Consider the following 96,773-nt stretch of genomic DNA (forward strand, 5'->3'; position numbering starts at 1 on the left):
CGCGACCAGACGGTGCGTTCGCTGACCTCGACGTTTTTCCAGTCGACCACGCTCTTGGTCAGGCCGAATTGCGGCTTGCCGTAGCGGCGCGTCGTGCGCTCGAACAGTTCGGCCGTTGCCGCAACCGAGCGGCCCCAGGACGTGTGTGAGACCGGATTGAGCGGATTGGAGTAGAACAGGCGCACCGCATCGGCATAGAGGCGCGCCGGCTGCAAGGCGGCGTGGTTCAGTTCGTAGAGCTGGTAGAACATCGAGAACCCCGCTGCCGACTGCGATCGAAGGGCCGACGAGCAGCGCCGAGCCTTGAATGCTTTGCGGGGAAGTTAGCAACAATCTGCTGCGATGCAATACGTCAACTTGCGTGATTTATGCTCGTTCTTTCGTCCAAGGCATTGAGAATCCGCCTTCAACGGCAACAGCCGGCTCAATGTGCACCTGCGAAGGCCAGGCAAGGGCACGGCTATTGGGAAGATCGTTGGAGGCGGTGTCCGGCCGTGGCGGCCGGACCGTTAGACCCGTGCCATGCAGACAGCCGTATGGCCCGAACTGATGAAGCCGAGCTGGCTGGCTGCGCCCTTCGACAGATCGAGCATCCGGCCCCTGATAAAGGGGCCGCGGTCGTTGATGCGCACGACGACGCTGCGGCCATTGTTGCGATTGGTCACCTTCAGCTTGGTGCCGAACGGCAGGCTGCGATGCGCGGCGGTCAGCGCCGACGGGTTCATGCGCTCGCCGGAAGCGGTTCTGGAATGCAGTGAGTACCAGGAGGCACGACCGCACTGAGCAGCGGCGTTGGTGGCGGATGCGCCGACCGTCAGGCCGGCCGCAATCGTGGCCGCGACGAGCGCGGCCTGATAGCTTTTCTTCATGCTTGGGGTTAGCTCCGTTGACAGACCCAAGCCGTTAGGTGCCGAACAAGGCAGCAAATGCGGCAATGATCTGTCGGTTCCATGGCAATGTTACACGTTTGGAGTCGGCGCGAAACAATTTGTCAGAGACTTTCTGCAGCGAGGCGCAGCTTCTTTGATGATGTCTGCGCCGATCTCCGGGCGTCTTGCACAAGATCAGAGATTAGCATCCAAGTAGAAGTTGGTGTAATCGAGCAGCGTCTTCTCGCTGTTTCATTCCGGCCGGAACGCGGTTTATGATCGACTTGGAACGGAGTTCTAGCGATGAGATTGATCAAAAATCTGCTGGCCTTGATTGTGCTCACCATCGGCGTGCTGTGGACGTTGCAAGGCATCGGCGTTATCGGCGGCAGCTTCATGACCGGCCAGTCGCAATGGCTCTATGTCGGCATCGTCACCGCGCTGGTCGGCTTGGCCGGCCTGGCCTGGGCGAACCGTTCGCGCGTTTGAGCAGGCGTCGATCCTCAGGCTCCCGCCAGAGCGCCACAGCGTACCCGTGGCGGCCGGGTCACCGCGACCAGTATTGCCAGCCCCAGTAGAAACTTTCGTCGCGCGGCGGCAGGCGGTTGCGCTCCGCGTCCAGTTGCACCGGCGTTTTGCGTTCGCCGTCAGGCGGCTGTTTGTCCCCGGCCTTGATCAGGCGGAGCCAATGGCCGAAATGCGCGAACAATACAGCGATGGAATGGGGCATTGTCGGTCACTCCCGCCCTGCCCACGGGACGAGCACCCGCTCGATCCTGCGGATGATGAATTCGAGCACGAAGGCAATGGCCGCGATCACCAGTATGCCCATCACCACCACGTCGGTGACGAGGAACTGGGCAGCGGACTGGATCATGAAACCGAGCCCGCGCGTCGCGGCCACCAGCTCGGCGGCGACCAGCGTCGACCAACCGGCGCCAAGCGCGATGCGCAGACCGGTCAGGATCGAGGGCAGCGCGCTGGGCAGGGTGACGTGCCTGATCACTTGGCGCTGCGTGGCGCCAAGCGCGCGCGCTGCATTGATGCGTTCCTGCGAGACGCCGCGAACACCCGATGCCGTCGACAGCGCAACCGGTGCCAGCATGGCAACGGCAATCACCAGGATCTTGGACGGCTCGCCAATGCCGAACCAGATAATGATCAGCGGCAGATAGGCGAGCGGCGGGATCGGCCGCAGGAATTCGAGCAGCGGATCGAAGAGGCCACGCCCGATCGTGCTGACGCCGATCGCCAGCCCGATGGGAACGCCGACGACGATGGCGACGATCAGCGCTGCAAACACGCGCCACAGGCTGGCGGCGATATGCTGGAGCAGCGTCGCGTCGACAAAGCCGTCACGGGCGACGACGACAAATTTGTTCCAGACTGCCACAGGCGACGGCAGGAAAACCGGCGGCACCAATTGCAGGCGGGCCGATACCGTCCACACTGCCAGCACCATCAGAATGGTGATCGCGCTAACCACGCGGGCCGAAACGCGGCTGCGTCTCGGCCGCGGCCGCGACCATGGCACCGACAGCGCGTCGGCTCCGTCGTCGACCTTGGAGCGCCGCGGCCGCTCGGTATAGGAGGTAACGGTCATGCTGCCTCCCCTTCGAAGATCGCGTCGGTCAGCTCGCCGCGCGCCGCGGCGAAGGCGGGATCGGCCTTGATGCTGCGAATGGCCTCGCCGGCTGCATAGCGCCGGCTGAAACCGGCCTCGAAACTCCGCACCACCCGGCCAGGGCCGGGAGCGAGCACAATGATGCGGGTGGCGAGCACCAGCGCTTCGTCGATGCCGTGCGTGACCATCAGCACGCCGACCTGGCTTGCCGTCCACAGATCGAGCAGCGTTGTCTGCATGCGTTCGCGTGTCAGCGCATCGAGTGCGCCCAGCGGTTCGTCGAGCAGCAGGAATTGCGGCTCGGCTGCCAGCGCCCGGGCCAGGCCGACGCGCTGGCGCATGCCGCCGGAAAGCTCCCAGATGCGCTTGTCGCCGGCGCCGTCGAGCTTCACCAGCGCCAGAAGGTCGTCGGCAGTCCGCCCCCGTTCGGCAGCCCCGACACCACGCAGCCTGAGAGCAAAGGCGACATTTTCGCGCGCGGTCAGCCACGGAAACAGTGCGTCGTTCTGGAACACGACGGCGCGGTCCGAGCCTAGCGCCGTGATCGGCCTGCCGCCTATCGTGGCGCTGCCGCGCACAGGCTGGACCAGGCCCGCAGCGACGTTGAGCAGCGAGGTCTTGCCGCAGCCGGAGCGGCCGACCAGGACAACGAAGTCATCCTTGGCGATGTCAAGCGACATGCGTTCGACGGCCGGCGCCGGCTGGCCGTCATAATGAACCGAGACTTGGTCGAGCACGAGATGCGTCATGTGGGGTCGCCGATATTGTAAACCTGCCAGCCCCGAAGCCGTTCCTCGTCAGCGGCTCCGGGGCAGGCAACGCGCGTGTCAGGGAAGAGAGGACGCGCGTATTGAGCCGCCGCTAATTCGAGGCCAGCGCCTCGCCGACATATTTCGACGACACGTATTTCGAATAATCCGGCAAGACGGCATCAATCTTGCCCTGCTCCTTGAGGAAGGCCGATGTCGCCTCGACCGCCTTGACCGTGCCGCCACCGAGGAACTTGTCCGAGGCCTGCTCCTCGAGCGTCGGGAAGACATAGCCTCTCAGCAGTTGCGGCACGTCTTCGAGCTTGGCCCCGGTGATCCTGGCGATCTTGGCCGCTTGCGGCGAGGACACCGACCATTGATCCGGCTTGGCCAGGAAGTCGGCATAGGCAGCGCCCGTCACTTTGACGAAGTCGCGCACCGCTTCCGGGTTCCTTTCGGCGAAGTCGGTGCGCACGATCCAGGCGTCGAAGGTCGGCGCGCCCCAGGCTGCGACCTGCGAGGAATCCAGCACGACCTTGCCCGTCGTCTTGATCTGGCCGAGTGCCGGATCCCAGACATAGGCGGCGTCGATGTCGCCGCGCGCCCATGCCGCCGCGATCTCCGGTGGCCGCAGGTTGAGAATATCGACCGACTTCGGGTCGACACCCTCATGCTTCAGCGCGGCAAGCAGGCTGTAATGCGTCGTCGAAACGAAGGGCACCGCCACCTTCTTGCCGGCAAGGTCGGCGGCCTTCTCGATGCCGGCGCCATTGCGGGCGACAAGGGCCTCGGATTCGCCGATCAGCCCGACAATGAAGATTGTCTGGATGGGAAGCTCGCGGCTCGCCGCCGCCGCCAGCGGGCTCGAACCGACATAACCGATGTCTACCGAACCGGAAGCGATGGCGGCGATCACGTCGGCGCCGGAATCGAATTTCCGCCAGTCGATTGCCGCCTTGGTCGCGCTCTCATAGGCGCCGTCGGCCTGCGGCACCTTCGAGGGTTCGACGACTGTCTGGTAGCCGATAGTGATCTTGAGGTCCTGCGCATCGGCTGGGCCGAGAAAGACGGCACCTGCCAGAGCCGCCGAGGACAAGAGAACGATACGTCGCGAAATGGTGGACATGAAAGGCTCCTTGGAAACGAGAAAAACCCGGATTGCGTTTCAATAGTCACCTAACTCTATCGTTCTTGTAGAGTTAAATCCTTCCAATCGGCTCGGACTTGTTAGAAAAAGTCGTCTGGCTAGGGCAGTTGCCCATTCGCACGCTTCTGGGTGATGGCCCGGGTGAGAACCAGCGTCCTGCCCGGGAACCCCTTCCACGCCGTCCATGCCCACAACAAGGATTTTCCCGTTTTCGCCCTGCATCGGCAAACCCATGCCGCGAGTAGCCAAGAAATTGGCAACAAGTTCCCTGTGTTCGCGGTTAAGTCTAGTATCCTTATCGACATTGAAGGATTGGAGAGGACGATGAGCGACGCCACCCTCCTTGTTGCCGTGCGCGGCATGCTTTGGCCTTCAAATTCAGGGGCAGAAGCTGCCGTCGGTATCCTAGCCGATCGGGACATTCCTGCCGCCGGCCAGTTTGCCGGTGTGCCATTCGCGGCGGCTCCTGTGCTCGCAAGGGCACAAGCCCCAACCAAAATGGCCATTGCGGCTTGAAAACGAAGCAAAATCAGCGTTTCTGAGCTTGTATATCATGTCACTAGAATTTATCTGTAGTGACAGCTTGGACGCGGCGGGGAGGCACGCCAGGCGTTTCGCAACCGGTGGCCTTGCGCCATCGCATGACAGAGAAACGTTCGGGTTATGCTCACGAAAAAAGGTAAATACGGCCTCAAGGCGCTCGTCCATCTGGCGCGCCTGCCGGTTGGACAGCTCGCCTTCGTCAACGACATCGCCACAGGAAACAATATTCCGAAGAAGTTCCTTGATGCCATTCTTGGCGAATTGCGCAATGCCGGGTTCGTCCAGAGCCGCAAGGGCAAGGACGGCGGCTATCGGCTGGCGCGCCCGGCGGACGAGATCAAGGTCGGGCACGTCGTGCGCGTGCTCGACGGACCGCTTGCCCCCATTCCCTGCGCCAGCCGCACCCAGTATCAGCGCTGCGAAGATTGCAACGAGGCGACATGCCAAGTCCGACACCTGATGCTGGAGGTCCGGCAGGCCATCGCCGAGGTGCTGGATCGGCGCAGTCTCGCCGAAATGCGCGACATCGTCGGCGACGAAGACTTTTCGGCGGCGTTGAAAATCCAGGCCTGAACCAATCTCTCCTGAGCCGGCGACGATCGCCAGCACAGCTGGTGTGCGTATGACCGGGCGCGCTACGCCAAATTCGATCATCATTGTCGGTGGCGGCGCCAGCGGCGTCGTGCTTGCGGCGCATCTGCTGAAGTCGCCCAATCCCGATCTCCGCGTCAGCCTGATCGAAAAACGCCCGCATTTTGGGCAAGGCATGGCCTATTCAACGCTGCTGTCGGCGCATGTGCTGAATGTCAGCGCGTCGGGCATGAGCGCCTATGCCGACGATCCCGGCAATTTCTCGCGCTGGCTGCTCGGACGCGGCCTGGCTACGCCAGAGCAGGCGCCGGTCTACGCGCCGCGCAGCGTCTATGCCCGCTATCTCAAGGAGCTGCTCGACGAGCTCGAGGCGCGTGAGCAGCACACGGGCCGGCTGCGCCTGATCCGCGAGGAGAGCCTGTCGATCTCGCCGACCGCGTCCGGCGTCGAAGTGGCGCTGGCCAACGGCACCAGCGTGGTTGCGCATCTTGCCGTGCTCGCCACCGGCCACGACGAAGAGCCGGGGGCCCAAGGCCATGCGATCAGGATGGGCTCGGAGGCCGACACTGCGCTTGACCCCGAAGCCCGAGTCCTGGTGCTGGGCACCGGCTTGAGCATGGTCGATGCCTTCCTGTCGCTCGAGCAGCGCGGCCACAGCGGCGAGATCGTCGCGGTGTCGCGGCGCGGCCTGCTGCCTTCGCCGCATCGCAAGGGCAATCCGATCAAGCTCGACGTTGCCGATATTCCGCTCGGCACCCAGCTTTCCTATTTCGTCGGCTGGTTCCGCGACCTGATTCGGGAAAACCAGAGGGCCGGCATCGACTGGCGCGACGTCGTCGACGGTCTGAGACCCTTCAACCAGAAGATCTGGCAGAACTGGCCGTCCTCGGCCAAGCGCCGCTTTGTCGAGCACACCAAGGCCTGGTGGGACATCCACCGCCATCGCATGGCGCCGGAAGTCTACGCTCGCGTTGCCGAGGCGGTGCAAGCGGGCCGCATCCGCCTTGTCGCCGGGCGCGTCGTCGAGATCGCCGGCGGCGACGGCTTCAGGGTACAGGTCCAGTCGCGCCACACGCAGCAGCTCGAAAGGTTCGACGTTGCTCGCATCTATGATTGCACAGGCATCGCCAGGGACATCTCGACCACCTCGAACAGCGTGGTACGGTCGCTGGTCGACCGTGGGCTGGCACGGCCGGATCCGCTGCGCCTCGGCCTCGACGTGACCGCGAACTGCGAGGTCATCGCCGGCGACGGCACGGTATCCGCCAAGATCCTCGCCGTCGGGCCACTGACGCGCGGCACCTTCTTCGAGATCGACGCCATTCCCGATATTCGTGTGCAGTGCGCGCGGCTGAGCAAGCGCTTGCTCGGATGAGGCTCCCTTTGTCTTGACGCAATTCGGATGCAAGACCGCCGCCGTCGGGTGAAAAGATCTCGACGGCATAACCGCGTTCGCTGAAGGCGAACCAAGGGTGCGGGAGCTCGCTCCACCAGAGCCAAGCCCGTGGTGGTCGAGACAGCTAAGCGATTACGCCACGTTTCGGCCGTCTTGCATTGACCGGATTGGTGTCGCGCACGCTCGTCTTAGGTCTCCTCCATGGATTTTGTAGTCGGCGAGGCCATAAGCCCCGACCCTGGCCAGATGGCCGGGCAAATTCTGCTTTCGTCGTCACTGTGCCTTGCCTACCATGGCGCATGACCCAACACGGAAGACTCTACGGCTGTCCGGTCGAGTTCGCGCTCGACGCGCTCGGCGGCAAATGGAAGACGGTGATCCTGGCGCGCATCAAGGAACAGCCGATGCGCTATTCCGAACTGCGCCGGCTGATCCCTTCGCTTTCCGACAAGATGCTGAAGACCTCGTCAGCCTCTCGGTCTATATCGCCGGCGACCTGGACATAGGGCCGGCCTTCGGCGCCTGGATGGCCTTCTGGGCAAACCGTGGCGCGCCGCCGATCATCAAGGTGCTGCGCGTCGCCGGCCTCGGCAATCCGGATTTTCTGATCGAGATCGAAGCCCAGGCCGCGATCGCCTGAACCCTAAGCAGGTTCTGCAAATCTTTTGCCTTGCCTGGAGCCGGCGAAGCTTTCGCGAAATTCCATTCCCCTGCTGGCGGCCGGATTGGCACGATCTATCTTCTTTCCAACTGCAAACGGCTGGAAAAGACGGTAGGTTGCCGTCTTCCAGGGCGGTTGCTCATTCTGGCAACGGAGCATCTGATATGAGCAAGCACAAGATCGTGGCACAGGACGATGCGTCGTCCCGCCTGCGCCCGCCCTATGCCTCGGTTCTCGACCTGATCGGGCAGACGCCGATCGTCGAGCTGACCAAATTCGACATCGGCAAGTGCCGGCTGTTCATCAAGCTCGAAAGCCAGAATCCCGGCGGCTCGATCAAGGACCGCATCGCGCTGTCGATGATTGCCGCCGCCGAAAAACAGGGCAAACTGAAACGCGGCGGGACGATCGTCGAGGCGACCGCCGGCAACACCGGTCTTGGTCTCGCCCAGGTCGGCATCCCCAAGGGCTACCACATCATCCTTGTCGTGCCTGACAAGATGTCGCGCGAAAAGATCCAGCATCTGCGGGCGCTCGGCGCTGAAGTGCGCATGACGCGTTCCGATGTCGGCAAGGGCCATGCCGAATATTATCAGGACATGGCCGAAAAGATCGCCGCCGAGCTGCCCGGCGCCTTCTATGCCAACCAGTTTGCCAACCCGGCCAATCCGCATGCCCACGAGACCACGACCGGGCCGGAGATATTTCAGCAGCTCGAAGGCGATGTCGATGCGGTGGTCGTCGGCGTCGGCTCCGGCGGCACGCTGACCGGGCTCGGCCGCTATTTTGCGAAAGTCTCGCCGAAGACCGAAATGGTGCTCGCCGATCCGGTCGGCTCGGTGCTGGCGCCGCTGATCAAGACCGGCAAGATGGTAGAGGCCGGAAGCTGGACCGTCGAAGGCATCGGCGAGGATTTCGTGCCGCCCAATGCCGATCTGTCGCTGGTCAGGAAGGCCTATTCCATCCCCGACAAGCAGAGCATGCTTGCGGTGCGCGACCTGCTTTCGAAGGAAGGCATTCTCGCCGGCTCGTCGTCGGGCACGCTGCTTTCGGCAGCACTCCGCTATTGCCGCGAGCAGACCGTGCCGAAGCGCGTCGTCACCTTCGTCTGCGACAGCGGCAACAAGTACCTGTCGAAAGTCTTCGACGATTTCTGGCTGGCTGAGCAGGGCCTTGCCGAGCAGGAGCAGCATGGCGACCTGCGCGACCTGGTGATGCGCACGCTCCGCACCGGCGATGTCGTGTCCGTCGGCCCCGACGAAAGCCTGCTCAACGCCTATGGCCGCATGCGCCGCTCGGATGTCTCGCAACTGCCGGTGCTGGACGAGGGCAAGCTCGTCGGCATCATCGACGAAAGCGATATCCTGGCCAAGGTCGAAGGCCCCTATGACAGCCGCTGGGACCGCTTCAAGGCTCCGGTTAGGACGGCGATGACCACCAATCTGCACACGCTGCAGGCCAGCCAGACGCTGGACGCGCTGCTGCCGGTGTTCGACCGCAACGAGGTCGCCATCGTCTTCGACGGCGACGAGTTCATTGGCCTGATAACCCGCATCGACCTGATCAACCATCTGAGGCGCGCCCGATGACCATAAAAGCCACTGTATCGGGCAAGAACCGCCTCGCCTTCTCGACCCGCACCATCCATGGCGGCCAGAGCCACGACCCGACGACGGGCGCGGTGATGGTACCGATCTACGCCACCTCGACCTATGGCCAGCAGAGCCCGGGCGTGCACAAGGGCTTTGAGTATGCCCGCAGCCAGAACCCGACCCGCTTTGCTTTCGAGCGCGCTGTGGCCGACCTCGAAAGCGGCACAGCCGCCTTCGCCTTCGCTTCGGGGCTGGCGGCGATCGCCACGGTGTTTGAACTGCTCGATTCAGGCGCGCATATCGTCGCCACCGACGACATTTATGGCGGCACGTTCCGATTGCTCGAGCGGGTGCGCAAGCGCTCGGCCAATTTGCAGGTCGACTTCGTCGACTTCACCGATCTTGCCGCGGTCGAAGCCGCGATTCGCCCCGAGACCAAAATGCTCTGGGTCGAGACGCCGACCAATCCGCTGCTGCGTGTCGTCGATCTGGAAGCGGTCGCAGCACTGGCCAGGCGCAAAGGCGTGCTTTCGGTCGCCGACAACACCTTCTGCAGCCCCTATCTGCAGCGGCCGCTGGAGCTCGGCATCGACATATCAGTGCATTCGACTACCAAATACCTCAATGGCCATTCCGACATGGTCGGCGGGGTCGCCGTGGTCGGCGACAACAAGGATCTCGCCGACCGGCTGAAATTCCTGCAGAACGCCATCGGTGCCATTTCCGGGCCGTTCGACAGTTTCCTGGCGCTGCGCGGCTTGAAGACGCTGGCGCTCAGGATGGAGCGCCATTCGTCCAACGGCCAGAAGATCGCGCACTGGCTGGAAAGCCGCCCCGACATCCGTCGTGTCATCTATCCCGGCCTGCCCAGCCATCCGCAGCACGCCATCGCCAGGCGGCAGATGCACGCCTTCGGCGGCATGATCACGGTCGAGCTCGACCGCGACCTCGCCGGCACCAAGCGCTTCCTCGAACACACGCAACTGTTCACGCTGGCCGAAAGCCTCGGCGGCGTCGAAAGCCTGATCGAGCACCCGGCGCTGATGACGCACGGCTCGATCCCGGCGAAAAAACGCGCCGCGATCGGGATATCCGATTCGCTGGTGCGCTTATCGGCCGGGATCGAGGATGGTGATGATCTGATTGCGGATCTGGATCAGGCGCTGGCGAGTTGAGCCCGGCAACAAGAACCTTGCGAGACGTCGGCGGGACAATGCCCCCTCTGCCCTACCGGGCATCTCAGCCACGAGGGGGGAGATTGGCCGTCATCTTGCGCTTTCGCCAACCTCCAACGCTGAAACACGGACGTGACGGCGAAGCTGCCGATCTCCCCACTTGTGGGGGAGATGTCCGGCAGGACAGAGGGGGCGTGAAGGATCGCCAACGAGCGGCGCTTGTTCTGCATCCATCCATGTGTCTTACACTCTATTCCGTTGACCTTGGCGCCATCTGGCAGAATTGTAGCTTCCTGATCCACCTTGCTGCCTGGCTCCGGAAGCTATGAACAACCGACAACGCAACCAACGGACGGCAAGCGATACCCCGCTCACATTCGCTATCCTGGTCTTCCCCGGCTTTCCGATGATGGCGTTCAGTTCGGTCATCGAGCCGTTGCGCGCCGCCAACGTGCTGGCCAAGCGGGACTGCTATCGCTGGATCATCGTCGGCGCCGCCGAAGGCCCGGTGGAGGCCTCGAACGGCGTCGTCATCCAGCCCGGTTTTTCCGCCCATGACGCGCCGAAGGTCGATCGCATCGTCGTCTGCTCGGGCGGCGATGCCGATCATCTCGTCGCATACGATGCCGTGAGCTGGATCCGCAAGAGCCTGCGCGGTGGCGCCCATATCGGTGCTGTGGCGGATGCGGCGTTCTTCCTTGCCCGCGCGGGCCTGCTCGACGGCCATGCCTGCACCTTGCACTGGACCAGCCAGGCGGCCTTCACCGAGGCCTTTCCCGACATCGAGCTCAGGCGCGATCTCTACGTCATCGACCGCAAGCGCTTCACCTCGGCCGGCGGTGTCGGCAGCCTCGACATGATGCTGGAGATCATCACCCGCGATTATGGCGCCGAGCTGTCGGCCGGCGTCGCCGAATGGTTCGTGCACAGCCCGCTGCGCTCCAGCGTCGACCGCAAGCTGATGCCGCTGCGCTTACGCACCGGCGTGCAGAACGAACTGGTGCTGTCGGCCATCGCCATCATGGAGGATGCGGTGGAGGAACGGCTCGGCATGGCGGAGCTGGCGAATAGGCTTGGCGTCTCCTCCGACAAGCTCGAACGCAATTTTCGCTCCGAGCTCAGCATTTCGCCCAACGGCTACTACCGCCGGCTGCGGCTGAAGCGTGCCGCCGATCTTTTGGCGCATTCGACGCTGATGGTGCGCGACGTGGCGCTCGCCTGCGGCTTTGCCTCAATGTCGAGCTTTGCCCGCGCCTTCAGGGAAGAGCATGGGCATGCGCCGAAGGTGATGCGCAGGCATTAGGGGCTTCTGCAAGCCGCAAACGTCGGAGATTGGCCGAACACCCCTCCGTTCGTCATCCCAAGGCGGAGCAAGGAGCGAAGCGACGCGGCGCAGACCCTGGGATCCATGCCGTTACCTCGCGGCAGTGCTCCTGCGGACCAGAACCGAATGCTACCACCCCGTCCCGCGAAAAAGCTCGAACCATTCCGGATTGGTCTTCTCGATCAGCTCGATCTTCCATCGGCGTGGCCAGCGCTTCAGCGACTTCTCGCGCTGGATGGCGTCGACAATGTCGAAATGTTCCTCATACCAGACCAGACGCTGCACACCGTAGCGGCTGGTGAACCGCGAGCCCTCGCCGGATTTGTGCTCCGGCATGCGGCGGCCGAGATCATTCGTAACTCCGATATAGATCGTGCCGCGCTTCTGGCTTGCGGTCATGTAAACGTAGCCCGTCATGGTTTCAGGGTAGCGAGCATCGATGCGCGCACAAGCGCCATTCCGCCGCATTCTACGACCAATGTCACGGCATGGATCCTAGGGTCTGCGCTGCGTCGCTTCGCTCCTTGCTCCGCCCTAGGATGACGAAAACGTTCGGGCTCACAGTCAATCGCCGAGGTAATTGAAGGGGGCTGCCGCCTAGCGGCATCCGGCACAACACCTGCGGGATTCCGCACAGCCTCTGCGCAACGCATGGCTCATCGTCGCCGCTTCCAGGAGGCACCCATGAGCATTGTCGTTTTTGACCCCGACAGCACCGAGGACGTCGACTTCAAGGACCGCATGCGCCATCCGGCGGCGGCCGATCCGGCCGGCGGCATGTGGCTGTCCGATACCGAGCCGTCCTTCATCGACGCCGACGCGCTGCGCAAGGGGCGCCTTGCCAGGCTGCGTGCCTGGATGCGCGAGGCCGGCTATGGCGGCGTCGTCCTGTTCGACCCCTACAACCAGCGTTACGCCACCGGTTCGCGCAACATGTTCGGCTATTTCCTGCGCAACTCGACGCGCTACTTCTTCATCCCCACCGAAGGGCCGATCGTGCTGTTCGAATATCCGCAGAGCTACCATGTCTCGATGGTGCTCGACACGATCGACGAGGCGCGTCCGTCCAAGCTGGTATGGTCTTCAGTGTCGGGCCGCGACGACGAAACCGCGGGTCCCTTCGCCGACGAGATCGCCGATTTGCTCAAGGCGCATGGCGGCGGCTCGATGAAGCTCGGCCTCGACCGCTGCAGCCATCTGCAGGCGCTGGCGCTCGAAAAGCGCGGCTGCGACGTCCGCGATTGCCAGGGCGAGATTTTGGCGGTGCGTGCGGTCAAGACACCCGAGGAAGTAAAATGCCTGCAGGTGTCGATGGCCGGCGCCGAGGCCGCCGTCTATGCCGTGCGCGAGGCGATCAAGCCCGGCGTTTCCGAAAACGAGCTGTTCGCCATCATGTATGGCGAGGTGATCCGCCAAGGCGGCGAGTTCATCGAAACCCGTTTGCTGACCTCGGGCCAGCGCACCAATCCTTGGTTCAACGAAGCGAGCGGCCGCAAGATCAGGCCGGGCGAGCTCTTGGCGCTCGATACCGACACGATCGGCTGCTACGGCTATTATTCGGACTTCTCGCGCACCTTCCGCTGCGGCCCGGGCAGGCCGACGGATTACCAGAAGTCGCTCTACAAGATGGCGCACGACCAGGTTCAGCACAATATCGGGGTCGTCAAGCCGGGCATGGCGTTTCGCGAGATTGCCGAAAAGGCCTGGAAAATTCCTGACCGCTTCGTCGACCAGCGCTACACCTCGGTCATGCACGGCGTCGGCATGCATGGCGAGACGCCGTTCATCGCGCATGCCATGGACTACGAGACCTATGGCCGCGACGGGGTCATCGTGCCCGGCATGGTGGTCAGCGTCGAGAGCTATATCGGCGAGAAGGGCGGTCGCGAGGGCGTCAAGCTGGAGGACGAGATCCTGATCACCGAGACCGGCACCGAGCTTCTGTCGCGGTTCCCTTATGAGGACGAGTTCCTTGACAGGCAAGTTTGAGTGCTGACAGGCAGTTTTGCATGAAAAGCCCGATCTCGATCAAGTCCGGCAAGGCGGCGGCGGTGTTCATCGATCTCCAGGAGGAGCATCGGCGGGACAAGCGCTATCTGGTCGAAGGCTATGGCGATATCCTCGCCAACGTACAGCGCCTGCAGGCAGCGGCACGGGCCAATCATGTGCCGTTGTATCACTGGGCCTATGTCGTCGATGTCGCCACAGCACGGCCGTTCCACCCGGTCGAGACCAACGGCAAGTCGGCCTTTTCCGACAAGGACGATCCGCTGACGGCGATCTGTCCGGAAGTGGCGCCTGCAGCCGGCGAGACGATGATGGTCAAGACGCAGGCCAGCGCCTTTGGTGGAGGGCCTGCCGCCGGGCGGCTCAAGGCCGACGGCATCGAATGGCTGGTCGTTGCCGGCGTCTGGACCGAGGCCTGCATCGATGCCACCGTCAAAGATGCGGTGGCGCTCGGGTTTCGCGTGCTGCTGGTCAAGGATGCTTGCGGCAGCGGCAGCACGGCGATGCACCAGACGGCCATCCTCAACCTCGCCAACCGGCTCTATGGCGGTGCCGTCACCACCACCGCGGCCGCCTGCCGGCTGCTGGCCGGCGAGACGGTCGATGCCTGGCAGGTCGAGGGCTCGGTGCCGCTGCGTTTCAGCTACGAAAACGCCGCCCGGCTCTACGCCGAGCTCTGAGCGGGATCGCGCCGCGATGGTCACCGAAGCCGAGCGACCCGAAACGACAGACCGCGGAAAATACCTGACGCTGCTCGATCCGGAGCTGTGGGCCTATATCGATCGGGTCAACGAGTGGTATCCGCCCGAAATCGTCTACATGCCGATCGACAGGCAGCGGGCGGTCTATGATGCCATGTGCCGGGCGTTTCGCGAGCCCTATCCACCCGGCGTCAAGGCCAGCGACAGCAGCGTCGGCGACCGTGCGATCCCGGTCCGGCGTTACCATATGGCGGGAACGGCGCCGCAGGCGATGGTCGTCTATTATCACGGCGGCGGTTTCGTGCTTGGCGGGCTCGACAGCCATGACGACATCTGCGCCGAGATCTGCGCCGGCACCGGCTTTGCGGTTCTGTCCGCCGACTACCGGCTGGCGCCTGAACATCTGCATCCGGCGGCCTTCGAGGATGCGCTGGCGGTGTTCGAATGGGCTGCGGCGACGACCGGCCTGCCGATCGTGCTCTGCGGCGAGAGCGCCGGCGGCAACCTGGCCGCAGCAGTGGCGCAGGCGACGCGCCGCCATCCTCGCCGCGCGATCGGCCAGGTGCTGATCTATCCCGAATTGGGCGGTGACGAGCTAGACGGCCCAGAGCTGGACGGCAAAGCGCGCACCGGCTCCTATATCGAGCACGCCGAGGCACCGCTGCTGACGTTGCGGGACGTCGAATTCTACCGCCATATCCGGGCAGCGAAGGGGCAGTCGCCGGACGACCCGACATTTTCGCCACTTAACGATAGCGACTTCTCCGGCCTGCCGCCGACGGTCATCGTCACCGCGCAATGCGATCCGCTGTCATCGGACGGCCAGACCTATCGCGACCGCATCCTTGCCGCCGGCGGTAAGGCATGGTGGCGCGAGGAGCCGCGCCTCGTGCACAGTTTCCTGCGCGCCCGCAAGACCGTGCCGCGCGCCAGCGAGGCCTTTGATCGCATCGTCGCGGCTATAGCCGCGCTGGGCGGGGGTAAGTGGCCGGAGTGACGGCGGAGTGCGGCTCTCATGCCGGCCAGGCAAGCGCAGAAATCCTCTCTCCTCAAGCTCCCCACTGCGGAACAGCGCACAACAACTGCGGAAACCCGAACACTTGCCCGCTCAGGCCAGCATTATCATCACCTCACGTAAGGCGCCCCTGCGAAACGCATCCACCCCCGCGGCGCGGTCGGTCGGAGGCGCCCAACAAAGAGGGAACGACGATGAAATTCATGCTGACCGATCGGAAATTGCATCCGCAGGCCGCGCCCGTCGCCGACGGCTTCAAGAAGGGCCAGATGAACCGGCGCGAATATCTCGCCACCATGGCCGCGTTTGGTGTCAGCGCTGCCGGCGCGCTGGCGCTTGGCGGGCTTGCTCCGTCACCGGCCAGGGCCGAGGAGGCGAAGCGCGGCGGCGTCTTGCGCGTTGCCATGAACGTCAAGGGCTGGAAGGATCCGCGCACCTTCGACGGCGTCGAGATGTCCAACGTCGCCCGCCAGTGTAACGAATATCTGGTGCGCTGGAACCGCGACTTCACCTTCGAGCCATGGCTGCTCGAGAGCTGGGAGACCAGCGACGATGCCCGCGTGCTGACGCTGCATGTCCGCAAAGGCGTCAACTGGTCGAATGGCGACACCTTCAACGCCGACGATGTCATTCACAATCTGACGCGCTGGTGCGATGCGTCCGTCGCCGGCAATTCTGTCGCCGCGCGGATGGGCGCGCTGGTCAACGCGGACACCAAGAAAGCCGTCGACGGCGGCATCGAACGCGTCGACGACTTCACCGTGCGGCTCAATTTGCCCAAGCCCGACATCTCGCTGATTGCCGGCATGGCCGACTATCCGGCGTTGATCATGCACCGCAGCTATGAAGGCGACGGCGACCCGCTGAAGGCATTGGCGATCACCACCGGGCCGTGCGAACTCGTGGCATGGGACGCCGAGGTCGGCGCCGAAGTCCGCCGCAAGGACAAGCCATGGTGGAAGGGCGAATTCTACCTCGACGGCATCAAATGGGTCGACTACGGCTCCGACCCCAACGCCATGCTGTCGGCCTTCGAATCGGGCGAGATCGACACCGACCACGAAACCGCCTCCGACACGGTTGCGCAGACCGACTCGATGGGCCTGAGCAATTCCGAGATCGCCACCGGCTCGACGATCGTCGCGCGTTTCAATGTCGCCAATCCGCCCTATGACGACATCAAGGTGCGCCGCGCCGCCCAGCTCGCCGTCGACAACGCCGCTGTGCTGAAGATCGGCATGGACAACCGCGGCAAGCCGGCCGAGAACCATCATGTCGGGCCGATGCATCCCGAATATGCCGATATCGGCCCAGCCGTGCGCAACATCGATCAAGCCAAGGCCCTGCTCGCCGAGGCCGGCAAGGCCGATCACGAATACGAGCTCATTTCGGTCGACGTCGACTGGCAAAAGACCACCGGCGACGCCATCGCAGCGCAGATGCGCGAGGCTGGGCTGAAGATCAAGCGCACGGTGCTGCCGGCCGCCACCTTCTGGAACGACTGGAGCAAATATCCGTTCTCCTGCACCGAATGGCTCGGCCGGCCGCTGGGCGTGCAGGTGCTGGCGCTGGCCTACAAATCGGGCGCCGCCTGGAACGAGAGCGCCTACGCCAATCCGGAATTCGACAGCCTGCTCGACAAGGCGCTGGCGATGCCCGATGCAGGCGCCCGCAAGGAGATCATGGCAAAGATCGAGCAGAATCTCCGCGATTCCGGCATCATCATCCAGCCCTACTGGCGCTCGGTCTACCGCACCTACCGCAAGGGCGTCCATGGCTGCGAGCAGCACCAGTCGCTCGAGCAGCATTTCGAGAAGGTCTGGCTCGAGGCGTGACTCGTGCCGCCCGACGGAAGGCCGGCGCGCAAGGCAGCGGAAGCCAGCGTCACCCGGCGGTGCCCGCCCTTGAAATCTCCCGCCCGAGGCGCACCGTTTCCCGCACCAGCAGGTCCAGATCGTCGCGCCGGGTACGGTGGTTGTTGATGGCGACCCTGAGGCAATGTTGGCCATGCACCGTCGTGTCGGAAATGGCGGCGATGCCTTCTTCCTGCAGCCTCAGCATGATCTCGGTATTGAGCGCTTTCAGGCGCTCAGCGTCCAACCCATCGGCGCGATAACGAAAGCAGACGATGTTAATGTTCACCGGCGCCACCAGCTCGAGCGCCGGTTCGGCCTCGATCAGCTGACCGAGATAATGCCCTTGCGCGATGTTCTGGTCGATCAGCCGGCCGAACTTTTCGATGCCATGTTCTCTCAGCGCCATCCACACCTTCAGCGCCCGGAAGCGCGCAGCCGACCTCGAAGGGCGCGTGCAGCCATTTATGCGGATCGAGCGCGATTGAGTGGGCGTGCTCGATGCCGGCAACGCGATGCGAATTGTCCGGCGCAATCGCAAGCAAGGCGCCGATGCAGCCATCGACGTGAAACCACAGATCCTCTTTTGCCGCCAGGTCGGCCAGCGCTTGCAGATCGTCGATTGCGCCGGTGTTCACCGTGCCGGCCGTACCGATTACGCAGGCCGGCTTGAAACCGGCGTCACGGTCCTCGGCGATCGCCGCCCGCAACGCAGCGATGTCGATCCGCAGCCCGGCATCGCTCGGGATGCGGCGCAGCGCCCGGTTGCCGAGGCCGAGCGCCTCCATCGCCTTGCGATGGCAGGAGTGAAGCTGGTCGGAGCCGTAGAAACGCAGTGGCTTGTCGATGCCGGCAACGCCGTGCTCGCGTATGTCGATGCCGGCCTTGGCGTTGCGCGCCACGGTCAGACCGATGATGTTGGCCATCGAGCCGCCGCAGACCAGTGTGCCGCTGGCCGATTGCGGAAAGCCCATCATTTCCTTGCACCAGTCGACGACCTGGTTGTCCATCAGCGCGGCGGCATGATTGCCGCCGCCGAGGTTGGAGCCCTGGATCGCCGCCAGGAAATCGCCGAGCGCGCCGGTGAAATTGCTCGAACCCATATACCAGGACCAGAAGCGCGGATGGATATTGCCCATCGGATAGGGCATCAGGCTCCTGGTGACGTCGCCATAGATTTCTGCCAGCGGCGCCGGCGAACGCGGCAGCGGCGATGTGAAGAAGGTCCTCACATCGACCGGCATCTCCTGCCACACCGGACGCTCTCTGACATCGCGCAGGTAAGCGACGGCATCGTCGACGATCCGATGCGACAGGACCTGCACATCGTCCCAGTTCGAGGGGTCAAGCGTTTCCTCGCTGGCCGTGACGGCCAATCCAGGTTTCGTGTCCATGCAGGCCGCTCCCGATGTGCCGCCGTCACGCCGGAAACTGGCAGCCGGGTGTCGACTGCGAAAGCGCGGTCTCCTCGGCGTCCATCTCCGCTTCGATGCCGTCGAACAGCGGCGTGGTCATGTAACGTTCGCCGGTGTCGGGAAGCATGCACAGGATCACCGAGCCGGGCACCGCCTTTTCCGCGATCTGCCGCGCCACCGCGAAGGTCGCGCCGCCAGAGATGCCGGTGAAAATCCCTTCCTTCTGTGCCAGCGCCTTGGCCCATTTCATGCCCTCGGGCCCGGCAATCGGCACCACCTCGTCGTAGAGGCTTGTGTCGATCGCCTCCTGCAGCACGTCCGGAATGAAGTCGGGCGTCCAGCCCTGGATCGGATGCGGCTCGAACGCTGGATGGCTGGCGGCAGGCGCGCCGCCGGCGCCGCGCTGCTGCGGCTTGCCGCTGCCGATAAGCTGCGCATTGGCCGGTTCGGCGAGCACGATCCGGGTCTCCGGCCGCTCGCGGCGCAGCACGCGTCCGACGCCGGCGACGGTGCCGCCCGTGCCATAGCCGGTGACGAAACAGTCGAGCCGCGAGCCGGCGAAATCGTTGATGATCTCGCGCGCCGTGGTCGCTTCGTGAATGGCGGCATTGGCCTTGGTCTCGAACTGGCGGGCAAGGAACCAGCCATTGGCCTCGGCCAGCTCCACCGCCTTCGTGTACATGCCGAAACCCTTCTGGGCGCGCGGCGTCAGCACCACCTTGGCGCCCAGCATGCGCATCAGCTTGCGGCGTTCAATGGAAAAACTGTCGGCCATCGTCACCACCAGCGGATAGCCCTTCTGGGCGCAAACCATGGCAAGGCCGATGCCGGTGTTGCCGCTGGTCGCCTCGACCACGGTCTGGCCCGGCTTCAAGGCGCCGCTGCGCTCGCCCTCCTCGATGATGTTGAGTGCCAGCCTGTCCTTTACCGAGGCGGCGGGATTGAAGAACTCGGCCTTCACATAGATCGTGGCATGGTCCGGTCCGAGATTATTGATGCGGATCACCGGCGTATCGCCGACCGTGTCGAGAATGCTGTCGAACAGACGGCCGCGCCCGGTGGTGGTTCTGATTTTCTGTTGATGCAACATGTCGATCTCCTCGCGTTGTCGTTGTCTCTTGTCGTCACGGGCCGGTTACAGACCGGTGGCTTGGGCGGCGAGGTTTCGAGACCTTGCCGCGCTACATCTGCCTCCCGGCAATGCCAGCATCCGGCGCGGGAATTCGCTGCCGGATGCACCGTGTCACGTTTGGTGATAAAACAAAGGCCGACTGGCCAGCGTGGGAGCAGGCGTGGAAACTTACGTGGAATCCGCCCGATCGAGCCTCGGCGGCGAGATGGCCGGTCTTTCCGTGCGTCTGCTCGGACCGCTGACGATCGCACGCAACGGCATCATCATCCAGCTCCCAAAATCGCGCAAGCTGCGTGCGCTGCTCGCCTATCTGGCGCTGGCGCCGCATCCGGTCGGCCGCAGCCGCCTCTGCGAGCTTTTGTGGGATGTGCCGAACGACCCGCGCGGCGAGCTTCGCTGGTGCCTGAGCAAGCTTAGAGGCATCCTCGATGAACCGCACCATCGCAGGGTCGAGACACCAGGCGACACGATCGCGCTTGATCTGAAAGGTGCTTCCGTCGACGCTGTCGAGATAGCCTCGACCGCCGCCAAGGGCGTTGAGACGCTCGGTCTGGAGCGGCTGCAGGCTCTTTCCGGAATGTTCGCCGGCGATTTTCTCGATGGGTTGGAGATCGACCGCAGCCCGCATTTCAACGGTTGGCTGATCGCTCAGCGCCGCCGCTTCAGCTCCTGGCACGCCGCAATCCTGGAACACCTCGTCAACAAGCTTCCGGCGGATGCCGACGAAATGTCCTCGCATCTGGACAAATGGCTGGAACTCGCTCCGTTCGACGGGCGCGCGCATGTGGCTCTTCTGAAAAGGCTGGCGCAGCGCGGCCAGTTTGGCGCGGGCGAGGAACATCTCGCTTCCGCGGCGCGGCTGTTTGCTTCAGAGGATCTGGATTTCGGAGCCGTTCGTGAGGCATGGCGGACGATCCGCGGCGAACGACCTGCAGCAGCGCCCTGGGCGCGACCTTCACTCGTACCCGCGGCCCCCCACGCGTCAATTGTGCCTCCCCGTTCCGATACTGCTGCATCGCAGAAGGCTTCGCTCGCCGTGATGCCGTTTGCCGAAGAGGCGGCTGTCGGCGGCCCGCGCGGTGGATTGGCCGACGGCCTCACCCACGACATCATCACCCGCCTGGCCAAGCTCAGGGACTTTTTCGTCATCGCGCGCGGCTCGGTGTTTGCGCTTGCCGAAAAAAACATTGCGCCGGAGGACGCCGGTCGCCGGCTCAACGTCGACTATGTCGCCACCGGCACGGTACGCAGCCAGGCAGCCCGCGTCGTGGTCAGCGTGGAACTTGTCGAGGTGCGCACGGCCAGGATCGTCTGGGCCGAGACGTTCGAGCGCAGACCGGACGACATCTTTACCGTGCTCGACGACATCGGCAACAGCATCGTCTCGTCGATCTCGGCCGAGATCGAAACCGTCGAGCGCAACCGCGCCATGCTGAAGGCGCCCAATTCGCTGAACGCCTGGGAAGCCTACCATCGCGGCCTCTGGCACATGTATCGCTTCACCCGCACGGAAAACGAGCAGGCCCGGCATTTCTTCGACACGGCCTTGAAGCTCGATCCGACCTTCGCCCGCGCCTATGCCGGCCTCTCCTTCACCCATTGGCAAAATGCCTTCCAGCGTTGGGGCGACCGCGACCAGGAAAGCGCCCTGGCCTTCGAGGCAGCCGGCCAGAGCCTGCTCGTCGACGATCACAATCCGGCCGCTCACTGGGCCATGGGGCGGGCGCTGTGGCTGCGCGGCGAACAGGACGGCTCCCTCATCGAGCTCGAACGCGCCGTAGACCTCAGCCCGAATTTCGCGCTCGGCCACTATGCGCTGTCGTTCGTCCATTCGCAGTCCGGCGACCCGCAGGCCGCGATCGGCTCGTCCGACCATTCCAGGCATCTGAGTCCCTTCGATCCGCTGCTGTTCGGCATGTTGGGCGCCAGGGCGATGTCGCATGTCCGGCTTGGCCAGTTCGATGAAGCCGCCGAATGGGCGCTGAAAGCAGCCGCCCGTCCCAACGCCCATGCCATCATCCTGGCGATTGCCGCGCATTGCCTTGCGCTGGCGGGGCGGCTGAGCGAGGCACGAAGTTTCGCCGCTGCGCTGCGCAAGATGCTGCCGAACTACTGCGCCGACGATTTCATCGGCACCTTTCGCTTCGAGCCGGACGCCGAGGCGCTGTTCCGGCAAGGCGCCAAGCGGATCGGGCTGGGGTGAGACAAGGCGTGGTTCGTCCGGCTCTCTAAACCGCTCATCGCGGCTGGCGCCACGAAACATCGTCATGTCCGCAGCCAAGGCGCATCGTCAGGCTGACCTTGAGAATGTTTGCCGTCGCTTGGCCCGACGGCCAGTACGAAAAGTCGGCAAAGGGGCGGCGTTTCTTTTGGCCCTCGCAACGGGTTGGGCTGGGTTCGAAAAAAAATACCATGATAGATCGCGATTAGGGCGATCTTATAAGAAACGGTCTCGTCGCGTTTTTTTCGTAGAGCAGGCGAAAAGTCACAACGCTATGGAGTATACTTGTATCAATGAGAAACAAAGCTAATGGAATGTTCCGTAATCTTGCGGCAGATGCATGTTTCAGCGTCTGCTAAGATAACCGGTGCTGATTCCGAAATATTAAGCATCTGCCAAATTCAATCCTGCGATATTGGGATTTGTCCTTGTCACAGGCGGACTCGGATGCAATTTCTTGGAAGCACAACCGCGTCAGCGGATTGTTGAAACATGCTTGGGCGGACGGGGCACTAAGCATGGAGAGGAATATTGACATTCGCTAATGCGGCGGCCCCCGCCGGGAGCGTTCCCTCCGACGTTAGAGATTGCGGCAACCATCGGCTAAGTCGTCGAATGCGTCGCCGACAGCCTGGCTCTCGTTCGATGGCCGGCGAAGCTTTGCCCTCCTCCGATTGGCGCCAGACTCCGCGGCAAAGGCGGGGATCGCCGCCTGCAACGGTCTTCCGACATCGACGATGTCCGCCAGCCAGTCGGAGGAATGAACCATGAAATTCGTAATCTGTGCGGCCTTGGCCACTGCTGTGATGGCGATCGCCGGTTGTACCACCGACGATTACGATGATTGTCGCGGAAAGGGCTGCCTGGTTGATCCGTCCCACAAAGGCGGCCGAAAGATTGATGACCGGCCGCAGTTCGACAGGAACGGCAATCCCAACTTCGATACCAGGGGCCGTTACATCGGCTGCCATGGGCTCGGATGTAAAGTCGACGATCCTGATGACGGGGATCAAAGCATCGACGACAGACCGCAGTACGACAAGGAGGGCAATCCGAACTTCGATACGCAAGGCAACTACCAAGGCTGCCGCGGCATCGGCTGCGAGGTCGATACACCGGACGATGACAATTCGTCGGGCGATGACGATTCCGAATAAGGGACTCCGGGGCGAAAAAGAGGAAGCCAATTATGTCTGAATTCAGCGGCCTAGTCCGGCGACATGCCAAAATCGTTATGGTTGGCCTCACGGGGCTGGGAATGACGCTGACATCCGCTTTCGCTGCGGGTAGCGCCTGCGACGGCATAAAGGTCGAAGCGACGACGGCGCGCAAGCAGGAATATGCATCTCTCGTCGCCTCGGCGTTGAACAACAAGGTCAAGCCCGCTCGGGTGAAGTTCATCACGATCATGGAGAACGGCAACTGGAGCGCCGCTTACGTCTCCACGCCGGTGAGCGACGACGGTGTGATGTTCTTCCAGACGGTCGATGGAAAAAAGCAGTTCCGCGACGTCTGGGGCGGCTATGCCGAGCCGTCGGAAAAACCTGAACTGGTATCCTGGGCGAAGAAGCTCGGAGCGCCGCAAGATCTGGCAAAGTGTTTTGCCGAGCAAGTTACGGAATGATGGTGATCGGTGGAGATTTGCCGCCGACGCCGTTGGCGCATGAGGAGAACAACTATTCCGGCGTGACGGAAGTCGCGTCACGGTCTCCGAAGGAGACAAAGCTGATCCAACGAAAACCAGATAATCAGGCCATGGGCACGGCTGACCGTGGCAATGACGGACAGCTGAAGAGAACATGGGGCGGGGCTGAGCAACTTAAGAGCTTGACTGCAACCGGAAAGGGAAATCGATGAAAACCGCAATACTGATTGCTGCCGTGGTTCCGGCCATGCCGACTTTCGCCTTCGCCAAGGACAAGTGCGCCGATGCCAAGGATCAGGCCACCATGAACCAGTGCTTCGGTGCCGAGTTTCAGAAATCCGACAAGAAGCTCAATGAGCTTTACAAGCAGATCGAAGCTCGCCTGAAGGACGATGCGGATACCAAGAAGCTGCTTGTTCAGGCACAGCGCGATTGGGGCAAGTTTCGCGACGCGGAGTGCAGTTTCCAGACCGCGGGAGCGGCCGGAGGAAGCATGATGCCAATGCTCATCGCGCAGTGCATGGACGGCCTTACGCAATCCCGTGCCAAAGATTTCGAAGGCTATCTGAAATGCCAGGAGGGCGACATGAGTTGCCCTGTTCCGGCCGCGAACTGACACACGCCACAGCTGATCTGATCACGATGACGCCGGCGACGAGCGTGGCGTCGCCGCCGGGTATGAAAGGATGCGAGGCGCGCAAGGGCAGTGCGGACAATTTGCTCAACGGCGATTTCATCGACGGTCCACTGTGCGATGTCCAAAGGGAGCCTGTGGCGGCATCGACAATGTGCCGGCCTTTGACAAGCGGCAATTCGTCGAGACCAATGTGCCCGGTTCGGGCCATGGCTACGGATGTGCGTGCATGACCGTCGAGACCAACGCCAAACGGCAAAAGACCACCAGAGCAATCTCGGGCGAAATCCTTCCGCTGATGCGCTGTCGCAACGACAGATCGCTGCCTAGCCCGGGCCGACAATTATTGGATACAAAAAAGCCCGGCAAAACCGGGCTTTTCTTGGGGTTTCTGAACCCTATCAAAAGTTCGAAACAGGAATTTGGTGCCCAGAAGAGGACTCGAACCTCCACTCCTTGCGGAACACGGACCTGAACCGTGCGCGTCTACCAATTCCGCCATCTGGGCTGGTGCGCGCTCATTAAGCGGGCGAGGGATGAGTGTCAACGCGCTTTTTTGAAAGCCGCGTTCCTTCTTCGCCTCAGCCTTCCAGCACTTCCTTCGATGCCACCGTCGAATCGGCGTTGAGCGTGTATATGACCGGCACGCCGGTGCCGAGCTCGAGCTTGACGATCTCCTCGCCCGATTTGCCGTCCAGCGCCATGATCAGGGCGCGCAGCGAATTGCCGTGCGCCGCCACCAGCACCGTGCCGCCGCGCAGCACATGCGGCTGCAGATCGTGCAGGTAATAGGGCCAGACGCGCGCGCCGGTGTCTTTCAGGCTTTCACCGCCGGGCGGCGCCACGTCGTAGGAGCGGCGCCATATATGCACCTGCTCCTCGCCCCATTTCTTGCGCGCATCATCCTTGTTGAGGCCAGAGAGATCGCCATAGTCGCGCTCGTTCAGCGCCTGGTCGCGGATGGTCTCGAGCTCGCTCTGGCCAACGGCGTCGAGAATATGCTGGCAGGTCTTCTGCGCCCGGATCAGCGACGACGTGAAGGCGATGTCGAATTTCATGCCGCGCGCCCTGAGCTTGGCGCCGGCCGCCTTGGCCTCGGCATGGCCCAGTTCGGTCAGGTCGACGTCGCGCCAGCCGGTAAACAGGTTCTTCAGGTTCCATTCGCTCTGGCCGTGGCGCACGAGCACGAGAGTTCTCGACATATTTGCTCCTTCAAATTTTGTGAATCGGCTAATCTTGTGGATCAGCCAAGTCTGTGGATCAGCTTGTCAGGCCGAGCACGTCCCGCATCGAATAGAGGCCCGGCTTGCGGCCGCGCGCCCACAGGGCTGCCTTGACCGCGCCGCGGGCAAAGATTGCCCGGTCTTCGGCGTGGTGGGCGAGCGTGATGCGCTCGCCGGTACCGGCCAGCACCACACTGTGATCGCCGACCACCGAGCCGCCACGCAAGCTGGCGAAACCAATCGAGCCGCTCTTGCGCACGCCGGTATGGCCGTCGCGCACGCGAACATCGTTGCCGGCAAGTGCTACCCCGCGCCCGGCAGCGGCGGCTTCGCCGAGCAGCAGCGCCGTGCCCGACGGCGCATCGACCTTGTGCCGGTGGTGCATTTCCAGGATCTCGATGTCGAAATCGTCGGCGTCGAGCGCGCGCGCCGCCTGCTCAACCAGCACTGCCAGCAGATTGACGCCGAGGCTCATATTGCCTGACTTGACGATCGTCGCGTGCCGTGCCGCCGCCGCGATCCTGGCATTGTCTTCGGCCGAGCAGCCGGTTGTGCCGATGATATGGGCGATGCGCGCCTGCGCGGCGTAGCCGGCGAATTCGACGGTCGCCGCCGGCGTGGTGAAATCGAGCACGCCGTCGGCCTTGGCGAAGGCCGGCAGCGGATCGTCGCCGATTGCCACCTCGAGCCTGCCGACGCCGGCCAGCTCGCCGGCATCCTTGCCGATATGGGGCGAGCCGGCCCGCTCGATGGCGCCGGCGACGCGGGCACCCGGTATCGTGTGGATGGCGCGGATCAGCGCCTGGCCCATGCGGCCGGCCGCGCCCACCACCACCAGGCCCATTTCCCCCGTTTCATTGATGTTGACGGTCGGTGTGTCGCTCATGCATGTCTCCCGGCCGCCTGTTTCGCGTGACCATTTTGCGCCGCAGTCTGGATTGGCTTGGCGTCATCGACAAGCCCCAGCCCTTTCCTGCCCTGCACCCGGTGGAACCGCGCATAGACGCTGTGCGGGTCGGCCATCAACGAGGCATGCGTGCCCTGTTCGACCAGCCGGCCCTGCTCCAGCACGATGATATGGTCGGCATTGACCACCGTCGACAGCCGGTGCGCGATGACGATGGTGGTGCGCCCTTCCATGACATGGGTCAGCGCCTCCTGGACGCGGGCCTCGGCCTCGTTGTCGAGCGCCGAGGTGGCTTCATCGAGCAGCAGAATCGGCGCCTGCCGAACGATGGCGCGTGCAATCGATACACGCTGGCGCTGGCCGCCCGACAGCGTCACGCCGTTCTCGCCGACCGGTGTGTCGTAGCCTTGCGGCTGCTGGCGGATGAAATCGTCGGCCGCGGCCTGTTGCGCGGCGCGTTCAATCTCGGCGTCGGTGGCGCTCAGACGTCCGTAGCGGATGTTGTCGCGGATGGTGCCTTCGAACAGATAGGGCTGCTGCGAAACATAAGCGATCGAGCCGCGCAGCGAATGCTTGGTGACCTTTGAAATGTCCTGACCGTCGATTTCGATGCTGCCCGACTCGACGTCGTAGAAGCGCTGCAGCAGCGCAACCAGCGTCGTCTTGCCGGCGCCCGAGGCGCCGACGATGGCGGTCACCTTGCCGGCGGCGGCGACAAAGCTCAAATCCTGCAGGACCGGCGCTTCTTCGACATAGCGAAAGGACACGTTGTTGAAGCGCACTTCGCCAGAGGTGAATTTCGCCTCGGCGGCTCCCGGCACGTCACCCTGCTGCGGCTCGAGGTCGAGAAGCTCATAGATCATGCGCGCATTGACCAGCGACTTTTCCATGCCGACCTGCATGCGCGCCAGCCGCCTGGCGGGGTCATAGGCAAGCAGCAGGGCGGTGATGAAGGCAAACACCGCGCCCGGCGGCTGGCCGCCGACGGTCGCCCGGTAGCCGGAATAGGCGATGACGCCGGCGACGGCGAAGCCGGCCAGCATTTCGGAGATCGGCGTCAGCCGTTCCGAGACGCGGGCGATCTTGTTTGCCCGCTGCTCGGCGCCCGCGACGAGGCCGCCGATGCGGCGCGACAGCTCGTCTTCCAGGGTGAAGGCCTTGACGATGGCGATGCCTTGCGTTGCTTCCTGCATGGCGCCGATCAGCCGCGAGTTGATCTGCACCGATTCACGGGTGATGCGACGCACCCGGCGCATCAGATAGGTGACACTGTAGATCAAAGGCGGGCCGATCAGCAGCGACATCGCGGAGAGCATCGGGTCCTGCCAGATCATGACGCCGACCAGCGCGACAAGCGATACCGCATCGCGCGCCAGCGATGTCAGCGTCATCGACAGGAGATCGCGGATGCCGTTGACGTTCTCGTTGATCTGCGCGGCGAGCCGGCCCGAGCGGGTGTCGTTGAAGAAGCCGACGCCGAGCTTCATCAGGTGGTCGAAGATGCGGCGTTGATAGCGCGCCACCAGATTGTTGCCGATTTTGGCCAGCATCACCGCCTGGCCGTAGCTGGCCAGCCCGCGCAGCATGAAGGCGGCCAGGATCGAGACGCTGATCAGCGCGATAAGATCGCCGCGCCGTTGGTAGAAGATCTGATCGATGACATCCTTCATGATCCAGGCTGTGAAGGCGGTCGTCGCCGCGATCGTCACCAGGCACAGCACGGCAAGAGCATAGTACCAGCGATAATCGCGGCTGTTCTCGGCGATGATGCGGCGGATAACAGCCACGATCTCGCTGGGACGGACTTTCCCTTTGGTTGGTGCTGGAAGTGTCACGTTTGAGCGCTTTGTGGTTTCGGTTCGGCCGGGCTGCAATTCGGCAACCTCTTAACGCCCCAATGGCGGCTTGCCTATGGCCGGGGACGGCGAAACTTCGTCGCGGCGCAGCTTGTGTCCTAAACCCGCCAGCGTCGCCCCGCCGTCTGCACGCCGAACAGCGACGGATTTCTGGCATAGGCGGCCAGCCCTAAAAGCGCTGCCAGCGGATGGGTGATGACGTAGACCGGCATGCTGCGCATCAAGGCGCTGTGCGGCGCCTTGTCCTCGAAGGCAGCGCGGAAACTGCCGGTCCGCAGCGCCGGCAGGATTTTTTGCGCGATGCCGCCAGTGAGGAAAACACCGCTGCGGCTCATGAACACCAGAGCGAGGTCGCCGGCGGTGCGCCCCAGACAGGTGACGAAGATCGACAGCGCCTCTTCGGCCACCGGATCGTTCTTTGCCAGCGCCGCGGCGGTGATCTCGGCGGGCGTGGTGAAGGGCGACGGCTTGCCGTCCGCTTTGGCCACCGCCCGGTAGGCGTTTACCAGGCCGCGTCCTGACAGGATCTGTTCGCCGGAGATGCGACCCTCGAGCTTCTCGATATGCGGAAACACCTCGAAATCACGCGGCGAGCGCGGCCCGATATCCATATGGCCGCCCTCGCCGGGCACCGGTATCCAGTGATGCAGCGCATAAACCAGCCCGGCGACGCCGAGCCCGGTTCCCGGGCCGAGCACCACCCGCCCGGAATTCGGTTCCGGCTCGTCGCCGCCGATCTTTTCCATGTGCTCTTCGCCGAGCGCGACGACAGCCAGCGCCTGCGCCTCGAAGTCGTTGAGCACCACGACGTCGCCGAGACCGAGACTGGCGAACATCTGTCTCGGCTTGACGATCCATGGGCAATTGGTGAGGGGGATCTCGTCACTCTCGACAGGGCCGGCCACCGCCAGCACAGCTGAATTCGGCCGGACCGACGAACGGTCGAGCACGGCCGACTGGATCGCCTCGTCGATCGTATTGAAGTTGGCGGTTTGAACGATGGTCGGCTCGCCGGCCTCGGAATTCGCGTCAAGTACGATCGAGAAGCGCGCATTGGTGCCGCCTATGTCGCCGATCAGGATCGGAAATCGCAACAGAGTGTCGTCGTCGCTTACGCCTGGCATGCTCTCGTCCGTTCCCGACGCGTATCGCCGTTCTCTCGTTGACTAGCGCATGACCGCAAAAAGGGAAATCGGTTTTCGAAGTGGAGATGCACGGATGCAGACAGCGAACACGCTGCCCGCATCAGTGCCCCGGTCGTGGCCGCGGCAGCGGAATGCCGAACTCGGGCGTCGCCATAAAGGCGTTCGCCGAGGCCGGAAGCGCTGCCGCGCCGGCTGCGAGCGTCGGCGGCGGCGAAGGCTCTGCCGCGGGAGCGGGTGCGGCCGCAACCGGCACGCCGTCGCCATAGTAGGTGACTGCTTCCGCCGAGGGCGGAGCCGGCGCGTCGAGCACGAACTGGCATTGCCTGGGCAGGTTCGCCATCGTCATCACGTCGCGTGCCTTCGGCTTGTCCGGGTTCTTGTTGGGACGCCACGGCTCCTCGGTGAACCACCAGGCCAGCGCCTGGTCGCAGCCATCGCCCGGCGCCGTCGCTTCCTGCGCCTTGCAGTCGGGTGACCCAGGCTGGCAGCTGATGCGAATGTGGAAGTGGTAGTCGTGGCCCCAGAACGGCCTGACCTTGCGCAACCAGCTACGGTCGCCTTTGACCGTGTCGCAGAGCTTCTTCTTGATCCCGGGATTGACCAGGATGCGCTCGACTTCGGGATAGCTCGCGGCGCGCCTCAACAGCCGCGTATGCATCGGCGTCCACAGCCCGTCCTTCACGAGATGGGTCTTTTCGTCGACCATCAAGGTAGCGCTGATGTTTTCGCGCTCTTCGGCCGAGAGCTTGCGGTCGGGCATCGGCGTCAGCCAGATGTCGGCGTCGAGGCCGATCTGGTGCGAGGCATGGCCGGTCAGCATCGGACCGCCGCGCGGTTGCGAGATGTCGCCGATCAACAGGCCCGGCCAGCCATCGGCGGCGGCATCGCGCGACAGCTTCTCGATCAGCGCGATCATTGCCGGATGGCCCCAGCGGCGATTGCGCGACGGTCGCATCACCTCCCAGTGCCGGCCGTCCAGGGGCAGGGCGACGCCGCCGGAAAAACAGCCTTTGGAATAGAAGCCGATCGATTGCGCTGCTGCGAGTGCCGGCAGCTTTTTGGCGCCGAACAGGTCCTTTGCCCGTTGCTCGGCACTCCCTGGCTGCGTTGCAAGCGCCGCCAAGCTGGCGACGGCCAGTGCTGCCGTCAGCGGCAGCGTTTTGCCGGGCAAGGCTCGCTTCAACATTTTCCCCAAGCTGGACCCCTCCGCGATTTGAACCGCATCATACCATAGCCCGCGCAACGTATCGATCAGGACCGTTTCATCGGGCTGCGCGCCTCACCGTCGCGCCAGTCGCCGCTCGCCCACATGGCATCGAGCGCCGAGCGGTAGTCGGGAAAGCGAAAGCCATAACCGGCCGCCTTGATTGCCGCGTTGGCGACACGCTTGTTCTCGCCATAAAAAGACCGCGCCATGGGCGAAAGTTGGGCGGTCTCGAACGGAATTTCGGGCGGCGGCTCGATGCCCATCAATTGGGCGGCATAGGCGACGACGTCCTGCGGCGGCGCCGGCAGGTCGTCGGTGATGTTGAAGATGCCGCCGCGATTGCCTTCGGCCAGATGCCAGAGCGCGCCGGCAATGTCGTCGCAATGGATGCGGTTGAACACCTGGCCCGGCTTGACCAACCGCCGGGCGGTGCCGTTTTCCAGATTGACCATTGCGTTGCGGCCTGGCCCATAAATGCCGGAAAGTCGCAGGATCGCCACCGGCCGGCCGATGTCGTGGCCCAGTTTCAGCCAACCCTGCTCGGCGGCAACCCTCATTGCTGATCGCTTCGATACTGGCCGGCATTCGGCGGCCTCGTCCACCCAATTGCCGCCATGGTCGCCATAGACGCCGACGGTGGAGAGATAGGCGATCCATCCGAGCTCCGGCATGTTGGCCGCGATCTCCTCACGGGCCGCGCCCAGCACCGGGTCGCCGGCCTCGTCCGGCGCGACCGAGACGACGAGATGGGTTGTCTTCCCCAGGGCATCGCCGATTTCGGAGGTCAGCGTGCCATCGAAACGCAGCGGCACGATACCGGCTTGCCGCAGCGCCGCGAATTTTTCCAGCGACCGTGTTGTACCGAAGATCGTTGTGTCGGCATCCCTGTTGGCGCGGGCGAAGGCCTTGCCCGAATAACCGGCGCCGAAGATGAAAATCTGCTTTTTTGTCATGTATGCGCCTCGATCGGCTTTGGCAGGGGCAGAAGCCATTCGCCTCTCACCGCCTCGTCATCTTCTGCCTGCAAAGCGGCTGCGGCACGTTCGGCAAACTCCCGACCCGGCACCAGCCGCGACAGCGCCCATACCGCGGCTCCGCGAACCAGGGGCGAGGCGTCGTCGAGCAGCGCGCGAACGGCGCCGGCCAGCGACAAGTCCTGGGAATTGCCGGCCGCTATCAGCACGTTGCGGATAAAACGGTCGCGGCCGATGCGCTTGATCGGCGAGCCCGAAAAGAGCGTTCGGAAGGCAGTGTCGTCGAGACGCAGCAGCTCGGCGATCGGCGGTTCGCGCAAGTCCGCGCGGGCGGCAAGCTTTGCCTCCGAAGCGGCTTGGGCGAACTTGTTCCACGGGCAGGCGGCCAGGCAGTCGTCGCAGCCATAGATGCGATTGCCGATCTTTTCCCGGAACTCATGCGGGATCGGTCCTTTGTTCTCGATGGTGAGGTATGAAATGCAGCGCCGCGCATCGAGCCGGTAAGGCGCCGGAAAGGCATCGGTCGGGCAGGCGTCGAGGCAGGCCCGGCAGGAGCCGCAATGATCGTTCTCAGGCGCGTCCGGCACCAGCTCGGCCGTCGTGAAGATGGTGCCGAGGAACAGCCACGAGCCATGCGCGCGGCTAACCAGGTTGGTGTGCTTGCCTTGCCAGCCGAGGCCGGCCGCCTCGGCCAGCGGCTTTTCCATCACCGGTGCGGTGTCGACAAACACTTTCACGTTACCGCCGGCGCGCGCCACTATCTTGCCGGCGATCTCCTTCAGCCGGCCTTTCATCACGTCATGATAGTCGCGGTTCTGCGCATAGGCCGAGATCGCGCCGCGGTCGCGCTTCGCCAGCACCTCGCGTGGGTCGTGGTCGGGGCCGTAATTCATCGCCAGCACGATGATCGAGCGGACCTCTGGCCAAAGCGTCCTCGGTTTGCCTCGCCGCTCGAGCGTTTCGGCAATCCAGCCCATCGAGCCGTGAAAGCCGTCGGTAACGAATTCGGCCAGCCGCTCTGGTGCCTGCGGGATCGCATCGGGCGTGGTGACGGCAACGGCGTCGAAGCCGGCGTTCCGCGCCTCGCGGTCGATGAGCGCGCGCAGCTTTGCCGTATCAGAAATCGAGATCCGCATAATGTGACACCGGCGACAGGCCGCGCACCCGGTCGGACAGAAGCGGCCGGAACGAAGGCCGTGATTTCACCCTTGTATACCATTCGCGCGCGGCGCTGTGTTCGCGCCAGTCGATCTCGCCGAGATAGTCGAGCACCGACAGTGCCGCCGCCGCCGCGAGATCGGCATAGGTGACCTTGTTGCCGGCCAGCCAATGACGGGTGCCGGCCAGCCAGTTGGTGTATTTCATGTGCTGGCGGATATTGGCGCGGGCGGCGCGGATCGCCGCCGAATCGGGCGACCCGCCGCCTGCCGTTTCCGGCATGACCGGCTTCAGGACGCGCTCGCGCACCAGATGCCGGGTAACCTCGCTTTCCGCCTTGTTGAGGTACCAGTCGGTCAGCCGGCGGATTTCGGCGCGCTCCATCGGATCCTCGGCGAACAGCCGCTTGTCGCGCTTGAGTACGCCGCGCGTCTCGTCGAGATATTCGGCGATGACCATCGCGCCGACGATCGGCACGTCGCCCTCGGCAAGCAGGATCGGCAGCGTGCCGGCCGGGTTCAGTGCCAGGAACTCCTTGCGCCGCGTCCACGGCTTCTCTTCGATCAGCGCCAGTTCCTCGCCATACTCGCCAAAGGCGAGGCGGACGAAGCGGCAGCTGGCGAACATCGGATGGTGGAAAAGCGTCAGCATGGTCCCGCGATAATAGAGCGCACTGGCAAATCGCCGGCTGCGCCGGTAAGTCTTGGCCGCCCGATTCAGGGGCTGTCAGGGTGCTGCGACCTATAGGGGGAGTTCCGCGCCGTGACAAGCAAACCGTTTTCTCAAGCCCGCCCTCCAACGCCGAGGTTGCCATGGAAAGCCAAACCGTAGTCGAAGCGCTGCTGCTCGGCATGCTCGAGGGCCTGACCGAGTTTATTCCGGTGTCTTCGACCGGTCATATCCTGCTCGCCGGCCATTTCCTCGGCTTTCATTCGACCGGCAAGGCCTTCGAGATCCTGATCCAGCTCGGCGCCATATTGGCGATCCTCAGCGTCTATTTCCGCCGTCTCTGGAAGATGCTGCTCGAGCTGCCCTACGATCGGCTGACGCGGCATTTCGTCCTTGGCATTCTCATCGCATTCCTGCCGGCGGCCATTATCGGCGCACTGGCGCATGACTTCATCAAGACGGTGCTGTTCGAATCGCCGCGGCTGATCTGCATCATGCTGATCATCGGCGGTGTCATCCTACTGCTGGTCGATCGCATGACGCCGAAGCCGTATTACCACGATGTCGAGCGGTTTCCGACCAGGCTTTATCTGCAGATCGGGCTGTTCCAGTGCTTGTCGCTAATCCCCGGCACGTCGCGTTCGGGCTCGACCATCGTCGGCGCGCTACTGCTCGGCGTCGACAAGCGGGCGGCGGCGGAATTCTCTTTCTTCCTTGCCATCCCGACGATGGTCGGCGCCTTCGCCTTCGACCTGTTCAAGAACCGCAATGTGCTGAGCAGCGCCGACTTGCCCATCATCACGGTCGGCTTCGTTGCCGCCTTCGTCACCGCGCTAGTCGTCGTGCGCTTCCTGCTCGACTACGTCTCGCGCCATGGCTACGCGCTGTTCGGCTGGTGGCGGCTGGTCGTCGGCATCGTCGGGCTGACGGGGCTGGCAATCTGGGGGTGAGCCGGCGCGGATAGCGCAATCCCAGCCGGAATTCTATTCTTGCCCGAAGCCGAGCCATACGATCTTGTGGACGTATGGTTGGCAGGGGGAATGCGTGAGCGAAGTTCTTGACGCCCTCGTTATTGGCGCCGGTCCGGCGGGTCTCGGCGTCAGCTACTTCTTGAAACGGCAGGGCCGCAACCACCGTGTACTCGATCGAGGCCGGATTGGCGAAACGTGGCGAACGCAGCGATGGAACTCGTTTCGACTGAACTCGCCGACCGTCCGCTCCATCTTACCCGGTGATTCCTACGACGGCCCCGAGCCCTGGGGCGCGATAACCCACCACGAGTTCGTCGCATACCTCGAAGGCTATGCCGAGCGGCACCGCTTGCCGGTAAGCACTCAAACTCCGGTGCAAGAGCTGACCAGAGACAATGGGATCTTTCGCATCACCACGGCGGACGGGGCATTTCTGGCGCGCAATGTGGTGATCGCCACCGGCTACCAGAATCGGCAGGTCCGGCCAGCAGGGTCGGCGGATTTGCCGACCGCAATTCGCCAAGTCGATTCCTCGGCCTATCGCAACCCGGCCGAGTTCGAGAGTGGCGCGGTGCTGGTGGTCGGCAGCGGCCAGTCGGGCGGCCAGATCGCCGAGGATCTGGCGTTGGCAGGACGTGTGGTCTTTTTGGCGACCAGCCGCAACGGCCGTTGGGTGCGGCGCTACCGCGGGGGCAACATACTCAAATGGCTGACGCTGTCCGGTTTTCTCGACGTTCCGCGCAAGGAACTCGTCCTCCCCTCCGGCAAGCTGCAGGCCCGCGCGCTGGTCGGCGCGACCCACACGATCAGCCTGCAATCGCTGAGCGCGCAGGGCGTGGTGCTGCTCGGCCGCTTCAGGGGTGTGGAGAACGGCAACCTCGTCTTCGGCGACGAGCTCGACGACCATATGCGATTTGCCGACGAAGTCTCCGCGAATGCCAAGCGCCTGGTTGACGAGTACATCGAGCGCGCCGGCCTCGATGCGCCACCGGCCGAGGACGATCCGGATGAGACGATTGAACCGCGCTTGCCCGATCCTCCGATCCGCTCCCTCGACTGGACGGCGAGCGGCATCAGATCGGTGATCTGGTGCACGGGCTTCACCGGCGATTTCTCATGGGTTCGGCTTCCCGGCGCGCTCGATGCAGCCGGCCAGCCCGTCCACGAGGATGGCGTCGGCGCTGTTCCAGGTCTGTTTTTCGCCGGCCTCGATTTCGGATCGACGCGGAAGTCGGGCACCATACCGGCCATTCCAGAGGAGGCGGCCGCCGTCGTGGAGCGACTTGTCCGAGCGCGAGGCGACTTGCCACGGAACGGCGTCTAAACGAGCCGTCGAACGCGGTTCTTGAACGTGCAAGAACCTGACAGCACTGGCGCGATCAAGACGACGTACGCTGCCTTTTGTCGAAGCGGACTGAGCCGGCACAGCCGTTCGGAATGGTCGACCTGAAGACGCCAAAGGAGGCGCGTCAAGGCGCACGATCGGTCAGCGCGCTCGCGCCTTCCTCCGCGGCGCAATGTGCGCAGCAGTAGATGATGTCATCCTGTTCGACGCCATGTCCGATGATCCGGCATCCGCAATGCGGACACGTCGGAGCAAGTTTCTGGACCGCGCATTCGAAGCTGTCGAATGTGTAGGTCTCGTCGGCCATCGTCACGTTGAAAGCCTTATCGTAGTCATTCCCGCATTGATCGCATCTGGCCATGGTTCTTTTCCTTCTTTCACTGGCTCCAAGCTCGACCAACCTGTCGCGCGGCGATAGGTTCCCGCCAGGATCAGGGGGCCGTCCTAAGGCGGCGACGAGCGCGAGCCTACGCCACGGCGCTGTTCGATCGCACGGATCACCTCGTCGATATCCCGCGGCTCGATGTCGAGTTCCTTAAGGCCAGGCGCGTCGATTGCTGCCACATTGTCCTGACGCATAAGATCGACCTGGTTGCGCGTTATGGGGGCAGCCGGGAGGAGTTCCGCGACGCCAGCCAAGGCGTTCCATACCGCAAACGGCACCGGCATCAGCTGGACGTGCGTACCGAGCTGTCGGGCGATCTCCCGAAGCAGTTCCTTATAGGTATAGATGCGCGGGCCACCGAATTCGAATATGGATGAACCCTTGTGGGTTCGCCCGTCGAGCAGCCGGCTCACTGCTTCTGCGACGTCTGCCACATGGACCGGCTGAAGCCGTGTGCCACCATCGCCGAACAGCGGATAGACCGGCAGGAGGCGTATCAGCCTCACAATGGTCGTCAGGAAAGTGTCGTCAGGTCCTGTCATGACGGCGGGACGCACAATGAAAGCGCCGGGAAATGCGCTTTCCACGGCACCTTCTCCGCGCCCACGCGCCCTTATGTAATTCGAATCCGATTGAGGATCGGAGCCGATCCCTGAAATCTGGACGAACTGGTCGATCGCGCGGTCGCGCGACGCGGCAGCGAGATCGGCCGCGGCTTTCACATGCACGCGTTCAAAGGTCTGGACGCCCTGCTCGACGTAAAGACTGACAGCATTCACGACCGCCTGCGATCCGGCAATGGCCGACCCGATCGAGGACGCATCCGTTATATCCGCGTCGACTGCTTCGGGCATCCTCGTAATCGAGGAAAAGACCAGGGCCACGCGAGCCGGATGGCGAGATGCGACGCGCACCGTGAAACCTCTTTCCAGGAGTCGCTTCACGATCCTGCGCCCGAGAAAGCCAGTTCCGCCGAACACGGTGACGATCCGTTCCGGGTTGAGATCGTCGGGATCCATTTGCCTCGCCATCCCTTTGTCCTCGCATAGCTGCCACGAGGACTGCCCTGGCCGGCACTTGAACCAGCCCGTCGAACATCAGGACGATTGAGGAACAACGCAGGAACGCTTTTGTTCCAGTCAGCGCTGGGCGGATGCTTGACAGATCGGCAAACCATGATCTGAACCGCAGGCGCAGCAAAACGGCCCCACTTCGAGAATGGCCTAGTTTCGCCCGTAAAACACATTCTCGACATGCACCGGCCAACGCCACGGCAGCACCGCCACCATGTCGAAGCGCACCGATAATTTTCCGTAGTCGGATTGGCGCGACAGCCAGAAATCGGCGGCGCCTTCGATGCGGTGCTCCGATTCGCGACCGACGGCTTCCATTGCCTCCATCAGCGTGCGGCGCGCCTTGACCTCGACGATCAGCACCAGATCGCCACGCCGCGCGATCAGGTCGATCTCGCCGAACCTGGTGCGGTGGCGGCGGGCAAGAATTCGGTAGCCTTTCAGCATCAGCGCCGCCGCCGCCAGCCATTCGCCGTGATGGCCGCGCCGGTAGGCCTTTTGCCGGCTGGCGCTTGGCCGTTCAGCCATCGCCGTCTCCGCCGGCCCCGTCTCTTCCAGCATTCTTGAGGTCGAGCAGCCGACGATAGAGCGTCTGCTTCTGGCCACCCGTCATCTTGGCGGCTTCCGCCGCTGCCTTGGAGGCCGGCATTTCGGCGGCGAGCGAAAGCAGCAGCCGGTCGATGTCTTCTGGCTCATCAGCGACCGCATCGGCCGGGCCGACGCAGATGACGATTTCACCCTTGGGCGTATCGGCTCCCGCATAATGGCCGGCGAGCGATTGCAGGGTGCCGGTCCGCATCTCCTCGAAAGTCTTGGTCAGCTCGCGGCCGATCGCCGCCTTGCGGGCACCGCCCAGCACCTCGACCATGGCACTGAGCGTCTCGGCCAGCCGGCGCGGCGATTCGAAGAAGATTAACGTTGCCGGCACCGCCTTCAGCGCTTCCAGCCGCGTCAGCCGCTGCCCGGTCTTCACCGGCAGGAAGCCGGCAAACAGAAACGCGTCCGAGGGCAGGCCGGATGCCGTCAAAGCGGCAAGTGCTGCTGATGGGCCGGGGATCGGCACGACACGAATGCCGCGCTCCAGCGCCTCACCGACGAGCCGGTAGCCGGGGTCGGAGATGAGCGGCGTGCCGGCATCCGAGATCAGCGCTGCGCTTTGGCCGGCCAGCCGCGCCGCGAGCAGCTTCGGTCCGGCCTCGCCGGCATTGTGCTCGTGGTAGGCTGTGGGGCGGCGGCGGATGCCGTAGCGGTCGAGCAGCACGCGGCTGACACGTGTATCCTCGCAAGCGACGATATCGGCGGCGGCGAGCGTTTCCAGCGCGCGCAGCGTGATATCGGCGAGATTGCCGATAGGCGTCGCCACCAGGTAGAGCGCCGGCTCGAGCGGCCGGGCGGCGATTTCGGTCTGCCCGACCACATAACTGCGTTTGGCCGATTCGCCGGTCACCTGCACAACTCCGTTCGACCCTGTTTGGCACGGCTCACGCTTGCTTGCAAAAGCCTGGGTTGCAAAGGCCCGGATTCCAAAAGGGATGCCGACGTGAACCAGCCGCCATGCCTTCGCCATAGTAGGGAACGAAACCGTTGCCGGCGAATTTTACACCTGATCTCGGGAGGAGCAGGATGAACAGCCTGACCATACAGGACGTTTTCGAACCCTACTATGCCGGCCGCAAACGCTTCGCCCCGCCATGCGACAAGAGCCTGCCTGCCGAAGCCGCAGATGGCAGGGCCAAGAAGCCGCTTGCACGTCAGAGATCGGCAGAGAGCAAGCAAGCAAACGAAACCGACAGCACGACGGAGCACTGACCGGACGATGCCCAATCGCTTCGACATTTTCATCACCCGCCTCGAAACAAAAAGCGCCCGCGATGGCGCAGCGTCACATTCCACAGACGACCGGCACCATGCCTCACGCGACAAAAGCGAGATCAAGCCGGCCCGTTCCGGAGAGACCAGCGAAAAAGATCGCGCCAAACACCGCCACAAGCACGAGGCTTGACCCCGCAAACCTTAGCGATCGGTCGAGACAGTTCTCGAAGCGCGGTTGCGAATGCTCCGCAATCTATCATTCAACCCAGATACTTCGAGACACGGGGCTCCAGCAGGCCCACCATAGCCGGTCCATGAATGCATAGTCGTCGGAATATCGAGGCAGATTACTCGAGCCTTTTTCAGGCTTGTCTTGAATTTCCGCTGCAGTTTGGCGCGGTGCGGTTTTTCCAACACGAAGATGATGTCGGCCCAGGCGACGAGTTCATGCGTCAACGGAATGTCGGCATCGTGATTAGTGCCGGCCGAAGCGACCTCGATGTCCCGCCGCTTGGAAAACACCTGCTCCGCCGTCGGGCTGCGCAAGCGATTCTGGCTGCAGATGAAGAGAACGCTCTTCAACGTGCTACCTTGCCAAATCCGCCACGACCGCATCGAGCACGATCATGCCGGCCGGCGTGGCGCGCAGGCGGGCATTGCCGATCGGCGCCACCAGGCCTTCGTCCTGCAGCACCGACAGCCGTGCCGTCGACAGGCCGCGCCCTGAAAATGCCTCGTAGCGGGAAAGGTCGATGCCTTCCGCCAGCCTCAGCCCCATCAGCAGGAACTCGTCGGCCTCTTCCGACCGCGTCAGGATTTCGCCGCCGGTAACGCCATGGCCCTTGGCCTCGACCAGATTGGCCCAGGTCTCCGGCATTTTCTCGGCGATCGTCACCACGCGGCGGCCATTTTCGACGAACCGGCCATGCGCGCCGGGACCGACGCCGACATATTCGCCATAACGCCAGTAGGTGAGATTGTGCCGGCTTTCGGCGCCGGGCCTGGCGTGGTTGGAAATTTCGTAGGCCGGCAGTCCGCGCGCGGCGGTGATCTCCTGGGTTAACGCGTAGAGATCGGCGGCAAGCTCATTGTCTGGAAGGATGAATTTCCTTGCCGCATGCAGTGCATGGAACGGCGTGCCTTCCTCGATGGTCAGCTGATAGAGCGACAGATGGTCTGCGGCGTGGCCGATCGCCTGCTCGAGCTCCGCCTGCCACGCTTCCGGCGTCTGACCGGGCCGCGCGTAGATCAGGTCGAACGACAGCCGTGGGAATATCTCGCGCGCCAGGCTGATCGCATGCAGGGCCTCAGCGACATTGTGCAAACGGCCGAGGAAGCGCAGATCCTTGTCGTTCAGCGCCTGCACGCCAAGCGACACCCGGTTGACGCCGGCCGCGCGATAGCCGCGAAAGCGCTCGGCCTCGACCGAGGAGGGATTGGCCTCCAGCGTCACCTCGATGCCATCAGGCATCGTCCAGTTCTTCGCCACTGCATCCAGCACCGCCGCCACGGTCTGCGGTTTCATCAGCGATGGCGTGCCGCCGCCAAGAAAGATACTGGTCACCTCGCGCGGTCCGGTGCGGCCGCGCATCGTCGCCAGCTCGGTCTCGAAGGCGCGGGCAAAACGCTCCTGGTCGACCGGCTGGTGGCGGACATGGCTGTTGAAGTCGCAATAGGGGCATTTGGCCGCGCAGAACGGCCAGTGGACGTAGACGCCGAAACCGGGGCTGCGGTCGAGCAGCATGGTCATGCGCCGGCCAATCGGGCTTGCGCGAATTTCTGGAAGGCACGGGCACGGTGCGACAATGCGGTTGGCTGGCCGGGCTTCCAGCCATGCTTTTCCTCCGCGCTCATCTCGCCGAAGGTCTTTTCGAACCCATCGGGCAAGAACACCGGATCGTAGCCGAAGCCGAGCTCGCCGCGCGGCGGCCATACCAGCGTGCCCTCGACCTCACCGCGAAAATATTCCGCCTGGCCATCAGGGAAGGCAAGGCAGATGACCGCGACAAAGCGGCCCTTGCGCTGGGCAGGCGTGATCGCGCCAACTTCTTGCAAGGCCACTTCCGTGCGCTGCATGGCCATGCCGAAGTCGCGGGAGCCGTCCGGCGTCTCGGCCCAGTTGGCGGTGTAGACGCCGGGTGCGCCGTCGAGCGCATCCACACACAGGCCGGAATCGTCCGACAGCGCCGGCAATCCAGTTGCCTTGGCGGCGGCCAAGGCCTTTATGAGGGCGTTCTGCTCGAAAGTGGTGCCAGTCTCGTCCGGCTCCGGCAAGCCGTATTCCTTTGCGGACTTCGCTTCTATGCCGAATGGCGCCATCAGATCGGTGAATTCGCGCAATTTGCCGGCATTGTGGCTTGCGACGACGATCTTATGCCCATCAAGCGAATGAATAGTTGGTGAATGAACAGGCGGCGAATGCATCAGATGCCCCAGATTCTTGGCTCGGCGAATTCGATCGAATTGCCTGAGGGGTCGCGAATATAGATCGAGCGGCCGCCTTGCGGCCACTCGAACTCGCTTTCGATGGCGATTTTCTTCGCCTCAAGATGCGCTTTCCAGCGTGAGATTTCATCCGCGCTTGCGGCGAAGCAAAGATGGCCCTCGCCGACCGTGCCATGCGGCGGGACGGGCAGCTTGGCGTCGGCCCGCGGCGGCACCTTGGTCGCCTCGGCATTGAAGATAAGCAGCACGCCGTCGCCGCAGCGGAAGAAGAGATGCCTGCCATCGACCTTACCGAGCAGATCGAGCCCGAGGACGCCCGAATAGAACCGTTCCGCGGCAGCAAGGTCCGTCACGTAGAGTGCTGATTCCAGGATTGCTGAAGGGGTCACAGGATCGCCAATCTCTCCAATATTGACCGCAGCTAAGCCACGGCCATCTGCTGCAAGCTGACCAGGCGCTGAATGCCTTTTTTGGCGAGCCCCATCAGCGCCGCGAACTGCTCTTCCGAGAACGGCTCGCCCTCGGCTGTGCCCTGGATCTCGACGATACCGCCCTTGCCGGTCATGACGAAATTGGCGTCGGTGCCGGCCGAGGAATCCTCGATATAGTCGAGATCGATGACCGGCTGGCCATCATGGATGCCGCAGGAGATCGCCGCGACGTGATCCTTAAGCACCTTGCCCAGGCTCGCCATCTGGCGGGCTTCCATCCAGCGCAGGCAGTCGTAGAGCGCCACCCAGCCGCCGGTGATCGAAGCGGTGCGCGTGCCGCCGTCGGCTTGGATCACGTCGCAGTCGACGGTGATCTGCTGCTCACCGAGCGCCTGCAGATCGACCACGGCGCGCAGGGAGCGGCCGATCAGCCGCTGGATCTCCAGCGTGCGGCCGCCTTGTTTGCCGGCCGAAGCCTCGCGGCGCATGCGCTCGCCGGTCGAACGCGGCAGCATGCCGTATTCCGCCGTCACCCAGCCCTTGCCGGAGTTGCGCATCCAGCCCGGCACCTTTTCCTCCAGGCTGGCCGTACACAGCACATGCGTGTCGCCGAACTTCACCAGGCACGAGCCTTCCGCATGCTTGGAGACGCTGCGCTCGAAGGAGATGGGGCGCATTTCGTCGAATTGGCGTTTGGAAGGGCGCATTCAGGCTTCTTTCTTTCTTCGGAATCTTGGCCGGGGAATCTTGGCCGGCTTGTAGCCGCACGGGGCGTGAGGCGCAAAGGAAAATGGACCGGTTGCGCCGACGCCGCGGAAGTCTATATCTTCGGACCGGAGGTTTTTGGCTCGAATGACCAAGGTAGTCGATCCCGGTTCGCAGTCGCCAGTGCTCTCGTCGCCGGCACTTCAACCGCCCGCGCTTCAATCGCTCGATATGCGTTCGCGCGACATCTTCCGGCGCATCGTCGATTCCTATTTGCGGGATGGCGAGCCGGTCGGTTCGCGCAGTCTGTCGCGCATCCTGCCGTCATCGCTGTCGCCGGCCACCATCCGCAACGTGATGAGCGACCTCGAGCATCTCGGCCTGATCTACGCGCCGCACATCTCGGCTGGCCGGCTGCCGACCCAGGCCGGCTTGCGCTTCTTCGTCGATGCATTCATGGAACTCGGCGACCTCTCCGACGAGGAGCGCCGCACCATCGAGGCGCAGGTGCGCGCCTCCGGCTCGGGCGCGACGCTGGAGCATATGCTGACCGAGGCCAGCCAGATGCTGTCCGGCATGTCGCGCGGCGCCGGCCTCGTGCTCGCCGCCAAAAATGAGGCGGCGCTGAAGCACATCGAATTCATCCAGCTCGAGCCGACCAAGGCGCTGGCCGTGCTGGTCTCGCAGAACGGCGACGTCGAAAATCGCGTCATCGATCTGCCCGCCGGCATCACCGTCTCGCAATTGCACGAAGCCTCCAACTTCCTCAACGCCCATATCCGCGGCCGCACCCTGGCCGAGGCCCGGGTCGAGATCGCCCGCATCAAGGAGGAGACCAGGGCAGCCCTCGACACGCTGTCGCAGGATCTGGTCGAGAAGGGCCTGGCGGTCTGGGCAGGCGCCGAAAGCGGGGTGCCTGGGCGGCTTATCGTGCGCGGCCGCGCCAATCTCCTGGAAAACGTCACCGCCCAGGCCGACATAGAATTGCTGCGGCATCTGTTCGAGGATCTGGAGACGCAGGATGGGCTGATCCAGCTCCTCGACCTCGCCGAGGAAGGCCCGGGGGTGCGCATATTCATCGGTTCGGAAAACAAGCTGTTTTCGCTGTCGGGCTCCTCGCTGGTGGTGGCACCCTATCGCGACAAGGACGCGCGCGTCGTCGGTGCGCTCGGCGTCATCGGGCCGACGCGGCTGAATTATGCGCGCATAGTACCGATGGTCGACTATACCGCGCAGCTGATTTCGCGCATGCTGCGCTAGGAGCCGCCGCGGCTTGCCGCAAGGAGAAAAAGAATGGCGCTGGAATCGTTCAAGGCCCAGATCAGCCTGCTGCTCGAGGAAATGGTCAATCAGCCTGAGGATCAGCACGAGGTGCAAGAGCAGTTGCGTGAGAAGCTGCAAGAGATGCGGGCCATGGGCCTGCCGCTGCCGGCCGATCTGGTCGCGCTGGAAAAGCGCCTCGACGACGATTTCTACGCCTCTGGCAACTGAACGGGGTTCGGCTTCAAATCCTCGTGTGCTGGACCACCGCTTGGAACGACCAATGCCGGATCCCGTTTGCCCTCTTCGAGGCAAACCTCGGAGGACGTTAATGATCCGATCTGGCGGCTTTGCGGCCGTTGCCGCTGCCCTCCTTGTCGCGACACCGGCAGCCGCCCAGCAGGCGGATCAAAAGGTGCTCAAAGGCGAAGCCGCTTTTGGCGATTGGCACGCCGACAGGCCTGGCGTCCGCCGCCTGATCGGGCCGCAAGACATGCCGGCAGCCGACCCCGCTCAATCCGCTTCGAACGGCGGCGGCGTGGCGGAACGGCCCGAAAGCGCCGAGCCAGAATTGCCGCCGGGCTTTTCGGCCGAAATGATCGCCTCCGGACTCTATAATCCGCGCGTCGTTCGCGTCGCTCCGAACGGCGACCTGTTCATCGCAAACGGCCATGCCGACCAAATACGCGTCTACCGTCTGGCCGAGGGCCGCGCCAAACCCATCGAGAAAGCGATTTTCGCCCAAGGCCTCAACTATCCATACGGCATCGCCTTCTATCCGCCAGGCGGCAAGCCGCAATGGGTCTATGTCGCAAACAGCGACAGCATCGTCCGCTTCCCCTATCGCGACGGTGACCTGAAGGCGTCCGGTAAACCAGAAACCATTGTCGCCAAAATCCCGTCGGGCGGTCACTCGACCCGCGACATCGCCTTCTCGCTTGACGGCAAAACGCTTTTTTTATCGGTTGGCTCGGACTCGAATGTCGCCGAGGACATGGACAAGCAGCCGGATGGCGGCCTTGACGCCTGGGCGAAATCAAAGCCGCTCGGGGCGGCCTGGGGCCCCGAGGAAGGCCGTGCCGATGTGCTCGCCTTTGACCCGGACGGGAAAAATCCCCGAACTGTCGCCACCGGCCTGCGCAACTGTACGGGCATGACGGTGCAGCCCGCCAGCGGCGCGTTGTGGTGCGTCGTCAACGAGCGCGACGAGCTCGGCGACAATGTGCCGTTCGAGTTTGCAACTGAAGTCAAGGACGGTGCGTTCTATGGTTGGCCTTGGTACTACATCGGCAACCACGAGGATCCGCGCCATCAGGGCGAGCGGCCAGACCTCGCCGGCAAGGCCACTGTCCCCGACGTGTTGATGCAGGCGCATTCGGCGCCAATGAACATAGCCTTCTACGACGGCAAGAACTTTCCGGCGGATTACCGGGGTGATGCTTTCGTCACCATGCATGGTTCGTGGAACCGTGGCGCCAGGACCGGCTACAAGGTGGTGAGGCTCAAATTCAGGGATGGCAAGCCGACCGGCGAGTATGAGGACTTCATGACCGGCTTCGTCATCTCGAACGACGCCGTCTGGGGCCGCCCGGTCGGTGTCGCCATGGCCAAGGACGGCTCCCTGATCGTCACCGAGGACGGTAACGGCACCATCTGGCGCGTTACCTACGAAGACGGCCGCTCCTGAGCGGCGGCGTCGCCTGCTGCGCTGGCGCAATAGAATTCGGCCGGAGGGAATTCACCCAACTTCAACATTGTGCGACAAGCGCGAACCATGACGCTCACCGGGTTCCTCGCCTATAGCGCCGCCCTCGGCATCGCCGCAGCCATCCCCGGCCCAGGCGTCACCGCGCTTGTTGCGCGTGCGCTGGGTTCCGGCTTCCGCTCGTCGCTGGCCATGTCGTTCGGGCTGATGCTCGGCGACCTGACCTATTTAACTGCCGTGGTGCTCGGCCTGGCTTTCGTCGCACAGACGTTCGGCGTGATCTTCCTGGCCATCAAATGGCTGGGCGTCGCCTACCTCGCTTTTCTTGGCTGGCGTTTCTGGACGAGCGGCATCACGCCCGAAACGGTAGAGGCGAAGAAAGGCAAAGGCGGCTTGGCATCCAGCTTTGTAGCCGGTCTCGCCGTCACACTCGGCAATCCGAAGACGATGATCTTCTATCTCGCCATCACCCCGACCATCGTCGATCTGAAGACGATCACACTGGCCGATTACGGCATCCTGGTCGCGCTCACTATCATCGTTCTGCTCGTGGTGCTGGTGCCCTATCTGGCGCTGGCGGCCAAGGCGCGCTGGTTCCTGAAGTCGCCGCGGGCGCTGAGGGCACTCAACCGCACCGCCGCCGGCTTCATGGTCGGTGCGGCGGCGGCAATTGCCGCCCGCCAGTAGATCTCTTCGCCAATCCGCCCAACGCCCTGCAAGGCGCCGGTATTCAGCACGAACGTCACTCGGATATTTTTCGAACGTGCCTATCTTGCGCGGTGGATGGCTCTATCCTATGCCCGCCCGGCTCTTGCCGCTTGACCTCTGGGAGGAAAACCAATGAACAAGCCCGCCACCCACACACACGTGCCCGGCCGCGGCCGCATCTACAATTCGATCACCGAGACGATCGGCGACACGCCGCTGGTGCGGCTGGATAAATTCGCCAGGGAGAAGGGCGTCGTCGCCAATCTGCTGGCCAAGCTCGAATTCTTCAACCCGATCGCCTCGGTCAAGGACCGCATCGGCGTCTCGATGATCGAGGCATTGGAGGCTTCGGGCAGGATTACACCCGGCAAGACCACGCTGATCGAGCCGACCTCGGGCAATACCGGCATCGCGCTCGCCTTTGCCGCCGCCGCCAAGGGCTACAAGCTGATCCTGACCATGCCGGAAACCATGTCCGTCGAACGCCGCAAGATGCTGGCACTGCTCGGTGCCGAGCTGGTGCTGACCGAAGGGCCGAAAGGCATGAAGGGCGCCATCGCCAAGGCCGACGAACTGGCGGCAACACTGCCCGACGCCGTCATTCCGCAGCAATTCGAAAACCCGGCCAATCCGGAAATCCATCGCCGCACCACGGCCGAGGAAATCTGGAACGACACCAATGGCGAAGTCGATATCTTCGTTGCCGGCATCGGGACCGGCGGCACCATCACCGGCGTCGGACAGGTGCTGAAGAAGCGCAAGCCCTCGGTGCATGTCGTCGCCGTCGAACCGGAAGCCTCGCCGGTGCTGTCGGGCGGCCAGCCAGGCCCGCACAAGATCCAGGGCATTGGCGCCGGCTTCGCGCCAAAAATCCTCGATACGACGATCTACGACGAGATCGTCAAGGTTTCGAACGAGGATTCGGTTGCCAATGCACGGCTCGTCGCTCGGCTCGAAGGTGTGCCGGTCGGCATTTCGTCGGGTGCCGCCCTGCAAGCGGCGATCGTCGTCGGCTCGCGGCCCGAAAACAAGGGCAAGACCCTCGTCGTCGTCATCCCCTCCTTCGCCGAGCGCTATCTCTCGACTATCCTGTTCGAGGGATTGGGGACTTAGAGTCTGGACACGAGAGTTTTTGACCGGTTCGTAGCGATCCTTCGCGCTGCCCCTCCGGCATCAAACGTTCTGTATCGACGCTTCGGCGTGGACCGCTGAAAAACCACCTGTGGCGGGCGTCGTTCGCTTGAGCGGCGGGTCACTTCCGTATCAAATCGTCGCTGCCCGGCAGGTGGAGGACTTTATGTACAAGCTCTATACGCGTGCCAATACCGGCGGCTTTGTCGTTGAGGCGGCGCTTGCATTGGCGGGCGTACCTTTCGCCCAGGTCGACGTTCCGAAGGGCCGCCTCGATCAGGCCTTTCTTGATATCAGCCCCTTGAACCAGGTGCCGGTGCTGATCTTGCCGGACGGACGCTCGATGACCGAATCCGCGGCGATCTGCATCCTGCTGGCCGAGCGCCACCCGGAAGCAGGACTGGCGCCCGCGGCAAGTTCGCCTGACCGTGCGGATTTCCTGCGCTGGATGTTTTTCATGTCCTCCGTCATTTATCCAGCCAACCTGCGGTTCTTCTACGCGCATCGCTACACGGCCGACGCCGGCGGCGTGGACGCCCTCAAACAGGCGGCGGTCTCGGAAATGGATCGCAGCTTCGCCATTCTCGATGCCGCCCTCGACGGCCGCGACTGGCTGGCCGGCGACCAACTCTCGCTGGCCGACATCTATCTCGTCATGTTGGTGGCCTGGCATCCGGTGGTCGCGAAGGTTCCAACCGCTTGGCCGAACATCGAACGCTTGTGGGCCAATTTGCGGGAACATCGGGTGATAAAGAGGCTGAATGCTTCTCACGACATGTGGCCGGCCTGAGCACTCCGCCTTGTCTCAGTGTCTTTCCGCGGGGCCGAGCGCGGCCCGTCGTTCCTGCAGGAACCGGCGCACGGCCGGATCGCGTTCGAGGCCGATGGCCCGGTCATAGGCCTCGCTCGCTTGCGGAACTTTGCCGAGTCTGGCCAGCAGGCCCGCGCGGGCGGCCCAGTAAGGTTGATAGTCATGCAGCCGCTTATCGCCGCTGAGTTGATCAAGGGCGCCCAATCCTGCCGAACCACCTTCGGCCTCGGCAATGGCCACCGCACGGTTGATCGAAACCACCGGTGAGCCGGCAATCACTGACAGCGCGTCATAGAGCTCCTTGATCGCGACCCAGTCGGTGCCGCCGGTCAGCCGCCTTGTCGCATGGGCGGACTGCACGGCGGCCTCGAGCTGGTAGCGGCCGACAACGCCCTTGGCCGCAGCGCGCCCGAGCAGCGTCTCCGCTTCATCGATCAGTGTATCGTCCCACAGTGCAAGATCTTGCTCGGCCAGCGGCACATAATCGCCCGCCGCATTGCGCCGCGCCGCGCGCCGCGCTTCGGCGAACAGCATCAGCGCCAAAAGGCCGAGCGCCTCCGGCTCGTCCGGCATCAGCGTGGCCATCAGACGGCCGAGCCAGATGGCTTCTGTCGCGAGGTTGCGGCGCCGCGTTTCGGTGCCGGCCGGGTCGGACCAGCCTTCGGCAAACGCCGCGTAGATTGCTTCCAGAACGGTGCCCAGCCGCTCGCCGAGTTCGGCCCGCTCCGGCACGCGGAACGGAATGCCTGTCTCGCGAATTCGCGTCTTGGCGCGCACCAGGCGCTGGCTCATCGTGGCTGGCGAGACAAGGAAAGCCGAGGCGATCGTCGCTGCGTCGAAGCCCAGGACCGTCTGCAGGATCAGCGGCGCACGGACGCCGCCCTCGATCGCCGGATGGGCGCAGGCAAACATCAGCCGGAGCCGCTCGTCCGGCAGGTCTTCGTCGACCATGCGTGCCTCCATCTCCTCGGCGATCAGCCTAAGGTGGTCGCGGGCCGCCTCGCTTGTCAGTCGCCGTCTGACCGCGTCGACGCGGCGCTTGCGTGCCACCACCAGCAGCCAGGCGTCCGGCTTGTCGGGCACGCCCGCCTGTGGCCAACGCTCGAGCGCCGCTGCAAAGGCATCTGCCAAGGCGTCCTCGGCAGCGGCCACGTCGCGTGTGCGCGCGGCGAGATACGCGACCAGCTTGCCGTAGCTTTGCCGGGCGGCCGCTTCCGCCGCCGCCCGCGCGATCTCCGGACGACTGTCCATCACACGGTCACTTCTGGGATGGGTACTCGGTCATTTCCCAGATCGGCCGCACCTCGATCGTGCCGGTGCTGGCACCCGGGCAGCGAGCCGCCCAGGCAATTGCTGCGTCGGCGTCCTCAGCCTCGATCATGTAGAAGCCGGCGAGCTGCTCCTTGGTGTCGGCATAGGGACCGTCGAGCACATTGGTCTTGCCGTTGGCCATCCGCACCGTGGTGGCGGTCTGGGTCGGCTTCAACCGGTCGCCGGCCAGCCACGCTCCGGATTTCTTCAACGCCTCGGTATAGGCTCCATAGGCTGCACTGATTTCGTAGGTCTTCTCCGTCGGCGCGGCCGCCATCGCGGCTTCGTTCGCATAGATCAAAAGCATGTATCGCATGGTCTTCTCCCGTTTTTCTCGAAGGCCGCTCCGTTGCGGGCCGAACGTATGTCGCGCGGCCTCGCCCGATTTCGACAGGCGCTGCAAAAATCTTTCGGCTCCCATGGCATTTCACGCAAGCTCAACCGTTGGTCTAATGGCGACAATTGCGGGTTGGCATTTCCCGTCCGCTCTCTAAACTCGTCCCGGATCGCGCTGACGAGGAGAGTGCGGCAGATACTTCAGGGAGGAAACCGAATGCTCAATTTCAGGACGAAGTTCGTTGCCGCCGGCGCCATAGCGCTGTCGCTTGGCCTTGGCGCGGTATCGGTCAAGGCACAGGAATTCATCAACGTGCTGACCGGCGGCACGTCGGGCGTCTACTATCCGCTCGGCGTGGCGCTGTCGGAAATCTACGGCAAGGGCATCGAAGGCGCGCGCACCCAGGTGCAGGCGACGAAAGCGTCGGTCGAAAACCTCAACCTGCTGCAGCAGGGCAAGGGCGAGATCGCCTTTGCGCTCGGCGATTCCGTCAAGCTGGCCGCCGAAGGCAACACCGAAGCAGGCTTCCCAGGCAAGCTCGACAAGCTGCGCGGCATTGCGGCCATCTATCCCAATTATATCCAGATCGTCGCCAGCAAGGAATCCGGCATCAAGACGCTCGCCGATCTCAAGGGCAAGAGCCTTTCGGTCGGCGCGCCGGCCTCAGGCACCGAGCTCAACGCCCGCACCATTTTCGCCGCTGCCGGGCTGAAATACGAAGACCTCGGGCGGATCGAATATCTGCCCTTTGCCGAATCCGTAGAGTTGATCAAGAACCGCCAGCTCGACGCCACGCTGCAGTCGGCGGGCCTTGGGGTCGCATCGATCCGTGACCTCGCCACCTCGGTGCCAGTAAACATCGTTGCCGTGCCGGCGGAGGACGTCGTCAAGATCGGCTCGCCCTATCTTTCCGTGGTCATCCCCAAGGGCACCTATGAGGGGCAGACCGAGGATGTCGCGACCGCCGCCGTCGGCAATTTTCTGATCACCAGCGCCGATGTCCCTGACGAGACCGCCTACCAGATGACCAAATTGCTGTTCGAGCATCTCGACCAGCTCATCGCTGCCCACGCCGCCGCCAAGGCGATCGACCCCGCCAAGGCGCTCGACGGCATGCCGGTGCCGCTGCATCCAGGCGCCGAGAGGTATTACAAGGAAAAGGGATTGGTGAAGTAAGGAGCCTCGCCTCGCTCGGCACCCTCCCTCGGGGAGGGGCGCCCCGCCAGGAACCCCGCCAATGACCGCAACCCCGACCGTTCTTTCCCCCACAGCGGAAGCTCCTGTCGAAGGATTGCCGCCGGGCTTCGGCGAAGGCATCGCCGGCAAGGCGGCTTTTTTTATCGCCATCGCCTTCTCCATCTTCCAGATCTACATCGCCGCCTATGGCAGCCTGCCGAGCCAGGTCGTACGCGCCATGCATGTCGGCTTCCTGCTGCTGCTCGGCTTTGCCCTAATCGCCAATCTGCGCGCCAAAGGCGTCCCGGCGAAAGCAGTGTTCTGGACGCTCGGCGTGCTCGGCTTCGCCACCGGTCTGTACAATTGGGTGTTCTATGCCGACCTCATCCGCCGCTCCGGCTTTCTCACCACGCCTGACCTGATCGTCGGCGCGGTGCTGGTCGTGCTGGTCTTCGAGGCGGCGCGGCGATTGATGGGGCTGCCGCTCGCCGTCATTGCCCTCATCTTTCTCGCCTACGCATTTGTCGGCAATCATCTGCCGCCGCCTTTCATCCATCGCGGCTATGATTTCGCCCAGCTCGTCGACACCTTCGCCTATGGCACCGAAGGCATCTACGGCACGCCGATCTATGTTTCGGCCGCCTACATCTTCATCTTCGTCGTCTTCGCCGCCTTTCTTGAGCGCGCCGGCATGATCGCGCTGTTCAACGATTTTGCGCTTGGCCTGGTCGGCTCATGGCGCGGAGGTCCGGCACAGGTCTGTGTGCTGTCCTCGGCGCTGATGGGCACCATTTCCGGCTCCGGCGTCGCCAATGTGGTGGCCAGCGGCCAGTTCACCATCCCGCTGATGAAGCGCTTCGGTTTCCGCTCGGCTTTCGCCGGCGCCGTCGAGGCGACCTCGTCGATGGGCGGCCAGATCATGCCGCCGGTGATGGGAGCGGTTGCCTTTATCATGGCCGAGACCCTGAACATCCCCTATGCCGCGGTGGTCAAGGCGGCGATCATCCCGGCGCTGCTCTATTTCGGCGCCTGTTTCTGGCAGGTGCACCTGGAGGCAGGCAAGGCCGGCCTGCACGGCATGGCCAAGGCCGACCTGCCCAATCCGTGGGATGCGGTGAGACAGCACTGGCCGCTGGTACTGCCGCTCGCAGCACTGATCTACCTGCTGTTTGCCGGCTACACACCGGTGTTCGCCGGCACCATGGGCCTCGCGTTGACCATCGTGCTCATCCTCGGCACGCCGCTGGCAGCATCGATCGGGCCGCTCGCCTTCCGCATCGTCTTCTGGCTGGCACTCGGGCTTGCCGCGGCTTCCTTCATGAAATTCGGCGTCGACATCCTCAGCCTGGTCATCACCGTGCTGGTCGTCGCCTGCCTCACGTTCAAGGGCGGGCGCGAGACGCTGCGCATATGCATCGATTCCCTTGCGGAGGGAGCAAAGAACGCGCTGCCGGTCGGCATTGCCTGCGCCATCGTCGGCATCGTCATCGGCACGTTGACGCTTACCGGCATCGCTTCGACCTTCATCGGCTGGATCATCTCGATCGGCGAGAACAATCTGTTCCTGTCGCTGCTTTTGACCATGCTCACCTGTCTGGTGCTTGGCATGGGCATACCGACCATTCCCAATTACATCATCACTTCGTCGCTGGCCGGGCCGGCGCTGCTGTCGCTCGGCGTGCCGTTGGTGGTCAGCCACATGTTCGTTTTCTATTTCGGCATCATGGCCGATCTCACCCCGCCTGTGGCGCTGGCCGCCTTCGCCGCCGCACCGATGGCCAAGGAAAGCGGCCTCAAGATCGGCATCCAGGCCACTAAGCTTGCCATTGCCGGCTTCGTTGTGCCGTTCATGGCGGTCTATACCCCGGCGCTGATGCTGCAGAACCCCGGTCCGATCGCCGCCCAGTTCGGCTATCCCGTCGAGGTCGCCTATATCGTCATCAAAGCCTGCATGGGCATAGTCCTGTGGGGCGCCGCTGCCGTCGGATTTCTGGCCCGGCGCATGGCCTGGTGGGAACGCCTCGTCGCCTTCGCCGCCGGCGTGCTGCTGGTTGCGGCGCTGCCGCTTACCGACGAGGCGGGCTGGGCGCTGTCCCTTGCCTGGATCGGCTGGCACTGCTGGCGTGCGCGGCAGGCTTCGCTGGCCAACTCGGCATGAGCCTCTGCATCGCCGCGGCCGGCAAGACGGTGACGCTCGCGGTCGCTGCCTTCACGCTCTCCTGGGTGCATTCGGTGGAGAAGACCCAGTGGCAGGAAGACTGGAAGGTGCTGCCGTCCGGCCTGCAGCTGGTCGAGGCCCGCATCAAGGGATCGGGCGCCGGGATGGAGCCGCCGCAAGGCTCGGTGCTGAGAAACGGCTGGTGGGTCTATGCGCCCAAGGTCGGGCCACAGCGGCGCCTCGTGCTCGCCGCGTCGGGCGCCACGGGTCAGGGTTGGACGCTGTGCACGGCGCAGGACTGCCGCGAACTGGCTAAGCTGGCAGGCGACACGATCTCGCTGGAGCCGTGCGGGCCGGAGGGCTCCAGCCAGCCGCGGTAGCAGGCGATCATGCCGGCAAGTGGATGCGAGATCTCGACGTGGAAGCGGAAGCGGCCATCCTCCACCGTTTCGTAGGAAGTCGAGCGTGGACCGAGCCACATCGGCAGCGGCAGGCCAAAAAAGCTCCAGCGGCGCAAGACCAGCGCCAGCCGGCCGTCCTCCGCAACCAGCGCCATCGCGAAGGTCAGCGGGCCGAAGCGTTCGCACAGCAGGCGCTGCGATCGACCCCGGCCTGCGAACTGTAGGCTCGAAAAACTGTGCTTGCCGAATGTCCGCGTCCAGGTCTCGCCGTCCTTCTCGGTGTCGAAGCGGACATGAACCGGGATGTCCTCGCTTGCCGCGGGGAAGCCGACCATCACGGGCCATTAGCCGGCCAAGAACATTGCGCCCGCGTTCGACGCGCGCGCGGCCTGCGCCATTGTTGTGCAATCGTGCATGGCGCGGATTTCCCGGGGCAGGCCATGCCAGGCGTCGCCGAGCAAGACGGCATAAAGCGACTTGTCCCTGTCAGCGGGCTCATTCCTGAACCCGGTGTAGATTGTCTTGCCGGCGAACAGCGCTTCATAATCCCGGAGCTCCAAATCGCGCACCGCCGCCCGTGCGCCCGGCGCGGGCTGATGTCCGGCCAGCGCTTTGCGGACCAGCGCTTCGACCGCCATCGACGGGATCAGCGGCCCATCATTGCCCTCGGCCAAGAGATGCCACGAGCGCTTGACGATGGCGCCCGCCCGGTCAGATCCCTCCACCTCGACGAACATGCCGCCGCGATGCTCGCCCCAGCGCAGCCGGTTCGTTGCCTGATGCATCAGCGGCGCCAGCGGCAAAAGCGAACCGATCAATCCGGCGCGCACCAGCCAGGCGAGGCAGATCAGGGCGCGGTGCAGCAACTCGGGTACCGGCCCGGCTCCCATCCAGATGGTCCTCGCCTCCGGCCAAAGCTCGGCCAAGGCGCGCAGGTCGGGAACGTCGACAAGCGAAAACAGCGTGTATCGAAGCGGCAGCCGGCCCGGCGGCGCGATGGTGTAGCGCAGTTGTTCGGTGAACGGACGGCCTTGTTCCGGACGGCCATTGCGAACAAGCCGCACCGGCTGACCGGCATAACCGGCGATAGCGTGAATGACGTTTCCGCCGACACCGGCAAAGGGCGACGGCGCGATGCCGCCGCGAATGCCGTCGACCCGCGTCAGGTCCGACGACAGGCGGCGCACAACCGCGGCCGTCAGCACCGGAAAGCTCGAGACGCCGGACAGCACGAAAACCCCTGCATTTCGCGCCGCCTCGTCGAACGCAGAGACGTCGGCGACGAAATCCGAGCCGTCGGCTAGATCAAGATAGTTGATGCGCCGGGCGATGCAGGCCTCGATCAGGCGATAGCGTCCCTCGCCATAGGCCTGGAACGGGCCGCTCGCGTCGACTACAATATCAGGCTCAAATGCAGCGAGTTGCGCGGCGAGATCGCCGTCACGGTCGAACAGGGCCGGCTGCAGCCGGGCTGCTGTCGGCGCACGCCTGTTGCAATAAGCGTCAGCCTTGGCAAGCGAGCGCCCGGCGACGAAGAGGATCAGACGCGGTTCGCCCTCCAAAAGCTCGACGGTGCGACCGCCAAAGGTGCCATAGCCGCCGACGACAAGAACCTTCATCCGCAGTTCCCCCAAAATGCCCCGCGCCGCTCCCGGCCACGGCAGTGAGCCTAGCCGATCAACCTTGCCCTCACCTCGGCGGAAGGGATTTCACAATTGTCCTTCTTGCCGAACAGGGCGTAGCGGTTCTTTGCGATGCGGTCGTAGAGCCAGTCGCGAAGTGGGCGCGGCAACAGCAGCAGGATCCGCGCCGCCCGCCACGGCCAGCCGAGTTCGGCCATGACGGCAACGAAACTATCCAGGCGGGTGAAAGCGGCGCCATCGACGATGACGAGATTGGTCTCGTAGCGATCCGTTCGCAGCCCGTATTTCTTGAACAGCATCTCGCCGAAGGGCGACTGCGCCGTTGCGAAATGGAAGCGGCCCTTGCGGTCGAGCTTCACCACCATGCGCACAAAGCCCGAGCACAACACGCAAATACCGTCGAACACGATCAACGGGCGACGTGATTCGAATTCTGGCGGCTCAGGAGAATGGTTCGGCTTGACGATCACGTGACGCCCGGCAGCTGGTGTCAGGCGACACTAAACCTGCCGGCGGCTGGATCAAAGCCCGGACTGCTGAAGGCTTGGCGTTGTCGCACGCCGTCTGTCGGTCAGCGCAGGGCGCTCGGCGCGATAGGTCGTTGACCGATTGTCGGCGTCGGGCCGGCATATCCGGCTGTCGTGACGGCTCTCCATGCTCATCATCAGTGCACGCTGATCCCAAGCGTGTTGCCACGGCGCGCGCAGGCGGGGCCTGGGCCGCGCATGTAATAGCGCTCGGGCCGATAGGTCGGTGCGACGAATTCGCGGATGGCGGCAGCATAGCCGGCGATGTGATTCCAGAAGCTCATTTTACTCGGTCCCTGTCCCGTTTCGGATGTCCCTTCCGAATTTCGGGGATCATAGCGTCCAGGCGTGAATAGTCGGTGAACGCGATGTTAATCTCTGGTCGAAAATGCCTTCGTTCATGGCTGGAATGCGGCTGATTCGCGGTGTTTCCATGCAGTCCGTCGGCATTTCGCCCAGTGTGACTTTTGCATCACATATGTTTCGCCTGAATGTCGCTGAGGCGCGATTTTGTTTCAGCTTTTTGCTGGACCGCGAAATTTCCGTGCACGCGGCCGGAAAACCAGGAACCCGCCCGTCAGCCGCACGTTGATTTCCCAGTGCCGGGACGAACCGGTTGCGCAGGCTGTGGTGCTCGGGTTGGGCCGCAGCCAAAAATCCGAAACTGCAAGAGCAATGGAAAGGCAAAGGCCATGGGCTTCTTTTCGAAGGATATCAAAACACTCGATGACCTGTTCGTGCACACGCTGCGCGACATCTATTACGCTGAAAAACAGATCGAGAAATCGCTGCCGAAGATGATCGACAAGGCGAGTGATCCGCAGCTGAAAGCCGGCTTTGAGAAACATCTCGCCCAGACCAAGGGTCATATCCAGCGTGTCGAGCAGGTGTTCGAACTGCACGGCGTGAAGGCCAAGCAGGTCGACTGCCCGGCCATCGACGGCATTCTCGAAGAGGCCGACGACATCAGCGGCGACATCGCCGACAAGGAGGTCCTCGACGCTGCGCTGATCGCCTCGGCCCAGGCGGTCGAGCATTATGAGATGACCCGTTACGGCACCTTGATTGCCTGGGCCAAGCAACTGGGCCGCAGCGACTGCGCCAATGTGCTGGCCAACAATCTCAAGGAGGAGCAGGCGACCGACCGCAAGCTTACCGAGATAGCGGAAAGCAAGATCAACCTGCAGGCCGCCGAGTAGGGCAGCGATAGAGAATTGAGTTCAAGGCAAGGCCGGGCCGAAAGCCCGGACTTGCCTTTTTGCGCCGCCGGAACCGGAACGGGCTTTGGCCGTTCTCGGTTGAACGCCGTTCTCGGTTGAACCTTGTCGCGCAGGGAGTTTGTCATGGCGCCGCGCCCCGCCTGGAGAGGATATCTCAAGCTTTCGCTGGTCACTTGCGCCGTCGAACTGACCAATGTCGTGACCCAGGCGGAGAAAGTCTCGTTCCGCGTGCTCAACCGCAAGACCGGCAATACCGTCAAGCGCGTCTATGTCGATTCGGCAAACGGCAAGCCGCTCGATGAAGGGGACGAGATCAAGGGCTACGAGATCGGCGACGGCGACTTCGTCCAAATCGAGGAGGAGGAGATCGAAGCCGTGCAGATCGAATCCTCGCACACGATGAGCCTCGATGGTTTCATCGAAAAATCCTCGATCCAGCAGATCTATCTCGATACGCCCTATTATGTGACGCCTGCGGACGAGGTCTCGGAAGAGGCCTTCGCCGTCATCCGCGACGCCATGGCCGCCAAGAAGACGGCGGGGCTGGCCCGTATCGTGCTCTATCGCCGTGAACGTCCGGTGGTCATCGAGCCGTTGGGCAAGGGTCTGCTGCTGACGACCCTGCGCTATGGCGATACGGTTCGCAGGCCCGAGATGGTGTTCGGCGACATCAAGCCGGTGAAGACCGACGCCGAAATGATCAGGCTGGCCGAACACATCGTCGATGAGAAACAGGCGAAGTTCGATCCTTCCGAATTCGAGGACAAATACGAAAACGCCCTGATCGAGCTGGTCCGCGCCAAGAAGGCCGGCAGGAAGGCACCGAAGACAAAGGCGGAACCACGGCCCTCCAACGTCGTCAATCTCTTCGATGCACTGAAGAAGAGCCTTTCGTCGGAAGCCGGTGCGCCGGCAAAGACCGGACGCCCGGCAAAGGGCGCCAAGTCCAAAGCCGCTCGGCGCGAATCTGCTTAGGATCAGACCATGGTCAGCCTCGAGCAGTATCACGCCAAGCGCAATTTCAAGAAGACCACCGAACCGGCCGGCAAGGTTTCGCGCGGCAAGAAAGCCGAGCCAGGTGGCATCTTCGTCATCCACAAGCATGCCGCCACCAGGCTCCACTACGACCTTCGTCTCGAGCATGGCGGCGTGCTGTGGAGCTGGGCAGTGACGCGGGGCCCGAGCCTCGACCCGCACGAAAAGCGGCTCGCCGTGCATGTCGAGGACCACCCGATCGACTATGCGCCGTTTGAAGGCACTATCCCGAAGGACCAATATGGCGGCGGCTCGGTCATTGTCTGGGACGAGGGAACTTGGGTCCCCGATGGCGACCCGGCAAAAGCGATGAAGAAAGGCCATATCAGTTTCGAACTGCATGGCCACAAATTGCATGGCGCCTGGCATCTGGTGCGGCTGAAGCCGCGTCCGAGCGAAAAGCGTGACAACTGGTTGCTGATCAAATCCGACGATGCCGCCGCGCGTCCGGGCGAGGACATTTTGCAGGAGGCGCCGCAATCGGTGAAATCCGGCCTGACCATCGAGGAGGTCGGCGAAGGCAAGACCGCCGACGGCAAGAAGCCAAGCGTCTGGCAGTCCGACAGGCCGGCCGCCAGCAAAGCGAAGGCCGTCGCGGCAAGGCGGCTCGAATTCATCGAACCGGCGCTCGCAACGCTGGAGCGGGACGCCCCGCCCGGCAAGGACTGGCTGCATGAGGTGAAGTTCGACGGCTATCGCATGCAGGCGCAGCTTGCCGGCACCGAGGTTCGGCTTTTGACACGCGCCGGCCTCGACTGGACCGACAAGTTCGGTGGCGCAATTGTCGCGGCACTTGGCGGCCTGAAATGCACCGATGCTATCATCGACGGCGAAATCGTCGTGCTGGCGGATAATGGCGTGTCGTCATTCTCGCTGCTGCAGCAAGATCTGTCGGCAGGCCGCACGGATCGTTTCATCTACTACGTTTTCGACCTGCTGCGTCTTAACGGTGAGGATATCCGTTCCGAACCGCTGGTCGAGCGCAAGGAAAGGCTGCGCACTTTGCTCGCCGGACAGACCGAGGATCGGGCCGTGCGCTTCAGCGACCACTTTGCCGAACCCGGCAAGATCATGCTGGAGCATGCTTGCCGGCTGGGGCTCGAAGGCGTCGTCTCCAAGCGCGCCGACGCGCCCTACCGCAGCGGCCGTGTCCCGTCCTGGGTGAAGTCGAAATGTACGGCGCGCCAGGAATTCGTCATCGGCGGCTACATGCCGTCGGACAAGACCGGGCGCGGCCTGCGCTCGCTGCTGGTCGGCTATCACGAGGGCGGCAAGCTGCGCTATGCCGGCCGCGTCGGCACCGGCTTCACGGCCAAAAGCACCAACGAGCTGAAGAAGAGGCTTGATGCGCTGAAGACGACAACCTCGCCCTTCGACAGGGCGGTGCCAAGGGGCAAGGGGCTGGTCTGGGTCAAGCCCGAACTTGTCGGCGAAGTGGAGTTTCGCAGTTGGACGTCGGACCGTATAATACGCCACGCGTCGTTCCAGGGATTGCGCGAGGACAAGCCGGCGGAGGAAGTCGTGCAGGAGAAACCGAAAGCACGCTCAGCCCCGGCAGAGTCGAAGCCAAAGCCCGCCAAACCCGCGGCCACCGCGAAAACCTCGGTTACGCTGTCCCGCCCCGACAAGCTTCTGTGGCCCGAGGAGGACGTATCGAAGCAGGATCTGGTCGATCACTACGCGCTGGTCTGGCCGCGCATGAAGCAATTCGTCATCAACCGGCCGCTCAGCCTCGTGCGGGCGCCGGACGGTGTTGGCGGCCAACGGTTCTTCCAGAAGCATGCCTCGGCCGGCATGCACGACAAGATCGCCGTGATGAAGGATCCCACCGACGGCGAGGAGATATTGTTCATCCGCGATTTCGACGGTGTCGTGGCCCTTGTTCAACTTGGCGTCGTCGAGATCCACATCTGGGGCTCGACCACGGACGAGCTGGAAAAACCAGACCAGATCATCTTCGATCTCGATCCCGACGAGGGTGTCGACGTGAAGGCGGTGCGTGCCGCGGCGCTCGATATCCGCAGCCGGCTCGACGAACTGTCCCTGCCTAATTTCGTCAAGACCTCGGGCGGCAAGGGCTATCATGTCCTCGTCCCGCTGAAGCCGTCGGCGGACTGGGACGAGGTCAAAGGCTTCGCCCATGAGTTCGCCCGAGCGCTCGAGCAAGCCGCACCCGACCGCTACACGGCGACGTTGTCGAAGAAGGCGCGCACCGGCAGGATATTCGTCGATTATCTGCGCAATGGCCGTGGCGCGACCACGGTCGCGCCCTATTCGTCGCGCGCCAAGAAAGGCGCCACGGTATCAATGCCGGTGACCTGGGCGGAAATCGAGGCCGGATTGCCGCCGAACGCCTTTCCGATCGGCGACAAGACGACGCTGAAGCGGCTTGGGCAAGCCGATCCCTGGGAGGATTTTTTCAAGCAGGCCAAGCCGCTCAAGCGCGGCTAGAGCAATTCCAGGAAAAAGTGCGTGGAACGATTTTCCGTCCGGAATTGCGTCAAAACAAAAAAGATAGAGCGGTTCGGCGTTTCCGTGGAGACGACGGGCCGTTCTGGTGCGTCGAAGCGAGCCATCAGGCGAGAAACGTCTTCTCGAATGCCTGCTTGCCTGTCGGCGAGAAGATCACCGCACGGCTGTCCTTCTCGCGCCGCGCCCATTTCTCGGCGAGGATCTTATCGAGAATGGCGGCGCCCAGCGTGCCGGCGAGGTGCGAACGCCGCACGCTCCAGTCGAGGCAGGCCCGGCACACCGGTCGCCGCGCCTTGCCCTCGACATCGATGCCGATCGCGGCGAAATGCGAGGCGGCCGACGGCCCAAGCCGGATCTCCTCATCATTGCGCAGGAGCACTTGTCGGGCGACGAGACGGTCCAGCATCGCCACCGCCTGGTCGCCGGCTAGGTGGTCGTAGCAGACCCGCGCCACGCGCATGGCGGCGTCGCGTGGGCCAGGCCGCACTCGTTGCGGCCCGACCGCGGCGGCAACACCGGTGATCGCCTCAATCATGCCTGCTACCTGCGGGCCGGCGAGGCCGTAGTAGCGATGCCGTCCCTGGCTTGCCAGCGTCAGCAGCCCGCCTTCCATCAGCTTCGACAGATGGGAACTCGCTGTCGGAAGCGACACGCCGGCCTCGAGTGCCAGTTCACTCGCCGTCAGTGCCGTGCCGCCCATCAGTGCGGACAGCATGTTTGCCCGCGCCGGATCGCCCACCAGGCTGGCAATGCGGGCTATGTCAGGTCCTTCGCGCATGGTTCGTTCCTCATCGAAGCATCCTCGTCAGACAAGCATTAATCTCGATGCAAATCAAGGAGACGACAATGCCTGCAAGGACCATTCTCGGCGCCGCGCCTGCTCGCCGGCCGTTCCCGTTCATTGTCTTGCGCCGCCTGCGGCGGCTGCGGCTCCTGAAGCGGTGGTACGACCGTCATTTGCAGCGTCTCGACCTCGCCGAGATCGACGATCATCTGCTGCGTGACCTTGGCCTGACACCCGAAGACGTCCGCCGCGAATGCGCGAAATCCTTCTGGCAAACCTGACCGTTCAGCGAATTTGCCTGGCATATCGATCTTCGGAACGTTTCGACCCGGCTCGAACTGTGACCGCCAGAAAACATCCACCGCCAAGGAGGCGAAAATGACCATCACCTGCTTCATCCGCTACGAGATCGATCCGTTCGGCAAGGCGGCGTTCGAGGAATATGCACGCAATTGGGGGCAGGCGATCCCGCGCTGCGGCGCCGATCTGATCGGCTATTTCGCGCCGCACGAAGGCTCGGCCACTACGGCTTATGCCGCCTATAACATCGACAGTCTTGCGGCCTACGAAGCCTACCGCGCCCGGCTCGCCGCCGATCCCGCCGGCAAGGCGAATTACGAGTTCGCCCGGCGGGAAAAATTTATCCTGAAGGAGGACCGCGTCTTCCTCAAGCTGGCGTCCGGGCCACATGCTTCTTTGGTGAAGCCATGATCGCCGTCATCTTCGAGGTCGAGCCGGCGGCGGGCATGCGCGATGCCTATCTCGGCATCGCCGCCGATCTGCGCCCACTGCTCGACGGCATCGACGGTTTCCTGTCGATCGAGCGCTTCCAGAGCCTTGCCGATCCGAACCGCATCCTGTCGCTGTCCTTCTGGCGCGACGAGGATGCGGTGAAGGCCTGGCGCAACACGCAGGAACATCGGCAGGCGCAGAGGGCTGGGCGCGGCGGCATCTTTGCCGGCTACCGTTTGCGCATCGCCCATGTCATGCGCGACTACGGCCTGACCGAACGCGCCGAGGCGCCAGCAGACAGCCGGGCGGTGAATGGGTAGCGACTGCTATGCATTCCCGATCAGCACCCCTGCCGCAAACACCAGCGCGCCGCCCAGCACCACCTGGAAGGCGGCGCGCCAGAATGGCGTCTGCATGTAGCGGTTCTGTACGAAGGCGATCGTCCAAAGTTCGAAGAACACCACGATCGCGGCGACGATCGTCGCCGTCCAGAAAAGCGGGATGAGATAGGGCAGCGCGTGCCCGAGCCCGCCCAGCGTCGTCATGACGCCGACGGTCAGCCCGCGTTTTACCGGCGAGCCGCGGCCGGATAGCTTGCCGTCGTCGGAGGCCACTTCGGTGAATCCCATCGAGATACCGGCGCCGATCGAGGCGGCAAGCCCGACCAGAAAGGTCTGGAACGTGTCGTGTGTGGCAAAGGCCGCGGCAAAGATCGGCGCCAGCGTCGACACCGAGCCATCCATCAGCCCGGCCAGCCCGGGCTGCACGTAAGTCAGGATGAACTGACGTTGCTCGGCTGCCGCCTCTTCGTCCTTGACCGCGCCCGATATATGCTTTTGCTCCAGCCGCTGCGCCAGTGTCTCGTGGCCCTGTTCGGCCACCGCCAGATCGTCGAGCAACTTTCTCGTCGAGGCATCGCCTGTGCGTTTGGCCGCCTCGATATAGAACAGGTAGGCCTGCCGCTCCATGGCCTCGGCTTGGCTGCGCACATGATCGATACCGAGCGGCCTCACCAGCCAGTCCGGCTTGCGCTCGTAATAACCCTTCACATGCTCGCGCCGGATCAGCGGTATGCGCTCGCCGAAACGCTTGCGGTAAAGCTCGATCAGCGCGTCGCGATGGCCGTCCTCTTCCTCCGCCATCTCCTCGAACACTTTGGCCGATTGCGGAAAGCTTTCCGCCAGCCCGTCGGCATAGGCGCGATAGATGCGCCCGTCATCCTCCTCGGAGGAGATTGCGAGCGCCAGGATCTCCTGCTCCGAGAGAGATTCAAACGGACGGCGGCCGAAGCCGAAAACGCGGGAAAGCATGAGAAATTCACCCCAGTTTAGAATAGTTCTAAACTAGAGCTTCGCACATCCTCGGTCAATCGCGCCCGCTCCATTCATCTGCTCAAAAGTATCGACGTCGAAACCGAACGAGGCACCGTTTGCTATCGGCGAACGTTCACCTATATAATCGAATCTGAACCAAGAGAAAGGAACCCGCAGATGCCGGAGCAACAGCAGCCGTTTGACCCCAAGCCGGTTCTCGACCTGATCGCTAACATCGAGGCGGACTTGCAGCGCCTGAAAGGGCTGGTCGAGCAGCAGGTCGAAAAATTCGATCCCGCCAATCCGCACAACAAAGCTCCCGACGGCAAGTTGACCGAGGAGGGCGTCGAGTGCTGCTATCGCCTGTTCGACGAGGGTAAGTCGCGCTATTCGGTTGCTCAGCAGATGAAGATCTCCTTCGCTGCTGCCACCCATCGCTTCAACACCTGGCGCAAGATGGGCGGCCCCAAACGGCAAAAGACGCTGTTGGGATGAGGAGCGGCCGGCAATGCCGGGTCAGGCAACGATTTGTCGATTGAAGTGACGAATGCATAGCGGAGGGTGGAGGCGGCGGTGGGTGACAGTCACGCCCCACTCCTGCCTCCAAGTCGAATTGTAACGGTCACATTTTTTCATTGGTGCGCGGCCTCCCTTTCCGTGCACCATAGGCGGTCTCATTTCTTGCAGGACCCCAGCCATGACCATCCCTCCCGGCATCGCCGATATTCACAGCGCAGCAGCGCGATTGTCCGGACTGATCGTCGAAACGCCGCTGATCGAATCGCCGGAGTTGAACAAGCGCTTCGGCGCCAGGATCCTGTTCAAGCCGGAGACGTTGCAGCGCACCGGCTCGTTCAAGTTCCGCGGTGCATATAACAAGCTCTCCTCGCTCTCGGCGGAAGAACGCGCCCGCGGCATCGTCGCCTTCTCGTCGGGTAATCACGCGCAAGGCGTTGCCGCCGCAGCGGCGATGTTCGGCGTCAAGGCCATCATCGCCATGCCTGCCGATGCGCCGGCGATGAAAGTCGGCAATGTCAGGAAGATGGGCGCCGAAGTGATCACCTTCGACCGGGTCCGTGACGATCGCACTGCCGTTGTCCGTTCTTACGTGGAAAAGGGCATGGTCCTGGTGCCGCCCTACGACGATCCGGCCATCATCGCCGGCCAGGGCACGATCGGCCTCGAATTGATGCGCCAAGCAAAAGCGCTTGGCGTCAGCCTCGATGCGGTAGTGGTTCCCTGCGGCGGCGGCGGGTTGAGCAGCGGCATTTCGATCGCGGTCAAGGACGCCTCGCCGGACACCGCCGTCTGGGCCGTGGAACCCGAGCATTTCGACGACACACGCCGCTCGCTGATCCAAGGCGCCAGGGTGTCGAACGCGCCCGGCCACACCTCGATCTGCGATGCCCTTCTCGTCGCCGAGCCGGGTGCCATCACTTTCGAGATCAACCGCAAGAACCTTGCCGGCGCCATCGCCGTTTCCGACCGGGCGGTGGCCCAGGCGATGCGCGACGCGATGGCTTGCCTGAAGCTGGTGGTCGAACCTGGCGGCTGCGTCGGTTTGGCCGCGCTGTCGTCAGGCGAGATCGACCTTACCGGGAAATGCGTGGCCGTGGTGCTGTCCGGCGGCAATGTCGATTTCAGCACCTATGCCGAGATCATTGCTGCCAGCTAAGATAGCAACCAGTTTGCAGGTCATGTGCCGGTTCGAGGCGCTCGAGCCTCCGTTGCGTCCGGTCGAACCGGTCCCATTCAAGGACTGAGATCAATGAAACTGTTCTTCAGCCGCAATCCCAATCCTCGCCTCGCGGTCGCCGTGGCACGTTATCTCAATGCCAAGGTCGAGTTTGAATTCGCCTCCCCCTTCGCTCCGGGGCAGGCCGAGCGCTTTCGGCCGCTCAATCCAAATCTTTCATTGCCCATCCTTGTGGACTTGGGAAAAAGCCTCTGGGAGGCCGATGCCATAGCCTGCCGGCTTTCACGCGACACGCATTCGCATTTCTGGCGCGCCGGCGACGACGAGCCGGAGATGATCCGATGGCTGAGTTGGGGCAAAGAGAACTTCGCAAGAGCCTGCGATGTAGTTCATTTCGAACGCGGGACCAAACAGCGCTATGGGCTCGGCCCGATCGATCAGGCACGGGTTGAGGAGGGCCTGAGGGACTTCAGTACCGCCGCTGCAATACTTGATGCGGAGCTTTCCCAGCGAGAATGGCTGGTCGGAAATTCGGTTTCCTACGCCGACTTTCGAATGGCGACGTTTCTGCCCTTCAACGACGTCGCCCGATTGCCTCTCGATGATTATCCCTCTGTCGGCCGCTGGTATCGGCAGCTTGAAGAAATCGATGCTTGGCGCGATCCCTTCGAAGGGCTCAATGCACCTGAATTGACACCGGTCCCGGGCCAGGCCAAGGCCGTGTGATTCTCGATCATTTGCGCAAGCTGATTGCGTCGACCCTAATCCAGCGTCCGGCGGAACCGCACCAGCGCAATGCCGGCGAACAGCGCCACGAACACCACCAGCCAGCCGATCTCCGTTGCCACTGCCGGCAGCTCGGCGCCCTTCAGCATCACCGCGCGGATAATGCGCAGGAAATGCGTCAGCGGCAGCACTTCGCCGAAAACTTGCGCCCAGTCCGGCATGCCGCGATAGGGGAACATGAAGCCGGACAGCATGATCGACGGCAGGAAGAAAAAGAAGGTGAGCTGCAGGGCCTGCATCTGCGTGCGGGCGATCGTCGAAATCGTGTAGCCGAGCAGCACCAGCGCCAAGACGAAGATCAGGACCGCCGTCAACAGCAGCGACATAGATCCGGTGAAGGGTATGGCAAACAGAAGCTTCGAGGCCGCCAGCACCACCACCACCTGCACGGCGCCTACCGCCAGATAGGGCAGCACCTTGCCCAGCATGATCTCGAGCGGGCTGGACGGCATCGCCAGAAGGTTCTCCATCGTGCCGCGCTCGGTCTCGCGCGTCAGCGCGATCGAGGTCATCATCACCATCGTCATCTGCAGGATGACGCCGAGCAGACCGGGCACGATGTTGTACTGCGAGACGGCTTCCGGATTGTAGCGTCGGTGCACCACCACCTGGAGCTGGCCCCGGGCAGCTTCGGCCGCCGTCTCCTGCATGCCGCGTGCCCTGAGCAGCGCCTGGTTGGCGACGGTGCCGAGCGTCGAGATGGCGCCGCTGGCGACGGCCGGGTCGGTTGCATCCGCCTCGATCAGGATCTGCGGGCTGTCGCCGCGCTCGACCCGTCGGGCAAAATCGGCGGGAATGGTTACGACGAAGGCGACATCGCCGCGCGCCATCAGGAATTCGGCTTCGGCGGCACTTTGCGCAACATGGTCGAAGCGGTAATAGCCGGTGGTCTGCAGCGCCGCAACCATGGCCCGCGTGTAAGGATCGCTGCTCATCGCCACCAGCGCTGCCGGCAGGCTCTTCGGATCGTTGTTGATGGCATAGCCGAACAGCACCAGCTGCATCAGCGGCACGCCGAGCATCATGGCGAAGGTGATGCGGTCGCGCCGCATCTGGATGAACTCCTTGATCAGCAGCGCGCCTAGCCTGGCGAAGGAAAAGATGCTGTTTATCCCGTTCTTCATCCCATGTTGTCCTTCGAACCGGACATGAACTGGATGAACACATCCTCCAGGCTGGTCTCGCCGGGCGACACCGTGACGCCCTTGTGCTCCTTCTCGACATCGGCGAGCGCTGCCTGAAGCGCCTTCCTGTCGGAACCGACGACATGCAGCGTCGCCCCGAACGGCGCCACCTGGTCGACGCCGTCGCGGCCATGAAGTGCGGCCGCGACCTGATCGAGCCGTGGCCCTTGCAGGACGAAGGTGGTCAGCCCGGCATTCCTCACCACGTCCTCGACCGTCCCAGTGGCCAGCATCTTGCCGTAGGAGATGTAGCTGATGCGGTGGCAGCGCTCGGCTTCGTCCATGTAATGGGTGGAGACCAGCACGGTCAGGCCGCCGCTCGCCAGCCGGTGGATCTCGTCCCAGAATTCGCGTCTGGCCTTCGGGTCGACGCCCGCCGTCGGCTCGTCGAGCAGCAGTAGTTTCGGCTTGTGCATGATGCAGGCGGCCAGCGCCAGCCGCTGCTTCCAGCCGCCGGACAGCGTACCGGCCAGCTGGTTCTTGCGCGATGTCAGGCCGAGCTCCTCAAGCGTCTTAGCCACATGCCCGTCGAGCGGCTTCAGCCGGTAAAGCCGTGCCACGAATTCGAGATTCTCGCCGATCGTGAGGTCTTCGTAGAACGAGAATCTCTGTGTCATGTAGCCGACTTCGCGCTTGATCCGCAGGCTGTCGGTGCGAATGTCGAAGCCCAGAACCGTGCCTTCGCCCTCATCCGGCGTCAGCAAGCCGCACATGATGCGGATGGTCGTCGTCTTGCCTGAGCCGTTCGGCCCGAGGAAGCCGACGATCTCGCCCTCGGCCACCGTCATCGTCACATGGTCGACGACGGTCTTGTCACCGAAGCGCTTGACCAGGCCATGCACGTCGATGACGTTCATTTTCCGATGTCCGCCAGGTCGACGTCGACGATCTGCCCGGGCTGCAATGCGCTGGCGTCGCCCTCCGGCCGCGCTTCGACCAGATAGACCAGCTTTTGCCGGGTCTCGAGCGAGTAGATCACCGGCGGCGTGAATTCCGGATCCGGTGACACGTAGCTGACGCGAGCCTTCACGCCCGCTCCGCAACCGTCGCAATGGACATTGAGCAGCGTGCCGACATCGACCGAGGAGAACGCGCTTTCCGGCACATAGACGCTGAGCTTCACCGCGCCATCCGGCAGTATGGAGATGACCGGCGCGGTCGGCCCGGCCGTGTCGCCTGGATAGCGGATGACATCGTTGACCCGGCCGGGCGAGGGTGCCGTCAGCACGCGCTTCGACAGCCGCCATTGCGCTTGCTCCAGCGCCGACTGCGCCTGCCTGACCTGATTGTCGGCAGCCTTGATCGTCTCGGGCCGTGCCGGCAGCCCGCCGACGGCGAGATTGGCCTCCGCCTGGCCGACCTGCGCGTTGGCCGTCTCCAGCGTCGCGGAAGCCGTGTCGTAGTCGGCCTGCGTGCCGGTGCCGCGTTTGAACAGATCGCTGGCGCGGATGTAACGGCGTTTGGCGTCGGCGGCTTGCGCCTTGGCCATGTCGACCTGCGCCTTGAGCACCGCAATCTCTTCCGGCCGCTTGCCGACCTGCAGGTCAGCAAGTTGCGCCTGGGCCTGCGCAAGGGCCGCCTCGGCTTGTGCGATGGCGATCTTGGCGTCGGCGTTTTCCAACGTCACCACCGGCGTGCCGGGCGTGACGCGGTCGCCGCGCTTGACCGCAATCGTCTCGACCTGCGCCACCTCGATCGGCGCGAGCAGGACGTAGTCGCCCTCGACGTAGCCGACGGCGAGCGGTGCTGCCGGCGCGCAGGCGCTGAAAAGCTGGGCGGCAAGCGGCAAAGAACAGAGCAGGCTCATGATCCACGATCCTTCCGGACAGCCAAATCGCGCCGAGCTAAAATCGCGCTGAGATTGTCGGTTATTGTTGCCGCGATCTTGCCGGCCTCATCATCGCCGATCTTGCGCCAGCCCATCCGGCGCATAACCGCCTCGCGGCCGATGCGGAAATAGACGACCTGGCCGATCAGCGTGAATACGGTGAGTTTTGTGCGCTCGCTCTCGGCCGGCTCGCCCGTCGCCTGTTCCCAGATGAGGCAGAGCCGGCGATGCGCCGGTTCGAACACGCCGTCATAGATACGGTCGAGGGCCGCGGTAGGATGCGACAGCTCGCGCAGGACGAACTGTACAATCTCGCCTGCTTCCGGCCTTGCCGCGATGAAGGCGACCATGCGCTCCAGTGCGACGGCTAAATGTGCCCGCGCGGCCTCGGTGTCCGCCAATGCCGCGACCGGCGCCTGCAGATTGCCGATCGCCTGGCCGGCAACGGTCTGGATGGTGTCGACGATGTAGTCGGCCGCCGCGTTGCGGAGCCCTTCCTTGCCGCCGAAATGATAGGCGATCGAGCCGATATTGGCCTTGGCCTCAGCCGCGATCTGGCGCGTCGACGTGCCGTCGAAACCTTGGCGTCCGAACAGCTTCAGCGCCGCGCGCACGAGTGCCGTCCGCGTCATATCTGCGGCGGTTTTGGGTGCCTCATGAGGAAGGCTGCTGGTGCTGGGCGATTTGATCATCATCGACAATTTAATCAATCGAATGATTAAAGTCAACTGCGATCAAGCGGCTTGCCAACTCTGGCCGTGCGCGCTCTAGTGCATGGCCATGGGCAAGGAAATCGAGCGTAAATTCCTGGTCTCAGGTGAGGAATGGCGGGCAATGGTCGAGGCGGACATTCACATCCGTCAATTCTACCTTGTCGCCGAACCCAGCCGTACGGTGCGTGTGCGCATCAGCAATGATGCCGTCGCCAAGCTGACGCTCAAGTTCGGCAGCCAGGCACGCCAGCGCGATGAATTCGAATATCCGGTGCCTTTGGTGGAGGCGCAGGAGATGCAGGCCTTTGCCATCGGACATGTCATCGAGAAGACACGCCATCATGTTAGACACCGCGGCTATCTCTACGAAGTCGATGTCTTCGGCGGGACGCTTGCGGGGTTGGTGATCGCCGAGCTCGAGACGCCGGAGGATGTACCGGACGAAATGCTGCCAGATTGGCTCGGCCGTGAAGTCACCGGCGAGCCGAGATTTTACAACGCGTCGCTCGCCCTTGGGGGGATTGCGGAGATCGTCGCATGAGCTTTCGTATCGATCCGCACATGTCGCTGACCGGCGAGATCAGACGCATTCTCGCCGAGGAGATCGGCAAGGCGCTTGTCCATCTGGACGCCGCGCGTGACAGGCCCGAACAGGGGCTGCACAACTGTCGCAAACGGCTGAAGAACGTCCGCGCCTTGCTGCGCCTTGTCCGTTCCGGAGACGAAACATTCTGCGTGACTGAGAATCAATGCTACCGCCAGGTGGCGGCCCTGCTTGCCGGCCCGCGCGAGGCGACCGCACTGGTGGAAACAATCGACCGGCTAGCGGCAAGCTTTCCCGAGCAAAGTGCCGGCGGTGGCCTCGATGCCGTTCGCGACCGGCTCGTCGCGCGCCTGCATGAACTGCATGGCGGAGCGGGCCTCGATGCTGCGATAGGCGCGGCGATCGCCGCTTGCGAGGAAGGTGTCGGCCGGATCGACAAGCTCGCTCTGCCCGACCAGCCGGAGCAGGCTGCCGACGTGCTCGCCGAAGGCGCGCGCGCCACTTTGCGCCGCGCCAGGAAAGCGCTGGACAAGGCGGCTTCGCGCGGCGAAGCCGATGACTTTCACGACCTGCGCAAGGCGGCCAAGACGCATGGCATGCACCTGTCGCTGCTCGGCCGGCTGTGGCCGACGCCGATCAAGGCGCGGCGCAAGGCCGTCGATGAATTGGGCGAGCGGCTCGGCGAACTGCACGACGTGTTCGTCATGCGCGCGCTTCTCGATGCCGAGGACCAGCCGCTCGGTCCCCCTGAGGACACGCGGTTGCTTGCCAAGCTGCTGAAGCGCTCGGAAAAGAGCCTGAAAAAAACCTGCCTCGCCGAGGCGGCCGAGCTTTTCGGCGACCGTCCGAAGCGCTCGACAAGGAAGCTTGCCCGCAAGGTGCGCGACGATCTCACAGCGGTATCGCACGAAGACGCCGGCGCGCCTGGCGTGGGCTGATCATGGTGTAATTTGCCGCCCTGTGGTAATCGCCGTCTGGCATGACCGAGCCCGGCGACACGCTTCTGGACCGACTTGGCCGCTGGCTTGCCGGCCTGCTGCAGGAGGAATCGTCCGGCTACGAGCCTTACACGCCGTCGGACGCTATTCGCGCAAGGAAATCCTGCACATCCGCCATCACTCGCTCGACACGCCGCGCGACTTCGACCTGTCGCCCTATTTCCGCATCGTCAAGCCGACCCTCGAATATGGTTTCGACTACCGGCAGATGATTTGAGACGACAACCCCAGGATTACCAACGCCGAAACAAGGGTTCAGAGTGGCGGCTAGGCCGGCAGCGGCCGTCGTGTCTTTGCGGCGGCCCGGCCGGGTGTCCGCGCGCCGGCGTCGCGCGGATGCGGTCCAATCGGCATGATCGCCGGGAATGGCGTCGCGCCGAAAGCGAAGGTCCATTTGTAGCCGATCAACCCGTCTTCCGGCGTCGTGTGCTGATCGTGATGCGCAAGCAATTTGGCGCGCTCGGCCAGTTCCTCCGCCTCCCGCCTGACCATTTCCGCCGTCTCGGGCCGCATCCGCCTGGAGAAGCTGACGAATGTCGCCTCGCGCTCCAGATGCGTAATGGCCCAGCCGATGAAGTTCTTGTTGGTCACCTCGAACAGTGGCCGCAATGGCCCGTCGAAATTCCACTGGATTGGCGTCTCGACCAGCAGCCTGGCCGACAGGCCGCGACCGAGCGCGACCAGCCCCAACTCCTCGAGGTCTCGCAGATAGAGGAACATCGAAGCCTCGCTCAACCCCTGTGAGCGCATGATGCCTTCGGGCGTAAATTTTTCCGAAAGCATGACGAAGATGAACAGCAGTGCCGGCTGGCCGGCGAGCTTGCGCTCGATCTCCGGCGCCATGTGGTTGGCAGGTCCTGGTCCTCTGTTCATAGAGCCGAGCACGTTCTCCAACTCCACGCCGGCGGCAGCGCAGATCTCCATCAGCCGGTCGAGCTTGCAGTTGCGCTCGTGGAAAATGCGCTTCACCGTCGGCTCGGAAACGCCCATTCGCTCGGCAAGGACGCGGTAGGTCACGCCCTTGGCCTTCAGCGTCCGCTTCAGCGCGTCGAAGATCAGGCCGTTCATGGGATGCACCTCTTTTGCACGATTTGGTATCAACCTTCGGTACTAGGCCCGATAGATCTTCCCGAAAAGTATCGAAAAGCCTAGCTCTCCGCCAGTCCATTACAGGAGACTAGCCATGAAAAGCCTCTTCACACCGATACTTCTCGCCATCGTCGGCATCGCGACTGCGCCGGCAGTTCAGGCCGCTGAACTCTGGCGCGCCGGCGGCCTCGAGCAACCTGAATCGGCGCTGTTCGACGCCGCCGGCCAGCGCGTTATCGTCTCGAACATCGTCGGCAATCCCGGCGAAGCCGACGGCAACGGCTATCTGTCGGTTCTGTCGATGGACGGCAAGCTGGTCACGCAACACTGGACCGACGGCATGGACGCGCCCAAGGGCATGGCGATTGCCGGCGGCAAACTCTACGTCGCCGACATCACCCATGTGCGCGTCGTCGATCTCCAAAGCGGCAAGCTAGCGTCGACGATCGACGTGCCGAACGCTGTCTTTCTCAACGACATGACCGCTGATGCATCCGGCAAGGTCTACGTCACGGATATGCTTGCCGATACGATCTATCGCATCGACGGCGACCGGCTCGAACTGTTCATCAAGGATGCGGCGCTCGCTTCGCCGAATGGCATCTTCGCCGATGGCGGCCGGCTGATCGTCGCTTCGTGGGGCAAGGGCATCAAGCCCGACTTCAGCACCGCGGAGCCGGGCGGCCTGCTCTCGGTCGATCTCGCCACCAAGGCCGTTTCGCCTCTGGCTGGCGCGGAAAACTTTGCCAACCTCGATGGCGTCGTTGCCATCGGCGGCAGCATCTACGCCACTGCCTATATGACCGGCACGCTCTACCGCTACAAAGCCGGCGGTACGCCGCAAGTGGTTGCGACGTTCAAGCCGGGCAGCGCCGATATCGGCACAGATGGCAAGTCGACAATCTTCGTGCCGCTGATGAACGAGGGCGAGGTCTCAGCGTTGGGCCTCGACTAAGCCGGCAGTTGCCAGCTCAGGCGGCGGGCGCGGCTTTCTTCAGCTGCGCCCGCGCATCCGTGATCGATGCGGCATAAGTCACCAGCGGCCGCTTGACACCGTGGTTGATCAGCATGCGGCGTGTCTGCGGTGAAGCGCCTGAGATAATAAAGCGAACGCCGGCGCGCTTGGCCTTGTGGGCCGCGCCCTCGATGACATTGGCCGCCGTCGAATCGAAGAACGGCACCGCCGAACAGTCGAGGATGAAGTTCTTGCGCTGGTCGGCGATGCGGTCCAGCACCGTGCCGACGGTCGAGGCGGCGCCGAAGAAAAAGGCGCCCGATATCCGGTAGACCACGGTGTCGGCATCGCTCGCCTCGCTGGAATCATAAGCGCTGGCTCGGTCGGCGACGTCTTCCTGCACCAGGGATTGATGGTCCGCCTCCACCGCGATGCTCTTGGCCATGCGGTCGATGAACAGGATCGAGCCTAGCGCGAAGCCGACGACGATGCCTTCGGTCAGGTCGCGGAAGATGACGATCAGGAACGTCGCCATCAGTACCAGCGCATCGCCGCGCGAGGCGCGCAGCAAGGTGGCGAAGGCCTGTTTCTCGAACATGTTCCAGCACACCACCGCCAGCACGCCGGCAAGTGCTGCAAGCGGGATATAGCTGGCCAGCGGTGCCGCCACCAGCATCAGAGCAAGCAGGATGGCCGAGTGCATCATGCCTGAGACCGGTCCATGCGCGCCGGCCCGTACATTGGTCGCGGTGCGGGCAATGGTGCCAGTGGTGCATATGCCGCCGAACAAGGCGGAGGCGATATTGGCGAAGCCTTGCGCCACCAACTCGCAATTGGAGCGATGCCGCCTTCCGGTCATGCCGTCGGCGACGACGGCCGACAGCAGCGATTCGATCGCCCCGAGCAGCGCAAAGGCGATAGCGTCCGGCAGCACGTCGATTATCCTGTCGAGGCTGAGCGGCGGGAAGGCCGGCCATTGCAGGCTGCGCGGGATGCCGCCGAAGCGCGTGCCGATCGTCTCGGCCGGCATGGCGAGCAATGCGACGACGAGGGATGCCAGTCCGATGGCAATCAGCATAGCCGGCCACTTCGGCCGAAACCGCCTCAACGTCGCAATGGTGATGATGGTCAGTGCCGCCACCGCAGTTGCGGCGAGGTTGATTGTTCCGGCCGCTTCGCCGATGGCCATCAGCTTCGGCACCAGCGGCCCTGGCTCCTTGCCGGCGAGCTTCAGCCCGAACAGTTCCACGATCTGGCCGGAGAAGATGATGACAGCGATGCCGGCGGTGAAGCCGACGGTCACCGGGTAGGGGATGAATTTGATGTAGGTGCCAAGTCTGAGATAGCCGATGGCAAGCAGGAACACGCCGGCCATCATCGTCGCCAGCAGCAAGCCGTCGACGCCAACCCGCGCCACCGTCGCCGCCACAAGCACAATGAAGGCGCCGGCCGGGCCGCCGATCTGGAAACGGCTGCCGCCAAGCGCCGAGACCAGGAAGCCGCCAATGATCGAGGTGTAGAGCCCGCGCTCCGGCGTCACGCCTGAAGCAATGGCAATTGCCATCGACAACGGCAGCGCAACGATGGCGACAGTCAGCCCGGCGATGGCATCCGCCTTGAAATGCGTGAGCGTGTAGCCCTCGCGCAGCACCGTCACCAGCTTCGGGGTGAACAGTTCGGAAAATGTCGGCCGCGCCGGTTGATGCACTGCCCGCTGCGTCTGATCCATCGAGTGCCTTCCGCATGAAACCAAGGAGCGGCGGGATCGTCGGCAGGACTGTCGGCGGTCGCCGTCGCGACTTGGAGCGCGTGCGTCCAAGTAGGCGCACAGATACGCCCCAACACTTTTGACCCGCGCATCGGACTATCCGAAAATCGAATTTGATTTTCGGCGATGCGGCAGTAGCGTCAGCCTTGCGGGTTCTGCGGCGTGACAGGCTTGAGGCGAACGCCCCTGCCGCCACGCTCGCTCGCCTGGTTCTCGCCGATCAGCTCGACCCCGGCCTCTTCAAGGGCCTGGATGACCTTCATCAGCGTATCGACCACGCCCCGGACCACGCCGTCGCTCGCTTCCATGCGCTGAATGGTTGGAAGCGAAACCCCGGCGCGCTCGGCGAGGGTCTTCTGATCGATGCCGGCCAGCGCCCTCGCGGCACGCATCTGCGCGGCAGTGATCATCGGTCAAAACCCCGTCTGAGTTCTGCAGTATCACGTATAATACCTTCATGATGATGGGTCAAACATCATCTTGCATATGTGAAACATGCAACAGTCTTTGCCAGCCGGTGCGCTGGCATGCTACAAACCTCGACATCGTTAGGCGGGACATCCATTGCGGTACCGATTTCACAGGTACGACCTTAAAAAGGATGAGCAGGTGAAGACATTCAAAGCGTTGGCGACCTCGACAGTCTTGCTGTCGATGGTTTTCCTGCTGGCAGGCTGCGGACATGGCCTGATCAACAGGCTGATTTGAAGTAGTCCGGCCGACGTCAGGTGCCGTCGGCCCGCCCTAGCCATCGCTGCAGCAATCGTGCCGCCAGCCAGCACAGCATCGCCCAGGCAAAGCCGGCGCACCAGCCGGCCAGCACGTCGGACGGCCAGTGGACGCCGAGATAGATGCGGCTGATGCCGACGACCACCGTCGTCAGCACCGCCAGCACGAGTACATAGATCTTCGTTATGCGCCCGGGCAAAAACCGTGCCGCCATGCTGCCCAGCGTCAAATACGTCACCGCCGACAGCATGGCGTGGCCGCTCGGAAACGAAAGCGATGCCACATCGGCGAGATGCGAGACCAGATCGGGGCGCGGCCGGTCGATATCGAATTTCAGCACGCTTGACAGGAGCTGGCCGCCCGCCACCGCGACGAACATGAGAAGCGCCGCGCCTGGCCTGCGGATAAGGAGCAGATAGACGATCATTGCTGCCGTGATCAGCACCAGCACGCTGGCGCTGCCAAGGCTGGTGACGTCGCGCATCGCTCCTTCCAGCCACGCCGGTCCGATCGGATTGTCAGGCTGGCCGGCCTTGCGGAAGGCAAGCAGGATTTCGGTGTCGAAGGCATGCGGCGTGGTCGCCCGCGCCAGCTCCATCAGTTCTTCGAACCCCCACAGCCCGCCGGCAATGACCAGCCCGGCCAGCAGAACCGGGAACTCCAGCCAGTTGCGCAGTCTGCTTGCAATCTTCTTCATCGGCCCGATCGCAGCTACAGCCTTTGCAGATAGGGCCCGAGCGTGATCAGCGCCACAGCTGCGATGGCAAGCACAATGCCGGTTGCCTGCAAGGCATTGACGCGCTCGCCGAAGAAGACCAGCGCCACCACATTCACCGACACCAGCTGGATCACCGCCGACAGGCTGAACGACACCGACATGCCGAATTCACGGATCAGCCTCAGCATGATCAGATTGCCCAGCGAATAGAGCGCCAACGTCAGCACGATCTTGCCGAGGCTCGGCGCCAGCCCCCACTGTTTTGCGGCCATCGCCGCCAGCAGGAAGATCACCGTCGAAACGCAGAGCTGCCCAAGTCCCCAGAAACTCACTTTTGTTCCTCCCGATGCGGTCCCTACGCGCCTGCCGCAGCTCTTGTTTCCGAAGCGCCGGTCGCGGTCAAGCGGGGCTGATGTTGGATACGAAATCGCAGATGGCAATTAGCCGGCATGTCATCAAACTGTGACCTGCCGGTAATACCGGATTGGCCAGGCAACACGCTCCAGCAATCCATCCAGCCAGAGGCAGGCCCTATGACCGAACAGCGCTCGACCGAACATCGCACCCCTGACGCCCATTTCCGCACCAGCCTGCTCGAGGAAAACGATGGGCCAGGAGCCAATTCCACCGACAACCGCACCATGGGTGAGATCATCGCCGCGCGGTTCTCGCGCCGCGGCTTCCTCAAGGGCTCGCTTGCCGTCTCGGCCATAGCCGCTACCGTCAGCCCGCTGGCGCTGATCGCCGCCGACAACGCCCGCGCCGCCGAAGGCTCCGCCTTCGCTTTCGACGAGCTCGAGGCCGGCATCGACGACAAGCATCACGTCGCACCTGGCTATGACGCCGACGTGCTGCTGCGCTGGGGCGATCCGCTGTTCGCCGATTCGCCGGAATTCGATCCGACAAAACAGTCGGCGGAAGCCCAGGCCAGACAATTCGGCTACAACAACGACTATGTCGGTTATATCCCGATCGGCGGCTCGGCCGAGCATGGCCTGCTGGTCGTCAACCACGAATACACCAATCCGCATCTGATGTTCCCGGGCCTCGTCACCATCGTCGATGGCAAAGCCAAGCAGGCGCCCCTCAGCAAGGAGCAAGTCGATGTCGAGATGGCCGCGCATGGCGGCACCATTGTCGAGATCCGCAAAGAAGCCGGCAAATGGCAGGTCGTGCGCGACGGCAAGCTCAACCGCCGCATCACCTCCAATACCGAGATGGCACTGTCTGGCCCCGTCGCCGGCCACGACCGCGTCAAGACCAGCGCCGACCCGAGCGGTACGAAGGTCATCGGCACCCTCAACAACTGCGCCGGCGGCGTCACGCCGTGGGGCACCTATGTCATGGCCGAGGAGAACATCCACGGCTATTTCTCGGGCGAGCTGCCGCAGGGCCATAACGAGGCGGCCAACTACAAGCGCCTCGGCATTCCCGAAGGCGCCTATGAATGGGCGGCGCATCATGACCGTTTCGATATCGGCAAGGAGCCGAACGAGCCGAACCGCTTCGGCTGGATCGTCGAGGTCGACGTTCAGGATCCGACGTCGGTGCCGAGGAAGCGCACCGCCATGGGCCGCTTCAAGCATGAGGGCGCAGAATCGATCGTCGCCAAGGATGGCCGTGTCGCCTTCTACCTCGGCGACGACGAGCGCTTCGACTATGTCTATAAGTTCGTCACCACAGGCAAGTTCAATCCGGACGATCGCGCCGCCAACATGAATTTGCTCGACGACGGCACCTTGCATGTCGCCAAGTTCGCCGAGGACGGTTCAATCGAATGGCTGCCGATCGTCTTCGGCCAGGGACCGCTGACAGCGGCAAACGGCTTTGCCAGCCAGGCCGACGTGCTGATCGAGACGCGCCGTGCCGCCGACCTGCTTGGCGCCACCAAGATGGACCGCCCGGAAGACATCCAGCCCAATGCCGCCAATGGCAAGGTCTATGTCATGCTGACCAACAATTCGAAGCGCAAGGCCGACCAGGTCGACGCCGCCAATCCGCGCGCCGAAAACGCCTTTGGCCATATCATTGAGATCGTCGAGGATGGCGGTGATTTCGCTGCGACCAAGGGCAAGTGGGAAATCCTGCTGAAATGCGGTGATCCCGCCGTGGCCGAAATCGGCGCCACCTTCTCCACCGCAACCACTGCCAATGGCTGGTTCGGCATGCCGGACAATTGCGCGGTCGATTCGGCCGGCCGCCTCTGGGTTGCTACCGACGGCCAGGGCCCGAAGGCCACAGGCCGCACCGACGGCCTGTGGGCGGTCGACACGGAAGGCCCGGCGCGGGCGACCTCAAAGCTGTTCTTCCGTGTGCCGATCGGCGCCGAAATGTGTGGTCCCCTGTTTGCGCCGGACGACCAGACTGCTTTCGTTGCTGTCCAGCATCCAGGCGACGGTGGCGAGGACTGGGAGGCTTTTGGGCGTCCCTCCTATTATGAGGATTTGTCGACCCGCTGGCCTGACTTCAAGCCGGACATGCCGGTGCGCCCGGCGGTCGTTGCCATCACCAGGCAAGGCGGCGGCAAGATCGCGGTCTGAGACGCAGGAAGGCCTTGCAGTCTCGAGGAAGGATTTCGGTGATGCGAAATCCTTCCTTTCCTGATATGGGATGCATCCATGCTGCGCATCATGCGCCGACTAATCATTCGGTGCGCTGAACCACGGCCACATTCATTGTGCTTCGCAACCTGAAGCCAATGGACTCGTATAGTCTAATGGCCGTGGTGTTGCTGGCATAGGCGTGAAGATAGGGAACTTCGCCGCGCGCCACTATCCGGTTTGCCACGAACAGGGACAGCAGCTTGCCTAGGCCACCGCCGCGAAATTCCGGATGTGAGCACACCCCGCTGAGTTCGGTATAGCCAGGTTGTTTCATGCGCTCGCCGGCCATTGCCACAAGTCTGCCCTCGATTTTCACGCCCCAAAAATCGCCCAGGCTCAAGGCTTCGAGCGTGAATGGGCCAGGCTTGGTGAGCAATGCCAGGGCGAGCATCTCAGCCGCATCGTCTCGGGTCAGACGTTGTACACGTTGATCAGACACGGTTTGCAACGGCCGCTCGGCAATCATTTGAACCCCGGCTGCGGTCAACGTCGCGGAAAGCCCCGCGGGCAGAGCAATGGCGTCCGACTGAAGCAGGATGACGCTCTCGCCCGCGGAGACAAGCTGTTCGAGCGCCCGCAGGCTTTCGGCGTCGTCGGCGCCAGTGGCGGCGAATGGAACGATCGACGGCCGATACCGCCTGGCGAGGTCATTACCTTGCGCGAACGCCCGATGTCGCGTCTGAAGCGCGCTCCAGATAGGCCGGTCGAGCAGGTGTCTCATCACGCAGCGCCCTCCGGATTTTTCACTCGACGGTCGAGAGGGGCCACGGCGAGGCCGTCCTCGATGGCGGTCAGCTGCTCAAGAAGCGACCCCGAAAGATCCGCGCACAAATCCGCAACGGCGTTTTCGATGCGCGGCCAGACCTCGCGCTTTGCGACATCGACCAGCCGCCGGCCGTCCCGAGTGAGAGAGACAATCCTGCGCCGCTGGTCATCGGTCGACGGACTAACCTCGAGCAATCCCAATCCGGCCAGAAGCGAGACGCTTCGCGTTACACCCGGCTGCGCGATGCCAAGCGATTGCGCCAGTTCCCCGACAGGCAGCGGGCCCAGCCTGTCGAGCGCGGCCAGCAGTGGGTACTGGCTCGCCTGAACCGGAACATCCAGCCGGTCGAGCATGCGCTGCGCCTCCGCTTGCAGTTGCTCGCCTATACGCTTCATCCTGCTGCCCAGGCACAAGAAACCAAGCGATCGTACGACGTCTTCCATACGCCAATCCGTCTCGCGAAAAACCATAACATGGTATATAACAAAACATGAAGATCAAGGGGCTGTCGTCGCAAGGGCTGCACTCAGCGCTGTTTCCGTTGACTGATAAGGCTGCTTTGCCTAGCAGGCCAGTCGATCAGTTGCGCAGCCGGTAGCCGGTCCTGAAGATCCAGGCGACGATTGCTATGCAGACGAGCAGGAAAACAACCGTCATGCCGAGACTGACGCCGACCGAAACGTCGGATTTGCCGTAGAAGCTCCAGCGGAACCCACTGACCAGGTAGACGACCGGGTTGAACAGCGTCACCGTGCGCCAGATGCCCGGCAGCATGTTGATCGAATAGAAGCTGCCGCCGAGGAAGGTCAGCGGCGTGATGATCAGCAGCGGCACCAGCTGCAGCTGCTCGAAGCTCTTCGCCCAGATGCCGATGATGAAGCCGAACAGGCTGAAGGTCACCGCCGTCAGCACCAGGAAGGCGAGCATCCAGAACGGATGCTCGATGTGAAGCGGCACGAACAGCGAGGCCGTCGCCAGGATGATCAGGCCAAGCACGATCGACTTTGTCGCCGCACCCCCGACATAGGCGATGACGATCTCCAGATAGGACACAGGCGCCGACAGCAATTCGTAGATCGAGCCGACGAATTTCGGAAAATAGATAGCGAAAGAAGCGTTGGAGATCGACTGCGTCAGCAGCGACAGCATGATCAGCCCCGGCACGATGAAGGCGCCGTAGCTGATGCCGTCGATCTCGGTGATGCGCGAGCCGATGGCCGAGCCGAAGACGACGAAATAGAGCGACGTCGAAATGACCGGCGAAACAATGCTCTGCAGCACCGTGCGAAGGGCGCGCGCCATCTCCACCCGATAGATCGCCCATACCGCATGAAGATTCATGACCGCGCGCGGGTTCATGCCTGTTTCCTCACCAGATTGACGAAGATCTCCTCGAGCGAGCTGTTTTCCGTGTCGATGTCGCGGAACTGGATGCCGGCCGCCTCGAGCTCGCGGATCAACGAGGCGACGCCCGGCCGTTCGCTCTGGTTGTCATAAGTATAGGTCAGCTGCCCGCCATCCGGCGAAAGCTCCAGCGCGTAGCGCGAAAAGGCGTCGGGAACGGTGGCCAGGGGACTGCGCAGTTCCAGCACAAGCCGCTTGCGGCCGAGCTTGCGCATCAGCTCGGCCTTGTCCTCGACCAGCACGATCTCGCCGCGGTTAATGACGCCGACGCGGTCGGCCATCGCCTCCGCTTCTTCGATGTAGTGCGTGGTCAGGATGATGGTGACGCCGTCTTCGCGCAGCCTGCGCACCATCGCCCACATGTCCTGGCGCAGCTCGACATCGACGCCTGCCGTCGGTTCGTCGAGGAACAGGATGCGCGGCTCGTGCGACAACGCCTTGGCAATCATCAGCCGGCGCTTCATGCCGCCGGATAGCGTGATCGCCTTGGCGTCCTTCTTGTCCCAGAGCGACAGGTCGCGCAGCACCTTTTCGATGAACGCCTTGTCCGCCGGCTTGCCGAACAGGCCGCGGCTGTAATTGACCGTCGCCCACACGCTCTCGAAGGCGTCGATGGTCAGCTCCTGCGGCACCAGCCCGATCAGACTGCGCGCCGCGCGGTAGTCGCGGTTGATGTCATGGCCGTCGACGGTGACGGAACCCGACGAGCGGTTGACGATGCCGCAGACGATCGAGATCAGCGTCGTCTTGCCGGCGCCGTTCGGCCCGAGCAGCGCAAAGATCTCGCCGCGCACTATATCGAGATTGATCTCCTTCAGCGCCTTGAAGCCGGTGGCGTAGGTCTTGGTGACCCCGGAAATCGAGATGATCGGCTGCATGGCTGAAAACGGCTGCTTGAAACAGAGTTGTTGATTTAATCCGCTGAATGTCGGTTCGCAAATCCGGATGTCAATGCCGCTCCTGACAGTTCTGGACATCGAGGTTCGCCGGAATAGGCGACACCTGCCCGATCGTCCAGCCAAATTCCGCGCAGAAGCAGATTCACCGGCACTGCGGCGTTCCGCCTCGCGGCGGGACGCCGCTTTGACCGTCCCGCGCATGAAGCCTATCCTTGTACAAACAAGCAGCAGCCGGAGCCGCCATGGACCCGCTCATCCTGTCGCGCATACAGTTCGGCGCGAACATCTCGTTCCACATCCTGTTCCCGGCGATCACCATCGCGCTCGGCTGGGTGCTGCTGTTCTTCAAGCTCCGCTACAACGCGACCAACGATTCCGCCTGGATGCGCGCTTATTTCACCTGGGTTAAGGTATTCGCGCTGTCCTTCGCCATGGGCGTGGTTTCCGGCGTCACCATGAGTTTTCAGTTCGGCACCAACTGGCCGGGCTATATGGAGACGGTCGGCAACATTGCCGGCCCGCTGCTGGCCTACGAGATCCTGACCGCCTTTTTCCTCGAGGCGGCGTTCCTCGGCATCATGCTGTTCGGCTTCCGCCGCGTCTCGAACCGCATCCATACGCTGGCGACGGTGCTGGTGGCCGGCGGCACCACCTTGTCCGCCTTCTGGATCATAGCACTCAATTCGTGGATGCAGACGCCGGCCGGCTTCGAGATGCGCGATGGTGTAGCGCACGCCACCGACTGGTGGGCCGTTGTCTTCAATCCGTCCATGCCCTACCGGCTCGTCCATATGCTGCTTGCTTCGGGGCTGACCGTCTCGTTCCTGATCGCCGGCCTGTCGGCGCTGCGCTATCTCTACGGCGATCGTTCGGAATCGATGTGGAAGGCGCTGCGCACCGGCGTCTTCACCGCCGCGATCCTGATCCCGATCCAGATCTTCGCCGGCGACCAGCACGGCCTCAACACGCTCGAACACCAGCCGCAGAAGATCGCCGCCATGGAGGCCAACTGGAACACCGGTCCCAACGTGCCGCTGGTGCTGTTTGCGCTTCCCGATGAAGCGGCGAGCGAGAACAGGTTCGAGCTCACCATTCCCGACGGCGCCAGCCTCATCCTCAGGCACAGCGCCGGCGGCATCGTGCCGGGGCTGAACGATTATGCCGGCAACCATCCGCCGGTATTTCCGGTGTTCTGGGGCTTTCGCATCATGGTCGGCACAGGCCTCCTTATGCTCGCCGTCTCCTGGTCGGCGGCCTTCTTCCTCAAGCGCCGCCACAGCCTGCCCAAGCCGCTGGCGCTCGTCATGGTGCCGATGGCGCTGTCCGGCTGGCTGGCGACGCTGGCCGGCTGGTACACCACTGAGATCGGCCGCCAGCCCTGGCTGGTCACCGGCGTGCTGCGTACCGCCGATGCTGTCGGGCCGGTCGCCGGCAGCCATGTCGCGCTGTCGCTCGCGGTCTATCTCAGCCTCTACGTGCTGCTGCTGATCGCCTATCTCAGCGTGTTGGTGCATCTGGCATTGAAGGCGGCGAAGGATGGAGACACCTCGCCGCTACCGGGCGTCATGAACAGGCCGCTGTCGCAGCCGGTTGCGCAACCGGGAGAAACATCATGAGCTTCGACTGGCCGACCCTGCTGCCTCTGATCTTCGCCGGACTGATGGGCCTCGCCATCCTGATCTACGTCATCCTCGACGGCTTCGATCTCGGCATCGGCATCCTGTTCGCCGCAGCCGAAGGCACCGAACAGGATACGATGATCGCCGCCATCGGCCCATTCTGGGACGCCAACGAGACCTGGCTGGTGCTGGCGGTCGGCCTGCTGCTGGTCGCCTTCCCGCTGGCGCACGGCACCATCCTGACGGCGCTCTACATTCCGGTTTTCGTGCTGCTGGTCGGCTTGATCCTGCGCGGCGTCGCCTTCGATTTCCGCGCCAAGGTGCCGGCCGGCAGGAAGCACCGCTGGAACCGCATCTTCTTCCTCGGCTCGGTCGTCGCTTCGCTGGCGCAAGGTTATATGCTCGGCGTCTATGTGCTCGGCCTCGACGTCGGCCCTGGCGGCATGGCGTTCGGCGCGCTGGTGGCGCTCTGCCTTGCCGCGGCCTACGCGGCGATGGGCGCCGCCTGGGTCATCTACAAGACGGAAGGCGACCTGCAGAGGAAGGCGGTGCTGTGGCTGCGCACGACACTGGTGCTGACCGCGCTCGGCATGGTCGCGGTATCGCTGGCCACGCCCTTTGCCAGCGCGCGCATCTTCGACAAATGGTTCGTCTGGCCGGCCATGCTCTATTTGTCACCGCTGCCGATCCTGTCGGCAGTGCTGTTCCTGTGGCTGTGGCGCCAGACCTTCCATCTGCCGAAACCCGGCGACCGCCACGCGCTGCTCCCGTTCCTGACATTGGCCGCGATCTTCACGCTCGGCTTTGCCGGCCTCGCCTGGTCTTTCTACCCCTTCGTGGTGCCCGACCGGCTGACCATCTGGCAGGCTGCTTCGGCACCCGAAAGCCTGGCCGTCATCCTGGTCGGCACGGTCGTCGTGCTGCCGATCATCATCTTCTATTCGTTCTTTGCCTACCGAGTGTTCGCCGGCAAGGCGACGGATCTGACCTATGACTGACCGGCATCGCCGTCGCAGCCTGAAACAGAATATTCATCTTCAAGCGGAATAACCTTCTCTGGCCGGCCGAGCAGAATCGTCGGCATCAAGAAGGGCGATGCAATGACCCCCTTTTTTGCGGCAGGACAGGATCGGCTGCTGCTTTTGCTGATCCGGACGGTCGCGCTGATCGGCGCACTCGCGCTTGCCGGCCTGCTGCCGGCGATGCCGCAGGCGCATGCCCAGGACGCGGCCAACTGGACCGGCGTGTGGGACACGAAATGGCGCGGCGGCGGCGCCCAGATCAAGTTCGAGCAGACCGGCGCCGACGTAAAGGGCGTGTACCCGCTTTATAACGGCCGTATCGAGGCCAAGGCCGAAGGCGACAAGCTTGTCGGCCACTGGTTCGAAGGCGACCGCCAGGGCGCCTTCACCTTCGTCCAATCGCCTGACGGCGGCAGCTTCATGGGCCGCTTCGATGCCGCCACCGCCGAATGGTGGACAGGTGTGCGCGTAAGCGCCGTCGAGGACGTGCGTGTCGACCAGTCGAGCCCGATGAGCACCATGCGCTCGTTCCTGCAGACGATGAACGAGAGCGGCGCCGACAACGTGCCGCGCGCCACCGGCGGCGGCATGGGTCTTGCCGGTCTGGCGGCGGGTCTCGTCGACGTCACCGAGGCCGACCGCGGCGGCCTCAACATGCCCGATTACACCAAGCTGCTGTTCACCGTCATCGACAACGCGACGTTCCGTCTGTGGAGCCTGCCGCATGACGCGATTGCCGGCGACGAGGTGACGGCGACGCTGCCGCAATACGGCACCAGGGTCTCCTTCGCCGTCACTTTTCGCCGCAGGAATGGCGACTGGTTCATCGTCGGGCCGCCACTTGGCCAGCTTCAGGCCAAGCTCGCCGAATTCCAGGAAGCGCGTGGCGAAGCCATCGACATGGTCGACGATCCGAGCAGGCTCGCCTCGCCGCGCGACACGTTCAAGGTGCTGTTGAGCGGCCTCACCGAAGCCGGCGATCCGGCACAGGCGGCGCTCGACCTGCGCAACTACACTCCGGCGGTGCGCGGCGACGAGGCGTTCCTGCTCGAGCGCTATCTCAAAAAGGTCGTCGACCGCATCGGCTACGTCTATTGGCAGGAGATCCCCGACGATCCGAAGAGCAACACCCCCTTCGTCTATTTCGAGCATCCCGCCGGCAACATCGTCATCGGCCCGGTCGAGACCGACCCCGACGGCACCGGCAAGCGCAAGATCTGGCAGTTCACGCCCGAGACGCTCGCCCACATCCGCGCGCTCTACGCCGACGTCGAAGACGTGCCGGTGGCGCCGGAATTCGCCGCCTTCGCCAGCACCGACCCGTTCTTCATCGCCCGTGGCCTCGCCCGCGAGATCAGCCCCGGCCTGCTCACCCGCGCCGGCCCGATGGAGCACTGGCAATGGTGGATGCTCGGCCTTGCCGCACTGGCCGGCATTGTCTTCGGCTTCATCGCCAATGCGCTGATTTCCTTGTTTGTCCGAAGGACGGACAGCTCGGCCTTCTTCCGCATCGTCGAATGGGCGGTGCGCTCGATCGTGCTTGGCTTCTTCCTGCTGTTGACGCTGCGCCCGCTCGGTCTGCCGCAAGTGGTCGCCGCCCCGGTCAAGGCAATCGCCTGGAGCCTGATCGTGATCGGCGCCGTGCCGGTGGTCTGGCATCTGATCGGCAAGGTCGCCGAACACTATCGCGGACTGTGGCAAGTGCCCGGCTATCACGACACGCTGATTTCGCTGTCCACCGGCGTCGCACGCGTCGCAGTGCTGGTCGTCGGCTTCCTGCTGTTGGCCGAAGTGCTCGCCATACCCTACGAAGGCGTCATCGCCGGTCTCGGCATCGGCGGTCTGGCGGTGGCGCTGGCCGCGCAGCCGACGCTGCAGAACTTCCTCTCCGGCCTGACGCTCTATGCCGACCGGCCGGTAAGCGTCGGCGACTTCTGCAAGTTCGGCGACCAGTCCGGCACGATCGAGCATATCGGCATGCGCTCGACGCGCATCAGGTCGCTCGACCGCACCATCATCTCGGTGCCGAACTCGGATTTCGCCGGCATGCAGATCGAGAACTACGCCCATCGCGACCGCACCCGGTTCGCTACGACGCTGCAGCTGCGCTACGAGACCACGCCCGATCAGCTGCGTTACGTCCTGGCCGAGCTGCGCAAGCTGCTGATTGCCCATCCGCGCGTTATCGATGAGCCGTGCCGCGTGCGCTTTGCCGGCTTCGGCGCCTATTCGCTCGATATCGACGTGTTCACTTATATCAAAACCGCCGACGTGGCCGATTTTCAAGCCATCCGCGAGGACATTCTGTTGTCCATGATCAACATCATGGATGATGCCGGCGCGCAGTTCGCCTTCCCTTCGTCACTGGAATACAGAGCCACCGACCTTCCGGTCGACGACGAAAAACGCATCGCCGCGGAGAAAAGGGTCGGCGATTGGCGCGAGGCGCAAAATCTGCCTTTCCCCGACTTCAGCCAGATCGACAAATTCGCCCTCAACAACACGCTTGCCTACCCGCCTGAGGGCTCGGCGCATTATCGCGAGACAGAGCCCGACCCGGACTCGGCCGAGGCAAAGGCGACGTTGGAGAAAGTGCGCTGGAGCCTGCCTTGGAAAAAGGGGAGGTAGTTTCGAGACGTTGGCGGGACAGCACCCCCCTCTGGCCTGCCGGCCATCTCCCCCGCAAGGGGGGAGATTAGCAGTTTCAGCGCTCCGCTCGTCCTGAACGTTGGAGATTTGGCGAAGGTCGAGGTGATAGCCGATCTCCCCCCTTGCGGGGGAGATGTCCGGCAGGACAGAGGGGGGTACGAAGGATCGCCGACGCTTATTCTCCGTCGCGCCCGCCGGCGCAAAAGCTCAGCTCTTGTTGGCGGCCAGCACCAGCACCGGCTTTTCGCTGTAGAGGTTGGGGAACAGCCGCTTCAGGTTCTCGACCTTGGGCAAATCGTTGTAGACGATATAGGGATAGGTCGGGTTGAGGGTCAGAAAGTCCTGGTGGTAGTCCTCGGCCGGATAGAAGCTCTTGCCGGTCTCCAGCGTCGTCACGATCGGCTTAGGAAACACCTTGGCCTTGTCGAGCTGGGCGATATAGCTTTCGGCGATCTTTTTCTGCGTGTCGTTTTCGGCAAAGATCGTCGAACGGTACTGTGTGCCGCTGTCCGGCCCCTGGTAGTTCAGTTGCGTCGGATTGTGCGCCACCGAGAAATACACCTGTAGCAGCTGGCCGTAAGTAACCTTGGACGGCTCGTACGTGATCTCGACGGATTCGGCATGGCCCGTCCGGCTGGTGCCGACCATTTCATAGACGGCCGTGTCCTTGTCGCCGCCGGCATAGCCGGAGACGGCGCTGGTGACACCCTTGACGTGCTGGAACACGCCTTGCACACCCCAGAAGCAGCCGCCGGCGAAGACCGCCTTTTCGGTGCCGGCGGTGGCCTTCTCGTCCATTGCCGGCGGCGGGATCACCACCGCGTCTTCGGCCGAGACTGCCGGGGTCTGCCAGAATACGGCGGCGGCGGCCGTGAGGATGAGCGCGGCAGCTGTTGCTTTTGCGAAAATCGACGATCGTTTCACGGCTGCGGTCATGTCTGATCTCCCATGATGTGGTGTGGATTATAGGACGGATAGGTCCGCCGGGCTCTCACATTGCTGTGCGCATCGCCTATTTGGCCGGAGCCATGGCATCGCAGGCCTTGGTCGCCTCTGCCTTCTTCATGGCGTCCGTCTCGGCGTCGGCCTTGTTCATGCAGTCGGCCTTCATCGGATCTGTCGCCTTCATCGCGATCGTGGCCATCGCGTCAGCCGCCATGGCGCCGGCCGGCTTCATTGCGTCCGTTGCCGGCTTCATGGCGCCCGTTGCCGGCTTCATAGCGTTTGTCGCCATCGCCGGCTTCATCGCATCTTCGGCTCGCGCCGCGCCTCCTGCGAACAGCGCCGCCGAGCAAAGTGCGAAGGCGAGTGCCGCCAGGGTCGGGCGATTGGTCAAACGATTGGTCATGATGATCTCCTAAGGTTTGGCAGGGTTGACGGCATGCGGCGGCGCCGCTGCGCGTTGGGGGAATTTCGGGCGGGTTTCTAATTCGTAGCGGCAGCAAGGATCGGCCCGCCGCCCGGCACCTGCACCAGCACCGCCGTGCTAAGGCCGCCCGTCGTCGCCGGCAGCGGCAGCGCGGTGGCGTCGCCGGTCCAACTACCCAGCCTGGTCAGCGAATGCACGACATTGGCGTGCGGCAGCGTGCGGCCGGTGTTTTCTCCGCGCGCCACCGGCACCTCGACGACGCCCTTGCCATAACGCACCAACCAGACGTCGGCCTTGCCGCCGGGCACCGGACCGGCGCCGATGCTGACCATCCCGCCGGCGAGCGACAGCGAAGGTCCGTCGGCGTGGCCGCCGCTCGAAATCAGCTGCTCGATCTCGCCCGGCCTGGCGCCGACCGCATCGGCCCTGCCGTTGACCACCACTTGCGGCGTGAACGGGCCGGAACGGCCGAGCGACGGTTCATAGCGGACCTGGCGCTGCGTGAATTCTTCTTTGCCGAATGTGTCCTTCCAGCCGAGATAGTCCCAGTAGGTGACGTTGAAGGACAGCGCCAACACGCCGTGCCGGTCCATGACCTTGATCAGATTGGCGTTGGCCGGCGGGCAGGACGAGCAGCCCTGGCTGGTGAACAGCTCGACGACGGTCTGCGTCTGGCCGGCGGCCGCGCCGGTTGCCGACAGCACAGTTGCCGAAAACAGTATTGCGGCGAGCCCCTTCAGGGCTGTGCTGCGTCTCGCTGTCGATCCAGGCATTGCGTTTCTCCTGCGCAGACATCGTCCATGTCCACACTTCGCCGCCGACGCGCCGTTCGTTACAGCATCACCGCTTCGTGATCGTTCGCAGCTCTCCCTTGCCCTTGTGGGAGAAGGTGGCTCGGCGCGAAGCGCCGAGACGGTTGAGGGGTGCTGGAAGAAATGAGGCGTCGGCGTTCCCTGGAACACCCCTCATCCGACCGAGCTTCGCTCCGCCGCCTTCTCCCACAGGGGGCGAAGGGAAGACGGTCGCTCGCAACCAACACGCCACTCGGTGTGACCGGGCGGCGGTGTGATGGACGGGCAGCCTAAGCGGGCCGATATGCCCTCGCACTCAGCTGCGGCGTCCTATTGTGTCAACAGCGTTTCCGATGCCCGCTGATTGAAGGCGCACTTGCCGGTTACTGTGTAGAAAAAGTCCGCGTTGGAATCGGTGATGTTCGGAGATGTCGGCACCGGCGATCCCCCGTCTTCCCACGCTTGTGTGCTGGTCTGGCCGCACGGCACCAGTGTAAAGATATCGACCGTTTGGCCACTGGCGATCTCGACGCCGTCCGCGTAGAGGCGGTTCGATGTTGCCGGATCGTTCGATTTGAGCACCGTTGGATTGCCTGACGGCACATCCATCTGCAGATAGAGCTGGTCCATCTGGCTTACGTCGATCACCGCGCCGGCACCGGTCGCGGGGTACATGGTGTTGACGCAGGTGGTTGCATATTTCTTGCCGTTGGAAGCGGTCTGGGTGATCGTGGTGCTGGGCAGCCCATAAAAGCTGAGCACCGTGGTGGTCGTACACACCTGCTGCTGGACCGTAGTGATCGTCGCTCCGTTGATGGTGGAGACGGTCGCCGTGCCATAGCCTTTCGGATCGCCATAACCGTTGTATGTGTAGGTGATCTTCATCAGCTTGTTGGCCACCGTGTCCCCGAATTTGGTGCCGTAGAGCGTCATTGTCTTGCCCCACCAGCCCGAGACCTTGGTCACCTTGAACGTGGCTTGCACCAGCGCCGGCCGCTTTGTCACTGCCGACGCAACGCCGACCTGCACCGTGTTGATCCTGGCGATCTGCATGAAATTCGTCGGCATGGCAAAGCCGGCCGAAGCCTTGATGCTGGCGGCGCCGTCGGTGGCGACGACGAAGCTGTCGAGCTTGGCCGTGCCTTGCCCGCCATTGGCCAGGTATACCTCCTGCAGTTTTACCTGGCGGTCCGCCAATGAGGTGTCCGTCGCAAGCGTCGTGATCGACAGCGACGCTGCATCGAGGGCGTTCTGCATCGATGCCCTGGTTGAAACCGCCGAGGTATAGTCGATGGAAAAGCCCAATGCGGCAACCATCGGGATAAGCAGGATGGCGAGCATCGGCGCGAACGAGCCGCTCACCGATCTGAGAAATTTGCGTGCTGACAGCGGCATTCCGATCCCCCCGAAACGGCGATAGGCCAGTGGGGCTATCACGCCGGGCGCGAACTATGCTCTAATCTCATGGATCAAAGTTTAACGACTTTGCCGTCCCGCCGCCGCACCCGCGTCCCGCCGCTTGCCGATATACCGTGCCCCTGCTAAAGCGCGCCGCATGACCACGCCGATCAAGAACATCCGCAACTTCTCCATCGTTGCCCATATCGACCATGGCAAATCCACGCTTGCCGACCGGCTGATCCAGTCGACCGGCGGGCTGGAGCTGCGCGACATGAAGGAGCAGGTGCTGGACTCGATGGACATCGAGCGCGAGCGCGGCATCACCATCAAGGCGCAGACGGTGCGGCTGAAATACCGCGCCAACAATGGACAGGACTATGTCCTCAACCTGATCGACACGCCCGGCCATGTCGACTTCGCCTATGAAGTGTCGCGCTCGCTCGCCGCCTGCGAGGGCTCGTTGCTGGTCGTCGATGCCTCGCAAGGCGTCGAGGCGCAGACGCTGGCCAATGTCTATCAGGCCATCGACAACAACCACGAGATCGTCGTGGTGCTGAACAAGGTCGACCTGCCCGCCGCCGAGCCCGAGCGCATCCGCGAGCAGGTCGAGGAGGTGATCGGCATCGACGCTTCCAACGCCGTGCTGATCTCGGCCAAGACCGGGCTGGGCATTCCGGACGTGCTGGAGGCGATCGTAAACGATCTGCCGCCGCCGCGCGAGGGCGACATCACGGCTCCGCTGAAGGCGATGCTGGTCGACTCCTGGTACGACGCCTATCTCGGCGTCATCGTGCTGGTGCGCATCATCGACGGCGTGCTGAAGAAGGGCCAGACCATCCGCATGATGGGCACCGGCGCCAGATACCTGGTCGAGCGCACCGGCGTCTTCACGCCCGCCCGCATCAATGTCGACGAGCTCGGCCCCGGCGAGTTCGGCTTCTTCACCGGCTCGATCAAGGAGGTTGCCGATACCCGCGTCGGCGACACCATCACCGAGGACAAGCGCCCGACTGCACAAGCCCTGCCCGGCTTCAAGCCGGCGCAGCCGGTGGTGTTCTGCGGCCTGTTCCCGGTCGACGCCGCCGATTTCGAAGACCTGCGCGCCGCCGTCGGCAAGCTGCGCCTCAACGACGCGTCCTTCTCGTTCGAAATGGAAACCAGCGCCGCGCTCGGCTTCGGCTATCGCTGCGGCTTCCTCGGCCTCTTGCATCTCGAAATCATCCAGGAGCGGCTGGAGCGCGAGTTCAACCTCGACCTCATCGCCACCGCGCCCTCGGTCGTCTACCGCCTGCTGTTGAACGACGGCACGGTCAAGGAACTGCACAACCCGGCCGACATGCCCGACGTGGTCAAGATCTCCGCCATCGAGGAGCCATGGATCCGCGCTACCATCCTGACCCCCGACGACTATCTCGGCGGCATCCTGAAACTCTGCCAGGACCGGCGCGGCATCCAGGCCGACCTGTCCTATGTCGGCAAGCGCGCCATGCTGATCTACGATTTGCCGCTCAACGAGGTGGTCTTCGACTTCTACGACCGGCTGAAGTCGATCTCAAAGGGCTACGCCTCCTTCGACTATCATTTGACCGATTATCGCGAGGGCGACCTGGTGAAAATGTCGATCCTGGTCAATGAGGAGCCGGTCGACGCGCTGTCGATGCTGGTCCACCGCACGGCGGCGGAAAAGCGCGGCCGGCAGATGTGCGAGAAGCTGAAGGAGCTGATCCCGCACCATCTGTTCAAGATCCCGATCCAGGCGGCGATCGGCGGCAAGGTCATCGCCCGCGAAACCATCTCGGCGCTGCGCAAGGACGTCACCGCCAAATGCTACGGCGGCGACGTCTCGCGCAAGCGCAAGCTGCTCGACAAGCAGAAAGAGGGCAAGAAGCGCATGCGCCAGTTCGGCAAAGTGGATATTCCCCAGGAGGCGTTTATCCAGGCGCTGAAGATGGGGGATTGAAAATACCGCTTCGGCCAGCTTGATCATGCGATATTCATAGATAGTCTGCAGCCTCAGCGGGACAGGGGGCTGGCAGTTTCTATGAAGAAATTTTTCTACGTGGCCATAGACAATATCTATAAGCATGGCGACACCGACATATTTCCGTTTCCGATTGAGAACAGAATAATAAATGACAAGAGAAACGATGTCGCCGATTTACTATTAAAAAGATATTCCGATTTTGACAAATTGTTTGTACAAGAGCCGCCGAACGACATCCGCTCACTAGTGGCTGTGCATCATTCTGGGTTTAGATGGGCATCGCAACTAGACCCGCTGTGGAACGTCTTTCTACTTGGAAATGTGCTTTCAATCGCCGAGACCATAGAAGCGGCCAGGCTTGGGCCGGAGCGGATATTTTCCTATCGATTGAACAAAGATAGCTATCTGTCCGGGGAGCTTTTTCGGCGGGACATCTCTTGGAAAGACTTCATCAACAAGTCGATTGCCGAATGTGAAAATAACGCCTACGTGATAACATGTGATATAGCTGATTGTTATTCAAGGATAAGCCACCACAAGCTTGATAACGCACTTCGGATGCTTGGTGTGCAGCCGGACGTTCGAAAGACGGTCCTTGAATACATGAAGCATCTTACGGGAACAAGGTCGGCTGGCCTGCCAATTGGCGGCCCGGCTGCACGAATTCTAGCAGAACTGGCTCTCGCAAACTCTGATCAATATCTTTTCAGTTCTGGCATTCACTTCATTCGCTACGCCGATGACTATCATGTTTTCTGCGGCAGCAAGAAGGAAGCCCATGAGATCATTGTCAAAATATACAAGGCTCTCGATAATGAGGGACTATCACTTCAAAAATCAAAAACGCGGATACTAACTGCGTCTGAATTCAAGCACGTTTTGGCGCAGATACGTGGGGGTGATGATAGGGACACCCGCTCACCGATACAACGCCTTATGTCTCTAACGCTAAGGTTTGATCCATATGCGCCCAACGCGGCCGAGCAGTACGACGAGCTCAAGGATGAGCTCGAAGAGATAGATGTCGTTGCGCTCTTGAATGAGCAACTGTCGCAGACCCGAGTGCACATTCCCACCACGCGAAAAATTGTCGAAGCGCTGAAATTGGTAGGCACCAACGCAAAGTATGGGGCGATGCTGTCGATGCTCGACAATATGGACGCTCTTTATCCTATCGCGCCAACGGTATTTCAAACGGTATATCAGGTATTCGACGAATTGGGTGAACGGGAAAAGGCGGGAATCTGTGATAGAATAATAGAGCTCTACGAAAGTGGCCACGAGGTTATGGCTCTAGACATGCACGTTGCGTACGCTAACCGAATTGTCGGCAAATATAACTCTATAAAGACCAGAAATTACCTTCACAGATGCTTCGAGAAAGAGGCATCTGAGTTGATACGGCGTGACATAATCATGATTTTCTCGAATTGGGGTAATTTCTCGTGGCTGTCGATGTTCAAGGCAAATTTTGGAGCGGTGTCAGGTTGGCAACGCAGGGCTCTCATATTGGCTTCGTATTCGATGGTTGACGAAGGGTCGCACTGGCGTGACCATATGAAAAGTAGGTTTGACGCCTTTGAGTTGATTGTTCGGGATTGGAGATCAGAGAAGCCGAACGTGCCGTTAGCGATATGATAAGCGAGAGGTTGTTTGCATCACAGTTCTCAAACTTCTGGCGTAGCGCACTTCCGAACTTGGAAGCTGTCACGCGCTCTGTGAATCTGGCCTACAACCGTATAAGTGGGCCAGCTAGCTCTACGAGCAGTCCTTCGCGGCGGGACCTAATCAGTGAAGCAGGCTATTTTCTTTTCTTTGAGTCCGTTCGCCAGCCGGAGGAATCGGCAGAGGTATTGCGGTCAAGAGCAGTCGCAAGCGCATTGGATTTTCTTAAGGGCAACATCCTGGAGTTTACGACAGAAAGGGACGAATTGAGCGCGCCTGAAGCTGACGAAGTCGATAGATTGGCGCGGTGGCTCCGTCACTACTTTAGTGGACTGGGTGTCCCGCTAGAGAAAATAAGTATTCCATTTTACAGAGGGCACGGAATTATCCAAAGTTGCAACGGTGACTTCGAGTTTTCTGACACGCTGGTAGAGATGAAGTACGTCGATAGGCAATTTCGTAGCCACGATTTGCGCCAGGTGATCACCTACTCAGCACTGCGATATTACGAGGGGAAGCAAGCGTACAAAGCCATAACGATATTGAATCCGCTGCTAGGGATCGAGTTTACTACGAACATCGACGAATTAGTTTATGGCGCGTCCGGCTCCGATGTGCCGGAATTCTTCCAGAGACTCTCTTACACAATCTCCAGTGGAGAGGTATCCCACTGACGTATCGTCATGATGAGAGATGGCAGCCTTCACGGTGATTAAAAAGGCGCGGTTCTTATCAGCGTTGCGAGAGTTGCGTGGAGCGGACAGTCGACGTGCACCTTCCTACCATCAGTAGCTTCCACGAACCTGCTACCTTGGCGTATTCTCTCCCGGCTTGGGAGATCTCGATGCGCTCCACGCTGGATTTCGTCGCCGCGATCGGCCTCGCCATCGGCGGCGCTCTGGGCCTCGCCGGCACTTTCGTCGAGGGCGCGCCACTCCGCGAAACACTCTGGACGATCGACGGTGTCGCACTCGTCGTGGCGACCGCGCTGTTGACCATGAAGTATCAGCGGCAGGGCAATGACTGGGTGGCGGCTGGATTTTTGACCTTCCTCGCCGGCGAGAGCCTGCTGCTGGCCGGCAATGCGGCCGGGCTTGAGGCCAGCGTGCCCTCCTATGTCGGCGGTATCTCGCTGTGGGCGGCGGCGCTGGTCATGGTCAGCGCGCCGAAAACCTTCGCCCTGTGGATGCGACTCACCGCTGTCGTGGCCGCTCTGCTGTTTGTCGTCTCGGCGGGCCTGATCCTGTGGGGCGCGCCTTTGCTGCCGACGTCGGCGCCGCTGCCCGCTGCCGGATATCCCTTCCTGGTGCTCACATTCATCGGCTGGATCTGGACGCTGCTGAAGCCCGGGCGTTGAGCCCGGTCGGACCGCCCCCTCTCCGGCCGCTTCGCGGCTCCCCCACTTTGTGGGGCGAGGAACCCAAGCCTTGTGAGGCTTCGGCGATTGGCATTCCTCGCCCCGGGGAGAGGTGGTTTGCGAAGCAAACCGGAGAGGGGTCTTGCTTAGCAACCTCGCGCGCCACGCGATGCGCAAATGGCGCAACCCCCTTCCACCCATCCCGCCGCCATGCCATGTTCCCCCTCGCGGCCGGGGAGGCCGTTTCATTCCGGGGGGAATATCCAATGTTTTACGCTTTCGCGCGCCGCGCTGCCGCGGCGCTTTGCCTTGCCGCCTTGTTTGCGCCCGCCGCGCATGCCGGCGATGTCACCTTCGAGATCAAGAACAGCCATCCCAACGCCATGCGCGTCGAACTCTACAGCCAGGACCGCGACCATGTCTGGCCGGGAAACAATCAGGATTATTATCTCAACGACGGCGAGACCAAGTCGATCCCGCTGTCCTGCAATGACGGCGAATCGATCTGCTATGGCGCCTGGGTCGATGGCGACGAAAACACCTATTGGGGGGTCGGCCCCGGCAACACCGAAAAATGCGACGATTGCTGCTACACCTGCAGCGGCGGCGAGACCGAGGAAATCGATCTGGTTCCGTGACGTGGCAAATCTCCCCCCTTGAGGGGGAGATGGCCGGCAGGCCAGAGGGGGTCGGTACGTCCTGATGCGACGTCCCATCGCGGACAGATGATGCCGGCGCTCCACGCGCAACGACCCCCTCTGTCGCCTTCGGCGACATCTCCCCCTCGAGGGCAGGGCTATCGCATATGAGTGATGGCATTGATGAGATAGTCGTCGTTCCAGGCGCATTTCTTGATGCGATGGCTGATGGGGACTTTGGCAGCATCGGCGGTCTGAAGGATGTTTCTGGCGA

General features: G+C 63.1%; 100 protein-coding genes, 1 tRNA gene and 4 pseudogenes (1 of these 105 only partly in view). 53 read left to right on the forward strand and 52 right to left on the reverse strand.

Going from position 1 to position 96,773, the window contains the following annotated elements:
* Together NKH17_RS15760 and NKH17_RS15765 are read right to left on the reverse strand one after the other, a co-directional pair.
* Positions 1-251, reverse strand: the 5' portion of a protein-coding gene (locus NKH17_RS15760) for a polyhydroxyalkanoate depolymerase (protein ID WP_352899149.1). It extends 1,027 nt beyond the left edge of the window; only the first 251 of its 1,278 coding nucleotides appear in the window; the start codon lies at positions 249-251; its stop codon lies beyond the left edge, outside the window.
* Between the two features lie 258 nt (positions 252-509).
* Positions 510-869 (reverse strand): septal ring lytic transglycosylase RlpA family protein, encoded by a 360-nt coding sequence (locus tag NKH17_RS15765; RefSeq protein ID WP_254817962.1) that lies wholly within the window; start codon positions 867-869, stop codon positions 510-512.
* A gap of 303 nt (positions 870-1,172) precedes the next feature.
* Between NKH17_RS15765 and NKH17_RS15770 the strand changes: the two genes are divergently transcribed.
* Positions 1,173-1,358: a hypothetical protein gene (locus NKH17_RS15770; RefSeq protein ID WP_352898152.1), complete on the forward strand. Its 186-nt coding sequence runs from the start codon at positions 1,173-1,175 to the stop codon at positions 1,356-1,358.
* Positions 1,359-1,416: 58 nt separating this feature from the next.
* On the opposite strand, the gene NKH17_RS15775 is transcribed toward NKH17_RS15770, so the two are convergent.
* The 4 genes from NKH17_RS15775 to tauA all read right to left on the reverse strand — a co-directional run bounded on the left by NKH17_RS15775 (position 1,417) and on the right by tauA (position 4,368).
* A complete protein-coding gene (locus tag NKH17_RS15775; protein WP_352476808.1) occupies positions 1,417-1,599 on the reverse strand; it encodes a hypothetical protein in 183 nt (60 codons plus the stop codon).
* 6 nt (positions 1,600-1,605) lie between these two features.
* Positions 1,606-2,472, reverse strand: coding sequence for an ABC transporter permease subunit (locus tag NKH17_RS15780; protein WP_352899151.1), 867 nt, complete (start codon positions 2,470-2,472; stop codon positions 1,606-1,608).
* The gene (locus NKH17_RS15785; RefSeq protein WP_352899153.1) at positions 2,469-3,242 is read right to left on the reverse strand and encodes a taurine ABC transporter ATP-binding protein; all 774 of its coding nucleotides are present in this window, start codon (positions 3,240-3,242) and stop codon (positions 2,469-2,471) included. Before NKH17_RS15785 ends, NKH17_RS15780 begins: the two co-directional genes overlap by 4 nt.
* Before the next feature lie 112 nt (positions 3,243-3,354).
* A complete protein-coding gene (gene tauA / locus NKH17_RS15790; protein ID WP_254817967.1) occupies positions 3,355-4,368 on the reverse strand; it encodes a taurine ABC transporter substrate-binding protein in 1,014 nt (337 codons plus the stop codon).
* Positions 4,369-4,530: 162 nt separating this feature from the next.
* Here tauA and NKH17_RS15795 point away from each other — a divergent pair, with 162 nt between their 5' ends.
* From NKH17_RS15795 to NKH17_RS15825, 7 genes are all read left to right on the forward strand, one after another.
* Positions 4,531-4,905 (forward strand): hypothetical protein, encoded by a 375-nt coding sequence (locus NKH17_RS15795; protein ID WP_352802983.1) that lies wholly within the window; start codon positions 4,531-4,533, stop codon positions 4,903-4,905.
* Between the two features lie 147 nt (positions 4,906-5,052).
* Positions 5,053-5,505 (forward strand): RrF2 family transcriptional regulator, encoded by a 453-nt coding sequence (locus NKH17_RS15800; RefSeq protein ID WP_352802269.1) that lies wholly within the window; start codon positions 5,053-5,055, stop codon positions 5,503-5,505.
* Between the two features lie 49 nt (positions 5,506-5,554).
* Positions 5,555-6,898 (forward strand): FAD/NAD(P)-binding protein, encoded by a 1,344-nt coding sequence (locus NKH17_RS15805; RefSeq protein WP_352802986.1) that lies wholly within the window; start codon positions 5,555-5,557, stop codon positions 6,896-6,898.
* Between the two features lie 320 nt (positions 6,899-7,218).
* Positions 7,219-7,425, forward strand: a complete 207-nt coding sequence (locus NKH17_RS15810; protein ID WP_352701159.1) for a winged helix-turn-helix transcriptional regulator — start codon at positions 7,219-7,221, stop codon at positions 7,423-7,425.
* A 319-nt stretch (positions 7,426-7,744) separates the two neighbouring features.
* Entirely contained in the window at positions 7,745-9,169 is a 1,425-nt protein-coding gene (locus tag NKH17_RS15815) for a pyridoxal-phosphate dependent enzyme (protein ID WP_352802271.1), read from the forward strand.
* Complete coding sequence (locus NKH17_RS15820; protein WP_352802991.1) at positions 9,166-10,347, forward strand: cystathionine gamma-synthase; 1,182 nt, start codon at positions 9,166-9,168, stop codon at positions 10,345-10,347. The genes NKH17_RS15815 and NKH17_RS15820 overlap by 4 nt, the downstream gene beginning before the upstream one ends.
* Positions 10,348-10,672: 325 nt before the next feature.
* Positions 10,673-11,650, forward strand: a complete 978-nt coding sequence (locus tag NKH17_RS15825) for a GlxA family transcriptional regulator (RefSeq protein ID WP_352802273.1) — start codon at positions 10,673-10,675, stop codon at positions 11,648-11,650.
* A gap of 150 nt (positions 11,651-11,800) precedes the next feature.
* Here NKH17_RS15825 and NKH17_RS15830 read toward each other — a convergent pair whose 3' ends face one another.
* Positions 11,801-12,088, reverse strand: a complete 288-nt coding sequence (locus tag NKH17_RS15830; protein ID WP_352802275.1) for a GIY-YIG nuclease family protein — start codon at positions 12,086-12,088, stop codon at positions 11,801-11,803.
* 267 nt (positions 12,089-12,355) lie between these two features.
* Here NKH17_RS15830 and NKH17_RS15835 point away from each other — a divergent pair, with 267 nt between their 5' ends.
* From NKH17_RS15835 to NKH17_RS15850, 4 genes are all read left to right on the forward strand, one after another.
* Positions 12,356-13,660 (forward strand): M24 family metallopeptidase, encoded by a 1,305-nt coding sequence (locus tag NKH17_RS15835; protein WP_352476857.1) that lies wholly within the window; start codon positions 12,356-12,358, stop codon positions 13,658-13,660.
* A 20-nt stretch (positions 13,661-13,680) separates the two neighbouring features.
* Positions 13,681-14,358 carry an isochorismatase family protein gene (locus tag NKH17_RS15840; RefSeq protein ID WP_352802277.1) on the forward strand — a complete coding sequence of 226 codons (678 nt, stop codon included), beginning with the start codon at positions 13,681-13,683 and terminating at the stop codon, positions 14,356-14,358.
* Between the two features lie 16 nt (positions 14,359-14,374).
* On the forward strand, positions 14,375-15,376 hold the full coding sequence (locus tag NKH17_RS15845) for an alpha/beta hydrolase (protein ID WP_352803002.1): 1,002 nt from the start codon (positions 14,375-14,377) through the stop codon (positions 15,374-15,376).
* A 212-nt stretch (positions 15,377-15,588) separates the two neighbouring features.
* Complete coding sequence (locus tag NKH17_RS15850) at positions 15,589-17,229, forward strand: ABC transporter substrate-binding protein (protein ID WP_352802281.1); 1,641 nt, start codon at positions 15,589-15,591, stop codon at positions 17,227-17,229.
* Between the two features lie 49 nt (positions 17,230-17,278).
* Here the strand turns inward: NKH17_RS15850 and NKH17_RS15855 are convergent.
* Together NKH17_RS15855 and NKH17_RS15860 are read right to left on the reverse strand one after the other, a co-directional pair.
* A pseudogene (locus NKH17_RS15855) lies at positions 17,279-18,641 on the reverse strand (pyridoxal phosphate-dependent decarboxylase family protein).
* A 25-nt stretch (positions 18,642-18,666) separates the two neighbouring features.
* Positions 18,667-19,752: a PLP-dependent cysteine synthase family protein gene (locus tag NKH17_RS15860; RefSeq protein ID WP_352900250.1), complete on the reverse strand. Its 1,086-nt coding sequence runs from the start codon at positions 19,750-19,752 to the stop codon at positions 18,667-18,669.
* Between the two features lie 247 nt (positions 19,753-19,999).
* Here NKH17_RS15860 and NKH17_RS15865 point away from each other — a divergent pair, with 247 nt between their 5' ends.
* The 6 genes and pseudogenes from NKH17_RS15865 to NKH17_RS15890 all read left to right on the forward strand — a co-directional run.
* The gene (locus NKH17_RS15865; protein ID WP_352900262.1) at positions 20,000-21,997 is read left to right on the forward strand and encodes a transcriptional regulator; all 1,998 of its coding nucleotides are present in this window, start codon (positions 20,000-20,002) and stop codon (positions 21,995-21,997) included.
* 785 nt (positions 21,998-22,782) lie between these two features.
* Positions 22,783-23,172 carry a hypothetical protein gene (locus NKH17_RS15870; protein WP_352971357.1) on the forward strand — a complete coding sequence of 130 codons (390 nt, stop codon included), beginning with the start codon at positions 22,783-22,785 and terminating at the stop codon, positions 23,170-23,172.
* Positions 23,173-23,273: 101 nt separating this feature from the next.
* Entirely contained in the window at positions 23,274-23,639 is a 366-nt protein-coding gene (locus NKH17_RS15875; protein ID WP_352802288.1) for a hypothetical protein, read from the forward strand.
* Entirely contained in the window at positions 23,636-23,872 is a 237-nt protein-coding gene (locus NKH17_RS15880) for a hypothetical protein (RefSeq protein ID WP_352802289.1), read from the forward strand. Before NKH17_RS15875 ends, NKH17_RS15880 begins: the two co-directional genes overlap by 4 nt.
* Positions 23,869-24,276, forward strand: coding sequence for a lysozyme inhibitor LprI family protein (locus NKH17_RS15885; RefSeq protein ID WP_352900246.1), 408 nt, complete (start codon positions 23,869-23,871; stop codon positions 24,274-24,276). The genes NKH17_RS15880 and NKH17_RS15885 overlap by 4 nt, the downstream gene beginning before the upstream one ends.
* A 70-nt stretch (positions 24,277-24,346) precedes the next feature.
* A pseudogene (locus tag NKH17_RS15890) lies at positions 24,347-24,607 on the forward strand (DUF4087 domain-containing protein); the annotation flags it as partial.
* Between the two features lie 110 nt (positions 24,608-24,717).
* On the opposite strand, the gene NKH17_RS15895 reads toward NKH17_RS15890, so the two are convergent.
* The 9 genes from NKH17_RS15895 to NKH17_RS15935 all read right to left on the reverse strand — a co-directional run bounded on the left by NKH17_RS15895 (position 24,718) and on the right by NKH17_RS15935 (position 33,415).
* Positions 24,718-24,802 (reverse strand) — tRNA-Leu (locus tag NKH17_RS15895).
* Positions 24,803-24,875: 73 nt separating this feature from the next.
* On the reverse strand, positions 24,876-25,496 hold the full coding sequence (locus NKH17_RS15900) for a 2,3-bisphosphoglycerate-dependent phosphoglycerate mutase (protein WP_254817988.1): 621 nt from the start codon (positions 25,494-25,496) through the stop codon (positions 24,876-24,878).
* Positions 25,497-25,554: 58 nt separating this feature from the next.
* Entirely contained in the window at positions 25,555-26,379 is an 825-nt protein-coding gene (dapB, locus tag NKH17_RS15905) for a 4-hydroxy-tetrahydrodipicolinate reductase (protein WP_352477091.1), read from the reverse strand.
* 20 nt (positions 26,380-26,399) lie between these two features.
* The gene (locus NKH17_RS15910; protein ID WP_352971361.1) at positions 26,400-28,259 is read right to left on the reverse strand and encodes an ABC transporter ATP-binding protein; all 1,860 of its coding nucleotides are present in this window, start codon (positions 28,257-28,259) and stop codon (positions 26,400-26,402) included.
* 119 nt (positions 28,260-28,378) lie between these two features.
* Positions 28,379-29,404 (reverse strand): glucokinase, encoded by a 1,026-nt coding sequence (locus NKH17_RS15915; RefSeq protein WP_352737863.1) that lies wholly within the window; start codon positions 29,402-29,404, stop codon positions 28,379-28,381.
* Between the two features lie 121 nt (positions 29,405-29,525).
* Positions 29,526-30,611 (reverse strand): penicillin-insensitive murein endopeptidase, encoded by a 1,086-nt coding sequence (mepA, locus tag NKH17_RS15920; protein WP_352900241.1) that lies wholly within the window; start codon positions 30,609-30,611, stop codon positions 29,526-29,528.
* Between the two features lie 65 nt (positions 30,612-30,676).
* Positions 30,677-31,585 (reverse strand): SDR family oxidoreductase, encoded by a 909-nt coding sequence (locus tag NKH17_RS15925; RefSeq protein WP_352900239.1) that lies wholly within the window; start codon positions 31,583-31,585, stop codon positions 30,677-30,679.
* The gene (gene queG, locus NKH17_RS15930; RefSeq protein ID WP_352802295.1) at positions 31,582-32,742 is read right to left on the reverse strand and encodes a tRNA epoxyqueuosine(34) reductase QueG; all 1,161 of its coding nucleotides are present in this window, start codon (positions 32,740-32,742) and stop codon (positions 31,582-31,584) included. Before queG ends, NKH17_RS15925 begins: the two co-directional genes overlap by 4 nt.
* On the reverse strand, positions 32,723-33,415 hold the full coding sequence (locus tag NKH17_RS15935; RefSeq protein WP_352476844.1) for a glutathione S-transferase family protein: 693 nt from the start codon (positions 33,413-33,415) through the stop codon (positions 32,723-32,725). Before NKH17_RS15935 ends, queG begins: the two co-directional genes overlap by 20 nt.
* Before the next feature lie 161 nt (positions 33,416-33,576).
* Between NKH17_RS15935 and NKH17_RS15940 the strand changes: the two genes are divergently transcribed.
* Both NKH17_RS15940 and NKH17_RS15945 read left to right on the forward strand, forming a co-directional pair.
* A complete protein-coding gene (locus NKH17_RS15940) occupies positions 33,577-34,383 on the forward strand; it encodes an undecaprenyl-diphosphate phosphatase (protein ID WP_352898087.1) in 807 nt (268 codons plus the stop codon).
* A gap of 94 nt (positions 34,384-34,477) precedes the next feature.
* Positions 34,478-35,728, forward strand: coding sequence for a flavin-containing monooxygenase (locus NKH17_RS15945; RefSeq protein WP_352900235.1), 1,251 nt, complete (start codon positions 34,478-34,480; stop codon positions 35,726-35,728).
* A gap of 145 nt (positions 35,729-35,873) precedes the next feature.
* On the opposite strand, the gene NKH17_RS15950 is transcribed toward NKH17_RS15945, so the two are convergent.
* From NKH17_RS15950 to rsmI, 4 genes are all read right to left on the reverse strand, one after another.
* The gene (locus tag NKH17_RS15950; protein ID WP_254817997.1) at positions 35,874-36,110 is read right to left on the reverse strand and encodes a metallothionein; all 237 of its coding nucleotides are present in this window, start codon (positions 36,108-36,110) and stop codon (positions 35,874-35,876) included.
* 83 nt (positions 36,111-36,193) lie between these two features.
* Positions 36,194-37,165, reverse strand: coding sequence for a complex I NDUFA9 subunit family protein (locus NKH17_RS15955; protein ID WP_352900233.1), 972 nt, complete (start codon positions 37,163-37,165; stop codon positions 36,194-36,196).
* Between the two features lie 192 nt (positions 37,166-37,357).
* A complete protein-coding gene (locus NKH17_RS15960; RefSeq protein WP_023678973.1) occupies positions 37,358-37,735 on the reverse strand; it encodes a YraN family protein in 378 nt (125 codons plus the stop codon).
* Positions 37,728-38,654, reverse strand: a complete 927-nt coding sequence (gene rsmI / locus NKH17_RS15965; RefSeq protein WP_352971367.1) for a 16S rRNA (cytidine(1402)-2'-O)-methyltransferase — start codon at positions 38,652-38,654, stop codon at positions 37,728-37,730. Before rsmI ends, NKH17_RS15960 begins: the two co-directional genes overlap by 8 nt.
* Positions 38,655-38,830: 176 nt before the next feature.
* On the opposite strand from rsmI, the gene NKH17_RS15970 reads away from it, so the two are divergent.
* Positions 38,831-39,016 carry a hypothetical protein gene (locus NKH17_RS15970; RefSeq protein ID WP_352900228.1) on the forward strand — a complete coding sequence of 62 codons (186 nt, stop codon included), beginning with the start codon at positions 38,831-38,833 and terminating at the stop codon, positions 39,014-39,016.
* A gap of 7 nt (positions 39,017-39,023) precedes the next feature.
* Complete coding sequence (locus NKH17_RS15975; RefSeq protein ID WP_352971370.1) at positions 39,024-39,209, forward strand: hypothetical protein; 186 nt, start codon at positions 39,024-39,026, stop codon at positions 39,207-39,209.
* 70 nt (positions 39,210-39,279) lie between these two features.
* Here the strand turns inward: NKH17_RS15975 and NKH17_RS15980 are convergent.
* The 5 genes and pseudogenes from NKH17_RS15980 to rph form a co-directional block, all read right to left on the reverse strand.
* Positions 39,280-39,601: pseudogene (locus NKH17_RS15980) on the reverse strand (low molecular weight protein tyrosine phosphatase family protein).
* A gap of 4 nt (positions 39,602-39,605) precedes the next feature.
* Positions 39,606-40,769 (reverse strand): radical SAM family heme chaperone HemW, encoded by a 1,164-nt coding sequence (gene hemW / locus NKH17_RS15985; protein WP_352900225.1) that lies wholly within the window; start codon positions 40,767-40,769, stop codon positions 39,606-39,608.
* Positions 40,766-41,413: an RdgB/HAM1 family non-canonical purine NTP pyrophosphatase gene (gene rdgB, locus NKH17_RS15990; RefSeq protein WP_352877550.1), complete on the reverse strand. Its 648-nt coding sequence runs from the start codon at positions 41,411-41,413 to the stop codon at positions 40,766-40,768. Before rdgB ends, hemW begins: the two co-directional genes overlap by 4 nt.
* 29 nt (positions 41,414-41,442) lie before the next feature.
* Positions 41,443-41,853, reverse strand: a complete 411-nt coding sequence (locus NKH17_RS15995; protein ID WP_352900222.1) for a VOC family protein — start codon at positions 41,851-41,853, stop codon at positions 41,443-41,445.
* 32 nt (positions 41,854-41,885) lie between these two features.
* Entirely contained in the window at positions 41,886-42,602 is a 717-nt protein-coding gene (rph, locus tag NKH17_RS16000; RefSeq protein ID WP_352803037.1) for a ribonuclease PH, read from the reverse strand.
* A gap of 145 nt (positions 42,603-42,747) precedes the next feature.
* Between rph and hrcA the strand changes: the two genes are divergently transcribed.
* From hrcA to NKH17_RS16030, 6 genes are all read left to right on the forward strand, one after another.
* A complete protein-coding gene (gene hrcA, locus NKH17_RS16005; protein ID WP_254818004.1) occupies positions 42,748-43,860 on the forward strand; it encodes a heat-inducible transcriptional repressor HrcA in 1,113 nt (370 codons plus the stop codon).
* Between the two features lie 33 nt (positions 43,861-43,893).
* Complete coding sequence (locus NKH17_RS16010) at positions 43,894-44,091, forward strand: hypothetical protein (RefSeq protein WP_254818005.1); 198 nt, start codon at positions 43,894-43,896, stop codon at positions 44,089-44,091.
* 100 nt (positions 44,092-44,191) lie between these two features.
* A complete protein-coding gene (locus NKH17_RS16015; RefSeq protein WP_352802311.1) occupies positions 44,192-45,547 on the forward strand; it encodes a PQQ-dependent sugar dehydrogenase in 1,356 nt (451 codons plus the stop codon).
* Positions 45,548-45,634: 87 nt separating this feature from the next.
* Positions 45,635-46,252, forward strand: coding sequence for a LysE family translocator (locus tag NKH17_RS16020; protein ID WP_352803045.1), 618 nt, complete (start codon positions 45,635-45,637; stop codon positions 46,250-46,252).
* A gap of 153 nt (positions 46,253-46,405) precedes the next feature.
* Positions 46,406-47,386: a cysteine synthase A gene (gene cysK, locus NKH17_RS16025; RefSeq protein WP_352803048.1), complete on the forward strand. Its 981-nt coding sequence runs from the start codon at positions 46,406-46,408 to the stop codon at positions 47,384-47,386.
* Between the two features lie 184 nt (positions 47,387-47,570).
* Entirely contained in the window at positions 47,571-48,194 is a 624-nt protein-coding gene (locus NKH17_RS16030; RefSeq protein ID WP_352900257.1) for a glutathione S-transferase family protein, read from the forward strand.
* A 15-nt stretch (positions 48,195-48,209) separates the two neighbouring features.
* Here the strand turns inward: NKH17_RS16030 and NKH17_RS16035 are convergent, their stop codons facing one another.
* Both NKH17_RS16035 and NKH17_RS16040 read right to left on the reverse strand, forming a co-directional pair.
* Positions 48,210-49,466 (reverse strand): RNA polymerase sigma factor, encoded by a 1,257-nt coding sequence (locus NKH17_RS16035; RefSeq protein ID WP_352900216.1) that lies wholly within the window; start codon positions 49,464-49,466, stop codon positions 48,210-48,212.
* Positions 49,467-49,473: 7 nt separating this feature from the next.
* Entirely contained in the window at positions 49,474-49,842 is a 369-nt protein-coding gene (locus NKH17_RS16040; protein WP_352648462.1) for a YciI family protein, read from the reverse strand.
* Positions 49,843-50,079: 237 nt separating this feature from the next.
* Between NKH17_RS16040 and NKH17_RS16045 the strand changes: the two genes are divergently transcribed.
* The 3 genes from NKH17_RS16045 (at position 50,080) to NKH17_RS16055 (ending at position 53,577) form a co-directional block, all read left to right on the forward strand.
* Positions 50,080-51,039 (forward strand): TAXI family TRAP transporter solute-binding subunit, encoded by a 960-nt coding sequence (locus NKH17_RS16045; protein WP_352900213.1) that lies wholly within the window; start codon positions 50,080-50,082, stop codon positions 51,037-51,039.
* A gap of 61 nt (positions 51,040-51,100) precedes the next feature.
* Positions 51,101-53,197, forward strand: a complete 2,097-nt coding sequence (locus NKH17_RS16050) for a TRAP transporter permease (protein WP_352900210.1) — start codon at positions 51,101-51,103, stop codon at positions 53,195-53,197.
* Positions 53,194-53,577, forward strand: a complete 384-nt coding sequence (locus tag NKH17_RS16055; RefSeq protein WP_352476825.1) for a DUF1850 domain-containing protein — start codon at positions 53,194-53,196, stop codon at positions 53,575-53,577. Before NKH17_RS16050 ends, NKH17_RS16055 begins: the two co-directional genes overlap by 4 nt.
* Here the strand turns inward: NKH17_RS16055 and NKH17_RS16060 are convergent.
* The 4 genes from NKH17_RS16060 to NKH17_RS16075 form a co-directional block, all read right to left on the reverse strand.
* Positions 53,466-53,933, reverse strand: a complete 468-nt coding sequence (locus NKH17_RS16060; RefSeq protein ID WP_352900206.1) for a DUF4166 domain-containing protein — start codon at positions 53,931-53,933, stop codon at positions 53,466-53,468. The two genes, NKH17_RS16055 and NKH17_RS16060, sit on opposite strands and share 112 nt — an antisense overlap.
* Before the next feature lie 9 nt (positions 53,934-53,942).
* The gene (locus NKH17_RS16065) at positions 53,943-55,217 is read right to left on the reverse strand and encodes a saccharopine dehydrogenase family protein (protein ID WP_352900203.1); all 1,275 of its coding nucleotides are present in this window, start codon (positions 55,215-55,217) and stop codon (positions 53,943-53,945) included.
* 50 nt (positions 55,218-55,267) lie between these two features.
* Positions 55,268-55,648: a thiol-disulfide oxidoreductase DCC family protein gene (locus tag NKH17_RS16070; RefSeq protein ID WP_352476823.1), complete on the reverse strand. Its 381-nt coding sequence runs from the start codon at positions 55,646-55,648 to the stop codon at positions 55,268-55,270.
* Between the two features lie 257 nt (positions 55,649-55,905).
* Positions 55,906-56,052: a hypothetical protein gene (locus tag NKH17_RS16075; protein WP_254818015.1), complete on the reverse strand. Its 147-nt coding sequence runs from the start codon at positions 56,050-56,052 to the stop codon at positions 55,906-55,908.
* A gap of 408 nt (positions 56,053-56,460) precedes the next feature.
* On the opposite strand from NKH17_RS16075, the gene NKH17_RS16080 reads away from it, so the two are divergent.
* The 3 genes from NKH17_RS16080 to ligD all read left to right on the forward strand — a co-directional run bounded on the left by NKH17_RS16080 (position 56,461) and on the right by ligD (position 60,474).
* Positions 56,461-56,967: a YciE/YciF ferroxidase family protein gene (locus NKH17_RS16080; protein ID WP_254818016.1), complete on the forward strand. Its 507-nt coding sequence runs from the start codon at positions 56,461-56,463 to the stop codon at positions 56,965-56,967.
* Between the two features lie 144 nt (positions 56,968-57,111).
* Positions 57,112-57,963 (forward strand): non-homologous end joining protein Ku, encoded by an 852-nt coding sequence (gene ku, locus NKH17_RS16085; protein WP_352476822.1) that lies wholly within the window; start codon positions 57,112-57,114, stop codon positions 57,961-57,963.
* A gap of 9 nt (positions 57,964-57,972) precedes the next feature.
* Positions 57,973-60,474, forward strand: a complete 2,502-nt coding sequence (gene ligD / locus NKH17_RS16090; RefSeq protein ID WP_352900196.1) for a DNA ligase D — start codon at positions 57,973-57,975, stop codon at positions 60,472-60,474.
* 124 nt (positions 60,475-60,598) lie between these two features.
* Here ligD and NKH17_RS16095 read toward each other — a convergent pair whose 3' ends face one another.
* The gene (locus NKH17_RS16095) at positions 60,599-61,273 is read right to left on the reverse strand and encodes an ArsR/SmtB family transcription factor (RefSeq protein ID WP_352476820.1); all 675 of its coding nucleotides are present in this window, start codon (positions 61,271-61,273) and stop codon (positions 60,599-60,601) included.
* Between the two features lie 68 nt (positions 61,274-61,341).
* Here NKH17_RS16095 and NKH17_RS16100 point away from each other — a divergent pair, with 68 nt between their 5' ends.
* The 3 genes from NKH17_RS16100 to NKH17_RS16110 all read left to right on the forward strand — a co-directional run bounded on the left by NKH17_RS16100 (position 61,342) and on the right by NKH17_RS16110 (position 62,331).
* Positions 61,342-61,560 carry a DUF1127 domain-containing protein gene (locus NKH17_RS16100; RefSeq protein WP_352476819.1) on the forward strand — a complete coding sequence of 73 codons (219 nt, stop codon included), beginning with the start codon at positions 61,342-61,344 and terminating at the stop codon, positions 61,558-61,560.
* Positions 61,561-61,657: 97 nt separating this feature from the next.
* On the forward strand, positions 61,658-61,990 hold the full coding sequence (locus NKH17_RS16105; RefSeq protein WP_352476818.1) for an NIPSNAP family protein: 333 nt from the start codon (positions 61,658-61,660) through the stop codon (positions 61,988-61,990).
* The gene (locus tag NKH17_RS16110; protein WP_254818022.1) at positions 61,987-62,331 is read left to right on the forward strand and encodes an antibiotic biosynthesis monooxygenase family protein; all 345 of its coding nucleotides are present in this window, start codon (positions 61,987-61,989) and stop codon (positions 62,329-62,331) included. The genes NKH17_RS16105 and NKH17_RS16110 overlap by 4 nt, the downstream gene beginning before the upstream one ends.
* 6 nt (positions 62,332-62,337) lie before the next feature.
* On the opposite strand, the gene mbfA is transcribed toward NKH17_RS16110, so the two are convergent.
* Entirely contained in the window at positions 62,338-63,321 is a 984-nt protein-coding gene (gene mbfA, locus NKH17_RS16115; protein WP_352476817.1) for an iron exporter MbfA, read from the reverse strand.
* 180 nt (positions 63,322-63,501) lie between these two features.
* Here mbfA and NKH17_RS16120 point away from each other — a divergent pair, with 180 nt between their 5' ends.
* From NKH17_RS16120 to NKH17_RS16130, 3 genes are all read left to right on the forward strand, one after another.
* Positions 63,502-63,819, forward strand: a complete 318-nt coding sequence (locus NKH17_RS16120) for a hypothetical protein (protein WP_254818024.1) — start codon at positions 63,502-63,504, stop codon at positions 63,817-63,819.
* A 202-nt stretch (positions 63,820-64,021) separates the two neighbouring features.
* Positions 64,022-64,999, forward strand: coding sequence for a threonine/serine dehydratase family protein (locus NKH17_RS16125; protein ID WP_254818025.1), 978 nt, complete (start codon positions 64,022-64,024; stop codon positions 64,997-64,999).
* Between the two features lie 93 nt (positions 65,000-65,092).
* Positions 65,093-65,746 carry a glutathione S-transferase family protein gene (locus NKH17_RS16130; protein WP_254818026.1) on the forward strand — a complete coding sequence of 218 codons (654 nt, stop codon included), beginning with the start codon at positions 65,093-65,095 and terminating at the stop codon, positions 65,744-65,746.
* Positions 65,747-65,781: 35 nt separating this feature from the next.
* Here the strand turns inward: NKH17_RS16130 and NKH17_RS16135 are convergent, their stop codons facing one another.
* The 4 genes from NKH17_RS16135 to NKH17_RS16150 are packed head-to-tail and all read right to left on the reverse strand — an operon-like array spanning position 65,782 to position 69,510.
* Positions 65,782-66,918, reverse strand: a complete 1,137-nt coding sequence (locus tag NKH17_RS16135) for an ABC transporter permease (RefSeq protein WP_352648607.1) — start codon at positions 66,916-66,918, stop codon at positions 65,782-65,784.
* 8 nt (positions 66,919-66,926) lie between these two features.
* Positions 66,927-67,847 (reverse strand): ABC transporter ATP-binding protein, encoded by a 921-nt coding sequence (locus NKH17_RS16140; protein WP_352648439.1) that lies wholly within the window; start codon positions 67,845-67,847, stop codon positions 66,927-66,929.
* The gene (locus NKH17_RS16145; RefSeq protein WP_352648437.1) at positions 67,844-68,797 is read right to left on the reverse strand and encodes an HlyD family secretion protein; all 954 of its coding nucleotides are present in this window, start codon (positions 68,795-68,797) and stop codon (positions 67,844-67,846) included. The genes NKH17_RS16140 and NKH17_RS16145 overlap by 4 nt, the downstream gene beginning before the upstream one ends.
* The gene (locus NKH17_RS16150) at positions 68,794-69,510 is read right to left on the reverse strand and encodes a CerR family C-terminal domain-containing protein (RefSeq protein WP_352900255.1); all 717 of its coding nucleotides are present in this window, start codon (positions 69,508-69,510) and stop codon (positions 68,794-68,796) included. Before NKH17_RS16150 ends, NKH17_RS16145 begins: the two co-directional genes overlap by 4 nt.
* A gap of 88 nt (positions 69,511-69,598) precedes the next feature.
* On the opposite strand from NKH17_RS16150, the gene NKH17_RS16155 reads away from it, so the two are divergent.
* The 3 genes and pseudogenes from NKH17_RS16155 to NKH17_RS16165 form a co-directional block, all read left to right on the forward strand.
* Entirely contained in the window at positions 69,599-70,072 is a 474-nt protein-coding gene (locus tag NKH17_RS16155; protein ID WP_352877547.1) for a CYTH domain-containing protein, read from the forward strand.
* Complete coding sequence (locus tag NKH17_RS16160) at positions 70,069-71,013, forward strand: CHAD domain-containing protein (protein WP_352971387.1); 945 nt, start codon at positions 70,069-70,071, stop codon at positions 71,011-71,013. Before NKH17_RS16155 ends, NKH17_RS16160 begins: the two co-directional genes overlap by 4 nt.
* Before the next feature lie 133 nt (positions 71,014-71,146).
* A pseudogene (locus tag NKH17_RS16165) lies at positions 71,147-71,290 on the forward strand (lipo-like protein); the annotation flags it as partial.
* A gap of 50 nt (positions 71,291-71,340) precedes the next feature.
* Here the strand turns inward: NKH17_RS16165 and NKH17_RS16170 are convergent.
* A complete protein-coding gene (locus NKH17_RS16170) occupies positions 71,341-72,141 on the reverse strand; it encodes a helix-turn-helix domain-containing protein (RefSeq protein WP_352900187.1) in 801 nt (266 codons plus the stop codon).
* A 115-nt stretch (positions 72,142-72,256) separates the two neighbouring features.
* Between NKH17_RS16170 and NKH17_RS16175 the strand changes: the two genes are divergently transcribed.
* Positions 72,257-73,117 carry an SMP-30/gluconolactonase/LRE family protein gene (locus NKH17_RS16175; protein ID WP_352900184.1) on the forward strand — a complete coding sequence of 287 codons (861 nt, stop codon included), beginning with the start codon at positions 72,257-72,259 and terminating at the stop codon, positions 73,115-73,117.
* 16 nt (positions 73,118-73,133) lie between these two features.
* Here the strand turns inward: NKH17_RS16175 and NKH17_RS16180 are convergent, their stop codons facing one another.
* The 4 genes from NKH17_RS16180 to NKH17_RS16195 form a co-directional block, all read right to left on the reverse strand.
* Positions 73,134-74,846 (reverse strand): SulP family inorganic anion transporter, encoded by a 1,713-nt coding sequence (locus tag NKH17_RS16180; protein ID WP_352476868.1) that lies wholly within the window; start codon positions 74,844-74,846, stop codon positions 73,134-73,136.
* Between the two features lie 179 nt (positions 74,847-75,025).
* Positions 75,026-75,295 carry a helix-turn-helix domain-containing protein gene (locus NKH17_RS16185; RefSeq protein WP_292656925.1) on the reverse strand — a complete coding sequence of 90 codons (270 nt, stop codon included), beginning with the start codon at positions 75,293-75,295 and terminating at the stop codon, positions 75,026-75,028.
* Positions 75,296-75,609: 314 nt separating this feature from the next.
* Positions 75,610-76,311, reverse strand: coding sequence for a phosphatase PAP2 family protein (locus NKH17_RS16190; RefSeq protein ID WP_352900179.1), 702 nt, complete (start codon positions 76,309-76,311; stop codon positions 75,610-75,612).
* Between the two features lie 14 nt (positions 76,312-76,325).
* Entirely contained in the window at positions 76,326-76,664 is a 339-nt protein-coding gene (locus NKH17_RS16195) for a hypothetical protein (RefSeq protein WP_023679017.1), read from the reverse strand.
* A gap of 201 nt (positions 76,665-76,865) precedes the next feature.
* On the opposite strand from NKH17_RS16195, the gene NKH17_RS16200 reads away from it, so the two are divergent.
* Positions 76,866-78,872: a PhoX family protein gene (locus tag NKH17_RS16200; RefSeq protein WP_352900176.1), complete on the forward strand. Its 2,007-nt coding sequence runs from the start codon at positions 76,866-76,868 to the stop codon at positions 78,870-78,872.
* A 103-nt stretch (positions 78,873-78,975) separates the two neighbouring features.
* Here the strand turns inward: NKH17_RS16200 and NKH17_RS16205 are convergent, their stop codons facing one another.
* The 4 genes from NKH17_RS16205 to NKH17_RS16220 all read right to left on the reverse strand — a co-directional run bounded on the left by NKH17_RS16205 (position 78,976) and on the right by NKH17_RS16220 (position 81,983).
* Positions 78,976-79,656 (reverse strand): GNAT family N-acetyltransferase, encoded by a 681-nt coding sequence (locus tag NKH17_RS16205; RefSeq protein WP_352900173.1) that lies wholly within the window; start codon positions 79,654-79,656, stop codon positions 78,976-78,978.
* A complete protein-coding gene (locus tag NKH17_RS16210) occupies positions 79,656-80,144 on the reverse strand; it encodes a MarR family winged helix-turn-helix transcriptional regulator (protein ID WP_352900170.1) in 489 nt (162 codons plus the stop codon). Before NKH17_RS16210 ends, NKH17_RS16205 begins: the two co-directional genes overlap by 1 nt.
* A gap of 136 nt (positions 80,145-80,280) precedes the next feature.
* Entirely contained in the window at positions 80,281-81,042 is a 762-nt protein-coding gene (locus tag NKH17_RS16215; protein WP_352509411.1) for an ABC transporter permease, read from the reverse strand.
* Between the two features lie 14 nt (positions 81,043-81,056).
* Positions 81,057-81,983: an ABC transporter ATP-binding protein gene (locus NKH17_RS16220; protein ID WP_352876957.1), complete on the reverse strand. Its 927-nt coding sequence runs from the start codon at positions 81,981-81,983 to the stop codon at positions 81,057-81,059.
* A gap of 263 nt (positions 81,984-82,246) precedes the next feature.
* Between NKH17_RS16220 and NKH17_RS16225 the strand changes: the two genes are divergently transcribed.
* The 3 genes from NKH17_RS16225 (at position 82,247) to NKH17_RS16235 (ending at position 87,273) form a co-directional block, all read left to right on the forward strand.
* A complete protein-coding gene (locus tag NKH17_RS16225; RefSeq protein WP_352803107.1) occupies positions 82,247-83,620 on the forward strand; it encodes a cytochrome ubiquinol oxidase subunit I in 1,374 nt (457 codons plus the stop codon).
* A complete protein-coding gene (locus NKH17_RS16230; RefSeq protein ID WP_352803109.1) occupies positions 83,617-84,621 on the forward strand; it encodes a cytochrome d ubiquinol oxidase subunit II in 1,005 nt (334 codons plus the stop codon). Before NKH17_RS16225 ends, NKH17_RS16230 begins: the two co-directional genes overlap by 4 nt.
* Before the next feature lie 102 nt (positions 84,622-84,723).
* Complete coding sequence (locus NKH17_RS16235; protein WP_352900166.1) at positions 84,724-87,273, forward strand: mechanosensitive ion channel family protein; 2,550 nt, start codon at positions 84,724-84,726, stop codon at positions 87,271-87,273.
* A gap of 228 nt (positions 87,274-87,501) precedes the next feature.
* Here NKH17_RS16235 and msrA read toward each other — a convergent pair whose 3' ends face one another.
* From msrA to NKH17_RS16255, 4 genes are all read right to left on the reverse strand, one after another.
* Complete coding sequence (gene msrA / locus NKH17_RS16240) at positions 87,502-88,230, reverse strand: peptide-methionine (S)-S-oxide reductase MsrA (protein ID WP_352971396.1); 729 nt, start codon at positions 88,228-88,230, stop codon at positions 87,502-87,504.
* 76 nt (positions 88,231-88,306) lie between these two features.
* Positions 88,307-88,642 (reverse strand): hypothetical protein, encoded by a 336-nt coding sequence (locus NKH17_RS16245; RefSeq protein ID WP_352900160.1) that lies wholly within the window; start codon positions 88,640-88,642, stop codon positions 88,307-88,309.
* A gap of 77 nt (positions 88,643-88,719) precedes the next feature.
* The gene (locus tag NKH17_RS16250; RefSeq protein WP_352900157.1) at positions 88,720-89,436 is read right to left on the reverse strand and encodes a DUF1223 domain-containing protein; all 717 of its coding nucleotides are present in this window, start codon (positions 89,434-89,436) and stop codon (positions 88,720-88,722) included.
* A gap of 348 nt (positions 89,437-89,784) precedes the next feature.
* Positions 89,785-90,849 (reverse strand): TadE/TadG family type IV pilus assembly protein, encoded by a 1,065-nt coding sequence (locus NKH17_RS16255; RefSeq protein WP_352900154.1) that lies wholly within the window; start codon positions 90,847-90,849, stop codon positions 89,785-89,787.
* 160 nt (positions 90,850-91,009) lie between these two features.
* On the opposite strand from NKH17_RS16255, the gene lepA reads away from it, so the two are divergent.
* From lepA to NKH17_RS16280, 5 genes are all read left to right on the forward strand, one after another.
* Positions 91,010-92,815 (forward strand): translation elongation factor 4, encoded by a 1,806-nt coding sequence (gene lepA / locus NKH17_RS16260; protein WP_352898019.1) that lies wholly within the window; start codon positions 91,010-91,012, stop codon positions 92,813-92,815.
* Positions 92,816-92,896: 81 nt separating this feature from the next.
* Positions 92,897-94,477, forward strand: coding sequence for an RNA-directed DNA polymerase (locus tag NKH17_RS16265; RefSeq protein WP_352900151.1), 1,581 nt, complete (start codon positions 92,897-92,899; stop codon positions 94,475-94,477).
* An 80-nt stretch (positions 94,478-94,557) separates the two neighbouring features.
* Entirely contained in the window at positions 94,558-95,178 is a 621-nt protein-coding gene (locus NKH17_RS16270; protein WP_352971401.1) for a hypothetical protein, read from the forward strand.
* Between the two features lie 170 nt (positions 95,179-95,348).
* Complete coding sequence (locus NKH17_RS16275; RefSeq protein WP_352900148.1) at positions 95,349-95,861, forward strand: hypothetical protein; 513 nt, start codon at positions 95,349-95,351, stop codon at positions 95,859-95,861.
* A gap of 266 nt (positions 95,862-96,127) precedes the next feature.
* Positions 96,128-96,499: a hypothetical protein gene (locus NKH17_RS16280; protein WP_352900146.1), complete on the forward strand. Its 372-nt coding sequence runs from the start codon at positions 96,128-96,130 to the stop codon at positions 96,497-96,499.
* Positions 96,500-96,773: the final 274 nt, after the last annotated feature.

It is taken from the genome of Mesorhizobium sp. M1334, from assembly GCF_040317995.1.
Classification (GTDB): domain Bacteria; phylum Pseudomonadota; class Alphaproteobacteria; order Rhizobiales; family Rhizobiaceae; genus Mesorhizobium.

Bases quoted from the DNA above. Each gene is read 5' to 3' on its own strand.
- NKH17_RS15765 (WP_254817962.1), bottom strand. From the start codon at position 869: ATGAAGAAAAGCTATCAGGCCGCGCTCGTCGCGGCCACGATTGCGGCC.
- NKH17_RS15770 (WP_352898152.1), top strand. From the start codon at position 1,173: ATGAGATTGATCAAAAATCTGCTGGCCTTGATTGTGCTCACCATCGGC.
- NKH17_RS15775 (WP_352476808.1), bottom strand. From the start codon at position 1,599: ATGCCCCATTCCATCGCTGTATTGTTCGCGCATTTCGGCCATTGGCTC.
- NKH17_RS15780 (WP_352899151.1), bottom strand. From the start codon at position 2,472: ATGACCGTTACCTCCTATACCGAGCGGCCGCGGCGCTCCAAGGTCGAC.
- NKH17_RS15785 (WP_352899153.1), bottom strand. From the start codon at position 3,242: ATGACGCATCTCGTGCTCGACCAAGTCTCGGTTCATTATGACGGCCAG.
- tauA (WP_254817967.1), bottom strand. From the start codon at position 4,368: ATGTCCACCATTTCGCGACGTATCGTTCTCTTGTCCTCGGCGGCTCTG.
- NKH17_RS15800 (WP_352802269.1), top strand. From the start codon at position 5,053: ATGCTCACGAAAAAAGGTAAATACGGCCTCAAGGCGCTCGTCCATCTG.
- NKH17_RS15805 (WP_352802986.1), top strand. From the start codon at position 5,555: ATGACCGGGCGCGCTACGCCAAATTCGATCATCATTGTCGGTGGCGGC.
- NKH17_RS15810 (WP_352701159.1), top strand. From the start codon at position 7,219: ATGACCCAACACGGAAGACTCTACGGCTGTCCGGTCGAGTTCGCGCTC.
- NKH17_RS15815 (WP_352802271.1), top strand. From the start codon at position 7,745: ATGAGCAAGCACAAGATCGTGGCACAGGACGATGCGTCGTCCCGCCTG.
- NKH17_RS15820 (WP_352802991.1), top strand. From the start codon at position 9,166: ATGACCATAAAAGCCACTGTATCGGGCAAGAACCGCCTCGCCTTCTCG.
- NKH17_RS15825 (WP_352802273.1), top strand. From the start codon at position 10,673: ATGAACAACCGACAACGCAACCAACGGACGGCAAGCGATACCCCGCTC.
- NKH17_RS15830 (WP_352802275.1), bottom strand. From the start codon at position 12,088: ATGACGGGCTACGTTTACATGACCGCAAGCCAGAAGCGCGGCACGATC.
- NKH17_RS15835 (WP_352476857.1), top strand. From the start codon at position 12,356: ATGAGCATTGTCGTTTTTGACCCCGACAGCACCGAGGACGTCGACTTC.
- NKH17_RS15840 (WP_352802277.1), top strand. From the start codon at position 13,681: ATGAAAAGCCCGATCTCGATCAAGTCCGGCAAGGCGGCGGCGGTGTTC.
- NKH17_RS15845 (WP_352803002.1), top strand. From the start codon at position 14,375: ATGGTCACCGAAGCCGAGCGACCCGAAACGACAGACCGCGGAAAATAC.
- NKH17_RS15850 (WP_352802281.1), top strand. From the start codon at position 15,589: ATGAAATTCATGCTGACCGATCGGAAATTGCATCCGCAGGCCGCGCCC.
- NKH17_RS15860 (WP_352900250.1), bottom strand. From the start codon at position 19,752: ATGTTGCATCAACAGAAAATCAGAACCACCACCGGGCGCGGCCGTCTG.
- NKH17_RS15865 (WP_352900262.1), top strand. From the start codon at position 20,000: ATGGCCGGTCTTTCCGTGCGTCTGCTCGGACCGCTGACGATCGCACGC.
- NKH17_RS15870 (WP_352971357.1), top strand. From the start codon at position 22,783: ATGAAATTCGTAATCTGTGCGGCCTTGGCCACTGCTGTGATGGCGATC.
- NKH17_RS15875 (WP_352802288.1), top strand. From the start codon at position 23,274: ATGACGCTGACATCCGCTTTCGCTGCGGGTAGCGCCTGCGACGGCATA.
- NKH17_RS15880 (WP_352802289.1), top strand. From the start codon at position 23,636: ATGATGGTGATCGGTGGAGATTTGCCGCCGACGCCGTTGGCGCATGAG.
- NKH17_RS15885 (WP_352900246.1), top strand. From the start codon at position 23,869: ATGAAAACCGCAATACTGATTGCTGCCGTGGTTCCGGCCATGCCGACT.
- NKH17_RS15900 (WP_254817988.1), bottom strand. From the start codon at position 25,496: ATGTCGAGAACTCTCGTGCTCGTGCGCCACGGCCAGAGCGAATGGAAC.
- NKH17_RS15915 (WP_352737863.1), bottom strand. From the start codon at position 29,404: ATGCCAGGCGTAAGCGACGACGACACTCTGTTGCGATTTCCGATCCTG.
- mepA (WP_352900241.1), bottom strand. From the start codon at position 30,611: ATGTTGAAGCGAGCCTTGCCCGGCAAAACGCTGCCGCTGACGGCAGCA.
- NKH17_RS15925 (WP_352900239.1), bottom strand. From the start codon at position 31,585: ATGACAAAAAAGCAGATTTTCATCTTCGGCGCCGGTTATTCGGGCAAG.
- queG (WP_352802295.1), bottom strand. From the start codon at position 32,742: ATGCGGATCTCGATTTCTGATACGGCAAAGCTGCGCGCGCTCATCGAC.
- NKH17_RS15935 (WP_352476844.1), bottom strand. From the start codon at position 33,415: ATGCTGACGCTTTTCCACCATCCGATGTTCGCCAGCTGCCGCTTCGTC.
- NKH17_RS15940 (WP_352898087.1), top strand. From the start codon at position 33,577: ATGGAAAGCCAAACCGTAGTCGAAGCGCTGCTGCTCGGCATGCTCGAG.
- NKH17_RS15950 (WP_254817997.1), bottom strand. From the start codon at position 36,110: ATGGCCAGATGCGATCAATGCGGGAATGACTACGATAAGGCTTTCAAC.
- NKH17_RS15955 (WP_352900233.1), bottom strand. From the start codon at position 37,165: ATGGCGAGGCAAATGGATCCCGACGATCTCAACCCGGAACGGATCGTC.
- NKH17_RS15960 (WP_023678973.1), bottom strand. From the start codon at position 37,735: ATGGCTGAACGGCCAAGCGCCAGCCGGCAAAAGGCCTACCGGCGCGGC.
- NKH17_RS15970 (WP_352900228.1), top strand. From the start codon at position 38,831: ATGAACAGCCTGACCATACAGGACGTTTTCGAACCCTACTATGCCGGC.
- NKH17_RS15975 (WP_352971370.1), top strand. From the start codon at position 39,024: ATGCCCAATCGCTTCGACATTTTCATCACCCGCCTCGAAACAAAAAGC.
- hemW (WP_352900225.1), bottom strand. From the start codon at position 40,769: ATGACCATGCTGCTCGACCGCAGCCCCGGTTTCGGCGTCTACGTCCAC.
- rph (WP_352803037.1), bottom strand. From the start codon at position 42,602: ATGCGCCCTTCCAAACGCCAATTCGACGAAATGCGCCCCATCTCCTTC.
- hrcA (WP_254818004.1), top strand. From the start codon at position 42,748: ATGACCAAGGTAGTCGATCCCGGTTCGCAGTCGCCAGTGCTCTCGTCG.
- NKH17_RS16010 (WP_254818005.1), top strand. From the start codon at position 43,894: ATGGCGCTGGAATCGTTCAAGGCCCAGATCAGCCTGCTGCTCGAGGAA.
- NKH17_RS16015 (WP_352802311.1), top strand. From the start codon at position 44,192: ATGATCCGATCTGGCGGCTTTGCGGCCGTTGCCGCTGCCCTCCTTGTC.
- NKH17_RS16020 (WP_352803045.1), top strand. From the start codon at position 45,635: ATGACGCTCACCGGGTTCCTCGCCTATAGCGCCGCCCTCGGCATCGCC.
- cysK (WP_352803048.1), top strand. From the start codon at position 46,406: ATGAACAAGCCCGCCACCCACACACACGTGCCCGGCCGCGGCCGCATC.
- NKH17_RS16030 (WP_352900257.1), top strand. From the start codon at position 47,571: ATGTACAAGCTCTATACGCGTGCCAATACCGGCGGCTTTGTCGTTGAG.
- NKH17_RS16035 (WP_352900216.1), bottom strand. From the start codon at position 49,466: ATGGACAGTCGTCCGGAGATCGCGCGGGCGGCGGCGGAAGCGGCCGCC.
- NKH17_RS16040 (WP_352648462.1), bottom strand. From the start codon at position 49,842: ATGCGATACATGCTTTTGATCTATGCGAACGAAGCCGCGATGGCGGCC.
- NKH17_RS16045 (WP_352900213.1), top strand. From the start codon at position 50,080: ATGCTCAATTTCAGGACGAAGTTCGTTGCCGCCGGCGCCATAGCGCTG.
- NKH17_RS16050 (WP_352900210.1), top strand. From the start codon at position 51,101: ATGACCGCAACCCCGACCGTTCTTTCCCCCACAGCGGAAGCTCCTGTC.
- NKH17_RS16055 (WP_352476825.1), top strand. From the start codon at position 53,194: ATGAGCCTCTGCATCGCCGCGGCCGGCAAGACGGTGACGCTCGCGGTC.
- NKH17_RS16060 (WP_352900206.1), bottom strand. From the start codon at position 53,933: ATGGTCGGCTTCCCCGCGGCAAGCGAGGACATCCCGGTTCATGTCCGC.
- NKH17_RS16065 (WP_352900203.1), bottom strand. From the start codon at position 55,217: ATGAAGGTTCTTGTCGTCGGCGGCTATGGCACCTTTGGCGGTCGCACC.
- NKH17_RS16075 (WP_254818015.1), bottom strand. From the start codon at position 56,052: ATGAGCTTCTGGAATCACATCGCCGGCTATGCTGCCGCCATCCGCGAA.
- NKH17_RS16080 (WP_254818016.1), top strand. From the start codon at position 56,461: ATGGGCTTCTTTTCGAAGGATATCAAAACACTCGATGACCTGTTCGTG.
- ku (WP_352476822.1), top strand. From the start codon at position 57,112: ATGGCGCCGCGCCCCGCCTGGAGAGGATATCTCAAGCTTTCGCTGGTC.
- ligD (WP_352900196.1), top strand. From the start codon at position 57,973: ATGGTCAGCCTCGAGCAGTATCACGCCAAGCGCAATTTCAAGAAGACC.
- NKH17_RS16095 (WP_352476820.1), bottom strand. From the start codon at position 61,273: ATGCGCGAAGGACCTGACATAGCCCGCATTGCCAGCCTGGTGGGCGAT.
- NKH17_RS16100 (WP_352476819.1), top strand. From the start codon at position 61,342: ATGCCTGCAAGGACCATTCTCGGCGCCGCGCCTGCTCGCCGGCCGTTC.
- NKH17_RS16105 (WP_352476818.1), top strand. From the start codon at position 61,658: ATGACCATCACCTGCTTCATCCGCTACGAGATCGATCCGTTCGGCAAG.
- NKH17_RS16110 (WP_254818022.1), top strand. From the start codon at position 61,987: ATGATCGCCGTCATCTTCGAGGTCGAGCCGGCGGCGGGCATGCGCGAT.
- mbfA (WP_352476817.1), bottom strand. From the start codon at position 63,321: ATGCTTTCCCGCGTTTTCGGCTTCGGCCGCCGTCCGTTTGAATCTCTC.
- NKH17_RS16120 (WP_254818024.1), top strand. From the start codon at position 63,502: ATGCCGGAGCAACAGCAGCCGTTTGACCCCAAGCCGGTTCTCGACCTG.
- NKH17_RS16125 (WP_254818025.1), top strand. From the start codon at position 64,022: ATGACCATCCCTCCCGGCATCGCCGATATTCACAGCGCAGCAGCGCGA.
- NKH17_RS16130 (WP_254818026.1), top strand. From the start codon at position 65,093: ATGAAACTGTTCTTCAGCCGCAATCCCAATCCTCGCCTCGCGGTCGCC.
- NKH17_RS16140 (WP_352648439.1), bottom strand. From the start codon at position 67,847: ATGAACGTCATCGACGTGCATGGCCTGGTCAAGCGCTTCGGTGACAAG.
- NKH17_RS16145 (WP_352648437.1), bottom strand. From the start codon at position 68,797: ATGAGCCTGCTCTGTTCTTTGCCGCTTGCCGCCCAGCTTTTCAGCGCC.
- NKH17_RS16150 (WP_352900255.1), bottom strand. From the start codon at position 69,510: ATGATCAAATCGCCCAGCACCAGCAGCCTTCCTCATGAGGCACCCAAA.
- NKH17_RS16155 (WP_352877547.1), top strand. From the start codon at position 69,599: ATGGGCAAGGAAATCGAGCGTAAATTCCTGGTCTCAGGTGAGGAATGG.
- NKH17_RS16160 (WP_352971387.1), top strand. From the start codon at position 70,069: ATGAGCTTTCGTATCGATCCGCACATGTCGCTGACCGGCGAGATCAGA.
- NKH17_RS16170 (WP_352900187.1), bottom strand. From the start codon at position 72,141: ATGAACGGCCTGATCTTCGACGCGCTGAAGCGGACGCTGAAGGCCAAG.
- NKH17_RS16175 (WP_352900184.1), top strand. From the start codon at position 72,257: ATGAAAAGCCTCTTCACACCGATACTTCTCGCCATCGTCGGCATCGCG.
- NKH17_RS16180 (WP_352476868.1), bottom strand. From the start codon at position 74,846: ATGGATCAGACGCAGCGGGCAGTGCATCAACCGGCGCGGCCGACATTT.
- NKH17_RS16185 (WP_292656925.1), bottom strand. From the start codon at position 75,295: ATGATCACTGCCGCGCAGATGCGTGCCGCGAGGGCGCTGGCCGGCATC.
- NKH17_RS16190 (WP_352900179.1), bottom strand. From the start codon at position 76,311: ATGAAGAAGATTGCAAGCAGACTGCGCAACTGGCTGGAGTTCCCGGTT.
- NKH17_RS16200 (WP_352900176.1), top strand. From the start codon at position 76,866: ATGACCGAACAGCGCTCGACCGAACATCGCACCCCTGACGCCCATTTC.
- NKH17_RS16205 (WP_352900173.1), bottom strand. From the start codon at position 79,656: ATGAGACACCTGCTCGACCGGCCTATCTGGAGCGCGCTTCAGACGCGA.
- NKH17_RS16210 (WP_352900170.1), bottom strand. From the start codon at position 80,144: ATGGAAGACGTCGTACGATCGCTTGGTTTCTTGTGCCTGGGCAGCAGG.
- NKH17_RS16215 (WP_352509411.1), bottom strand. From the start codon at position 81,042: ATGAATCTTCATGCGGTATGGGCGATCTATCGGGTGGAGATGGCGCGC.
- NKH17_RS16220 (WP_352876957.1), bottom strand. From the start codon at position 81,983: ATGCAGCCGATCATCTCGATTTCCGGGGTCACCAAGACCTACGCCACC.
- NKH17_RS16225 (WP_352803107.1), top strand. From the start codon at position 82,247: ATGGACCCGCTCATCCTGTCGCGCATACAGTTCGGCGCGAACATCTCG.
- NKH17_RS16230 (WP_352803109.1), top strand. From the start codon at position 83,617: ATGAGCTTCGACTGGCCGACCCTGCTGCCTCTGATCTTCGCCGGACTG.
- NKH17_RS16235 (WP_352900166.1), top strand. From the start codon at position 84,724: ATGACCCCCTTTTTTGCGGCAGGACAGGATCGGCTGCTGCTTTTGCTG.
- msrA (WP_352971396.1), bottom strand. From the start codon at position 88,230: ATGACCGCAGCCGTGAAACGATCGTCGATTTTCGCAAAAGCAACAGCT.
- NKH17_RS16245 (WP_352900160.1), bottom strand. From the start codon at position 88,642: ATGACCAATCGTTTGACCAATCGCCCGACCCTGGCGGCACTCGCCTTC.
- NKH17_RS16250 (WP_352900157.1), bottom strand. From the start codon at position 89,436: ATGCCTGGATCGACAGCGAGACGCAGCACAGCCCTGAAGGGGCTCGCC.
- NKH17_RS16255 (WP_352900154.1), bottom strand. From the start codon at position 90,849: ATGCCGCTGTCAGCACGCAAATTTCTCAGATCGGTGAGCGGCTCGTTC.
- lepA (WP_352898019.1), top strand. From the start codon at position 91,010: ATGACCACGCCGATCAAGAACATCCGCAACTTCTCCATCGTTGCCCAT.
- NKH17_RS16265 (WP_352900151.1), top strand. From the start codon at position 92,897: ATGAAGAAATTTTTCTACGTGGCCATAGACAATATCTATAAGCATGGC.
- NKH17_RS16275 (WP_352900148.1), top strand. From the start codon at position 95,349: ATGCGCTCCACGCTGGATTTCGTCGCCGCGATCGGCCTCGCCATCGGC.
- NKH17_RS16280 (WP_352900146.1), top strand. From the start codon at position 96,128: ATGTTTTACGCTTTCGCGCGCCGCGCTGCCGCGGCGCTTTGCCTTGCC.